Origin of the sequence: Luteibacter rhizovicinus, from assembly GCF_004342265.1 — a bacterium.
Lineage (GTDB): Bacteria > Pseudomonadota > Gammaproteobacteria > Xanthomonadales > Rhodanobacteraceae > Luteibacter > Luteibacter rhizovicinus_B.
The window spans coordinates 57,204-172,546 of sequence record NZ_SMCS01000006.1; the positions used below are offsets into that span (position 1 = coordinate 57,204).

A 115,343-nucleotide genomic window follows, 5' to 3' on the forward strand; every position below is an offset into this window, starting at 1 on the left:
TCCCGCGCGAACATCAGCGATTTCCCGCTGGGCGAGAACACGGCGCCGATCTCCGAGCCGTTGACGTTGACCTCGGGACCCAGCTTCACTTTCGGCGACCAGCCTTCCGGGCCCATTCGCGACTCATAGAGGCCGCCGTCCGCCATCACGATCAGTCGCTTTCCATCGGCCGAAGGTAACGGCTCGTACTCGTCTCCCGGCGTATTGATAGCAGGCCCGGCGTTCTCGACGATCCATTGCCCGGCGCCGTTCTCGCGAGCGCGCCAGATATCGTTCTTGCCGAGGCCGCCCGGACGATTCGAACCGAAGTACAGCCAGCCGTCGGGTGCCAGTCGCGGAAACCACTCGGCTTCGCTCGAGTTAACCGGCGACGGAAGACGGACCGGCGCCTTCCACTTTCCGTCGCTGCTCCTGTCCGCTTTCCAGATATCGAGATCGTTGCTCTTCATGCTCCCCGTGAGCCGCGTGGAGATGAAGTAAACGGTATGGCCGTCCGGGGTGAACCAGGGATCGGCTTCCGTGCCCGGGCCGGAGAACGGTGTCGGCACGGGTGGCGTCCATCCTTTTCCGTCGCAATGCGAGGTGAGGATTCGCCAGCCGGAAAACGTTTTCGAACTGCGCACGAAGTACAGGTCGCCAGTCATCGGATCGAATGCGGGATGCGATTCGAACTGATTGCTGGATACGCCAGCCGGAGTCCACGCCCACACGGTTTCCGGGTGGTTTTCGCTGGCCATGCACGTCGGCACCAGAACCGTGAGCAGGATCGCCAGACAACGTTTCATGGACATCGCCGGAAACCCCAAGGATGGTTGCCGCGATGGTATCGCAATCGCGACATCCGCCGGGGTCACCCCTCGCGGCTGTCCTCAAGCTCCTTCACGATCCTGCCGGTATCCTGATCCAGCGTCGGCGCCGCGAACGAGGCCGGTCCCGGCGTGCGGCCGAATTTGATCGGATGGGTCACGCCGCGATATTTGCCTACGGCGGGATGCTGGAAGGTCGACACCATCCTTTCAGCGAGTACCTGCGGATGGTCGAACATGTCCTCGATGCGCCGCGCGGCGGCGCTGGGCACGTCGTCGCCGAAAATTCGTTCCCATTCGAGGGCGCTGTGCGCGGCCAGGGCTTCGTGCAGTTGCGGCACGATGTCGGCATAGCGTTCGGCGCGTTTGCGCACCGTGTCGTAATGGGGATCGTCGCGCAGCCGGTCCAGACCGGTCTTTTCGCACAATGCCTTCCAGAACCTTGGCGTGTTGGCTGAAATATAGATGTAGCCGTCGCGCGTCGGATGGATACCGGTGACGCCACCGGATCGCATGTCGCGACCGATGTCGAGCGATTCGCCTTCCGCCCAGATCATGCGTGCGGATTGCATGGTCAGCGCACTGCGCAACAACGACACGCCAACGAACTGACCCAGCCCGCTACGTTCGCGCTCGTACAGCGCCGACGAAACACCTGAAGCGAGTAACGCCGCAGCGTAGTAGTCGACCACCGATCCGTAGATCACTTCCGGTGGTCCGCCGCGCTTGCCTTGCAGCGCGCACATGCCGGTCATGGTCTGCAACACCTGGTCGTAACCGGCTTTGTCCTTCATCGGCCCTTCTTCGCCGTAGCCGGTGACAGCGCAATAAATCAGGCGAGGATTGATCAGGTTCAGGCGGTCGTGATCGATGCCAAGCCGGCTGGGTACACCGGGCCGAAAGTTATGTACCAGCACATCCGCATCGCGCACCATTTTCAGCAGTGTGGCGTGATCTTCGGCACGCTTCAGATCAAGCACCATGCCGCGCTTGCTGCGATTCACACCGAGGAAAGCACGGCTCTCGCTCGCCAGCGTCGATGGATACTGACGGAGGTTGTCGCCGCCCGGGGGCTCGATCTTGATGACGTCCGCGCCCTGATCGGCGAGCAACGTACAGCCGTAGGGACCGGCGATATAAGCACTCAGGTCCAGCACGCGCACACCGGCGAGTGGGCCGGTATGACCATTGCGGGCTTCTTTCGACTCAGTCGGAAAGGTGTCCATACGCTGCTCGTTCATGAAGGTCGATACCCGTTGCTGGAGTCACTTTGCAACAGGCTCCCCTAAAGAAACAGGTACCGTTGATATGTTCTGGCAGCACATATTCTTTTGTGATGCCCATGCAACGGCGTTATTCCAACCTCTTCGGCGCCAGCGGCAGCCAGGTCAGGCGCCACGCACCGTCGACACGGCCGCCCGTGGCGAAATAGGGCGTAAATGTAAGAGGCGCCCGATAGCCGGGATCCAGTGCGATACGTGGCACCTCTCCGGATGACGCGGGCAACAGAGTCAGCCAGCTATCTCTCGGCCCCGTCGGCAAACGCAGCGTTTCCTCGACCTTGAATCCGTCGATCAGGTCCGTTGCGTAGACCAGAGGACCGCATGTAACAGCGGCATATTCGAAATGCAGCACTTCCTGCCGCACTTCGCTGCCATCGGGCGCACGCGATTCCTGAATATTGCGATTGACGGCACGATGCAACGTCGGCCGCGCAGGGAACCGCGCCACGATCTCGTCGCCGCTGCGCCATTCGCGTTCGATCACGGCGTAGTGAGCAGGAACGATCGCTACGCCGACGTCCTCGTTGTTCACGGTGACTGTTGCGCCTTCCGCCCATGACGGGATGCGCAACTTCACGGAGAAACGAGCCTTGCGCTCTGCTGAAATAGTTAACCGGATGTCGCCGGGATACGGGTATACCGTGTCCTGTGCAACACGCACTTCTCCCGCACCCGCCAACGCGAAGGTCGCCTCGCCAGGTCCGTAGAGATTGATCGTCATGCTGTCGTCGGCTTGCACATAAGCGATGGCGGGCAGCTCTTCCAGCGCCATCGCTCCGCTGGACTTGCAACAACGCCAGTACGTGGTGTGTACGCGCCGTCCGTTGGGAAACACGTAATAGCACCAGTCTTCGCCGTTCGGTGCCTGCGCGCCGAGAAGGTCGTTATAGGCGGAGCGCTCGATTTCTTCGGCGTACTTCGCATCGCCGGTAATCGCCAGCAATTCGCGATTCAACTGAATCCACGCGAGCGTCGAACAGGTTTCGACGTAGCCGTACGGGCTGAACACCCCGGCAGGATTGAAGACTTCGCGCGAACGATGCGCCACCCCACCCCACGGACCACCGCCGAGTGTCAGATGGTACTCGCGGATGTTTTGCCATACGTGATCCACCGCGCGTCGATAGTCATCGTCGCCCGTCGCCTTGTGCAGCTTGGCCAGACCGACCAGGTTCCATGCCAGCTGGTACGCCTTGCCGGTGGCAATGCCGGATGCATCGACGCCAGCCAACGCATGCGTCAGCAGCGCAAGATCGCGATGGCTGTCCGCCTGCCGCAACACCCGTTGCGCAAGGTCCAGATAGCGGCGGTCGCCGGTTGCGAAATACAACTCCACGGCGGGGTCCATCAAGACCGTCGCCGACAGGCCGAAATGATTGCCCAGTTCGGTGATGTCGATCCCGCCCTCGGTCAGCGTGTGCAGACACAGGTCGCCGATGCGGCGTGCGGCATCGAGATAGCCTGGCGCCGGAAAGTGCCGGTGCACTTCCAGCAATCCGATCACCAGATACGCGTGTGTCCAGATATCCCATGTGCGTACGCTCGGCGCACCGTCCCAGGTTCCGGGCTTGGGCGGCTGCGGGCGCATGAAGCGGCGGTCCGGCGCGTAGGTACCCAGATAGCCGTCGGCTTCCTGTGTGGAAACGAGATAGTCCGCCACGCGCAGCACATGCGCGCGCAGGACCGCATCGCCACTTCGGGCGGCCGCTTTCGCGGCGGCATAAAGCCATTTCCCGGCGTGCTCGCCATACCAGTCGCCTTCGCGATTTTCCCGACGCCTTTCCGGTGCGAATATCGCAATCGCCGGACTGTGCTCGTCGATGACGAAATGCGAGAGCCGGCCGTGCAGATTGGCATCGAGCGCGTCACCGAGAAGGCCGCGCAACTGTATCGTCGGATGCATCAGGCGGCATCCACGACACATCGGAAACCGACGCAGCCCGAGCGATCCTTGGACGGCGCCATCAGAAGATACTTGCCGTGTTCGTCCAGCCGGTACGCCTGCGGGAAGTACCAGTGCGATGTCTGCGGCTGATAGCTGCTGCCGCCGCGAAGAATGGCCGCACGCGTGTGTTCGTCCTCGTACTCGTCGGTCCACTGCCAGACGTTGCCGACCAGATCCAGCAGGCCGAACGGACTGGCCGCCGCCGGATGTGCATCGACATCGTCCGGCGCGCGCAAAGTCCGACCGCGATTCGGTGCCGGCGCCATCGCATCGTTCCACGCGTCGCCCCACGGGTAGCGCCGGCCATCGGTGCCTTGTGCGGCGTATTGCCATTCCCATTCGTGCGGCAGGCGTTTACCCGCCCATTCCGCGTAAGCGCGCGCGTCCTCGATCGACACCCAGGTCACGGGCTTGTTATCCCAGCCCGGCGGGGGCACACCGTCGCGCCAGTCGCGCAGGAAGTTGTGCGCATCGCCGGGACGCCAGCCGCTGGCGTCAAGGAATGCACGGTACTGCGCGTTGGTCACTGGCGTTCGATCGATGAAGTACGCCGGCATGCTCATCCGTCGCCGGTGGCCGCGCCGTGCGCTGCTCTCCCACGGATACTGCACGTCGTTTCCTTCCCACGTCTGCCCCTCGATCTCGACACCGCCGACGACGAAATCGAAGTCGCCCGCGGGAATCGCCACCATACCTTCCGGTGCCGTGGCGGCCGGCGCGGTGCGCGCGATGTCCTTCAGTTGCTGCGGCAGCGATTGCCATTGGTTCGACAACGATTTCAGTGGAACCGATGCCAGCTTGCGCATGTTGGCGAGGAAGGCGTCCAGACCCTCGATGTCGACACCTTCGGCCACGGCCAGCAACGCACCGAACCCACGCCCTTCCATCGCGAAATCGAATACGGCGCGGCCGTTGTCGTATCGCGGCTGTAAAGGCATGCCGTTCCATGCGTCGTAATAGCGCGTGCTTTCGCGATGCGGTACCGCGATCTGCTCGCCGTCCACGGCGTATTCGTTGCGATTGACCAGCGTCCATAGCGTGAACGCATCGACCGGAAAACGGCTGGCGAACACGCCTGCTTGCAGCGTGTGTTCGTAGGGTCGCCAGTCCATGCTGACCATGGCCGGCGCGAACTGCCGCTCGATGGCGGCGATGCGTCGCAGCGATTCCGCGTCGCGCGGCGTGAGCTGGTTCCAGATGCCCCAGACATTTTCCCAGGCGTTGTAACCGATACCGTTGAAGAAGATGTATTGCAGGTCATGATTGCGGTCGCGGCCCCAACGGTTCTCATAGTTGATCATGTGGCGAGGCTCCAGCCACTTGAACTTCGCGACCGGCGGCACGACCTCGTTCGGTGCTTTCTTGCCCCAGCTCTGCACGTTCCAGATCAGCTGTTCCTCGGCGCTGATGGTGGATTCCGGTTGCAACACGACCGGTCGGCCAACCGCATCGCACGCATCGAAGAACGCGCGAGGCACACCGTTGTAGGTATCGCCGTTGATGCCGTCCGCGCCAACCGCCTTGACCAGCTGCGCCATGGTCTGCCAGTCGTTCAGTCCGGCTTCGCGCGTGCCGTTGTCCCAGGGCATGGTGGGCAGGAAGACGCGTACGCCGCGACGGTGAAAATCGTCGACGGCACCGCGCAGGCCGTCGAGGCCATCCGGCAGGTCGTACGCCAGATCGGTCTTGTTGCGGTCGTCGATACCGATGTTGGGATAAACGAACCAGATCAGCACGCTGTCGATGCCGCCGAAGCGCGCTTCCAGATCGTCGAGATAGCGGTCGACCGTATATCGCCCGGCCACCGGATCGTAGAAGTAGCGATCCTCCACCATCATCTGCGCATGCACGAAGTTGCGCTGCGCCCATTGCAGTTCCGGGCGACGGTAGTTCGCATCGTCGTAGCCGATACGCGTGAGATGTTCGCGCCGCCAGTCGGTCAGCTCGGCGACCCAGTCGTCGACGGTGCCGTCGACGTCCATCTTCCAGTGCCCGATCTCGGCGAACGGCCAGCCCGGTGCTTTGCCTGGCGTGGGCAGGTAGCGGCCGGTGGTGACATGCGAGAACTTGTATTCGGTCTTCACTCGCGGCGCGTTCGCGTCGTCCGTGGATGCCGCATCGCTGGGAAGGTCGGAACGGTTGGTCATGGTATGCGTCGGACTCGGAAGGTATCGGGGTCAGGCGAAGCTGCAATAGATGGCAAGGTCTTCGGTGGTGGCATCCGGACTATCGGCCGCGAGCAGACGTTCGACTTCGTCGTGCGCGGGCACCCCAGCTTGCGCGCCCAGCCGCGTGCAGGCCAGTGCGGAGGCGGCGCCGGCACGACGCAGCGCCTGCCCGAAGGCCAGACCGCGACTGAGTGCGGCGACCAGTGTGCCGCAGAACGTGTCGCCCGCGCCGGTCGTGTCCACAGGCTGCACGGCAAACGCGGCTTGAAGAAATCGCTGCTTGCCCATGCGTGCGCAACATCCGCGCGCACCCAGTGTGACCACCAGACAGGCGACGTCGAGCCTGTCCATGCCCGTGGCGATATCCTCCACTCCGGTCAACGTGGCCAGCTCGTTTTCATTGACGATGAGTATGTCGACATCCGCCAGCAGACTCGCGGGCAATGTCCGCGCCGGGGCAGCGTTGAGCACGACGGCGACACCGGCGGCACGTGCCGCACGCGCCCATGCCTCGACGCTCGCCAATGGCGTTTCCAGTTGCAGCAGTACGTGCGTAACGCCCGCGAGCGGCGGCAGGTGTCCGGGCTCAAGCAGGCTGTTGGCGCCGGGGGCGACCGTAATCGCATTCTCGGCGGTATCCGATAGACAGACGAAGGCGACGCCCGTCGGCTGGCCGTGCGCGCGCATTATGTCGAGTTCGACGCCCGCGTCGCGCAGCGATGCTTCGATCGGTACAGCGAAAGTGTCGTCGCCCAACGCCAGCAACATGCGTGTGACGGCGCCGCCTGCCCGCGCGCTGGCCACGGCCTGATTGGCGCCCTTGCCTCCGGGCATGGTTTCGAACGCGTGGCCCAGCACCGTTTCGCCCGGCGCGGGTACGTGGGATGCACGAACCACGAAATCCAGATTGGCCGAACCGGCCACCAATACGGTGCCCGTACGCGGTGTCGTCATCGCAAAAGCGCCTGATAAACAAGATTGTAGAAATTGCGGCTGATGCGCGGCAGATCCTTGGGGACGTCGTCGCGCGGCAGGTGCTGCAACATGAGAATGGCCACCAGATGCTCTTTCGGGTCGATGGTGTAATAGGTCGACGCCGCGCCGGTCCAGCCGTACTGCCCCAGCGAACCGAGCTGGCCGCGCTTCGCCACATCGATCACCACGTAACCGCCGATACCGAAACCTTCGGCGTCGCTGAACTGGGTCACGGGAGGATTCAGCATCGTGAGGTGGTTCTGCATCATCAGTTCCACCGTCTTCCGCCCCAGCAGGGTCTGCCCATCCAGCGTGCCGCCATTGAGAAGCATCTGCGCGAAACGCGCATAGTCGCCCGCGGTCGAGTACAGCCCGCCGGCACCGCTGGTATAGGCATTGAGCGGTTCGCCCGGATGCGCGGCGCTTGCGCCATCCGCAATCGTCAGTTTTCCGTTCTTGTCCATGGTGGTGATGTCGACCACGCGCATACGCTGCGACACCGGTACGCTGAAGTCCGTGTCGGGCATCCGCAGCGGATCGAAGATGCGCTGCCGCAGGAACGCTTCGAACGATTCCCCCGATGCCACCTCGACCACACGCGCCAGCAGTTCCGTCGACGCACCGTCGTAACCGAAGCGCGTGCCGGGATCGGCGGCGAGCGGAACACGACTCATGCGTTCGGCGAAGCCGCGCAGGTCGGAAGCGCCGTGCGGATCGGTACGCTCCATCAGCTTGACCGCTTCTTCGTCGCCCTTGAGGCTGGCCGGATAGCCCGCGGTGTGCGTCAGCAGCGCGTGGATGGTGATCGGCCTGGCGGCTGGTCGCAGTCGCGGTGCATCGGCATTCCCACCGGCGAAGACCTGCGGCGTCGAAAATCCTGGCAGGTAGCGCGATACCGGATCTTCGAGCGTGATCTTGCCTTCTTCCACCAGCATCATCACCGCGACCGACGTCACCGTCTTGGTCATGGAATAGATGCGGAAGATCGTGTCCTTGCGCATGGCGTCGTGGCGCGCGATGTCGCGATACCCATATGCCTGCCAGTCGACGATCCTGCCGTTGCGCATCACCAGCGACACGCCGCCAGGATACCCTTCGGCATCCGTGGCCTTGCGCATGTACTCATGCAACCGCTGAAGACGCACGGCCGACAGGCCCTGCGATTCGGGAGTGGCTTCCGGCAGCACCGCAGCCTCCGTCATCCGCGCCGATGCGAGGCATAGCAGGATGACCGCTACCGCGCCGGTCCAGTCCCTGCCTCTGCGAAATCCGATCATCGATGGTTCCTTGTCACCGATCCGGCGCCCCGGGTAGCGGGCGCCGGATCGGTCGTCCGTCACGCCCGGATCACAACGTGATCGAATACGTCAGCGAAGTCACGCGGCCACGACCGGCCCAATAGTTCTGGTAGCCGGCGAGCTGCGACCAGCTGAGGATGTACTGCTTGTCCAGCAGGTTCTCGACGCCGAGCGACAGCTTGCCATGTTGCTGCATGTCGTAGTTCACGCCCAGATCGAACAGCGTGTAGCCATGGGTCTGTTCTTCGTAGCTGAACTTCGCGCCGTCGTAGGCCCGCACGTCGTTGCCGGAGATGTGACGATTGAACAGCGTGGTGGAGCCCAGCGTAGCGTCGGCATTGGGCAGGAATTTCCAGGTGACCGACGCGGCGAACTTGTCCGGATTGATGTCCAGCACGCCCATCGGCTTGTTCAGCCCGCCCGAGCCATAACGACCCGCCGGATCGGCCGACCAGAACGCCGTCTTGCCGCGAATGCGCGAGTACAGTCCGGTGACTTTCCACTGGTCGTCGAAACGCCATTCGCCGGTCAGCTCGGTGCCCTCGATACGCACGGGTGCGCGCGATAGGATGAAGTCGCTGGTGTGCGGGTCGATAGCCAGCGACGCACCGAACGGCGACTTGGAAATGTAGTGCGTCGCGCCGAAGGCACCGTGCTGGCCGCGCCAGTTGAAGCCGATTTCGTTGTTCTTGAAGATGATCGCATTGAGATCCCTGATGCGATCGACGGATTGTCCGGGCACGTTGATGTTACGCAGCGGAATACCGATGTTCGGCAGGGTGAAGCCTTCGCTGTATGAGCCGAACAGCGACCACTCGTCCGTGATGCGCCAGATCGCGCCGGCATTCTTCAGGTTTTCTTTGTACTTCACGCCACCGCCCTGAACGAAGACGCGATTGCGGTAGTAAGTCGTGGTGTAACTCTTGACGTCCAGCTTGTCGTCTTCGCGACGGTACCCGCCACTGAAGGTCAACGGCCCGATATCCCAGGACAACTGGGCATACGGTGCGACGCCCTTGTAGTTCATCGGCGGCACCCACAGACGATTGGTCAGCGCCAGCCGCTGCTGGGCCTCGTCCTTGGTCACGTCGACGCCCGTATGCAGTTCCAGCCCGGTGATGTTGAAGATATCCGGCCGTGTCCACGACGTGCGGATGCCCTTTTTATGCGAGGTAATTTCCGACTGGTCGAACAACGTGTTCAGGGGCGCGATCAACGGGTCCTGCTTGTCTTCCGTGTTCTCCGGCAGGTAACGCATCGCCTGGTCGGCCTTGTAGATATTGATATCCAGCGAGCCGCCGAAGAACTTGTTGTTCGTGTACTGCACGTTGTATTGCTTGAAGTCGTTGAACGCGTCCTTGGAGCCGAAGATCTGTCCCTTCTCGGAGGTATTGGTATGCGGCACGGCGCACGGAGGATCGTCGGTCGGCCCGCGACAGCCAATCACCTGGATGTAGTTGCCCTTGCCGGTGATCTTGAAGCGGCTATAGGTCGCCTGCAGGCGCTGGTCGTTGTTCTCGCCGAAATTGAAACCCGCCTTGAGGAACAGGTTCTTCGACGTGGAATCGGCCAGCGAACCGCTGGTATTCATGCCAATGCGGCGGCCGTTTCCGTCGTAGGAAATGCCGCGATCGATATACGACGCCGCGGCCAGCACATCGTATGACTCCTGCTTGCGCGCGAAGGTCACGCCCGTTTTCCAGCCGCCGCTGTCGCTATAGCCCTGGGTCTGGTAGCGCGTGGTGATCGTGGTTTCGTTGCCTTCCTTGGTCGGCACCTTGGAAATGTAGTTGATGATGCCGCCCGCGGCGCCGATACCTTCGGATGCGGATGGACCGTTGATTACCTCGACGCGACCGATCACGCCCATATCGGTGAACGTGCCGTTGCGCGTACCTTCGCGCAACGGCGAGCCCTGCGGGATACCGTCGAACAAGCGCAGCGGGATGCGTCCGCGCAGCGTTTCGCCAGTGTTGCTCATCGCCTGCGACGATTCGGCATAGCCCGGAACGGTCCGCGCCAGTACGGCCGTCGCATCCTCGGTTACCAGCAACGTATGCTGGATCTCTTCCTTGGACACCACCGTGATCGCACCGGGGATCTCGTCGATCGCCTTCGGGGTGCGCGTACCCGTCACGATGACCTGTTCCAGGTTGACCGCGGCCTTCTCTTTTTTCTTGGCGTCCTTCGATGTATCGGGGTTGGTATCGCTGGCGGGCGTGGCGCTTTGCGCATGCACGCTGTCCCCGATGACGGAGATCAGCAGGATGCTGCTGATCGCTACGAATAGTGGCTTTCTCATGTGGTGTCCGAATGGTGTGCTGATGGCTGCGGGTTGGCCAGATGGCCAGCCCGGCGCGTCGCGTGCGATGCGCTAGGGACGATGTGCTGCGTCTTTGTCTGGCGGCGCCCTCCCCGGCGTCCCAACAACCCTGTGCTATTTCACGAGTGAGCGTATGCGCTTCACCCTCCGCATAGAACCGATGCGGACTATGTTCAGAGACTAGTTTTTGTTGCTTACGAACGAAGCAAAAGTTTGTCGCGATGCAGCATTGTTGTCGTGCATTCGCGATAGTGCGCGGACGTCAGCGCGACTTCGCTTGCATGGCCTGCATGGCTTTTCGGCTTTCCTGAAGCAGTACCGTCACCAGCCGGACGCGTACGCTGGAACGCGACCACACGATGCCGATACGACGCGGTACCGCAGCATCGGGAAGTGGAATGCGCGCCAGCTGCAATCCTTCCGGCCAGGGTCGCGCCCAATCCGGCACCAACGACACGCCCAGTCCGCGGTCGACCATCACGGCGATCGCGTTGAGTGCGTTCAGTTCGAAGCGCTCGTGCGGAACGATGCCGCGAGCGTGCAGGTACTCGTCGGCCTGACGGCCGCCCCATTGATTGCGGTCGTAGCGGATCAGCGGTTGTGTCGCGAGCAGTTCGTGCGGATCCCGGTCGGCCATGCTTTTCGGCGCGAGCACGATCAGCGGCTCTTCGCGCAACAACTGCCATTCGCAGGTTTTGGGCAACGGAAAGGGTGCCTGCAACACCACCGCCGCATCAAGGTCGCCGGTCTCCACCGCGCGGTAGAGGTCTACCGAGTAGCCAGGCTTGATGAAGACGTTGATCTGCGGAAAGGTCGCGACCATGCGAGCGAGTACGTCGGGCAACATGCCGGCCAGTGCGGTCGGACAGGCGCCGAGGCGCAGTTCGCCGGAGACCCCGCTTTCGTTGGCGACGCTGCGCAGGTCGGCCACGTTGCGCAGCAAGTCGCGCGAGCGAGCCAGGATGCGCGAGCCTTCCTCGGTCACGCTGACGGTACGGCCGACGCGTGCGATCAGGGTGGCGCCGATCTCGCGCTCCAGCGTCCTGATCTGCTGCGCCACGGCCGCCGGCGTGATGTTCAGCACGCGTGCCGCGGCCGCCATGGAGCCCTGGTCGACGATGGTGATGAAGGTATTGAGGAACTGGGTTTCCACGGCGACTCGCTTGACGTGTGAAGCAGGCTACACGAGGCCGGAGCAGCCTGCCATGGCCGTTGGTAAGGGTGACATCCGGGCGGATTCCGGCGCGCACTGGAACGCGGGATGCCTCCGCACCTTAAAGGTGCCTCGCGACTTCATCGCCCTCACCGTCACCCCGGCGCACGCCGGGGTCCGCAGCGACCACGTAGGGCGAGCCCAAACACCGACGATCCGACGCGAAAGCGCCGAACGCGGCCGCGACGACCGCACGCCTCGACGCGGGTTCCGGCGTACGCCGGAACGACGATGGGGAGGATCGGGCAGCAATAATGCATGCGGTGCTACTCCTCCACATCCGCATAAATAGTCAGACCCTTCAGCGAACGCGTCGGCGCCGGGAAGAACAGGCTCGCCACGTAGCCGATCACGATGCACAGAAGGATTGAAATCGCGAGATAGAAGTACGGGTGAACCAGATGGAACGTCCATGCGATCAAGGTCAGACAGATGCTGGACGCGATACCGATGGCCACACCCGGTGCGTTGGCACGGCGCGTAAACATGCCAAGGGTATAAGCACCGGCAAAGCCGCCACCCAGCAGACCGGCAAGCTCGATCGACACGTCGAACAACGAATGCACGTCGAAACGCGACAGCAATAGCGCTGCACCGATACCGATCAACCCCACCACTACAGTCATCATCTCGGCGAAGAACACACTCTTCTTCTGCGAGGGGTCCTTGACCAGCTTGTCGTAGAAGTCCACGGAAATCAGCGTCGCGACACTATTCATGATGCCGGACAACGTGGCCATCGCCGCAGCGAAAATGCCGGCGACGATCAACCCGGTTACACCCATCGGCAATTCGGCGGCAATGAACAGCGGGAACGTCGCGTCGATGGGCAGCAACGGATTCATGCGTTCCGGGTGTGCCTTATAGAACACGAACAGCGCGGTGCCGATCAGGTAGAACACGAAGCCACCCGGAATCATGATCGCCGCGAACGCCCAGATCGAACGCCCGGCTTCCTTGTCCGACTTGGTCGACAAGGTGCGCTGCATCAGCACCTGATCCTTGGGGAAAGTGAGCACCACGTCGAACAGCACCAGGAAGAGGAAGCCCCAGACGGTGGCCTTCGTCAGATCGAAACTGAAGTCGAACACGTGCATCTTATTCTCGGCCATCGCCGTGGCCATGAACTCGCCCACGCCGCCATGCAGGCTCCACACGATGAAGCCGATGGCGAAGATCGCCCCGCCCATCTTGACGATCACCTGCACGAAATCGGTCCAGATTACCGCCTTCATCCCGCCCATCGCGGTATAGATGATGGTGAAGCCGCCCATCAGGATCACGCTCCAGGTGACGCTGATGCCGGTAATGGTGGCGATCGCCAGCGCCGGCAGGAACAGGATTACGCTCATGCGGCTGCCGATCTGGGTAAGGATGCACAGCGCGCTGGCTAGCATCCGGATCGCGGGATGGAAGCGCGTTTCCAGATACGAGAACACCGACATCAGATCGAGTCTGCGCAACAGCGGCACGATCCATACCGCGACGAACATCAGTCCGAACACGGCGATCAGGTTGTTGGTGAGGTATTGCCAGTTGCTTTCGAATGCCTTGGCCGGAATAGCGATGAAGCTGATGGAGCTGGTGTTGGCGGCGTAGAGACTGACGCCCGCGGCCCAGAAGGGGATGCTGCGGCCACCGACGAAAAAGCTCGACGTGGAACCGCGCTTCTCGCGCAGGTAGAAATACAGCCCGATGCCGATCATCGCCGACAGGTAGACGACGATCACGATCCAGTCCAGCCACCTCAGCAGCAACTTGCTGGACTGCACCTGCGCGGACGCGAACTCGATGCGCTTGCCATCCGCGTTGGGCGCCGCCCATAGCAAGCCGTCCTGCCATGATGCCGACGCCAGAGGATTTCCGATGGATACGCCGGGCAGCGTCGCCCACGACCCGGTAATGGTCTGGAAGGTCATCGCGCGCACCGGTGCGTTCGCCGCATCGCGCACGAGATACAGCACGTGCGCCTGCCCCATCGCCCGGCCGGTACCGGGAACCACGACGCCCGGTACCACGCCACGCGCCACCCAACCGGTGCTGGCGGACCAGCGCCATAGCCGCTCGTGGCCATCGGTCGCATCGGGCACCGTCGCGAACACGCCGGCGGTCTGTACCACCAGCGATGTCGCCGGCACCGCCTGAGGCCATCCATCGACCGTCGACCAGGTCGGACGTTCGGCATCCAGCATCATCTGCAGCAACTGGATTTTCGATCCGGATTGCCCGGTGAGATAGATAACGTTTCCACTCAACGCGCCCTGCACCGCCGATAGCGGCACCGGCAACGGAGGCAGCGGCTGCAACGACAGTTCGCTACCGGCAAGCTGGACTCTGGCCACGCTGGCGATGGCACCGGATCGCGACGCGCCGATGAGTGCATAGGTCCGCTTGCCATCGCCGAACAGTGCGGCGATGTCGCCAGGCGCCGTGCCGGACTTCCATGCGATGGGCCGCCACGCGTTGCCCTTATCGTCCAGGCGCCATGCCGTGTTTTCCAGTATCGCGACCGCTTGTCCGTCGATGGCCGCGATGCCATCGATCCGGCCAGTGGCTTCGATCGCAGGCAACGCGACGCTGCGCATAGGGGTCAGGCTATCGGCGGCAGCCGGTGCGACGACCAGTGCCATGCAGATGGCGGCAAGCCATCGCAGGCCATGCCGGGAGAAGGTCGGGCGGATCGTTTTCCGAGGATCGACTTGCATGATGCTCCGCGACGAAAATGTCATTCCGCCGCTGCCACGATCGCCTGGGCGCGCTTGAGGAACGGCAAGTCGATCATCTTGCCGTCGACCACGAAGGCGCCACGACCGGCATCTTTCGCTTCGCGTGCCGCGGCGACGATCCGCTGTGCCGTCGCAATCTCGGTGTCCGAAGGCGCGAACGCCGCGTTGGCCAGCGCCACCTGCGAAGGATGGATGCAGCTTTTTCCGATGTAACCCAGCCTGCGCGCCATCTGTGCCTCCGCCGTGAATCCGGCTGTGTCGTCGAGATCGGCAAAGGCGCCGTCGATAGCAAAGATATCCGCCTGTGCCGCCGCCATCCTGACCGCGAACATCGCGGCGTGCACGCTGGCACTGTCGCGCCGGTCGATGGCATTCGGCTCGAACAGGTCGCCCAGCCCCAGCTGCAACCCGGCAACGCGTGGATGCGCGGATGCCAGCGAGGCGGCGCGGGCGAGCGCCCTGGGCGTCTCGACATTGATCAGAAGACGGATAGGTGTCGTGACGCCGTTGGCCACCTCGGCGTATTCCAGCACATCGATTGCGCGGAGCAATGCCGCCACCGACTCGATCTTGGGCAGGTTGAGCAAGGTGACGCCATCGCGCGCCATCGCACGCACGTCGTCTTCGAAGTACGGCGTCTTCGGTGCATTGACGCGGACGATGATGACCTTGGCGGCAGTGCGCACCGCGTCTCTTGTCACGAATTCGGCGACCTGCTGCCGCGCTTCGCTCTTGAGTTCGGGAACGACCGAATCCTCCAGATCGAAGGAGAGAGCATCGGCCTGGCCGGCAAGCGCCTTCGCGAACAATTCCGGCCGCGCCCCCGGCACGAACAGCTTGCTACGCATAGAGTCGCCTGTCGGATGTTGTCCTTGTCATGAGCCGCAGTGTGCGGCAAGACACCATGCGGATCGACTACGGGTGGCATGTTCAATAGATAGTTTTTCTATTGATTGGGCAGCGGGCGCAGGAACGACGGTGAGGGGGCGTGGTGCCACGACTTAACCCACGGTCAGCTACCTATCTGAGCGATGCCATGTCGATGACGAACCGATAACGGACATCGCTCTTCTGCACGCGCTCGTAAGCCTCCTCAAGCTGGTCGATATCGATCAGCTCGATCTCGGAAACGATGTTGTGCTGGCTACAGAATTCCAGCATCTCCTGCGTTTCCTTGATGGAACCGATCATGGACCCCGCCAGCGTGCGACGCTGCGGCACGATTGCGAACGCACTGACTGGGACAGGCTCTGCCGGCGCACCCAGCAGCACCAGTGCGCCATCGATCGCCAGCAATCCGAGATAGGCGTTCCAGTCCATCGCGGCGGAAACGGTGCTGACGATGAGGTCGAATGTGCCGGCGAGCGTTTCGAAGGTCGTCGAATCGGCGGTCGCGAAGTAATGATCCGCCCCCAGCCGAAGCCCATCCTCCTGCTTGGCAAGCGTCTGGCTCAGCACCGTGACCTCGGCGCCCATGGCATGGGCGAGCTTGACGCCGATGTGCCCCAGACCGCCCATGCCAACGATGGCCACGCGCTTGCCGGGACCGGCTTTCCAATGGCGCAGTGGCGAGTAAAGCGTGATACCGGCGCATAGCAGCGGTGCCGTCGCGTCGAGCGGGAGGTTGTCGGGAATGGACAGGACATAGCCTTCCTTCACGACGATGTGGTCGGAATAGCCGCCGTAGGTCGGCAGGTCGCTGCCGGGTTCGATGGCGTTGTACGTCCCGATCAGACCCGGCCGGTATTGCTCCAGTTCGCGATCGCGTTCGGCACATGCGGTACACGAATCCACGAATACGCCCACGCCGACGCGATCCCCGACCTTGAACCGCGTAACGCTGCCACCGACGGCGGAAACGATGCCCGTGATCTCATGCCCGGGAACCATGGGATAAATGGCGTTGCCCCAGTCGTTCGCGGCCAGATGGATATCGGTGTGGCATACGCCGCAGTACTTGATGTCGACCACGACATCGTCCTCGCGTGGCGCGCGGCGTTCGATCGTGAAGGGGCGCGGAGGCATCCGCGCCGCGGATACCGCATAGGCTTTGGCCGTTGTCATCTTGGGTTCGCTCCGGGGTGTCATGGACTGGGCTGAGAGCCTGATCCCCGCAACACAAACACCGTTATCCGCATCCTCCATGTTTCATGCACGATCCTGCAAACGGGCGAATTCCCGGTATGCCGCCGTGGCAAACCGGATACGATGGAGCCGGCGAATAAATCGCTCTATAGCAGGTAAATGTGGATGAATCCCCAGTCCGGGCCATTTCTGGAAATCGCTTCCATCATTGCCCGTTATGCCACGGACGAAACTTATACGGGCACGGCTATCGGCTCGCTTTTCTTCAGCCGCCGTTCGTCGCCAAGCCAGTGCCTGCACGTGGCGCAGTCGCCCTGTTTCGCGCTGGTTGTCCAGGGCCAGAAAAGCATCACGCTGGGTCACGAGACCTATCGCTACGGCGTGGGCGATTTCCTGTTGGTGTCGCTCGAACTACCGGTGGTATCGCAGGTCACGCAGGCCAGCGAGGACGAGCCGCATATGGGTCTGGGCATGTCCATCGACAGCAACGCGCTGGCTGACCTGATGAGCCGGATAAGCATCCCCCATCGCGCGCTTGCCGCCACCGACAGACTCGGTGTCGCGGTGAATATCGCGTCGCCCGGACTGCTGGATGCCACGCTGCGATTGCTCCGGCTGCTCGACAGACTGGAAGACATTCCCGCGCTCGCGCCGTTGGCGGAGCAGGAAATCCTCTACCACTTGCTGACCGGTCCGTGCGGTGCGCAACTGATCCAGATCGCCGTGGCCGACAGCCCGGGCAACCGCATCGCCAGAAGTATCGCGTGGCTTCGCGACCATTTTCGCGAACCCCTGCGGGTGGACGAGCTGGCCGAACGCGTGGGCATGAGCGTGTCGTCGCTCCATCACCATTTCAAAGCCGTCACGGCGATGACGCCCATGCAGTATCAGAAGCAGCTCCGGATGCACGAGGCGAGACGGCTGATGCTTCTGGAAAAGCTCGATGTCGGAACGGCCGGCTATCGCGTGGGCTATCAGAGCACGTCGCAGTTCAGTCGCGAATATGGCCGCCTGTATGGCTTGCCGCCGCTACGCGACATCGAGCGCATCCGCGGCCTGGACACACACTGACGCTTACGACGACGCAGGTCGTGCCAAAGCCCGTGCGTCCGCGATCGCGATCAGCAGCTCGGAAAGATCGAACGGTTTGAGCAGGATGCGCGCACGCTCGGGAACGAACGCGTGATCCGTATGCCCATCGCTGGTGACTGCCACGATGGCCATATCCGGATGAGCCGAACTGACTTCGGTGGCGAACGAGAACGGCGTGCTGTCGCCGTGCAGATGGCCGTGCGAAATCAGTACATGGACATGATCGTGGTTCACCATGCGCTGCGCGATGCCGCGACTCATGGCCTGGAGCGTGCGATAGCCATTGGCCGCCAGCGCCACCGCGATCGACTCGACGATCAGCGGCTCGGGATCCACGATAAGAATCGTTGCTGCGCTGGGTTCGCTCATGCTCTTTCCGTAACTGGCCGTGCCGGCGCAACTTTGCCAAGCATATGACTTCTTCGAAAACGGAAGGGAAATATATCCCATCTCCCCTTATTCTTTGCCGCAACGCCGCATGTAAACGTTTTCATGCGAGGCTATGATCCGCCCCTTGCCCCCAGGACTGGACGCTTCATGCCCTTGCCTTGTCTCCGCGGCGCCCTGCCCGCATCGCTTCGCACCTCGCTTTTCCTGAGTGCGCTCCTGATCGGCTCCCACGCCATGGCCTCGGACAGGGACTTCCCGGCGCGATCCCAATGGCGGGCGTCCAGCTCGTCGCAACAGGTGCCCGCCCTTGCGCCGGAACACGCGATCGATGGCGACCTGACGACCCGCTGGGGCGGCGCCTTCAGCGCGGGACAATGGTTCCAGGTGGACCTGGGCAAGGTGACACTGGTCGGCGGCGTGATCATTCACTGGGACAGTGGCTTCGCGGCGTCGTACGACATCGAAACGTCGACGGACGGTCGCGACTGGCACAAGGCCTATGCCACGACGGATAGCATCGGCGGGACGGAATATCTGTTCTTCCCCGACGTTTCCGCGCGCTATGTGCGCCTGGCAAGCGTGCCGCGCACGGCCGACTGGGGCGTATCGGTTTTCGAATTCGAGCCGTTGGCCGCGAGCGATGCCGCGAAAATCAGCGGGCTTTCGGGCAAGGGCGCGCAGGCGGCGCTATGGAGCGCCGGCTCGCCACAAGTCGTCGGCGCGAAGGGAAAGCAGAAGGACACGCGCGAACTGCACGTGGCGTTGCCACGTCCCCTGCCCATCGCCGGCCTGGATGTCGCATGGGCGGGACCGCACCGCGACGCACGCCTGGAAGCACGCGACACCGCCGGCGTCTGGCACGAACTGGCATCCGATCCCGGCGCCGTCGGCACGTCGTCGTATCTGGCCGCGCGCGAACCGGTGACGGCCACCGAGCTGCGCCTGACCGCCGGCCAGGTCGACGGTGCGCCGCTTTCGGTCCAGCGACTGACATTGCTCGCTCCGCCGCGCGTCATGACGCCGATGAAGCGATACCAGATCGCCGCCGCACGCGCGCATGCGGAACTCTTCCCGTCGTCGCTGCACATGCAGCAGGTTTACTGGACGGTGGTGGGCGTACCTGCCGGCATGCAGAAGTCGATCTTCGACGAATACGGCGACATCGAGGCATTCAAGGGTGCGCCGATGGTGCAGGCCGTGTGGCGCGACGCGTCGGGCCATGCCGCCGTGGCGGACGGCAGCGAGCGCAAACATGCCCTGCGCGAAGGCTGGATGCCCATGCCGACCGTGGGCTGGACGGCGCAGCCGGGCCTTGCCGTACAAAGCGAATCCTTTGCCGTGGAACAGAACGGCCAGCCGGTGACGCTGGTTCGCCATCGACTGACGAATACCGGCACGCAAGCTGTCGATGGCACGGTTTCGCTCGTTGTCCGGCCGATGCAGGTCAATCCACCGTGGCAGAACGGCGGTCCGTCGCCGATCCACGACATCGCTGTCGAAGGTACGAACGCCCAGACGGACGTCCGCGTGAACGGTCGCCTGCTGTTCCAGTCGCTGACGCCGGTCGACACCCGCGGCGCGGCACCGTTCGGCGCGCACGGCGAATCCGAAATCACGGCGAGCGTGGCGGCCGGCACGCTGCCCACCGCCACGACGGCACACGACGACGATGGTCTCGCCGCCGCCGCACTGGGTTATCGCGTGCAACTGGCGCCGGGGGCACACAAGGACATCGTCATGGCGATGCCGCTCGGCACCGTGGCCTTCGATCCGAAGGCCACCCGCCTGCCCGACGCGCCGGCGGTCGCCCGCGCGGCGCTGCTCGGCACAGGCAACAATGCGGGGGCGAACTTCGACGTTATCGCGACACGCGTGGCTGCCGACTGGCAGAAGCGTCTCGGCGGCGTCGGCCTTTCCCTGCCCGATCATTCGCTGGTCGACATGCTGCGCGCGCAGGGCGCGTACATGCTGATCAACCAGACGGGACCGGCGATGCAGGCCGGCCCGCGCAACTACAACCGGTCTTTCATTCGCGACGGCGCCGCGACATCGTCGATCCTGCTGCGTCTTGGCGAAACGAAAGCCGCGCGCGACTATCTGCGCTGGTACGCCGACCATGCGGTGCATCCGAATGGCCTGGTCTCGCCGATCCTCAACGCGGACGGCACGGTGAACACTGGCTTCGGTTCGGATATCGAGTACGACAGCCAGGGCGAATTCATCAATCTGGTCGCCGACGTGGCGCGGCTCGACGGTGGCGCATCCACTGTGCGCGACTATCACCAGAAAGTTCGTCTGGCGATGCAGTTCATGCAGGAACTGCGCGAGCGCACGCTGGTACCGGGCTACCTGTCCGGCCGTCCGGCACCGGAGCGTTTCCACGGCATCATCGCCCCATCGATCAGCCATGAGGGTTATTCCAGTCCGACGCATAGCTACTGGGACGACTACTGGGCGTTGAAGGGCTGGCACGACGGCATCTGGCTGGCCGACCAATGGGGCGACAAGGAAATGGCGACCTGGGCACGCGCGCAGTACGCCGCGCTTCGCGAATCGGTCGCCGCGTCCATCCGCGCGACGATGGCGTGGAAGGGATCGGACTTCATCCCCTCCGCCGCCGATCTCGGCGACGGCGACCCGACCGGCGTGTCGATCGCCCTCGATCCCACGGGACAACAGGACCTGCTGCCCGCCGATGCGCTGGAACGTACGTTCACGCGCTATCTCGACGATGTCCGCGCGCGCGAAAAACCCGATTCGCTCTATGCGTACACGCCGTACGAAATGCGCAACATCCTTACCTATGTGCATCTCAACCGGCCGAAGGATGCGAACGAACTTTTCGACAACCTGATGCGCGACCGCCGTCCGCTGGAGTGGCAGGAGTTCGCGGAAGTGGTTCATTCGCGACTTCGCCACCCGGGCTACCTGGGCGACATGCCGCATACGTGGATCGGCTCCGAATACGCACGCGCGCTGTTCGGCATGCTGATGCGCGAGGCCGATGACGGGTTGTATCTGTTGCCCGGCGCGTCGCCGAACTGGCTGGCAGGCGACGGTATCGGCATCGACAAACTCCCGACCGCTTACGGCGCCCTGACGATGACGGCACGACAGCAAGGCGACACGCTTCGCTTGACGCTTGGTACCGGATTGCGCAAGGACGTACCGGTACGCGTGTTCTGGCCGAACCGGCAACGCCCCACGAAGGTTACCGTCGACGGCAGAACCGTGTCGGACTTCGACGTCAATGGCATCGCCCTGAAGAAACCCTTCCGTACGCTGGAAGCCGTTTTTTAAAGAGTGCCTACAGCCAAAGCCATATCTTTTCTGGGAGATTGATGCGATGGATCGACGCACCATTCTCGCTATAGCGGGCTGATTGGCAGCGTTGATTAGCCCTTCACGGCGCACTTGAATGGGTGCCGCTCTCACCGATAGAGAAAGTCGCTGCGAGACTAGGTAGCGACTACCGCGAAAGACAATTTGCGATAGCCGAGCAGGCCCGATAGAACTTATTGTACCGTCACGGGATCGCAGAAAAAACGGCTGCCCCTCCTGCGGAAGTGACAACGACGACTCATACCCGTTAACGTTACGATCTTTACGTGTGCACACACGACCATGAAGATCCTCGTTACCGGTAGCGCCGGCCACCTTGGCGAAGCACTCGTACGCACATTGCGCGACCGCGGCGACGATGTCGTCGGTGTCGACCTGCTCGCCTCGCCATTCACCACGCATGTCGGCTCGATCGTCGACCGGACGTTCGTACGCGATCGCATGGCGGGCGTGGACGCCGTACTTCATGCGGCCACGCTGCATAAGCCGCACGTGGCAACGCACGGCACCCAGGACTTCATCGACACCAACATCGCCGGCACGCTGAATCTTCTGGAGGAAGCCGTTGCCGCCGGCGTGCGCTCGTTCGTCTACACCAGTACCACCAGCGTCTTCGGCGATGCGCTCGTCCCGCCCGTGGGCGAGCCGGCCGCATGGATCACCGAAGAGGTGGTGCCCGTTCCCAAGAACGTCTATGGCGTAACGAAATCGGCGGCGGAAGATCTCTGCCAGTTGATGCACCGGAACAAGCATCTGTCCTGCATCGTGCTGCGCACGTCGCGTTTCTTCCCTGAAGAGGACGACAGCAAAGCGGCGCGCGAGGCCTATACCGATGCGAACATGAAGGCGAACGAGTTCCTGCATCGCCGTGTGGATATCGAAGATGTCGTCGGCGCGCACCTGTGTGCGATCGAGCGAGCGCCCGCGCTTGGCTTCGGCCGTTACATCGTCAGCGCGACGACGCCGTTCCTTCCCGAAGACATGCCCTTGCTGCGAACGGACACGCCCGCTGCCCTGCGCCTGCGCGTACCGGGCTTCGACGCCGCATACGCGGCGCTGGGATGGCGTATGGCGCCGCATCTGGATCGCGTGTACGTCAACGAGCGCGCACGGCGCGAACTCGGCTGGCAGCCGCGCCACGACTTCGCTGGCGTTATCAGCCGGCTGCGGGAAGGCGGCGAGCTGACCAGCGACCTTGCCCGCGCGGTCGGCGTGAAGGGTTATCACACCGGGACCTTCGAGGAAGGCCCGTACCCCGTCTAGCGTTTCAGGCGTTGGCGGCGCGGCGCAGTCCGTCGATGTCCAGCTTCTTCATGGTCATCAGCGCTTCCATCGCCTTCCGTCCTTTTTCGGGGTCGGGGTCGGAAAGCAGCTCGAACAATGCCGTGGGCACCACCTGCCAGGACAGACCGAAGCGATCCTTCAGCCATCCGCACATCTGCGCCTTCGGATCGCCGCCGTCGGACAGACGGTTCCAGTAGTGATCCACTTCGTCCTGGGATGTGCAGTTCACGACCATCGAGACGGATTCGTTGAACGTGAAGACCGGGCCGCCATTCAGCGCCGTGAAGCGCTGGCCGGCGAGATCGAACGCCACGGTCATGACCGAACCTTCCTTGCGGCCCGATGCCTTGGCCGACTCGGCGCTGTACCGGTTGGTGGTGACGATGCGCGCGTCGTCGAATATCGCGACGTAGTACTTCGCGGCCTCTTCGGCCTGGTCGTCGAACCAGAGAAACGGGGTGATGCGCTGGAAACGGGTTTGCATGGCTACTCCTCGCTGGGTTCCTGTTTTCTCGTCGAACGAACAGGCGCCGAATCGACAAAGGGCACGTCGTTATTCCTCTTCATCCACCTGCCCCGGCCGGATATGCCGGGGATCTCCGGAACCCGTGGTTTCCGGCGGCTCCGGACCGTCCGGCACCGCGTGCGAGGGATCGCCGGAGCCGGTGGTCTCTTCCCCGGGACGTATCCGCGGAACACCTGATGCGCCCATGCTCGCCTCCACTGTCGGTACGGTTTCCCGACTTTACGATGCCGGTCATGACGATCGGGTGGATGCCGGATGATTGCGACATGCCAAGGCCTCTTGGGTTTGTGTGTGGGCGCGCGACCTGGATGGTTGTCGTTTCTACTCAGACTATTCTGAAAATTCGGTCTCTTTTAGCGTTATGGATTGACGAGTGCGTGCATGGCCGCGATGCTCTTTCGGTCGCCGCACATCGGCGATCGGGTGTAGAAAGCCTGTGTTTGCCATAGGCGCTGAAGACGCCGTCTCAAACGACGTCTTCATGTGTCGCGCTACGTTATGTCTGTCGTTTACGGCGGGCGTGCCGGGGGGACTTCGGTCCCACCGGGTTCCTATGGCACCGGTCTTTCTACCCTGGCACGCCCGCCACCCGCATCCCGCGGGTGGCGGACATCCACGGAGAGGATGCCGCCATGAGCAGCAATCAAAACGGACCGTCAGCGTCCGAGTCGTATGTCCTGAAGTCCGGCCACGACCTGTCCATTCCCTGCCCGCTTTGCCAAGGCCGTCGTGCCCTGAAGCTGGGCGATATCGACGAAGCGATCACCGAGCGTTTGTCGGGCATGCGTGGCGTGACCGATCTGCTTATCGACGTACCGATGATCGATGCCGAGCAGGGATCGGTGGCGCAGGCCGCGTATGTTTTGCGCGGGTTGATCGATGAGGTCGTCGAGATGTATCGGGTGATGAGTCCGGGGGTGGGACAGAGGATGCAAGAACAGTAATCGAGCAATTTTTTGTGGGAGCGCGCCTGCGCGCTCCCACAGGGAATCCGGGATGCCGGCACGGAGGTGGCGTTTCAGAAAACGTCGCGTCTGGTCAGAACCAGACGCGCACACCCGCCACCCACTGCAGATCGGTGACGCGCCGCCCTTCGCTGCGGATCAGGTCGGCGGTGTTGCCCATCGTATGGACGAACTTCACGCCCACGTAGGGTGCGAACGTCCGGCGAATTTCGTAGCGAAGACGCAGGCCAAGCTGAAGATCGGAAATTCCGCTGCCGATGCCACGCGCCGGATCGTCCTTGCCATAGGCATTGACCTCGAATTCCGGTTGCAGGATCAGGCGCTGGGTAAAGAGGACTTCGTACTCCGCACGTACACGCGCGGCGGTGCGGCCGCCCTGCCCTGCATACGCCGTGGCCTCCAGTTCGAACCAGTACGGTGCCAGACCCTGCACGCCGAATGCGGCCCACGTACGCCCCGGACCTTCGCCGAAATCGTGACGCGCGCCTAGCTGCGTGTTCCAGAAGGTGGCAATCGCATGACTCCACAGTGCCTCGATGTCCGCGTCTTCCAGCGATCCGCGGGCGCGCTCGCCTTCCGTGCGCACCCACAGACGATTCGTATCGCCGCCATACCAGCCCTGGGCTTCCCAGCGCTGACCGTGATCGTCGCGTCCCGCCCATGATTCCAGCTGATCGATCATCAGCATGCCGACAGGGGCCGAATCGTCCATGTCCATATGCTTCATGGGGCTATGGACCAGACCGTCCGAGTAATCGGGACTGCGGGCATCGGCCGGCGCCTTGCCGCCCTGCATGGGGGCCATCGACATGCCGCCCATATCCATATCGCCCATGCTGCCATGGTCCATGGCGCTGTGATCCATCTGAGGCGCATCCGTCGCTGGCTGGGCCATGGACGAATGATCCATCGATCCGTGGTCCATGCTGCCGTGATCCATGTCCATCTTCGGCTGTTCCGGTGCGGACTGCGCGTGTGCCTGCGCTATCAGGAACAGCGCCGCGATGACGACCCAGGGCCGCCTCACGAAACCACCACTTCGCGGAACATGCCCGCTTCCATGTGATAGAGCATGTGACAGTGGAATGCCCAGCGGCCCGGATTGTTCGCCGATACGGCGAATGCGATCCGCTGCGCGGGCTGGACATTGACGGTGTGCTTGCGGACCTGGAATGAGCCGTCCGGCGCTTCCAGTTCGCTCCACATGCCATGCAGGTGGATGGGATGATTCATCATCGTGTCGTTGACGAGCACGATGCGCACGCGTTCGCCAAGCCTTAAGTGAATCGGCTTCGCGTCGGAGAATTTCACCCCGTCGAACGACCACATGAAACGCTCCATGTTGCCGGTGAGATGAAGCTCGATATCGCGTGACGGCTCGCGTCGATCCATCGATCCGCCCACGGTTTTCAGATCGGCATAGGTCAGCACGCGCCGCCCGTTGTCGCGCAGGCCGATACCGGGATCGTCGATATTCGTGCGCGGCGTATCCACGCGCATGTCGACGCCCGGACCGTATTCCGTGGAAGCATGACGGGCGACGGGGCCAGCGCTGTCCATGGAACCCATCATGTCGTCCATGCTCAGCCACTGCCGCGCGTCGACGGGGGGAACGGCCGCGACCATGCCTTGCCGGGGCGACAGTGTGCCACGCGCATATCCGGACCGGTCGATCGATTGCGCGAACAGCGTGTATGCCTTCGCGTCGCGTGGCTCGACAATAACGTCATAGGTTTCGGCAGGCGCGATACGCATCTCGTCGATGTCGACCGGCTCGATGTCCTGACCGTCGGTGGCGATGACGGTCATCTTCAGACCGGGAATACGCAGGTCGAAGATCGTGGACGACGAGCCGTTGATGACGCGCAGCCGCACCTTTTCGCCGGGCTGGAACGAGCCCGTCCAGTTTCCGGCGGGGCTGGTTCCGTTCATGAGATAGGTGTAAGTCGCACCGGAGACATCCGCCAGGTCGGTAGGATTCATCCGCATGCGGTTCCACATGCCGCGCTTCGACCATGCCTTGCGCACGCCGTCGGCACGGGCATCGGCGAGAAAGTCGGCAACGGTCGGCTGCGAGAAATTGTAGACGTCGCTGCGCTTTTTCAGCTTTGCGTAAACGCGCTCGGGGTTTTCGTCGGTCCAGTCGCTGAGCATCACGACGTAGTCGCGATCGGTTGGATAGCGCTCGGGACCGGCCGGCTCGATCACCAGCGGCCCATAAAGTCCGGTCTGTTCCTGGAAACGCGTATGCGAGTGATACCAGTACGTTCCCGCCTGACGCACGTCGAAGCGATAGGTAAAGGTTTCGCCCGGCGCGATACCGTCGAAGCTCAGACCCGGCACGCCGTCCTGACTTGCAGGAAGCACGATGCCGTGCCAGTGGATGGATGTCGGTGTCGACAGCCGGTTGGTCACGCGCAGCGTCACGGTGCTGCCTTCCTTCCAGCGCAACAGCGGACCGGGCACGCCGCCATTGACCGTGATCGCACGACGTGGGGTTCCCGTGTAGTTGACCGGTGCCTCGACAATATCGAGCGCGAATTCCGTACCTTGCAGCGCCGTCGACTCACCGGGACTCGTCAGCGCCCACGCCTGACCGGGGCGCGCGACTCCGAATCCCAGCGCGAGACCGCCCATAGCGATGCCCTGGACGAATCGTCGGCGTGAAAGCATCTCGTCGTCGCGGCTGAATGTCATGTCGGCTCCCGGTGATACGACTTGGGAGCGTAACGGGCACGTCGGCAATACCTCAAGCTGGAGCAGGCTACATGCGGCCTGCGACGCCCCTGGAACAACTAGTCGTACGCGACATGGACCGTGATGTTCGCATCGCCTCGTCCCGCGGAGAACGGCCGGCCATTGCGTTTGTAGCGAGCCTTGAACGCGTACTGGCCGCCAGCGGCACGCGGCGTCAGCACGATCGGCTTGGGACTGTTGGGTACGGCGGCCATGTCGGGCTGGATGCTGCGCAACTCGATACCCACGCCGGCGGCTCCACCCGTAACCGCGAAGAGACCGGCGTCGCCGGCATCGGCCTGACCCGCGAAAGACATCCTGACCGCGTTGACGTTCGAGCAACCTGCCGACGTAACGCTCCCATGTATCCACGGACTTCCGCCGTCGGCACCCAGGTTCCCGAACAGGACATCCCTGAGCGGGAAGGATGCGCTCGTACCCGAAAAGGCGCAGGTCGGCGTGGGTGCCACTACCTCGATTGGCGTGAGGTCGAGCGTGATCTGACGGCTACCGTCATGCCCCCAGGTGGCGACTTGTCCTCCGCCAAGCGTCCCGGAAGACAGGGGCCCGGTTTTAACGAGCTGCACCTTGAACCGGAAGTTCTGCATGATCCATGACACCCTTCCTGGAAAGTACTCGTTCCAGGGCACTTCCCGCTGCGGCAGATGATCGGACGTCGACATGGTGTAAATCCGGATGCCGAGGCCGGCAATGCCTGTCTCGTAGACCCCCTGCCCATAACTGGACAGCGTCGTGAATCGCGAAAGCTCGCCGCGACGCGTGGAGTTGTAGCAAATGTAATTCAACGTAGGAGTGGTATACGCCGGCGTCGAAAGTATCTCGGCAAGAATGCGTCCATCTTCCACGCCGACCGGGACCACCAGCCGTCCGAAGCCGACCCTCTGCGGTACGCCCTGAAAATGCAACGGCTTGCATCCCTGCTTCGCCGTTGCAACCGGACACGACACGGACAACGCAAGGAAAATGGATAGTACCCGGAGCATGTATCTGTTCATTCGTCGGCAAGATCGGGAGATCGGACAACAGTAGATCGCGGCACGGAACCGGACTATCCGTGGCGCCCGCGATCTTCCCCCATCGTCGTCCGACAGCGCGTAGTCGGTTGCACGAATCCACACGCCACGCATTCTGCAGGAGCTCGCTTGCGGGCTCCTGCAAAGCGGTTCGTTCGGTCTGGCGCGTAGGAATTTTTCCTACTCCGGCGAAATCCCATGTAACGGGGATGAGACAGGTGCCCCGGCAAGCCTTGCCACACCTCGCCAACGCAAGAAAAAAGACTTATTACGCAATAACTTACGATGCATGAATGGGCTTCCATCGCGAGTAAGTGCGAGCTAGTTTCACGAGGCCAGCGTTCGATGAACAGGGGGTCGACACGCTGTCGCGATCTTATCCATGGGAGATACAACATGCTCGCGAACCTCCGCCGCCATGTCCTGGCGGCTTCTTTGTCGGCCGTGCTGTTTTCGTTTTCCCTCGCCGCTTACGCGCGCGATGAAGGCCCCACCATCGACCTCGGTTCGGCGGACCCCAACCAGACGGTGAATGTCACGCTGGTATTGAAGCTCCAGCACACCGAGTCGCTCGAACAATACGTCTACCAGACCGTGACGCCTGGCAATCCCCAATACGGGCACTTCCTTTCCACCAGCCAGTTCGCATCGCGTTTCGGACCCAGCGATCGCGACCTTGCCCAGATCGGTGCGTTCCTGCAAAAGAACGGCATCGCGGAAGTCGAGGTATTGCCCAGTCATCTCGCCATCAGGGCAACCGGCACGATCGGCCAGTTCAGCACGGCATTCCAGACGCCGGTGCATGAATACGAGCGCGACGGGCATCGCTTCCATCGCCCGAGCCATCACCCCGAGTTGCCGGTAGCGCTGTCCAACACACTGGTGATCGCGGCAGGTCTCAGTAACGAGCCGAAATATATTTCCCATCGCGTGAACAGCAACAAAGTTGTCGCGCTGACCGCCGCGCCCGCGATCGCCACGCTGACGACCGCGTCCGGATCGACGGCCACGAATACGCCTGGCGAATACACCGTCGGCGACGTGGCGAATTTCTACAATATCAATCCGCTGTATCAGGCAGGCATCAACGGCAAGGGCACGACCATCGGCATTGTCACGCTTGCCGGATTCCTTCCGCAGGACGCCTACGACTACTGGTCGCTGATCGGTCTGACGACCAAGCCCGGCCGTATCACGCAGGTGCATGTCGACGGCGGCGGCGTTATCAGTTCGGCGGCAGGCAGCGGCGAAACGTCGCTTGACGTGGAACAGTCCGGCGGCCTCGCGCCCTTCGCGGACATCCTCGTCTACGACGCACCCAATACCAGCGGCGGCTTCCTCGGCGCGTTTTATAAAGCTGTGTCGGATAACGTCGCCGACAGTATTTCGGTGAGCTGGGGCCAGCCGGAAATATTCTATTTCGATTCGCCATTGACCGGCGGCGATTACACCAGCGAACTCGTCGCGTTCCACCAGGTATTCCTGGAGGCCGCCGCACAAGGCATTTCGATGTTCGCGGCTACCGGCGATTCCGGCGCTTACGACACCGTGCGCGCGCTCGGCCATACCGACTTCAGTGCACCGTTGACCGTGGATGCACCGGCCTCCGACCCGTTTATCACCGCAGCCGGCGGTACCACGCTGCCCTTCACCTTCAGCTTCGCAGGCGGACCGAAGGCTTCGATCGCTACGGAACAGGTATGGGGCTGGGACTATCTGCAAACCTATCTGGATAAGGTACGTCCCGGCGTCTACGACCTCTTCGCGACCGGCGGCGGCGGCGGCGTAAGCATCTTCTGGCCGACACCGTTCTATCAGCGATTCACTCATGGCATCCGCCAGAGCGAAGCCAATCAGTCGCTGGTAGCGCAGAACCCGAGCGTGAGCCTGCCGGGCTATACGCAGACCACGCCGCTGACGCTGCTGACGCTTCCGGCCCATTACTCGGGTCGCAACTTGCCCGATGTGTCGCTGAACGCCGATCCGGAAACCGGCTATCTGTTGATTTCGTCTACCGATGCGGAAAACGGTGTCGTGACGGGCGAGGGCGGTACGAGCTTCGTGGCGCCCCAGCTCAACGGCATCTCCGCTCTGCTGACGCAGAATGCCGGTCATCGCGTCGGCTTCTGGAATCCGCAGGTATATCTGCTGCAGGATTTCCTGGGTTATGGCAAATATTCGCCGGTGAGCGACATCAAGGCTGGCGACAACTGGTTCTATCAGGGCAAGAACGGATATGACCCCGGTGCGGGCCTCGGCACGCTGGATGTAAGCAAATATGCGCGATTGCTGAAGTTTGGGTTCTGATCGGTAGCAACGGCGGGCGCCCCGTGCGCCCGCCTTCCGGGGCAAGGGCTGTCGCTTGGGACCGTTAAGCCAGTAGTCTTCAGATCTTTGCACGCCTCCGGTCAAGCATGCTCGCCTCGATTCCCGCCTTTCTGCGCATTCCCCTCGCCTGCCTGCTGCTGGCCGCGAACGTCGTGCTTCACGTCACGCCACTGTTCGTGCTGACGTTCTTCAAGATCGTGATCCCCGTGCGCCCGATCCGTCAGGCCATCACCCATGGCCTGGTCGCCATCGCGGAAAGCTGGATCGCCGTCAATTCATGGCTGTTCGATACTTTCACGCGCATCCGCTGGCAGGTCGAAGGGCTCGACAGTATCGAGAACCACGACAACTTCCTCGTCGTCTGCAATCACCAGAGCTGGGTCGACATCCCGGTGCTGCAGAAACTGTTCAATCGACGCGTGCCGTTCTTTCGGTTCTTTCTGAAGAGCAAACTGATCTGGGTGCCTTTGCTCGGACCGGCGTGGTGGGCGCTCGATTTCCCGTTCATGAAGCGCTATTCGCGGCAGACGCTGGAAGCGAAGCCGGAACTGCGCGGTAAAGATCGCGAGGCGACGCGCCGGGCCTGCGAGAAGTTCCGGAGCATCCCCGTGTCGATCATGAACTTCACCGAAGGCACGCGCTTCACGCCGGCCAAGCATGACGCGCAGAAATCGCCGTATCGTCACCTGCTTCGACCGAAAGCGGGCGGCGTGGCTTTCGTCGTCGACGCCATGGGCGATGCGATGCGTTCGCTGCTGGACGTCACGATCGTGTATCCGCAAGGCGCGGGTAGCCTGATGGACCTCATCGCCGGCCGCGTCCGCGAGATTCGCGTTCACGTGCGCCAGCTACCAATCCTTGCCGAACTGCGTGGCGACTACGACGACGATGCCGTTTTCCGCGAGCGGTTTCAGGCTTGGGTGAATGACCTCTGGGCGCAGAAGGATGCGCGGATCGGGCGGATGCTGGCGGAGTAACACGCCGCTCTCGACCGGTCCCATATCTCACCGCCGCGCTTGCGCAGGCAGGGGCCCAGGGCGACCACGCATGCATGAGTGCTATCGCCTGGGGTTGCTCTCTCAGAGCGTGAATGTGCGTTATCGCGACAACCGGTTGCACCGCACTGGGCCCCTGCCTGCGCAGGAGCGACGGTGAGGGGAACCTGATCTCTCGTTCTTACTTTCCGGCACGCTCTTTCGCCAGCCGGTCGTCGAGCTTCTTCTTCGACGCCGTCGCGTAATCCCGGCACGCATTTTCGCTGCGCAACGACTTATGCGCGTCGACCTTATCCATAAGGTCCACCATATCGGGATGGACCGTAATCAGGATGTCGCACGGCAAGCTCGCCACGGTATCCAGCGATTTACGATAAGCCGCCACGCGGCGGGGATCCGCACTGAAACGATACCCGTCCGCCGAGAACGGCGTGAGGCTGTCGCCATAGACGATGTTGACGCACCCGCTGCCTTCGCACGAACGCCACGTCCATGTCGTGCCGCCCGGCGTATGGCCGGGTGTCGGATGCGATGCGAGGGCCAGGTCGCCGACGCGCACCGTCTCATTGGGTTTCAGCTCGTCGACTTCCTTCACCGCGGGGAATAGCGGCGCATCGCCATGCTGCGGATCGTCCGGATCGTTGCCGCCAAGCCGCATCGCACGCGCCCCGGCGGGACTTGCGCGCACTTCGGCGCCGCTATCGTGAGCCAGCTGCGCGATGGCGCCTGCGTGATCCGCATGCGCATGGGAGTTGAGGATCACGCGAATATCTTCCACGCGGAAACCCAGTGCGCGGATGTTCGACTCGATCTGCGCCGCATTGACGTCCAGCGTGCCGTCGATCAGCACGTGACCTTTCGGGGACGTAATCAGCATCGCCGACAGGCCGCGCGTGCCGACGTAATAGGTATTTCCGTAGACCTTGAACGGTGCCTGCGGCTGAGTCCACTCGGCATCCCCGGCGTACGCCGTGGCGGCGCTGGCTGCCATCGCGCCCACGAGTGCAAGCTTTGCGGCAAATATCATGACGTTCCCCTTCGATGAGTCGCGCCACGATAGGTCGACCAGATGGCGATTTCCGGGCGCAGCCGTGTCGATCGTGAGTTCAGGTCGTGCGCATGGCCGGTGGGCGGTTTCTACGCGCACGCCAGAACAGGAAACCGGTGACCATAAGGAACATCGGCAGCACGCCGGTGATGCAGGCAACGACACGCCACAGCGTGCCGCCTACCGCCGCCGTGTGGATCGGGAACAGCGTATTGGCCAAGGTACCGCCGGTGCCCAGTCGCGTGGCGTCTTCGCCGCCGATCACCCTGGCGTCCGGCGCATCGATCCAGAGCGTGCTGCGGCCGGCGATATTCCATTCGCCCGGACGCCGGATGCGCAGGACCAGTGCGGCGCCATCGCGCACGGGCAACATGATGCGTGTGATTTCGGCGTCCGGCGCAGCGGCGTGTGCCGCGTTCAGCACAGCCGGCCAGTCGACGAGGCTGGTCGACGACGGCACCGGTGGCGGCTTGCGCGGTGCGGGCTCTCCAAAGGCGCTTACAAGGCCCGCGCGCACCGCACCGCGATAGGCCATGGTCGTTCCCGTGCCGAGCATGACCAGCAACAGCGGGAAGGCGACCACGCCAACGAATCGATGCCAGCTGGCCCAGCGGAGAATCGCAGGACGCGGGTGAGGGCGCAGATGGGTGAGGGCGCGGCGGCGTCCCGGCCAGTAGAGCCATACGCCCGACAGCAGCATGAAGAGACCCGCCCACGCCACCACGCCGAGGATCGTCTCGCCAACCGGCCCGGACAGAAGATGCGTGTGCCAGTCCTTCAGGATGAGCAGTCCGTCGCCCGACGCTTTGCGGCGCAGAACCGGCTCGCCCGTGGCGGCATCGAAGTAGACATGGTCACCGCCTTTCAGGCCGCCATCCCAGACCGGAAGCGCCTCGTCGGGCGGCGAGATGCTGCGCAACGCGCTGCCGTCGGGCGACCCGAGAATGTGTTGCAGCGCGCGACCCTGCGTCGTCGGATCGGGCACGGCGTGACCGGTAAGTTCCGGGTGACCGGCGACGACGAGCTGATCTTCGAATAGCAGCACGCTTCCCGACAGCGCCACCAGCGCCAGCACCACGCCAAGCGAAAGGCCCAGCCACAGATGCAGTGTCTTCAGCAGCGTGCGGGCGCGACGGGGCGATCGGTGAGCGGTGCCGGATCGGGTCATATCAGAAATCCACCGAGGCCTGTACGTAGTATGTGCGCGGCTGACCGACATAGATGCCGTCGTTGTTGTCGGTAGAGCGGGTGAAGTAGCGGCGGTCGAAGATGTTCTTCACGCCGACGCCCAACCGCAGGTTCGAAGCCGACGGCCCGAACGCGTACTCGGTGCGGGCATTCCAGGTCGTCCAGCCCGGAATATCGCCGAGGTCGCCTTCGGGCGTCCCGATCGTCTGGTATTGCGTGGGATGGTTCGGATCGAAGCTGGGCGTACCCGGCGAATGTTGCCGCGACTGCGAGAACGCGTCGACGTTGAACGTCCATGCGGCGCGTGTATAACGCAGACCCGCATTCGCCGTGCGGCGGGAATAGAACGGCAGGTCTTTTCCTTCGAACGAACCGAAGCGATAGAACGCATGCGTGTACGTGGCCGTGCCCCAGAGCGACAGGCCGCGCAGGCTGTCGTCGAACGCGCCGAGGTCCACGTGGGCTGCCGATTCGATGCCCTTATGCGTCGTGGCACCCAGACTGGTCCAGCCATCGTACGAATCGACCACGCCGGGCAGCTTGCCGACAAACTGCAGCTCGTGATCGAAGTTGATCCGGAACAGCGACACCTCGCCACTCCAGGCGGCGGTGTCGTAGCGGGTACCGATCTCGTACGTGCGCGCTTTTTCGGGCTGAAGTCCCGACGCGAACTGGCTCGTCGAATCCTTCTGGCCTATCTGGAAATATTGCAGGCTGCCGAACGAGGTCTCGGCGTTCGCGTAAAGCTTCAGCGCTTCCGTCAGGTGATAGATGACGTTGAGCGAGGGCAGCGGCTGCGAATAATGCTCGCGCCGGAAGGTCGGACCCTTTACGACGACCGTACCGCCGGGATGCGCCTGCCACCAGCTGTTGATGCGCTCGTAGCGCAAGCCCGGGGTAATGGTCCAGTCGCCGGCGTTGATCGTATCGTCGATGTATACGGCGTGTGCCTCGTTACCGCCCGTGTTGTCGCCGGAAAGCACGTACGGCCCACCGTACGGGAAGCTGTCGTAAGGCGTGTAATCGAGGGTGGACGTGTACTTGTTGTTGCGCAGCGTGCGCTCGTGCATCGCTTCATTGAGATAGCGATAGCCGACGCTGATCTCATGCGTCCACTGGCCCCAGTCGAAAAGCTGCGAGTAGCGCGGTTCGATGGCGAACGTGTGGTAGTCGCGCGGATAGGCCATCAGCTGATGCGTATAAGTACCGGCCACCGTTCCGGGTGCAATGGTTTCGATATGGCTGCCGCGAAAGCTGTCCGTGTAATACGTCTGGACTTCGAATGTACGGCGATCGTCGCGGTGGCTGTATTTCAGCACCGCGTCCTTGCGCGTACCGTGGAAGTCGTCGAACGGACGGCGCGACTGGAACGGATCGGCATCGTAGTCGGCCTGGGTCAGGCCGCCGGGCATCCCGGCCTGACCGTCGTAGTAATGCAGGCTGCCGGTCAGTTCGTCGGTATCGGAGAATTTGTAGCGCGCCTTGAGCATGATGTCGTCGATGCTTTCGTTGTCCTCGCGCTCGCGATAACCCGGCCCGTGCGTGCCGTTGTAAAGCAATGCGACGCCAAGACCCTGCGCGGTGGTACCGCCAACGAAGAGGTTGCTTTGCGTGCGGATGCCGCCATGCTCGCCACCCTGCAACTGCACGCCCGCGCTGCCGCCGAAGGTTTCGGGGATATCGCGTGTGACGAAGTTGATGATGCCGCCGACGTTCTGCGGCCCGTAGCGAACGGAACCGCCACCGCGCACCACGTCGACCGCCTGCAGATTACCCAGCCCGACCGGCGCCATCGACAGCTGCGGCTGGCCGTAAGGCGCCACGGCGATGGGAACGCCATCCAGAAGGATGGTCGAGCGCGGCGAGAGCCGCGACGTGAGGCCGCGCACGCCCACGTTCAGTGAGACATCGCTGCCGCCCGTGCCATTGCTCTCCTGAACCTGCACGCCGGGAACCCGGCGCAATGCGTCGCGCAGGTTGACCGCGCCGCCCTCGGCCAGATCTTCCCGCCGCACCACGGTGCGCGCGCCGGGATGGTTCGCCACGGTGTTACGGCTGGCTTCGCCCAACCAATCGCCCACGACCTTTACACCCTCCAGCTCGGCCGCGGGAGGCGGCGGTGCCGCCTGGCCGGAAACGATGGGCGAAAGCAGGCCGCTGGCCAGCAGGGCAAGCGACAGCACGGTAAGACGTGAAGGCATGGAGAGGCATCTGGGGGAGGAAACCCGGCAATGCTAAGTGCGAATCATTCTCATGGCAATCAGCTTTTCGGTTGCCCGGCGCTATTCCAGCGCGGACGTTACCCCGAAGAATTCGTAGTGCACGTCGTCCCACGGCACTCCCAGGGCGTCCAGATGAACCCGTATCGCGCGCATGAACGCCAACGGCCCGAGGACGTAGACATCCAGATTCAGTATGTCCGGCAGCCATGCACGCAGCCGTTCGCGGGTAACCAGACCGGTGCAGGCATCGTCGGTATCCCCGCGTTCGTAACAATAAAACCGCCTCAGGCGCGGGTAAGCGGCCGCGAGTTCGTCGACCCTGTTGCGAAAGGCATGCACGCTGCGCTGGCGCGCCGCATGGATGAAATTGATCGCGCGGCCGGCCTGTACGGCGGATTCCAGCATCGCCATGACGGGCGTGACTCCCACGCCGGCGCTGATGAGGGCCAGAGGCCGCGAGCCCTCCTGCAACGTGAATTCGCCCGAGGGTGGATAGAGCGCCAGCGTCTCGCCGATGGCGACCGAATCGTGGAGATAGTTGGATACGATGCCGCCGGGTTCGCGCTTCACGCTGATGCGATAGGTATGTCCGTTCGCAACGGCGGACAGCGAATAGTTGCGCCGCAGTTCTTGCCCGTCGATCGTGACGTTGAGGCCGATGTACTGGCCCGGGCTGTGCCGTATGACCTCGCCGCCATCGAGCGGCCGAAGACGCAACGACACGATCTCGTCGCATTCCATCGTTCGCGACACAACGACGAAGGAACGAAGACCCCGCCAACCGCCGGATGCGTTTTCCTGACTGTCGTACATCTGGAATTCCGCCCCTACCAGCACGCCAGCGAACTGCGCGTAGGCGATACTCCAGGCTTTGATCAGACTGTCCGTCGCCGTTTCTTCGCCAAGTACGTCGCGAATCGTACGCATGAGACATTCGCCTACCAGGGCGTAGTGCTCGGGTTGCACGTACTTCGAGACATGCTTGCTGCAGATCGTCGATATGACGGGACCGAGTTGTTCCATGCGGTCGATATTGCGCGCATACGCCAGAATGCGCGCCGAAAGCGCACGCGCCTGTTCGCCGTTGATCTGCCTGGATTGATTGAACATCGAACGGAGTTGCGGATGTTCGTCGAGCAGCAAACGGTAGAAATGGCTGGCAAGTATTTCTCCATGCACTTCCAGCAGAGGCACGGTGGCCTTTACGATGGCGATATGTTCCGCGGATAACATGCTCGACCTCACAACGATGGATGTCGTTGCTATTCGCAACGATCGTTGTCTTCTGCAATCATCATTCGTGCCATCGTAAGATGCGATGTAAAGCAAGCGCTTAATCATGGCTTGCGTCACTATGACTCCCAGCTTTTGCTGTCGAATGGACTCGACGTTGTCTCTATGACTCCTGCTTCCCTGCTTTCCGGTTTACTCCCCCTCGTTGCCGACCTCACGCACGACATCGACGATGCCGAGCGCTACAAGCGTCTTCTGAAGACATTGCGCGAGCATTTTCCCTGCGATGCCACGGCGATCCTTCGTCTCGATAACGACATCCTCGTTCCGCTAAGCGTCGACGGTCTCAGCGAAGACACGCTCGGCCGGCGCTTCTCGATTCACGAGCATCCACGTCTCAAACTTTTCGTCGCCAACGAAGACCCCACGCGGTTTCCTCACGACAGTCCGCTTCCCGACCCGTACGACGGCCTGATTCCGAATCAGCAGGGTCGTCTGCTGGTACATGACTGCATGGGATGCCGCCTGCGTGTCGACGGCCGCACATGGGGCGTGATCACACTCGATTCGCTGGCTCCGGGAAGCTTCGAGTCGGTGGACCTGTCGGCGCTGGCGTCGTTCGCATCGCTGGCGGCGGCGACGGTCGTGGCGTCCGAACGCATGACGGCGCTGCGCATTTCGGCCACCACCGAACGACGCCGTGCGGAGGCCTATCGCAATGCGGTCAAGGAACGCACGCCTCGTGGACCCATCGGCCAGAGTGAGATCTATCGTCGCCTGATGGAAGAGATCCGCGTCGTCGCCACCAGCGACCTGAACGTGTTGATCCAGGGTGAAACCGGCACGGGAAAAGAACTCGTCGCACGCGCCATTCACGCCGCGTCGGCTCGGGCGACGCAGCCGCTGGTCAATATCAACTGTGCGGCACTGCCCGAAAACCTGGTCGAAAGCGAACTGTTCGGTCATGTGCGAGGCGCGTTTTCCGGCGCGACCGGCGACCGCCGAGGGAAGTTCGAGCTAGCCGACAAAGGCACGCTGTTCCTTGATGAAGTCGGCGAACTCAGCCCCGGCGTGCAGGCCAAACTATTGCGCGTAGTGCAGACGGGACAGTTGCAACGTGTCGGCTCCGATCGCGAACACACCGTGGACGTACGCGTCATCGCAGCGACCAACCGGGACCTGGCGGAGGCCGTGAAGGTCGGCAGCTATCGGGCCGACCTGTTTCATCGCCTGAGCGTGTATCCATTGACGGTGCCGGCGTTGCGCGAACGTGGGCGCGACGTGCTGCTGCTTGCCGGTGCATTTCTGGAAGAGGCGAGGGCGAGGGCCGGTCTGGCAGGCATTCGTCTTGCCGCCGATGCCCAGGACGCGTTGCTCGCCCATCCATGGCCGGGCAACGTACGGGAGCTGGAACATCTGATTGGCCGCAGCGTATTGCGGGCCATGGCGAGTCGCCGCGATCACGACGCGTCGGTCCTCACGCTGACTGCCGAGACCCTCGACCTTTCCGGATCGGAACCACTCGAACCGGAAACGCCACTGCCCGAAAGCGAAGCGCCGCGCGGTACCACTCTGCGCGCCATGCTCGAATCCCACGAGCGCCGCATTATTCAGGACCAGCTGGAACGCCACGATGGCAACTGGGCTGCCACCGCCCGGTCGCTGGGCGTCGACCGGGCGAATCTGGCACGCAGCGCTCGCCGGCTGGGGCTGCGCTGAGCCGGCGGATAATTCGATTCCGTTAGAGTTCGATGATGCCGCGCCGGAGCGCCATGGCCACCGCGTGCGTACGGTCGTTGGCCTGGAGTTTTGCCAGGATGCTTTTCATGTGCGCCTTGACCGTTTCCTCCGCGATGCCAAGCGCCAGCGCCACGTCCCGATTGGCACCGCCCGCGGCGACGTGACGTAACACTTCGGTCTCGCGTGGGGTGAGTTCGTCTTCATGCGCGCGACCGGCGAGTTCGTGCGCTATCTCGGCCGGGACGCGACGCTTGCCGGCGATGATCTGGCGAATCGTCTCCACCATGTCCTTGCGCAGTTCGCTTTTCAGCAGATATCCCTGCGCACCCGCCTTGAAAGCGCGCAATGCCTGCACGTCGCCCTTGTACGTGGTCAGCACCAGGATGCGTGCGTCCGGAAATTCGGCGCGAATTCTGACGATGGCTTCAAGCCCGCCCATGTCGGGCATCTGCAGGTCCATCAGCGTCAGATCGGGCCGGTACTTCCGGTAGAACTCGACCGCCTCGCGTCCGTTGCTGGCCTCCGCGACAAGCGCCATATCCTGTTGGCCCTGGATCACGGCGGCGATACCCTCGCGCAGCAAGGGGTGATCGTCGACCGTCATAATGCGGATGGGCGCGGATTCGGAGCTCATGGGCCTGGATCGAAAGAAGGAGCCGCACGAGTATCTCGCAAGCATGCCCATCCCGCGACGACGGATCGTCCACCGCCACCCTGCCAGTGTGCACCCTCCATTACCGAGAGCCTTCGTATGGTTTCCATGCAGGACCAAGCCAGGACCCAACCCGGCCACATCCGCAGCGGTATGGGAGGCTGGACCTATGCACCGTGGCGAAACAACTTCTATCCCGCCGGTCTCGTTCAACGGCGCGAACTGGAGTACGCAAGCCGCCAGGTCACGGCGATCGAGATCAACGGTACCTATTACAAGGCGCAAAGCCGGGAAACATACGAGAAATGGGCCGCCGAAACGCCGGCCGGCTTCGTGTTCTCGGTAAAGGCGCCACGGAGCATCGTGCAGACCAAAACGCTGGGACATGCCGGCGAGCAGATCGAGCGATTCGTCGAAGGTATCGTCTCACTGGGCGACCGTCTTGGCCCCATTCTGTGGCAGTTGCTCCCTACACGTGTTTTCGACCCCGAGGCCATCGGGGCCTTCCTGGATCTGTTGCCGGCGAAAGTCGGACAGCTTTCCCTGCGTCATGCCGTCGAAGTACGGCACGAGAGTTTCAGGTGCGAGGCCTATCTGGCCCTGGCGAGGAAGCATGGCGTCGCCACCGTGTTCACCGATTCGCCCAACTATCCGTCCTTTGCCGACCTGACCGGCGACTTCGTCTACGCCCGGTTGATGAGGAGCAGGGCGGGCGAAGAAACCGGCTATCCGGCGCACGAACTCGCGACATGGGCGCGCAGGGCGGACGAGTGGGCGAAGGGCGGGGACCCCGCCGACCTGCCCCATGCCGGCAAACCCGGGCAAAAACATGCGGGGCGCGACGTCTTCCTGTACTTCATCTCCGCCGCGAAGGAGCGCAATCCGGCGGCCGCTATCGCACTGCTTCAGCTACCTGGCATGTCGAAAGCCTCATAATCGTGCCCTGTCATCACCCATGTCCGACCGGAGCCCTATGGAACGGCTGATCCAGAACTACCTGCTCGACCTGTTCGCCGAACACGGCATCGAACTCGACGAACCCGATGAGCGCGACGAGGACGAATGGCTGCTGACGGAAGGCGATTTCCCGGCCATTGGTGGCATCTGGCACGAGGGCAAGGACGGGCAGGTCGGTCGGCTCGACATCGATATCGTGCTGGATGAGGAACGCCGGATCGAAGAGATTTTCCCGGGCATCGGCGGCGGTAAGGCCGGATGCCGCGACGCGCTTGCCACCTTTGCGAGCAACGATTTCCACGTGATGCTGGCGGCTTGCTGGCATACCGTCGACAAGTCGAAGCTCGCGATCGAGCGCATCGTCATCGGCGGACGCCCGTGGGATGCCTATATCGGCAACTTCACGCTGCGCGGCGAGCGTACCGAGCCTCTCGACGTGCCCGACGAAGCGATGACGGCGCTTCAGGCGGTCATCGCCACAGAGCCGCTGACTGGCGAATTGCACTGGGTCCGCGTTTTCTACGGCAATATGGGCGATGGTCGCACGCAGATCGAAGTACTGCTGGACAACAAACCCTGGGCCGCGGGCGACAAGGCGTTGAGTTCGGTGAACTGGCCTCGCGAGGATCGGTATTACAGCCTGCGGAATTTTATTGCGTTGGTGCCGGTGGAATAAGGCGCGCAAGGCGGTGAGGGCGGCTCGCTCGACGCCCTCACCGTCACCCCGACGTACGCCGGGGTCCGCAGCGACCACGTCGGGCGAATTCCAACGCTGACGATCCGGCGTGAAAGCGACGAACGCAGTCGCGAGAACCGACCGCCTCGCCGCGGGTTCCGGCGTACGCCGGAACGACGATGAGGGGCCGGACCTCTCATCGATAAAACATTCATCACTATTCCCCAAGGGTTGAGAATGATCGACAACCTGCTCGAACTGACGGTCTTCGCCCGGGTGGTCTCGGCAGGTAGTCTCTCGGCCGCCGCGCGGGAGCTGGACCTGTCGCTGGCCGTCGTGAGCAAACGACTGACCGCGCTTGAGACAAGGCTGGGCGTGCGATTGCTCCAGCGCACGACGCGACGCCAGTCGCTAACGGAAGAGGGCACCATCTTCCATGCGCGTTGCGTGCGCATCCTGGCCGAAGTGGAAGAAGCCGAGGCTGCCGTATCGCATACGCGCGACACCGTTACCGGCGTGCTTCGCATCACCGCACCGCGCGGCTTTGGCCGCCGTCGCATCGCACCGCTCGCGGTCGCCTTCCAGGCGTTGCATCCGGAGCTGCGCGTACACCTCGTACTAACCGACGCGCTGGTCAACCTGGTCGAGGAAGGCATGGACCTGGCCGTGCGCTTTGGCCGACTGGCGGATTCGTCTCTGATCGCACGACAGCTGGCACCGAATTTCCGTGTCGTATGCGCTGCGCCTTCTTATCTTGCGCGGCACGGCTTTCCCTCCGATCCGGCAGCGCTGGCAACGCATCACTGCATCGTGTTCGGCGAACACCCCACCAGCGACTGGCACTTCCAGTACGAAGGCGCCGCGATCGTCGCGCACGTACGGCCGACCTTCGTCACCAACGATGGCGAAACCGCGCAGACGCTGGCACTGGAAGGGGCGGGCATCGTCATCAAGTCGATCTGGGATGTCGGCGACGATATCGCGGCGGGGCGCCTGGTGCGGCTGTTGCCGGATTACACGATTTCCGCGGCGCCGTTACAGGCGGTCTATGCGAACGCGCAACACCTGGCGCCGCGCGTGCGCCGCTTCGTCGAGTTTTGCAGCGAGCGGCTGCGAGAAGAATGGCACTGGGACTGACCGTGCCTTTCTGCAAGAGCGCGCTCCTACAACGAAGCGTGCGGCGAGCCCCATGTTTCCGGCGTGACTACCGCGAAGCCATGATCGCGCGACGTCCTGCGCGATAGCCGCAGCAGCTCGGCGTCGCGACTGAACAGCACTTTCGCTCCCGCCGTCGCCGCCAGCTCCAGGAATTTCTGATCATCCGGATCACCGCAGCGCGGCAAGGCCGGTACGGCGTCGATAGCGACAAACGGCGTGACGTAGCGGTCGTAAAGCGCGCGGCCCGTCTCCCGGGCCGCGTCATCCAGCCCCAGACGGGCGTATTCCAGCACAGCCAGCCACTCGTCCCGGCAATCCTCGCGGGTTACCGCGGCCACGACGCCCCGATCGAGCGCATCGCGCAACGCCGCACACCTCGGGTCCCCGAACACGAACAGGTCAAGGCAGACATTCGTGTCGAGGACGATCCGGCGGGGCGTCATGCCGCCTGACGTTCCGCCAGTGCGTCGCGCGCCTGTGCCACCAGTTCGAACGAGTGCATACGCGCGGTGTGATCGAAGATCTGCGCCGTCACCATCAGTTCGTCGGCGCCCGTGCGTTCGATAAACGACGCCAGACCTTCGCGCACGGTGTCGGGCGATCCCACCACGGCGCAACTCAGCGCGTGATCCACGCCGGCCCGCTCAATGGGCGTCCATACGCCTTCCATGGTATTGACCGGCGGCGGCAACTGGCCCGGCGTTCCACGACGCAGATTCCAGAACTGCTGCTGCAACGACGTGAACAATCGCTGCGCCTCTTCATCGGTATCGGCGGCGAATACGTTGATCCCGAGCATCGCGTAGGGTTTGTCGAGCACATCGGAAGGCCGGAACATCGTCCGGTAGACCTTCAGTGCGTTCATCATCAGATCCGGCGCGAAATGCGATGCGAAAGCGAAGGGCAGGCCCATTTCAGCGGCAAGTTGTGCGCTGAACAGGCTGGAGCCCAGAAGCCAGATCGGTACGTTGGTGCCCATGCCGGGTACGGCGCGCACGGTCTGGCCCGGCTGCTGCGGCCCGAGATAACGCTGCAGCTCCACGACATCTTCGGGAAAACGATCGTCGCTTGGTCCCATGGCCCTGCGCAATGCGCGGGCCGTACCCTGATCCGTACCGGGCGCACGGCCGAGGCCCAGGTCGATACGACCCGGATACAGCGATTCCAGCGTACCGAACTGCTCGGCGATGACCAGCGGCGCATGGTTAGGCAGCATCACACCACCGGAGCCCACACGAATCGTCGACGTACCTTCCGCGACATAACCGATCACGACCGACGTGGCGGCGCTGGCGATACCCGGGAAATTGTGGTGTTCGGCGAGCCAGAATCTTTTGTAGTCCAGACGCTCGGCATGGCGTGCGAGCTCGCGTGTATTGCGTAGCGCATCGGCAGGCGTAGCGCCACGCACAATGGGCGAAAGATCCAGAACGGAAAACGGAATCATCCGGGGGCCTCGGCATCGGGAGGCGGCTGGGCCGCCGATGTATCCCATATGGGCTGCGGTGTAGGCATTTGCAACCCGGCCGCGAAGACCTGAGTAAATTCTTCATACCCGCTATGTCGGCCGCGACCGTACGCGACCGTGGGCATAACCGGAAGGTGTTCTGTTCGCTGCCAAAACGCGATCCCGGCGTGGTTTCATGGCCACGCTTCGCAACCTCCCGCCTATCGGCCGCGAAGCACTACTCCACTTCAAGGAATGAATCCCATGACCATTCGTACGACTGCCGCCACGGCACTGCTCGCAGCACTCGCCATCACCGCGACCACGGCTTTCGCCGGTCCAGCTGCCCAGGTCGAACCCCGTTACTTCGCCGTCCAGCTCAGCAGCGCGCCGACCATCGAGGCGCAGGAGTTCATCATCAAGGTGACCGACAAAGAAAGGCTCGACGCCACGCTACAGGCCATGAACGGAAAAGGCGACGCGCCGCGCTCGGTCCTCGGCAAAGTCGTCCGTGGGCGCGAGAGCTACAACAGCCACTGGAATTTTCACCTGGCGCCGGATTCGATCGGCTTCTTCGACTTCGCCATCACCGGCTGCCAGTGGCCGGCAAACTACGTCGAAGACAACATCGAAAACCTCAACTCGTTCCTCCCCGACAACACGCTATGCCTGACCGGTTCGCGTGTCGTTCGCGAAGTTATCCGCTAAGCGGATCGCGCCCCGACGGCATCGTCGGGGCGCTTTTTCAGAAGTGCATGATGACGTCCATCACCGCCATCCACTGTGTGTGCTTCGTTCCGCTGTCGTATGCCGCCTGGTCGGAGGCGTGGTCGTAGCGGACTTCCGGACGGACTTCGAGATCGGGCGTCACCCAGCGGGTCATGCCCAGTGTGCTGGTGACGTAGTGCGTCTTGTAACCCGTGCGCTGGCCGTCCGCGTCGTTATAGAACTCGTTGCGGAACGACAGCATCGTGCGCGGATTCAGCTCGTAGTTCATGTAATTGACGATGCCGTACGCATTCGCGTCCTTGGTCTGGCCTTCGGGCAAGGTGGCCAACGCCACGCTGTTGACGGTCAGCTGGTAGGCCTGGGTCAACATGTGCAGACGGCTGTTGAAGCGATGACCCCAGGTAATCACGTATTCCTGCAGGTTGTTGTACGTCTGGCGTTTGTTGTTGTACGACTCGACGCAGGGATAAATCATGTCGTCGTTGGATTTGGACACCCAGCGCACGCAGACCTGCCCCGTGAGCCGTGCGTCGCGATTCCAGATCGCCACGTCGTCGCCGCCATGCAGACCGACCTGAAGCGTCCACTGATCGTTGAGCTTCGTCGTCGTGAGGATGCCCATGTTGGTATAGGCATCCACCGTGTACAGCACCGAATGCGTCACGAGGTAATTGTTCGGCGAGAACTGCGCTTCGATATCGGGAAGCGAAAGATAACGACCGAAGATCACTTCCATGCCCTGCGCGACCCACGGGATATAGATGTTCCCGTAGAAAATCATCGGGTCGTATCCGTTCACGCGATTATTGTTCAGCAACTGGTTGCTGACGACGCCCTTCATCGCCGTGTAGTGATAGTCGTAGCCATAGAGCTGGTCGAAGTGGAAACCCCAGTCGATATGGTCCGTCTGCACGGTATCCGGCAGGCGCTGGATACGCAGAAGGAACTGATCGAACTCCACGCGGTTCGGGCGGCTGACGTACGAGACCGGATAGTTGGAATTGTCCGACGAGCTGAAGTTGATCGAGGGAGCCATCCAGCCGTAGACCTGGATCTTGTTGCGGTCGAGCCACTGGCCCAGCGCATTGCAGGAAAGCGCCTTCTCCAACGGGTACCGCGCATTCGTATCGGGCACGCCGACGTTATTGTCCACGCCGCCAAGCTGCCATTCGGACGAGGGAAACGGCGGAGAATCCAGGGGCGCATCCATCGCGCGGCGCGGCGGCGCATCGCCGGGTGCCGACGGCTGCGCATCCTCGCGGTATGCCGCCGCCATGCGGGAAATGAGGCCGCGGTCGCAATCGGACGACGCCGTTTCCGCGTGGATGTTCCCCGCCATGCAAAGCGCGACCATGCCTGCCGCGAAGGCGGCAAACCAGGGGTGTTTCATGACTCATCTCCAGCCCGCGCACGCAGCGCGGGTTCGATCGGTTGGAAAGCGGTTCAGATACCGGCGTAGCCGCCGAGCTCGTACTCGTCCCTGTCCGTGGCCCAGGCCATGGATATGTCGCGCATCGCGCTTTCCGGGCACCTTGCCGGAAAAAGTCGGACCACCGTGTCGCGGTGATCCGGGGCCGGGTCCGGAAACATGGCGCGGTCGCTGCAAACGTCCATGACGTGTCGTCACTCGTTGGGGAACGGACGTATTGTCCAAAAACGCATGAAAAAACGGGGTAGCGTTTCCCTGCCGGGGCGTATCGTTTCCGTAAAGAGTGTCGTCAGGGAAACAATCCGTTCCCTTGCCGGAGGCTCCGCGACACCGGAATCGGCGGAAAATGCGCAGCCATCACCACCTGCCGGTCACTACCGGGGAGCAAGACATGATCGACGTGAAGAGCTTTGCCAGCCTCGGCGGCGCCAACCACGGTTGGCTGGACGCCAAGCATCATTTTTCGTTCGCCTCCTATCACGACCCGAAGCGCATGGGCTGGGGCGGGCTGCGCGTCTGGAACGACGACACCATCGCCCCGGGCACCGGCTTCCCGCCGCATCCGCATGCGGACATGGAAATCATCACCTACGTCCGCGAAGGCGCGATCACCCACGAGGACAGCCTGGGCAACAAGGGCCGTACGGAAGCGGGCGACGTGCAGGTCATGAGCGCCGGCACGGGTATCCGCCATGCCGAATACAACGCGGAACCGGGCGCCACCCAGATCTTCCAGATCTGGATCATGCCCAACCGCGGCGGCGAGCAGCCCGCGTGGGGCGCGAAGCCCTTCCCCAAGGGCGATCGCTCCGGCCGTTTCGTCACGCTTGCCAGCGGTATCGCCGGCGACGACGAGGCACTGCCGATCCGCGCGAATGCCCGCGTGCTCGGCGCGAGCCTGAAGGCCGGCGAATCGCTGGACTACGCACTGGCGACGGGCCGCTTCGGTTACCTCGTACCGGCCAAGGGTGCGCTGGAGATCAACGGCAAGCGCGTCGAAGCACGCGATGGCGTCGCGTTCCGCGACGAACCGGCGCTGACGATCAAGGCGCTGGACGATGCCGAACTGGTGCTGGTCGATACCGACTGACCATGACGCACCGGTTGCGAGGTGGTTATGCTGACGCGAAGGAGCGCGCATGAACCACCTCGACAACCTCGTTCTCAATACCGATAGCTACAAGGCCAGCCACTGGCTGCAATATCCGCCGCGCACCGACGGGACGTTTTTCTACGTCGAATCGCGCGGCGGCGTGTATGAGAGCACGGTGTTCTTCGGCCTTCAGGCCATCCTGAAGGCGTGGTTGTCGCGACCGGTGTCGCACAAGGACATCGACGAAGCGCGCGATTTTTTCGCCGGTCACGGCGAGCCCTTCAACGAAGCGGGCTGGCGACACATCGTGGACGCGCACCAGGGCCGGCTGCCGCTGCGCATCCGCGCGGTGGCGGAAGGTAGCGTCGTTCCCACGCACCAGGCGCTGGTGACGATCGAGTCGACCGATCCCCAGACTTACTGGCTGCCTTCTTATCTGGAAACCCTGTTGCTGCGGCTGTGGTATCCGGTGACCGTCGCCACCATCAGCTGGCAGGTGCGGCGCACGATCGCGCACTATCTCGACCGGACCAGCGACGACGCAGCGGGCCAGTTGCCTTTCAAGCTGCATGATTTCGGCGCGCGCGGCGTATCCAGTGCGGAATCGGCCGGTCTTGGCGGTATGGCGCATCTAGTGAACTTCATGGGCACCGATACCGTGTCGGGCGTGCTCTATGCCCGCGCCTATTACGGCGAGCCGATGGCCGGATACTCGATTCCCGCCGCCGAGCACAGCACGATCACCAGCTGGGGCAAGGACCACGAGGTCGACGCCTATCGCAATATGCTCCGGCACTTCGCAAAACCCGGCGGCATCGTCGCCGTGGTATCCGATAGCTACGACATCTACGCCGCCATTCGCGAGTACTGGGGAAAAACGCTGCGCGACGAAGTGATCGCGTCCGGTGCCACGGTCGTCATCCGTCCCGATTCCGGCGATCCGGTCGAAGTGGTGCATACCTGCCTGACGCTGCTGGACGAAGCGTTCGGCAGCACGATCAACGGCAAAGGCTACAAAGTCCTCAACCACGTGCGCGTTATTCAGGGCGACGGCATCAACCCGGAAAGCATCCGCGCCATTCTGGAACGCATCGTGGGCGCGGGCTTCGCCGCCGACAATCTTGCGTTCGGCATGGGCGGCGCACTGCTGCAGAAGCTGACGCGCGACACGCAGAAGTTCGCGTTGAAGTGTTCCGCCGCGCGCATCGACGGTCGGTGGGTCGACGTGTACAAGGACCCGGTGACCGACGCGGGCAAGACGTCCAAGCGCGGCCGCATGACTTTGCTGCGGCATCGCGAGTACGGCAGCTACCGAACGGTGCCGTTGCCCGATGGTGTCGTCGAACTCGACCCGTCGACGATCGAAGCCGGATGGGAAGAGGCACTGGCAACCGTGTGGGAAAACGGCGAGCTGGTGCGCGAATTCAGTTTCGCGGATGTCCGGGCGCGCGCGGCGCGGACCTGAGCCGCCAGATCGTCGTCCCTGCGCAGGGGCGACGGTGAGGGCACAGGGGGCTTTCCGGCTAGCGTTACTTCCCCGCCTTCGCGTCGTACTTCATCAACCCGTTCGTAAACAGATACGCCGCGATCTGGTAATAGCTGACCGCCGCATTCGCATCGGCCTGGTCTATCTGCTCCACCGGCGTGGTTTCGCCGGTATCGCGGTTGGGCACGACCTGCTTCACCGGGTCGCGAGGTACCAGCGAGGTCAGCTTGTCGCCGTGCATATAGCCCAGCTCCTGATACGTGCTGATGAAGGCACGCTCGCGGCCCGGCTCGATCTTGAACAGGTCGTAGCCGAAGAACCGCGTGGTGTAGCTGAAGTTGAGCAGGCCCAGCAGCGTCGGCGGAATATCGATCTGGCTCATCAGACGGTCCACACGCCCCGGCTGGACGTGCTTCGGCGAATAGATCAGCAGCGGGATGTGATAGCGGTCGACCGGCAGGCTGGTCTTGCCCGCGCTGGTGGCGCAGTGATCGGCGGTAATGATGAAGATCGTGTCGTCGAACCACGGCTTCGTCGACGCGCGCTTCAGGAAATCGGCGATGGCCCAGTCGGTGTACTTCACCGCGGCGCGGCGGCTGCCCTGGGGCATGTCGACGCGATCCTTCGGGAAGGTGAAGGGCCGGTGGTTCGACGTGGTCATCACATGCCCGAAGTAGGGCTTGCCAGCCGCGAATGACTTATCCATCTGACTGATCGTCAGGGTGAACAGATCTTCGTCGGCGACGCCCCAGACGTTCTCGGCGTGGATGTCCTTGTCGGCAATGGCGTTGCGATCGACCGCTTCATAACCATTCGTGCTGAAGAAGTGGTTCATGTTGTCGAAGTAGCCGTAACCGCCGTACAGGAACTGCGACGTATAGCCCTTGGTGTTGAATACGTCGGCCAGCGAGAACAGGCCTTCGTTACCGGGGCGCTTCACGATGGATTCGCCCGGCGTCGGCGGCACGGAAAGCGCCAGCGCCTCCAGGCCGCGGACGGTACGCGTGCCGTTCGCGTACAGCTGCGTGAAGAACAGGCTCTTGTCGGCCAGCGTATCGAGGTTGGGCGTCAGGTGCTCGTGCTTGCCGGTGCTGCCGGCGAGCGCTTCCATGTAATCGCCCGAAAGGCTTTCGACGCTGATCAGCACGACATTCAGGTGCTTTTCCGGACCCTCGTTGGTCACCACGCGGGTGAGGTTGTGCGGGTCGTCGCTGACGAACTTAGAGTCCGGCGTTTGCAGCAGGCCGCGCAATGTCCTGAATGCCTCGTCGTTGTCGATCGTCTTGTAGTAGCGAGCGTAATCCAGCTCGTTGTTCCGGAACGCCGCGAAGAACTGGTAGATACCGTTGCCGGCCAGTTCGTTGACGTAGTTGTTCTGTGCGCGGTCCTTCATCGATCCGTCGATGGCGAACGAACCCGCCACGGTGAGGACCAGCCAGACACCGACGACGGCGGTGCGGCCGAGGAAGCGGGAACCGCTGTCGCGGGCACGCAGGGCGCGGCGCGAGAACAGGAAAATGAGGATCGTGGCAATCAGCAGATAGATCGACCAGCGGACGATCGGGTACGACTCCTGGATGTTCCCGACCACTTCGTGCGTATAGACCAGATAGTCGACCGCGATGAAGTTGAAGCGGGCGCCAAACTCGTTCCAGAACACAAGCTCGGAAGCGGCGAGGTACAGCACCGCGAAAAGCAGGACGAAACAGAAACCGAGGAAGATGGCGTGGCCGATCCGGGAGAGGTAGGCACGGCGCGGCAACAGCCAGAGCACCAGCAGCATCGGCCAGGCGAAGTAGACGTAGGTCATCAGGTCGTAACCCAGACCGACGCCAAAGAGATAAAGCCACTGGAGCGGATCGTGCGGCACGTCCTTGCCCGTCTTGATCAACAGGACAAGTCGCGTGACGAACGCGAGGACGACGAAGACCACACCGAACCAAACCAAGGGGGCGAAACGCTGGCGCAAGGCACCCGGGACCGACGAATGGGAACGCATGGAACCTCGCTTGGGCGTGACACGGGCCGGGTTGGCGACCCGCGTCGGGTGTGAATGGGCGGAAAGGATCGAAGCGTAGCTTACGGCAACCTCGCCGGGTGCCGTCCAGGTACGAACGCTCTACGCCTTCGTACGTTCACTGTGGCACCCTACACGACTTTACGAAAACTGCGGAGCCATCAGGTCAGTGCAGCTAGAACGGGGAGCGGAAGTCCCAACGACCGACACAGTGCTGGTCCGTCCAGCAGTCTATGTAACCCTGCTGCGCCGGGCGGGCGGCCCGCTGCTGTCCGTCGTATTGCTGTGCCTGGCGCTCTGGGCGCTGCACGCGATGGCGAGCGAGGTGACCTATCGCCAGATCGCCCGGTATTTCCACGGACTGCCGAATAGCCAGATCGGGATCGCCGTTCTGCTGACCGCCCTCAGCTACGGGGTCATGACCCTGTACGACTGGTACGGCCTCGACAGCATCGGTAAACGCCTGCCCATGCGCCGGGTGGGTCTGATCTCGTTTATCAGCTACGCCTTCAGCAATGCGCTGGGCATGTCGTTGCTCGTTTCCGGCTCGATCCGCTACCGCTTCTATATACAGGCGGGTCTGTCGACGGTGGAAGTAGCCCGGGTCGTCCTCTACACCACGCTCAGCTTCTGGCTGGGACTGGCCGCGATTACCGGCGTGACCCTGCTCCTGGTGCCGATTTCGGCCGACGTGCCGCTTTCGGAACTGCGTATTCCGCTGGCCATCCTGCTTACCCTGGTACCGCTGGCGTGGTTCGTGAGCGCCGTCATGGCTCGCCGGCCGCTTCGCATCTTCCGCTGGCGCTTCAGCCTGCCGCCCGCGAAGGTGGCCGCGCGCCAGATCCTGATCGGCGCCCTGGACTGGGGACTGGCCGCCGGCGTGCTCTATGTCCTGATGCCCGAGGAAATCGCGGGCGGTTTCGGCCATTTCCTTGCGATCTTCGTGCTCGCGCAGATGGCCGGCGTGATCAGTCATGTGCCGGGTGGACTCGGCGTATTCGAAGCCGTGATGCTGGCCGGCTTCGGCGCCACGGGCAATCAGGGTCTGGAAGCGCCGATCCTGGGGTCGCTGGCGGCCTACCGGGCCGTCTACTACCTGTTGCCGCTGTGCGCCGCGACGGTGCTGGTGCTGTGGCGCGAAGCGCGCGGTCTGCGCCACGCCGCCCTGCTGACACCCTGGTTCACGAGCCTGCTGCCGCCCTTTTTCGCCGGCCTGACGCTGGTATGCGGCGCGGTACTGCTGTTTTCCGGCGCCACGCTGGCTATTCCCGGCCGCATGGAGATTCTCCGTGGATTCGTGCCGTTGCCTCTGGTGGAGGTCTCGCACTTCCTGAGCAGTATGGTCGGCATGTTGCTGCTGATCCTGGCGCGCGGCCTGCAACGCCGTCTGGATGCGGCCTACGTCCTCACGCTGGTGTTGCTGGTGATCGGCGCTGTTCTCTCGCTGCTGAAGGGCATCGACTACGAGGAAGCGACGCTACTGTCCTTGCTGGCACTGGGTCTGGCGCCGGCGCACAAACACTTCTATCGCCGGGCGTCTCTGTTCCGCGCCACCTTCTCGCTGGGCTGGATGCTCGCGATCGTTTCCGTTCTGGGCTGCGCGACCTGGCTTGTGATGTTCAGCTTCAAGCATGTCGAGTACAGCAACAACCTCTGGTGGGAATTCAGCTTCCACCACGGCGGTGCTCCACGCGCATTGCGTGCGCTGGTGGGCGCGGCGGCCGTCGTCATGCTGTTCGCGCTGGCCAACCTTATCCGTCCCGCGCGCCCGCGCCGCATTCCGCCCGGCGAAGCCGAATTCGCCCGCGCCCTTCCGCTGATCAAAACCTTCCCCTCCGCCCAGGCCCATCTGGCGCTGGTGGGGGACAAGACCCTGCTGTTCGCGCCCGACGATCGTGCCTTCATCATGTACGACATCGAAGGACGCAGCTGGGTCGCCATGGGCGACCCCGTCGGCAACGACGAAGAAGCCCGGCGCGAACTGGTATGGCATTTCCGCGAACAGTGCGAGCGGGCCGGTGGATGGCCTCTGTTCTATCAAGTGCGCCCTGAAGATCTCGACATTTATCTAGAAGTTGGCATGAATTTGTTGAAAATCGGCGAAGAAGCACGCGTACGGCTCGAAACGTTCAACCTCGACGGCAAGTCGAAGAAGACGCTGCGTGGCACCGTCAACAAGCTCGCCCGCGATGGTCTTCGCATGGAGATCGTCCCGATCGAACAGGTTCCGGCGCTGCTACCGCGCCTGAAGGTCATTTCCGACACATGGATGCGCGACAAGCGCGTCCGCGAAAAGCGCTTTTCGCTCGGCCTGTTCGACGAACGTTATCTCTCGCGCACGCCGATGGCGGTCGTTTGGCTGGGCGAGGAGATCGTCGCGTTCGCCAACGTCTTCACCAACGATACGAAAGAAGAGGCCTCGGTCGACCTGATGCGCCACCTGCCCGACGGCCCCTCCGGCATCATGGATTTCCTCTTTATCGAACTGATGGTCTGGGCACGCGCCGAAGGCTATCGCTGGTTCAACCTTGGCATGGCGCCTCTCTCCGGACTGCAGAATCGCCGCTCGGCGCCGCTGTGGAGCCGGTTCGGCGCCATGATCTTCGGGCGCGGCGAGCGCTTCTACAATTTCCGCGGCCTGCACCGGTACAAGGACAAGTTCGATCCCGAATGGGAACCGCGATATATCGCGGTGCCGGGCGGTATCGCGCTGCCCCTGGCCCTGGCCAATGTAGCCAGTCTGATCTCGGGCGGCCTCAGCGGCGTGGTGCGCCGATGAAAAAGATCCTGCGTTATACCCTGCTGACGCTGGGCATCGCGATCGCCGCCCTGGTGCTTATCTGGCATCCATGGGTCCGCATACCGATCGAGAAGGCGACGGTCGAACTGGGCGCCCACGCCACGCCGCCCGCCGGACAGGAAGATCTGCTGGCCATCATTTATTCGGGCGACGGCGGCTGGGCCGATCTGGATCAACGGCTGGGCGACGTTTTCGCCAATCGGGGCATACCCGTGGTCGGCGTGAGCGCGATGCGGTACTTCTGGCGCGAACGCCTGCCGCAGGAGGCCGCGCACGATCTCGACACGCTGCTGGACACGTATACCGTCCGCTGGGGCAAGCGTCGCGTCCTGCTGGTCGGCTATTCGTTCGGCGCGGACGTATTGCCGTCGATCCTTGCCTATATCCGCCCGGACAACCGCGCCAAGATCGAACAGCTCGTCTTGCTGTCGGCCAGTCGCGATGTCAACTTCGAGATCGAACTCGAAGGCTATATGCACAAGAATCTGTGGACGACGACCACGCAGAACTTCCTGCAATGGCTGAATCCCGTGCATCACTACGACGCGATGCCTCCGATCCGTGCCCTGAACGGCAAACCGCCGATTGCCTGCTACTACGGCGTCGACGATGCCGACGACAGCGGCTGTACCGATCCGGGTTTGCCGGCGTTCGTCACGGTGTACCGCAAACCGGGCGACCACCATTTCGACTACGACTACGAAAAACTTGCGACCGAACTGATCGAACGCATGCCTCCGTCCGCCGGAACGACGTCCACGCCGCCTTAACGCGGCGAAGCCGTCGCGAGACGGCTTGGGATGTCACGAAATCTTCACCGGCACGCCACCGAAATTTCCTCTCTGACGGCCCAATCTCGATAGCGAGGAGGGCTGGCCGGAGATGAACATGCAGCGATCACAGCAAAAAAGGGACTACGGCTCGTCCGATCCGGCGATGCTGCGCAGCCTTGCGAGCAAGGGTATGCCCATGCCCGCGATGACCCGGCCCGCGCCGCCGTCGATGCAGCGCAGTGCGAAATCCGTCAAGCACAAGACCAGCCACCCCTCTCCTTGACGGGTCAGGTTTTGGTTTTATCGCCAGCAAGCGCCTCGTCGACATTCCGCGGCCGACGCATACGAAAGATCGTATCCGGCTCAACGCCAACGTAATCGGCCAGGTAACCGGCACGCAGTACAGGGCGCGCCGAGCCCGTGTCGAAAAGTCCGTCGCGCAGAAACGCCGGATCGATATGCACCGCAACCACTTGCCCGAACGCTACATAGGTGTCGGTCGGCGTGCCAGCCAGATCGTCCAGCCTGAGTATTTTCAGAAGCCGGCATTCAAGCGCGGCCGGCGATTCCGAAACGCGCGCCGGGCGCACCAGACGGCACGGTGCCGGCGTAAGACCCACCGCCACCATCTCGTCCTCGCCATGAGGAAACGATGCCGAACTGCGACTCATTTTCTCCGCCAACGCGCGCACGGCGAGATTCGCGACGAATTCGCCGGTTGCCTCGATGTTGCGGATGCTGTCCTTGTAGCCGGAGCTCGCGAACGCGACGATCGGCGGCGCGTCGGAAAATGCATTGAAAAAACTGTAGGGCGCGAGGTTCCCGCGTCCCTGCCCATCGCACGTGGAAATCCAGCCGATGGGCCGTGGCGCGACGATCGCCTTGAACGGATCGTGAGGGAGACCGTGTCCCCGCGCGGTTTCGTAGAAATAGGTATCCGACATGTCTCAACGATAGCAGCAGCGCATATCTGCGCGATTGAGGCGATCTCACCGTACGCGTATGTACGGCAATATCCGTCAGAAAATTAAGAATCTTCCTATTCCGATAGGGGTTCCACCTACGCAAGATGCAGGTGTGCCCGAAGCGAGACTGCAAGGGCTACTAAATTGTCGATGACCGATCTCGGTGGCAGGACGCCATCGGCTCCGCATGCGGAAAGATCGATCCCCCCTTCATCGGCAATGGCGCCGCGTCGACTCATGTCGGGCCGCGCATGACGGGTTCCCTGTCCCGTCCGATCCATGGATGGCAGGCATGGTCCTACGCGTGAGCGTGAGGACCATGTTTTTTTCTGTCGTATCCTCGACACATGGGCTGCTTACCCCTTCCGCTTTTTCTACTGTTGGGTTTCGGTATCGGCTATCTCGTCGATGGCCGTTCCGGATCCGTCTGGGGCGGAGGCATCGGCCTGCTGGTCGGGTTGCTGCTTACCGGATGGCTGCTACGCAAGATGCGCCGCGCGAACCGGCAGTAGGAGCGCGCTACACGCCTCAGCGCCGATCGAAGAAAATCGATATACCCAGCCCCGCAATAACCGACGGGCCATGCGCTCCAATGCGATGCAACGCGTACGCGTCGAGCTGCACGTGATCGGTCACGCTCAGCGCTGCGCCACCGCCCGCCTGGAATTCGTTGCCGTCCTGCGCGCTGTGAATAGCATCGAACTCGCCGTAGACCATCCAGTTCTGGGCAATATTCACACCGAACGTAGGCGCCAGCGTCCATGTATTCCGGCCGCGAAGACGGTCCACGTTGGCATACAGGGTGGTCACATAGCGTTCGTTGATGGCCCATTGCGCGGTAGCGCCGAGCGTGTACTGACGTGCGCCGTTGCTGAAATCCTGATCGCCATTCGCGAACGTGACCACCCCGAGGGCGGACCAGGAAAAATCCCCGGACAAGGTGGGAGCGAGTTTCAACCCAAGACTGCTGTCGCCGTGACCCACCGAATAGCGGCGCACGCCCTGACCACGTTCTTCCAGTCGATTCCAGGCGGAGCCGCCGATCTGCAGCTCGGCCGGTCCGCCCAGACCGATCCGGATCAGACTATTGGCCGAGTACTGACGATCCAGCAGGCCGCCTCCGCTCTGACGCGTATAGGTAGGAAGTCCCTGTTCGAGCGCCAGCGTGCCGAAGGGCAGCACGCTGGTGGCGAAGCCCGCGCCGGGCTGGTCGAAATCCGGCGGATCGGCGCGGGCAGTGGTGGTCAGAGCGAGAGCGAAAAGTCCGAAAAAGAAGCCGGTACGCATGCGATTCATCCCTGGTGCGTGGGTAGGCTACGGATGGCCCATTGTGATCATCCCACGTCACGGTACCGTCATGGCTCAGGGAAGGACGGACTCCGGAATCGTTACCGTGGCCTGTCCCTCGCTCTTCGTCGCCGACGAACCGACGCGTACCGAGTACGCACCCGCTGCCACACGCCAGCGATTTCCCTTCGTATCGAAACGAGCCAGTGCGAGCGGATCGGCGGCGATCTCGACGCGCTGGCTCTCACCGGGCTTCAGCCAGACCTTGCGCCAACCCGCCAGCCGCGCCGTGGCACCCGGTGCCGTGACATAGAGCTGCGGCACATCGGCGCCGGTCGTTTTACCCGTATTGCGCAGCGTGAAGCGCGCTACCGGCTTGCCGGACGCATCGACCGAGGTCTCGAAGTCCGAGTAGGCGAACGTCGTGTAACTCAGGCCAAAACCGAACGGGAACAGCGGCTCGCGCTTCGTCTTTTCGAACCAGCGATAGCCCACGTCGGCGCCTTCGATGGTGTAGTCCACGCGATCGGCAGGTGCCGCCTTGGAACCCAGACCCGCGCCCTGAACCTTCGCCCGTGGCAGCTGGGACTCGTCCTTCGGCCAGCTCATCGGGAGATGTCCCGAAGGCGTGACTTCGCCGAACAGCAACCGGCCGATCGCCGCACCGCCACCGGAACCCGGATACCAGGCCTCCATCACGGCACCTACGTCGTTGAGCCACGGCATGCGCACGGCGCCATTGGTTTCGAGGACGACGACCGTACGAGGGTTGGCCTTCGCGACCGCCGCGATGAGAGCGTCCTGATTGCCGTCGAGTGCCATGTCGGCATGATCGAACGACTCGGCCGCCCACTGCGTGACGAAAACCACCGCCACGTCGGCGCCGGCGGCCGCTTTCGCCGCTGCCGCGATATCGGTGCCGGAGTCGTAGCTGACCTTGCCCTTCGCCAGCGCCTTGATCGTCGTCAGCGGCGCCGAGGGATGAAACCGCATCGGTCCGGGCCAGCCCTGCGGCATAAGTCCTTCGACCGGACTGCCCTCGACATCCAGCACCGCGGACGAACCGCCGCCCGAGAGCACGCCCTTGTCCGCATGACCGCCAATCACGGCGACGGAGCGCACGCTACGGGCAATCGGCAGCAAGGCTTTCTCGTTTTTCAGCAGCACGGCGCCCGCTTCGGCGGCCTTCTGCGCGACGAGGCGATCCTCCGCATAACGGGCCTTGCGCGGCACGACGGGATCGTCGATCACACCCTTGGCAAACATCGTGCGCAGGATGCGATGCGCCATGTTGTCCAGACGCGATTGCGGCACCTCGCCCTTCTTCACGGCCTCGCGCAGCGGGGCATCGAAGAACACCTGCTTGTCGAATACCTCGCCGGCGGATTCCTGATCGAGGCCCGCCAGCGCGGACGGGGCGGCGCTATGCACCGAGCCCCAGTCGGACATGACATAACCCTTGAAACCCCACTCGCCCTTGAGCACGCCGTTGAGCAACCACTCGTCCTCGCAGGTGTACTTGCCGTTGACGCGGTTGTACGAACACATGACCGAACCGGGATCGCCCGTGTGCACGGCGATCTGGAAGGCGAGCAGGTCCGATTCGCGCAGCGCGACGGGATCGATATCGGCGCTCAATGTATTGCGGCCGCTTTCCAGGTCGTTGAGCACGTAGTGCTTCACCGTGGACACGACCTTCTGGTCCTGCACGCCGCGCACGGTGTATCCGGCCATGGTGCCGGCCAGCAACGGGTCTTCGCCCGCGTATTCGAAGTTGCGGCCGTTGCGCGGATCGCGCACGAGGTTCACGCCGCCCGCCAGCAAGACGTTGAAGCCCTTGGAACGGGCCTCGCCGCCGATCATCGCGCCACCGGCATAAGCGATAGCGGTATCGAAGCTCGCTGCGGTGGCCGTGCCGGCCGGAAGTCCGATCGCGCCGGTCTTGTCCGCACCCGGACGTGTCACGCCAAGGCCCGCATCGGTTTCCTGAATGGCGGGAATGCCCAGGCGTTCGATGCCCGGCGTGTAACCCGCCGAACCCAATGCACCCACGGGCGCGGCGATACCGTCGTGCTCCTGGCCGAAATCGGCGCGGATGATCCGGAATTTTTCTTCCTGGGTCATCTGCCCCAGCACCAGATCGGCGCGTTGGTCGGGGGTCAGAGACGTATTCATCCACGGCCGGGACGGCGTGGCGGCCGAAGCCAGCACAGGCAACAGCAGGGAAGCGATGGAGATGGCCAGCAACGAGCGGCGCGCGGATACAGTCATGAACGGTCTCTTTCATGCGCGGAGGGATCGGGCAGGGTGGGCCAGTAACGTTTTCATCGCAACCCGCGAGACCGTACAAGCGTACTCTCCAGCTTGAGCGCACGGACTCGCGGCCCCACTTAAGTAACTCAATGAGTTCACATTTGTCGATGCCACTGAAGGATTTCCATCCCGCCGTCACCGCCTGGTTCGAGAGCGCGTTTCCCGCGCCCACACCAGCGCAGGTCGCGGCGTGGCCGGTCATCCGCTCTGGCCGCCATGCCCTGGTGGCGGCACCGACGGGCTCGGGCAAGACGCTCACGGCCTTCCTGGCCGCCATCGACACGCTGGTATGCGAAGGCGTGCGCGATGGCGTGCTGCCGGATCGCACCACGGTGCTTTACGTCTCGCCGCTGAAGGCGTTGTCGAACGACATCCGCATCAACCTGGAAACCCCGCTCGAAGGCATCCGCGCGGAACTGGTCAAGCGTGGCCTGCCCGATATCGAAATCCGCACCGCCGTGCGCACAGGGGACACGCCTTCGGGCGAGCGCGAAAAGATGCGTCGCCGGCCACCGCATATCCTCGTCACGACACCCGAGTCGCTATACGTGCTGCTGGGTTCCGAGTCCGGCCGCGCGATGCTGGGCGACGTACGCACCGTCATCGTCGATGAAATCCACGCGGTGGCGTCGAGCAAGCGCGGCAGCCATCTGGCGCTGTCGCTCGAGCGGCTGGAATCGTTATGCGGCCGCCGGCTCACGCGTATCGGCCTGTCGGCCACGCAGAAACCCATCGAGAAAGTCGCCGCGTTCCTGGGTGGAGGCAATGACTGCGCCATCATCGACATAGGTCACGCGCGCGAACGCGATCTGGCGATTGAAGTACCGCCCGTACCGCTGGAAGCGGTGATGTCGAACGACATGTGGGAGCTGGTCTACAACCGGCTCGCCCAACTGGTCGAACAACACAGCACGACGCTGATTTTCGTGAACACGCGACGTATGGCCGAACGCGCGGCGCGCCACCTTTCCGAGCGGCTTGGCAAGGAAGCGGTCGCGGCGCATCACGGCAGTCTTTCGCGCGAACAGCGACTCGATGCCGAACAGCGGCTCAAACGTGGCGACCTTCGCGTACTGGTCGCGACGGCATCGCTCGAACTCGGCATCGACATCGGCGACGTGGATCTGGTCTGCCAGCTTGCATCGCCACGCTCCATCGCCGCCTTCCTGCAGCGCGCGGGGCGCGCGGGACACGCGGTGGGCGGCACACCGAAAGCACGCCTGTTTCCCAGCTCCCGCGACGATCTGGTCGAATGCACGGCGCTGCTGGACTGCGTGCGTCGCGGCGAACTCGACGCGCTGATCATCCCGCGCCAACCCCTCGACGTGCTGGCGCAGCAGATCGTCGCGGAAGTCGCGTGCCAGGAATGGGACGAAGACGCACTGTTCGATACGGTGCGCCGCGCATGGCCGTATGCCGACCTGTCGCGCACGACCTTCGACGATGTGCTGCGCATGCTGGCCGACGGCTTCACCACACGCGTGGGTCCGCGCGGCGCCTATGTGCATCGCGATGCGGTCAATCGTCGCCTGCGTGCGCGACGCGGTGCACGGCTTACCGCGGTCACCTCGGGTGGCACCATCCCCGATACCGGCGACTATTCGGTCGTGCTGGAGCCGCAGTCGCATATCGTCGGTACGGTCAACGAGGACTTCGCCGTCGAAAGTCTCGCGGGCGATGTGTTCCAACTGGGCAATACGAGTTACCGCATCCTGCGCGTCGAACGCGATCGCCTGCGCGTGGAGGATGCGCATGGCATGCCTCCGAATATTCCGTTCTGGCTGGGCGAAGCGCCCGGTCGGAGCGCCGAGCTGTCCATCGGCGTCGCACGGCTTCGCGCCACGATCTCCCAACGTCTGGACGAAGGCGGGAAGGGCGCGGCGCTGAACTGGTTGATGGAAGACGTGGGGCTGTCCACGGCGGCGGCGGAACAACTGGTCGACTACCTCGCTCGCGCGAAAGCCGCGCTCGGTGCGCTGCCGACGCAGGACACGCTGATCATGGAGCGTTTCTTCGACGAGTCCGGCGGCACCCAGCTCATCATCCATACCCCGTTCGGCAGCCGCGTGAATCGCGCTTGGGGACTGGCGCTGCGCAAACGATTCTGTCGCAAGTTCAATTTCGAACTGCAGGCCGCGGCGACCGAAGATGCCATCGTGCTATCGCTTTCCACCAGTCACAGCTTCCCGCTGGACGAAGTCGCACGCTACCTGCATTCCGCTTCGGCGGAACACGTGTTGATCCAGGCGTTGCTCGATGCGCCGCTGTTCGGCGCACGCTGGCGCTGGAACGCCACGACGGCGCTTGCGCTGCCGCGTTTCGTCAGCGGACGTAAAGTGCCGCCGCCACTGCAACGCATGAAGAGCGAGGACTTGCTCGCCACCGTATTTCCCGATCAGGTGGCCTGCGCGGAAAATCTCGTCGGCGAACGCGAGATACCCGATCACCCGCTGGTCGCGCAAACATTGCATGACTGCCTGCACGAAGCCATGGACAGCGAGGGACTTCTGACGGTGCTGCGCGGACTCGAATCGGGCGCCATACAGATGATCGCGCGCGATCTCGCCACGCCTTCGCCGCTGGCGGCGGAAATCCTGAACGCGGCGCCGTATGCCTTTCTGGACGATGCTCCGCTGGAAGAACGCCGTACGCAGGCCGTGCAATCCCGGCGCTGGAACGACGCCGAAAGCGCGGACGACCTGGGTCGTCTGGACCCGGGCGCTATCGATTCGGTTCGCGAGGAGGCGTGGCCGGAAGCGCGCAACGCGGATGAAATGCATGAAGCGCTGATGCTGCTGGGCGGCATCACCGATGCGGAGGCTAACGATAGCTGGGCCCGGTTCCTTCGCACGCTGGCGACCGACGCGCGGGCCACGCGACTGACCGATGGATCGCATGCGATCTGGATCGCGACAGAAAAACTTCCCACGTGGCGCGCACTGCATCCGGAAGCAGCCATGCAACCGGCGGTCGCGGCGCCCGCCGAGTTCGCCGCACAGGTGTGGACGCGCGAGTCCGCGCTTGTCGATCTCGTGCGCGGGCGACTGGCGGCCCTGGGGCCCGTGCCCGTCGGCGTGCTCGCCACGACACTGGGCGTGCCGGTTACCGAGATCGACCTGGCCCTGACCTCGCTGGAAACCGAAGGCTATGTCATGCGCGGCATGTTCTCGCCGGGTGCGACGGAAACCGAATGGTGCGAACGCCACCTGCTGGCGCGTATTCACCGCTACACCATCGGACGGCTGCGTCGCGAGATCGAACCCGTCGCGCCGCGCGATTTCATGCGTTTTCTGATGGACTGGCAACATGTCGCGCGCGGCACGCAGGTCAGCGGACCGGATGCGCTGGCCGGCATCATCGGCCAGCTCGAAGGCTTCGAGGCGGCGGCAGCGTCGTGGGAATCGGAACTGCTGCCTGCCCGCGTCAACGACTACAGCATCGGCTGGCTAGACGATCTGTGCCGCGCGGGTCGTGTCATATGGAGCCGGATACGCCAGGGCACCGGAACAGCCGGTCCCGTACGGGGCACGCCGATCGTCCTGCTGCCGCGTCGCCAGCTCGCCCTCTGGTCCTCGCTCGCACCCGAGACCGGAGAAGCCGTGGCGCTGTCCTCGCGTGCACAGGCTGTCGCCGACGCATTGCGCGACGAGGGCGCGTTGTTCTTCGACGAAATCGCCACGACGACCCATCTGTTGCGTACGGAACTCGAGGATGCGCTCAGCGAACTCGTCGCCGCCGGCCGCGCCACGGCCGACAGCTTCGCCGGCCTGCGCGCCTTGCTGCTTCCTTCCGCAAAACGAAACGACAACCGGCATCGTCGCGTGCGCCGGCACATGCTGAACGGCATCGAGGATGCGGGACGCTGGTCACTCGCGCGACGCGGAACGGACAAGCGCGACGATGCGGATACGCTTGAGCATGTCGCGCGCACGCTCCTGCGCCGTTACGGCGTCGTCAGCTGGCGGATACTGGAACGCGAAGCGGCATGGTTGCCGAGCTGGCGCGAGCTTCGCCGCGTTTATCACCGGCTGGAAGCACGCGGCGAAATTCGCGGCGGACGTTTCGTCGAAGGGCTCGTCGGCGAGCAGTTCGCACTGCCCGAAGCGCTCGCACAGTTACGGCAAATCAGACATCGCCCGCACGACGGCGAAATCGCATGCATCGCGGGCAACGATCCCCTGAACCTGGTCGGCACGATACTCGCCGGCACGAAGGTGCCTTCGATCGTCGGTACGCGGATCGCCATCCGCGACGGCGTACCGCTGGCGGCGCTGGTCGGCGGCAAGATCGTTGCGATTACGCCGCTGGAAGGCGATGACGAGCGGGATGCGAGGATGGCGTTGCAGCGGCGGACTGTGCGGGCAGCTTCGATCACCTGAGTCGCGACAACCGATCGTGTCGCGGCCAACAGCGTCCGCACACCTCCCAGCAACGCTTCGACGTTCATCCGCTCCATGAACGTGCTGTAGGTCAGCAAAGCGAACAGGGTGCGCGGATCGAACGTGCATCGCGCTTCAGGCGGATCATCTTGGAACTTGCCAACGCGTTGGCCATCATCATGGCCGCATTGCCGATGGCTTCCGCCTGGCGTTCGACCCAGGCGGCGATCACCGGATGACCGATCTTCACAGAGCGCAGTTCGGCGAGCGCCACCTGAGACGACCCCGGATCGGAGGGGGTGTATGCCGGACGAGGCAGCTCGTGGGCGCCGGATGCGAAGAAGCGTTCGGCGACGTCCGGACACCAGTCGATCGCCTTCAATACCCCGATATGCGAAGCCGCCTTGTGCAGCAGCTTCGCCGCAAGACGGATCGCATCGCATTCGGTTTCGATGCTCATGGGAGGAAGCGTGAGCTTCCTCCGGAACTGGCGCTAGCGAAAATTTACCTAAATCGGGCCCGACTACCGGCCCCGATTACGATTTTGTGCAGGAGCGCGCTTGAGCGCGCTCCTGCAACAAGCACTCAGCGGAGCTGGATGTCTCCCAGCACGCGGAACGTCTTCTCGGGTTTCCCCGTGAAGAACAGGCACAGGTCGTGCGTACCGGAAACGGCTGGCAGCTTCGCATGCAGCGTGGCGCGGCTGTCGCGCGGAAGCGGCAGCGTCGCGAGGCGTTCGCCATCGCAGCTGTCCTTGCGGATTTCGAACTCGCCGTTGCGGGTCGACATCTTGCGGCCGACGACACCTGCCGCGTCCTTCCATAGCTGGTAGTTGTACGGAAGACGGTCGATCGTGACGTCGACGGCGGTCTTCCCGTCGAGTACCGCACCCTTCCACTGCCAGCACGTATTCATGATGTCGACCTTGTAGATCGCATGCGGGCTATCCGGCGACACGGGGCCCAGGCGCAGGGTGAGCTTATTTCCGCACGTATCGAGTTCGTCGCTGGTACGACGCGCCAGCGATGCCGCATCGATCGCGCGTTCACGCGGACCGGCCAGCCCGAAGCCATTGGCGAACGCGTTCGCGCGCACGGTCACGGGAATGGCGACCTCGAACGGACCTTCATAGCCCGTCGACTGAGGCATGGGTGCGCTGCCGTCGGTCGTGTAGCGGATCGTGCCGTAACCGCTCTGGTTGGCCAGCGTGACGCGAGCCTTGCCCGGCACTGTGGGAGCGACATCGACGCGCACGGCATAAGCGCTGTCCGCAGGCATGATGCCGGCCTCGCGATAGCGGTCGAACTGCGCAGGCAGTCGCGCGATAAAACTGTTCCAGTCGCCCTTCGGCGACCACGTGAGCTCGGCGAGAGCGGCAACGCGCGGGAAAATCGCGTGCTGGGTCCGCTGCCATGTCGGCAGGTATTCCGAGAAGACCGTGACCTGGGCCCCGAGTACGTGACTTGCCTTGTCCGCCGCGATGTCGGCGGGGACGGGCTCGAAGTCGTATACCGAACGCAACGTCTGGATCTGCGGCCGACCCGGCTGTTCGCTCGGGAGGTCGCTCTGGAGATAGTCCGTATAAAGCGTGGGCGAGGGCGCCAGTACGACGTCATGCCCCTGATTGGCTGCCTTGATGGCACCTTTTACGCCGCGCCACGACATGACGGTCGCCGAAGCGGGCACGTCGCCGTCGAGGATCTCGTCCCAGCCGATCAGGCGCCGATGGTGCTGGTCCAGATAGGTACCGATGCGCGCGATGAACCAGCCTTGCAGCTTTTCATAGTCGTCGATGCCGAGCTTGCGCATCTGTGCCTGCACCGCTTTGGAGTGTTCCCACTGATCCTTGGCCGCTTCGTCGCCACCCACGTGGATATAGGTGGACGGGAAGACATCCATCACTTCGTCCATCACGTTCTGCAGGAAGGCGATGGTCTTTTCGTCGGGGCTGTAGAGCCAGGTATTGACACCCCAATCCGTCGACACATTGGGCTTCTTGCCGGTTACGCCGAGTTCGGGATAGGCGGCAATAGCGGCCTGCGCGTGCCCCGGCATCTCGATCTCGGGAACCACGACGATATGGCGATCGGCGGCATAAACGACGATGTCGCGCGCCTGTGCCTGCGTATAGAACCCGCAATAAGGTTTGTCGCTGCCGCCCGTGAGCTGGGCGTCGGGACCGACCGCCGCACGACAGCCACCTACCGACGTCAGCTTCGGGTAGCGTTTGATCTCCAGCCTCCAGCCCTGGTCGTCGGTCAGGTGCCAGTGAAAGGTGTTGAGCTTGTGCAATGCCATCTGGTCGAGCAGGTGCTTGATGTCGTCGACCGACTGGAAGTGCCGTCCCGAATCGAGCATCAGGCCGCGCCATGCGAAGCGCGGTGCATCGACGATACGAACCGCGGGAACGCCATCGCGCGCCGAGGGATCGGTGGCCAGCTGCCATAGCGTGACGGCACCGTAGTACATGCCGTGCATATCGCTGGCGGCGATGCGCACGTGAGCGCCGTCGACATCGAGCGTGTACGCCTCTTCGCCCTTGACCGACGGGTCGGCGATCAGCGAAATGGCGCCGGTGTCCGGGCCGCCTTCGACGATCGCGAGATCGAAACCGCGCGCGCTCTTGATCAGGCGCGCAAGCTGTTCGGCGACGTGCCGGACGTCGGGACGTCCCGCGGGAATGAGAATGTGCGTGTTGGCGCCAAGCGGAAATTGACCCACCAGGCGATCGAGATGGGCCGGCTGCGGAAGCAGCGACAGAGGAGTCTGTTCGGAAGCGACGGGTCGCAGCGACGCCGGCTTCGGTTGGCTCGCGCACGCTCCGAGGACCGCGGTCAGGGCGAGCAAGGCGAATCGGACGGACGATCTGTGGCGCATGCGTACACTCCGGCTTGGCGCCGCATGGTGTCACGAAAGGCGCCATGGATAAAAAAAGCGGGCCCGACAGAGAGAAGTTCGGGCCCGAGGGGAATGGTGAAACTTTGAGGTCGCGGCCGTCCATGGCCGCCAATCCAATGAAACGTATAACGATTACAGGGCGAAGTGCACCGCTGCCATGTAACGACGGCCGGTCGTGTACTTGGCGACCGGGAGGTCCTTCGTCTGCAGGTACTGGAAGTACGTTTCGTTGGTCAGGTTCATGCCCGAGAGCGTGAACGAGATGGCATCGTTGAGCTTGTAGCCGAGCGTGGCGCCAAGATCGGCGTACGCATCGGTGGTGGCCGGCGGCGCACCGGAGATGTAACCGCCGGAGAGGTACGCACTACGCCAGTTGTACGAGATGCGGGCGCTGAACGGGCCCATTTCGTAGTACGGGCTGATCGAGTACGAGTTCTTCGAGTTGTACGGAAGCGCACCACCCGAATCCAGCGTGCCCTTGGCATAGGTGTAGCTCGCGGTGACACCGAAGCCGGTATCCCAGAACGACTGCTGATAGCTCAGGCTACCGCCACGCACCTTGCCCGACCCCGTGTCGCGCGGACGGCTGATGCTGTACGTGCAGAAGCCATCGGGCGTGCACAGACCCTGCGCAACCTGACGCGCGAACGTCTCCTTGTCGTTGAAGATGCCGGAGTTGAACTGACGCTCGGGAGCCGAATCGACGAAGGTGTAGTTGTCGATCTTCTTGTAGAAGCCGGTCAACGCCAGGTACGACTGCGGAGCGAAGTACCACTCGCCTGCGAGCGAGAAGTTCTTCGACTTGTACGGGTTGAGGTTGGGATTGCCACCGCTGCCCGTGAGTACCGAGTCGTTGAGGAACAGGTTGTTGACCTGCATGTTGTACGGCGGACGGGCAATGACCTTGGCCGCTGCGAAACGCAGGATCACGTCCTCGGTCAGGTCGTACGCCACGTTCAACGACGGCAGCCAGTTCTTCTGCGTGGTCGAGCTGGTCTGCCACGAGCCTGCCGGAGCCGGCAGCACCGGGGCGCCGCTGTAGTTGAAGCCGCTACCGTCGGTGACGGTATGCACATAACGAATACCCACGTTGCCGTGGAACCCGCCGCCGGCGAAGTTGGCCTGCGCATACGCGGCGTTGGTCTTCTCGACCAGCTTATACGTGCCGTTGAGGTACGTACCCGCGTCTTCGTTACCGCCGTTGGTAGCGCGGACCCAGGCGTACTGGGCGTCCTTATCCGGCATGACGTGGCTGGCCGAACCCGGCAGCGAGTCGAAGGCACCCAGCGTATCGGTGTAACCGCCGAACCCGAGGGCTGCCATGTTCGTCGGCGCGTTGCCGCCATAGACATGCGCCTGCATGCCTTCTTCGTGGCGGTTGAAGCGGTAGCCAACGAGCACCTGGTTCACGAAGGTGTCGAAGTCCTTGGTGAAGTCGAGCTGTGCATACGTGTCGCGGGCCTTGGCGGAGTAGTTGCCATAGTTGCCGGGCCAGCCGCCGAGGCCGGGGACGTCACCCATGTGCCAGTTGGCCGGATTGCGGGCCGCCGACGGATTGTCGAACGCGAAACCGCGGTTGATATCCCAGGTGTAACCGCCCGCGTAGACGGGCTCCATCACGGCCTGCGAGATGCTGTTGTTCACAGCCTTGCTGTAACCGGCGGCACCGCCGAGGCTCCAGCCTTCGCCGCGATAAGTCGTCTTCAGATCGAACGCCGACGTGCGGACAACCGATTTGCGGATATTGCTGTCGAAGGTGTTCTGCGCGATATCCGGGCAATTGGCCGAGTCGTTGCCGCAGACGTGACCGCCCGTGATGACGCCATTGGGACCCGGGGTGAAGCTGGTGACGTTACCCGGCGTCGCGCCGGTGAACGGATACAGCGACTGGTTCCAGTTGTCGAAGTTCTCGCGAACGAACAGGCTGTTGAAGTCGATGTCCCAGTTGCTGGTCGGACGCAGCTGGATGCCCAGCGTGGCGCTGTCGCGCTTACGCTTCTGCTGGAACCATGCCGAGTTGACCTCGTCGGGCACCTTGTCGTTCGGGTTCAGCGTGCCATTGGCGATGCCAGCGGCGACGGCCGGGCTGGAAGCCCACTTCGAAACCGGGCTGTAGCTGAAGATTTCGAAGCCCTGGCGATCGATCTTCTCTTCGAAATGCTGCGCGGAACCGATGATGCCGAAGGTGTTGTCGGCGTTCTTCCAGCTATACAGCACCGAGCCATTCGGACGCGAACCGGCCGAAGCCTGATCGTTGTACGACAGACCGAACGAGCCACGGATCGTATTGGCCGGCAGGTCGAGCGGCTGCAGCGTGTGCAGCAGGATCGTGCCGCCCAGGCTGCCTTCCGGCAAACGGGCTTCGGGCGACTTGTAGATTTCCATGCGGCCGACGATTTCCGGCGCGAGCATGGTGAAGTCGAAGCCACGATTCGGCTGCGCGCCGTACTGCCACGGCGTCTGCGAAATCGGCTGGCCATTGAGGAACGTCAGGTTCAGGCTGGGATCGGTGCCGTCGATGCTGACACGGTCGCCCTGGCCGAACGCGCGATCGATCGTGACGCCAGGAACCTGGGTCATCGCTTCGGCGACGTTGGTATTCGGGAACTTGCCGATGTCTTCGGCCGTGACGGCCTCGACGACGGCGTCGGCATTGCGCTTCGTATCGAGAGACTTCTCGAGACTTGCGCGGATACCGGTAACGGTAATGCCTTCGAGCTGAGCGGCCTTAGCGGCGTCGGCCTTTTCCTGAGTGGTCTGCGGCTTTGCCGGAGCCGGTGCCGCATCCTGAGCGAGCACGTTTCCGGTGAAACAACAGAGTCCGGCGATAATGCTCGCCGCCAGCAGAGTTCTACGATGCGACATGATGTCCTCCCCTCAGAGGATGTCAGCAACGAGTGGTTTCGCTACCACGCGCGCTGTGTTGCGATCTGGGCGGATGCCCGGCTTTTGTTGCAAAGGTCTACGCGTCCTTCCTTCCCGCTCTTCACTGAGCATTCGGGCCATGCATGTAGAGACCGGCAGCGCCGATCACGCCAAGCTGGCCGTGGTCCATGAGTCGTACGGGTACTTGCTGGAGAAAGGCGCGCATGACGCCCTTGTTGAAAAACCTTGTCGAAAAGGTGCTGGCGAGCAACACGTCGCGTACCTGGGGCAGGATGCCGCCGGCCAGGTACACGCCACCGCGCGCGCCATAAAGAAGTGCGAGGTCGCCGACGAAACTGCCGAGCAGACCGCAGAAAACATCCAGTGCCTCGACCGCGGCCTCGTCGCTGCGCGCGAGCGCGGCACGGGTAACGTCGGCGGGTTCGACCATCGGCGCGGACGTACCGCGCAACGTACTGATGGCCTGGTAGAGATTGACGAGACCCGGGCCCGAAAGCGCGGTCTCGTAGGAAACGTAATCGCGGTTCTTCGCGAGCAGGCGCAGGATTTCGACCTCGCGCTCGTTGCCCGGTGCAAGCGAAATCTGACCCGCCTCGGTCGGCAGCACGGTCGCGTGCGGCTTGCCGGGAAGGAGTACGGCGGAACCCAGACCGGTGCCCGGACCCATGACCAGGACGGGGCCAACCGCCGGCTCGGCGCCGGTTTCAATGACCGGTGTCGTATCGGCCGTTGCAAGAAATTGCGTGGCGTAGGCCACCGCTTCGAAATCGTTGACGACCGCCAGACCGGTAAGACCGAGCGTGCGGCGGATGTCGCCGATCGACACGGGCCAGGGCAGATTCTCGTTGACGATCGCATCGCCAAGGACATATCCGGCGCTGGCGACGGCGCAATGCTCGATGTGGACGGCTATATCCAGGCGGCTGACGAAGTCCTGAAGTACGGCGGTCAGGCTGGGCCATTCGGCGCAGGCATAACGCTCGTAACGAAGCACGGTGATCGGTGCGGCGTCACTGCCGCGGCGAACCAGACCGATGCGCGCATGCGTTCCGCCGACATCGGCCGCGAGAAACGCGCCGGAAGCCGACATTGCATGCAACACATCCTGCTGTTTAGCCGACTCGCCCACACCTTTCCCCTTAATCCCATTGCCGCCACATGAAATGTTTGTGACGCCCCAACTTGAACGGAGTCTGGGAAGGCATGACAACGTTGTCAACAGGACAAATTTCCTAGACAAGCCGCGATCCGTAACGCACCGCAACATGGCATGCTGGCCGGCTCCGGCACTGAATGTCCCGCGCGGACAAAACCACGGCGTTTGTCGCGATTTAAATTGAAATTCCCCGGTCAATCAAAAGCATGATGCGTCGCCACATCGAAAGTGCGAACTCGACGCAAACCGCCATTGACCCGCAATGACGCGAATTGACAACGTTACGCTTACGAGTCAATAAAGGGACATTCGGGGCGTATCCGCATCGCGCGGGTACCGACAGAGAAGCAAAAGACGGGGAGTCACCTATGTCCGCCACACCGGTCACCGTCGAGGAAACTCGGCATTCGAGCCTGCTACCGATGATTATCATCGGCGTGCTGTTCTTTATCTTCGGGTTCGTGACCTGGCTGAATGGCCCGCTCATCACCTTCGTCAAACTGGCTTTCGACCTGGACGACGTCAACGCGTTCCTCGTACCGATGGCCTTCTATCTGTCGTATTTCTTCCTTGCCCTGCCCGCCTCGGCGGTACTCAAGCGCACGGGTATGAAGAAGGGCATGGGTCTCGGTCTCTTCATCATGGCCATCGGTGCCGTGCTGTTCGGACAGTTCGTCACCATGCGCGTCTACCCCGGCGCATTGACCGGCCTGTTCGTGATCGGCGCCGGTCTTTCCCTGCTGCAGACCGCGTCCAATCCGTATATCTCGATCCTCGGCCCGATCGACAGCGCCGCGCAGCGCATCGCCTTCATGGGCATCTGCAACAAGATCGCCGGTGCGCTGGCACCGTTCGTGTTCGGCGCGCTGGTCATGAGCAACATCGGTACGTTCGACAAGCAGATCGCCGCGGCGGCTTCGCCGACCGAACGCGACGCGCTGTTGAATGCATTCGCCGCCAAAGTGCACATGCCGTACATGATCATGGCCGGCCTGCTGGTGCTGCTGGCGATCTGGGTGGTGCGCTCCTCGCTGCCCGAAATCAAACCGTCGGGCGCCAACAGCGAACGCGAGATCGGTCATGCGAAGGGCGGTATCTTCAGCTTTCCGCACCTGTGGCTCGGCGTGCTGTGCCTGTTCCTGTATGTCGGCGTGGAAGTGATGGCGGGCGATGCCATCGGCACCTACGGCCAGGGCTTCGGCATGACGCCGGAAGACACCAAGCACTTCACGTCCTATACGCTGTTCGCCATGCTGATCGGCTACATCGCCGGCCTGCTGCTGATTCCGCGTTTCGTGTCGCAGCAGCGCTATCTCGCCATCTCGGCGGTACTCGGCGTGATCTTCTCGATCGGCAGCTACCTGACCACCGGTTACGCCTCCGTGGGTTTCGTCGCCGCGCTGGGCTTCGCCAACGCCATGATGTGGCCGGCGATCTTCCCGCTCGCGATCAAGGGCCTGGGTTCGCTGACCGAGCGTGGCTCGGCGTTCCTCATCATGGGTATCGCCGGTGGCGCGATCGTTCCGCAGATCTTTGCGCACCTGAAGCAGCACTTCGATTTCCAGGCCGTTTTCCTCTGCCTGATGATCCCCTGCTACCTCTACATCCTGTATTACGGCTACGCTGGCCACCAGGTGGGGCAGCGTCGCGCCCAGGGCTGATATCAATGGAAGGGCCGGCCTGAAACCGGCCCTTCGCTTGTGTCATGGACGTCCGGTAGGATGGGCAGCTAACCGAGTCGAGGCCATCGTTTGCGTAGTCCCACGATCAAGGATGTTGCCGAACGGGCGGGCGTGTCGCTGAAGACCGTTTCGCGCGTCATCAACCACGAACCCTCGGTCCACGCACGCACCCTCGACAAGGTGCAGCGTGCCATCGAAGCGCTGGATTACCAGCCCGATCAGGCCGCGCGCAGCCTGCGCAGCGCGCGTACGTTCGCGCTTGGCCTCGTCTACGACAATCCGAACGCCCACTACGTCATTGCGATGCAGAACGGCGTGTTGTCGGTCTGCCGCGAACGCGGCTTCGGTCTGCAGATCCATCCCTGCGACTCGTCGGCACCGCGCCTGGCCGAGCAGTTGTGCGACCTGGTCCGCCGGTCGCGCCTCGCCGGACTGGTCCTGGCGCCGCCCATGTCCGAACAACCGGAACTGATCCGCATCCTGGCGGAACAGAAAATTTCGTTCGTCCGGATCATCTCGGCGCGATACGATCCGAAGGATGGCTATCCCTGCGTCTTCGTCGACGATCGCGATGCCGCTTATGCGATCACCGAACACCTGATCCAGCTCGGTCATCACCGTATCGGTTTCCTGTGGGGCGGCAAGGAACATCGCTCCAGTCCCGAGCGCTACCGGGGCTACGAAGATGCGCTGCGCGAGTACGGTCTTCCGCTCGACAAGAAGCTCGTGGTCGAAGGCGATTATTCCTTTGACGACGGTTTCCGCGGCGCACGCAAACTGCTTGCGCTGAAGGAACCGCCGACCGCCATCTTCGGCAGCAACGACGAAATCGCCGCAGGCGTACTCGCCGCGGCACGATCCGGCGGCATCGACGTGCCGTGGGAGCTTTCGATCGCCGGCTTCGAGGACAGCCCTTTCTCCAAGCAGTCGTGGCCGGCGCTCACCACCGCGCGACAGGCCACCGAGGAAATCGGCCGCCATGCCGCGCAACGGCTCATCGCGGAGCTTCAGCGCGAAGTGGACGGCACCGTCGAGCCCATCGCGAACGAAGGCTTCAGCCCCGAGCTGGTGGTACGCGGTTCAACGGCGCCGCGTCGGCTGTAAAGCGGGCGAATGATCGTCCTCCCTGTACCTGTGGGAGCGCGGGCTTCGCGACTACACCGTCGCAATGATGGCGATCGCCGCAAGCGCAAGAACGATACCCGCCACATTGATGCGATTCAGCCGCTCGCGAAACGCGAGCGTACCGACCAGCGTACCCAACACCACCACGCCGATATTCATCGCCGAAAATACCAGCGAAGGTTGGTCCGGCACCGCCTGGTGACCGCGCACGTAGAAGAGGATGTTGGCAAAATTCGCCACGCCCAGCGCCACGCCAAAACCGATGCTTCGCCATGACAACGGGGCAATCCGCGCGAGCGCCCGGTACGCCACCGCGACCCAGCAAAGCACGGCGGCAAGCAGGAACGACGCGAGCAATGCGCTGGCAAACGGCGCACCGGCCAGCGCGACGCGCTTGAACAGAATATCGATGACACCGAAACCCACGAACACACCCAGAGGCAGTAACCAGCCTCCCATGCCGTCATCCGCACGCTGCGTTCCCCGCTTCCAGAGAACGCAGACCACCGCAACGACACCCAGCGCGATACCGGCGCCCTTATGCACCGACAAAACGTCTCCAAAAACAACGAACGCGGCGATCAGGGGGAGGAACAGCGAAAGCCGCTGCGCGACGTCGGTACGCACGATGCCGGCACGCTGCACCGACCAGGCGAGGATCACGAACACCGCCGGGAGCAATACGCCAAGCAGGGTAAGCGGTACGAGCGGTGCGCCCGGCGCCTGTAATGCAGGAAGCGATGGCGCCAGCAGGACAAACGAGAGCGCGGCGGCGACGATGTAATTCGTAGCGATAGCCTGCACGACATCGACGGAGGCCCGGCGAGCGAGCTTCAGGAGAACGGAAACCGTGACGCTGAAGGCGACGGCCAGAGCGATGTAGAACATGGGAAGTTACCAGTGACTAGCGCGCGGGCATAGTAGCCGCAGTGAGCACGAAGGGCCGCTTGTCTGGCCGACGCCCCGGTGTATACTTTCGTGCATCGCAATTGCAACGCAGGAGGGCTCCATGAAATCAGCGACCATTCCTTCGCTGCGCGTCGAGCCGGAACTCAGGGAAGCCGCGGAAAGCGTTCTTCTTCCTGACGAAAGCCTGTCGGCTTTCGTTGAAACCGCTTTGAGAGCAGGCATCGCCCGCCGCCAGACACAGCGCGATTTCATTGCGCGAGGCATGGCGTCGCGCGATGAGGCTCGTGCCAGCGGCAAGTATTTCACTGCGGCCGAAGTGCACGCCGATCTCGAAGCGATGCTGCTCGCAGCCACGACAGGCAAGGATGCCTCTTGAGTTTTGACGTTCGCTATACCCGAACCGCCCGCGAAGATCTTGTCCGGCTTTACCGGCTCCTTCTCGAACACGATCGGGAAGTGGCTGCCCGGTCGCTCGATGCTATCCGCAAGAGCGCCGATGTACTCGCCGACTTTCCATTCACGTGCCGCAAGGCCGACCCGAACAATCCTTTCGTAAGAGAGCTGGTCGTGCCGTTCGGCATTGCCGGTTATGTCGCCCTCTTTGAAATCGAAGACGACAGAACCGTCACTATTCTCGCGGTGAGGCATCAGCGCGAGGATGATTTTCACTGAGCCTGAATCAGCGCACGGCCAAGCCGGCAGCTTCGCGCGCCAGTGCTTCGATGCCAGAAAAATCGCCAGACTTCAGCATGTCGGCAGGCGTAAGCCACGACCCACCAACGCAAACCACGTTGGACAACCCGAGAAAGTCGCGCGCATTGGCGAGGCTGATTCCACCCGTTGGACAGAACCGGATCTGCGGCAACGGACTGGCCCACGCGCCAATCAACTTCGCGCCACCGGCAGGGACGGCCGGGAAAAACTTCTGGAAGCGATAACCGCGTTCCAGCAGATTCATCGCCTCGCTGGACGTCGCGGCACCCGGCAACAACGCCAGCTCGGAATCGTCGGCCGCATCCAGCAAGCGCGGCGCGCTACCCGGCGACACGGCGAACTTCGCACCTGCCTTGAACGCATTCTCGAGATCGCGCGCGGTAAGCACCGTACCCACGCCCACTACCGCACCCTCCACTTCCGCCGCGATCGCACGCACGGCGTCGAGCGCGGCGGCGGTACGCAACGTGATTTCGATCGCGGGAATGCCGCCCGCGACGAGCGCGCGCGCCATGCCCACGGCACTGGCCGCATCGTCGATGATGACGACGGGAACCACCGGCGCCAGGCGCAGGGTGGCTTCGACCAGCTTTTGTTTCGCTTCGGTACTCATCGGATCGCTCCAGTCATCAGAAAACGCCCGCACCGAGGTCGGCCGTAACGGCGGACTGACGGAACATGGCGAAAAGTTCGCGGCCCATGCCGGTGTGGTGCACGGACAGATCGACGCTCGCGCATTCGCGCGCCGCCCATTCGTCGGCGGGCACCAGCACTTCGACCGTGCCCGCATGCGCATCCAGCCGCACGAGATCGCCCGTGCGGATGCGACCGATGGGACCGCCGGCCTCGGCTTCGGGCGTGACGTGAATCGCAGCCGGCACGCGACCGGATGCACCCGACATGCGCCCGTCGGTCAGCAATGCCACGCGCCGACCACGGTCCTGCAAGATGCTGAGCGTCGGCGTGAGCTTGTGCAGTTCGGGCATGCCGCGCGCACGCGGCCCCTGGAAACGCACGACGGCGACGAAGTCGCGATCGAGTTCGCCACGGTCGAACGCCGCTTTCACGTCGTCCTGCTCATCGAAGACGATCGCCGGCGCTTCGATGACCATGCGGTCTTCGGGAACGGACGAAATCTTGATGACGCCGCGCCCGACGTTGCCCGAAAGCATGCGCAAGCCGCCATCGTGACGGAACGGCTCGCTGGCGGCACGCAGCACGCCGCGATTGCCGCTTTCCTTCGAAACGGGCGTCCAGACGAGCTCGCCGTCCTTCAGTTCCGGCACGTTCCGGTAATGGTGCATTCCCGGTCCCATGACGGTGTTGACGTTCCCATGGAGCAGGCCCGCATCGAGCAGCTGGTCGATCAGGAAGGTCATGCCGCCGGCATCGTGGAAATGATTCACGTCGGCATAGCCATTCGGATACACGCGCGCCAGCAGCGGCACCACCGCCGAAAGCGCATCGAAATCATCCCAGCGCAGTTCGACGCCCGCCGCCCGCGCGATCGCGACCAGATGCAGCAGGTGATTGGTTGAACCGCCCGTGGCATGCAGACCGATCACACCGTTGACCACGGCACGCTCGTCCACGATATGTCCGACCGGCATGTAGTGCTCGCCAAGGCAGCTGATGTCGATCATGCGCTTGACGGTGGCGGCGGTGATCGCGTCGCGCAGCGGCGTATCCGGCGGTACGAAGCTCGCGCCCGGCATGTGCAGGCCCATGATTTCCATGAGCATCTGATTGGAATTGGCAGTGCCGTAGAACGTGCAGGTGCCGGCGCTGTGGTACGAGCGCGCTTCGGCTTCCAGCAGTTCCGCGCGCGTGGCTTTGCCTTCCGCATATGCCTGACGGACTTTGGATTTTTCTTCGTTCGGGATACCCGACGGCATCGGGCCGGAAGGCACGAACGCGCTGGCGAGATGGCCGAAGCTCAGTGCGCCGATCAGCAGGCCGGGCACGATCTTGTCGCAAATGCCGAGGTAGAGCGCCGCTTCGTACATGTCGTGCGATAGCGAGACGGCCGTGGCCATCGCGATGAGGTCGCGCGAGAAGAGCGAAAGCTCCATGCCCGGACGACCCTGCGTCACGCCGTCGCACATGGCCGGCACACCGCCCGCGACCTGCGCCGTGGCGCCGAGCGAACGCGCGACGTTACGGATGACTTCCGGATAACGCTCGTACGGCTGATGCGCGGAAAGCATGTCGTTGTACGACGTGACGATCGCGATATTCGCCGCGTGGCCGTTACGAAGCGCGTCCTTGTCGTCCGTGCACGCGGCGAAGCCGTGCGCGAGATTGCCGCAGGACAGGTGATGCCGCTTCGTGCCGTGGCTGCGCGCGGCGTCGATCTTCGCAAGATACGCGGCGCGCGACGTGCGACTGCGCTCGACGATGCGCTCGGTGACCTCGGCGATCACGGGATGGATGGTCATGGCGAACTCCTGAGCTTTGACCGGTGCGATGCGCGCGACCCCCGCGCGCAGCTACCGAAAGGCATCGCAACGTGCCGATGCCTGCGTCCCGCGCATAACGCGGAACGACTGTTCTGGGATGGCGACGGCCTCACGGACTCCAGTAGACGTCCAGCGGCGTACGCGTTTGTTTCAGCACCGAGGCGATCGGATAGTCCCTGGCGATGGCATCGTCCAGGACCTGTTTCTTGTCGTCGCCTTCGATATGCAGATAGAGCGCATGCGATGCGAGGATACGAGGCAGGCTCAGCGTGATACGCGGCTCGCCCGCGCCTTCGGCGCGCATGGAAAGCACGCTGCGCGTGCCATCCAGCGCAAGCGCCTGCGCAAGATGATCGCCGCCGGGGAAAAACGATGCCGTATGGCCGTCCGGACCCATGCCGAGAAGCACGACGTCGAACGGCTGCGGCAACTTGTCGATACGAGCATTGACGTTGTCCAGCGCGTCGTCCGGCGTCGGTGCGTTTTCGTACAGCGGAACGAAGGTGGCCTGTTCCGCGTTCTGCTTCAGGAGCAGGTCGCGGACCATGCGCGCGTTCGAGCGTTCGTTGTCTTCGCCGACCCAGCGTTCGTCGACCAGCGTGACGGTAACTTTCGACCAGTCGAGTACGGAGCGCGCCAGCACCGCGAAGAACACCTTCGGTGTGCCGCCGCCGGAAACGGCGAGCGTGGCGTGACCGCGCGCGGCGATCGCCTCGCGCAATTTTTCCGCTACCTCGTGGGCAAGCTTGTCGGCGAGGGTGAGACGGTCTGCGAAATCGTGGCGGCGTACGGTAGCGTTCATCAGCTTGCGTCCTCGGCCCAGGTACGGCCATCGCGTTCGATGAGCGCCACGGCGGCGCTCGGACCCCATGTACCGGCAGTGTAGGGTTTGGGTGTCTCACCGCTGGCTTCCCACGCCTCGAGGATGGGACCTGCCCAGTTCCATGCCGCCTCGACTTCGTCGCGGCGCATGAACAGTGTGGGATTGCCGCGCACCACGTCGAGGATCAGGCGTTCGTAGGCGTCGGGCTGCTGCACGCCGAAGGCCGTGGCGAAGCTCATATCCAGCGGCACATGGCGCAGGCGCAGACCGCCCGGACCCGGATGTTTGATCGTCAGCCAGAGCTTCACACCCTCGTCCGGCTGCAGGCGCAGCGTCAGACGGTTGGGCATCAACGGACCGCTGGCCGGATCGAAGATCGAATGCGGCAACTGACGGAACGTCACCACGATCTCCGAAACACGCGTCGGAAGGCGCTTGCCGGTGCGCAGATAGAAAGGCACGCCGGCCCAGCGCCAGTTACCGATCTCCGCCTTGAGGGCGACGAAGGTTTCGGTTTTCGACTGATCGCTGCCGAGTTCGTCGAAGTAACCCGGGACGCCCTGACCTTCGGCCGCGCCGGCGCGGTACTGACCGCGTACGGTGAACTGGCCGGCGTTACTGCTGTTGATCGGGCGCAGCGAGCGCAGCACCTTGAGTTTTTCGTCGCGCACCGCATCGGGCGACAGCGACGAAGGCGGCTCCATCGCCACCATGCAGACCAGCTGCAGGATGTGGTTCTGGACCATATCGCGCAGCGCGCCGGCACGGTCGTAATAGCCGGCGCGATGGCCGACGCCCACCGTTTCGGCCACGGTGATCTGTACGTGGTCGATATGCGAGGAATTCCACAGCGGTTCGAACAGGGCGTTGCCGAAGCGCAGCGCCAGCAGGTTCTGCACCGTTTCCTTACCGAGGTAATGGTCGATGCGATAGGTCTGCGATTCGTCGAAGACACGACCGACGGCATCGTTGATCGCATTGGCACTGGCCAGATCGCGACCGATCGGCTTTTCGAGCACCACGCGCGAACGGGGGCCATTGAGACCGAAGCTGCCCAGACGCTCGCAGATGTCGACGAACAGTTCGGGAGACGTCGACAGATAGAACACCCGGATGTGATCTGGCTGCTCGCCGACCATCGCCGCGAATTCTTCCCAGCCGTCGGCCTTGCGGGCGTCCAGCGAGCGGTAACCGATCATGCCGATGAACGCGTCGAGCGTCGCTGCAACGGTTTGGGGCACGGATGCTTCGACGGCGTCGCGCACCTGGGCGCGGTAACCGGCGTCGTCCAGACCTTCGCGCGCCACGCCGACAATGCGGCTGCTGGCGGGAATCTGGCCATCGACGAAGCGGTGGTAAAGCGCTGGCAGCAGCTTGCGTACCGCGAGGTCGCCGGTGCCGCCGAAGATCACCAGATCGAAAGGCTCGGTCGGCAGGAGAGAAGCAGTCACGGTGGTCACCTCAATAGATCCGGGAGGGGGAGTGGGACGCACGGTCGATCATACCAGTGACATACCAGGGCGGACCAGCCCCGTACCAGTGAGATCTGCCGCTTTAAGATTTTTGCCGGAATGATTACGAATGTAACCGTTTACTGACGCCATTTAAATCGTGCAAACGACCGTTTGAAATGAATGTAGCGCTGCGGCATTTCGTCGCCGCTTGCTCCAGTGGTCGTCAATTGGTATCTTCTCTGGTATGGAAAGCGCACTCGTCGCCGAATACCAACGTCTGCAGCACGACCCGTCCGCACGCCTGCCGCTGGCGTATATGCGGCTGCGTCGCGCTATCCGGAATGTGATCGAGAACGGCGAAGTGCAGGTCGGTAACGCCCTGCCTAGCGAACGTGACCTGGCCCGCGCCCTCACGCTGTCCAGGGTCACGGTTCGCAAGGCCATCGGCGGTCTGGTGGAAGACGGTCTGCTCACCCAGCGCCATGGCGCCGGGACGTTCGTGTCCGAGCGCATCGTCAAGCCGCTGTCGCGGATGACCAGCTTTACCGAAGACCTGCGTGCCCGCGGACTCAATCCCCGCTCGGAATTCTTCGAACGTGCCATCGGCGAAGTCACGCCCGAGGAAGCCATGGCGATGAACCTCTCGCCCGGCACCCAGGTCGTCCGCCTGCATCGTCTTCGTTACGCCGGCGACGAACCGCTGGCCATCGAGCGCAGCGCGGTGCCTCTCTCGCTGCTGCCCGACCCGTCGCTGGTGGAAGACTCCCTTTACGAAGCGCTCGACAAACTCGGCTGCCGTCCGCGCCGGGCGCTGCAGCGCCTGCGCGCCGTGGTGCTCGGTCCCGCACAGACGCGGCTGCTGCGGCTCAGTGCCGGCAGCGCCGGCCTGAATATCGAGCGGCGCAGCTTCCTCGACGACGGGCGCATCGTCGAATTCACCTGTTCCTGGTATCGCGGCGATATCTACGATTTCGTCGCCGAACTGCAAAGCGAATGAGACCCCCATCACCATGACGATCCAGCCGCACGACACCCTCATGTTTCGCGAGGCGCACGAGACCGCCGACGTGATCGAGCGCCAGCTCGCCGCGAACGAAGCGGTGGTGAGCGAACTCGCCGCCCATCTGCGCGCGCATACGCCACGCATGATCATCACCTGCGCCCGGGGCAGCTCCGATCACGCGGCGATGTACGCCAAGTACGTCTTCGAAACCCAGCTTGGCGTGGTCGTCGCATCGGCATCGCCATCGGTCACGTCGATCTACCGCGCGCCGCAGCAACTCGAAGGCGCCTTGTACATCGCCGTTTCGCAGTCGGGCAAAAGCCCCGATCTGGTACGCAACGCACAGGCGGCGAAAGAAGCCGGTGCGTACGTCGTGGCCATGGTCAATGTCGTCGATTCGCCGCTGGCCGAAGCCGCCGATGTCGTGATTCCCCTGCACGCGGGCCCTGAAAAGAGCGTCGCGGCGACGAAGAGCTACCTCGGTGCGCTGTTCGCAATCCTGCACCTTGCCGCACGCTGGAGCGAGGACCCCGAAGCCAATCAGGCGCTGATCGACCTGCCCGCCCAGCTGCGTGCCGGCTGGGACGCCGACTGGAGCGCACTGACCGACGGACTCGTCGATGCGCGCAACCTCTTCGTCGTCGGCCGCGGCTTCGGTTTCGCCGGTGCGCTCGAAGCGGCACTGAAGTTCAAGGAAACCTGCGGCCTGCACGCCGAGGCATTCAGCGCGGCCGAAGTGAAACACGGCCCGATGGCGCTGGTGGGTCCGGAGTTCCCCGTGCTGTTCTTCGCGCAGAACGACGACACGCTGCCCAGCGTCCTGGATGTCGCGGCGGAATTCCGCAAGCGCGGCGCGAAAGTATGGGTCGCGGCACCCGGCGCCGTCGGCGAAGACATCCTGCCGCTGACCGCCACGGCGCCTATCGCCGCGCCGCTCGTCACCGTCCAGAGTTTCTATCGCGCCACCGCGGCGCTGGCGCTGCGCCGCGGGTTCAATCCCGACGTACCGCCGCACCTCAACAAGGTCACCGAGACCGTCTGATCCGGAGCAACCCATGACTATCGCCCTCGTCAACGGTCGCGTGCTTACCGACCACGGTTTCCAGAGCGGTTTCGCCGTCCTCATCGAGGATGAAAAAATCGTCGGCCTTGCACTGCCGTCCGATCCACGCGTACGCGCCGCGGATCGGCACGATCTGGGCGGCCATATTCTGCTGCCCGGCTTCATCGACTGCCAGGTCAACGGCGGTGGCGGCGTGCTGTTCAACGACGCACCGACCGTCGATACGATTCGCCGCATCGGCGAAGCCCACCGTAAGTTCGGCACCACCGGCTTCCTGCCCACGCTGATCAGCGACGACGCGGACGTGATGGAACGCGCGATCGACGCGGTGAACGAGGCTGTGGAACAGGGTGTACCGGGCGTGCTTGGTATTCATCTGGAAGGGCCGTTCATCGCACCGGAGCGCAAGGGCGTTCACGACTCCGCGAAATTCCGCGTGGCCGGGGCCGACGACGTCGCGCTGCTCGCCCGCCGCCACGGCGGCGTCACGCTGCTCACCCTGGCGCCGGAGCGCACGACGAACGACGTACTCAGCCAGCTCGTCGCCAACGGCGTTGTCGTCGCGGCCGGACACACCGCCGCCGACTACGACACGACGCGCGCCGCACTGGTCGCGGGTGTGCGCGGTTTCACCCACCTGTTCAACGCCATGACGCCGTTCACCAGCCGCGAACCCGGCGTGGTCGGTGCCGCGCTGGAAGATCACGACAGCTGGTGCGGCCTGATCGTCGACGGCCATCACGTGCATCCGGCGTCGCTACGCGTTGCCATTGCCGCCAAGGCGAAGGAACGCATGATGCTCGTCACCGACGCGATGCCGCCAGTGGGCTCGGACAATCCGGACTTCGTACTCAAAGGCGAAACGATCACCATGCGCGACGGCGTCTGCCAGACCGCCGACGGCACGCTCGCCGGCTCCGCGCTGGACATGGCCACGGCCGTGCGCAACACGGTCGAAATGGTCGGCGTACCGCTCGACGAAGCGGCGCGCATGGCATCGACCTATCCCGCTGCTTTCCTCGGCCTGGAGAAAACCCACGGCCACATCGCGGCAGGCTATCGCGCCGACTTCGTGGTGATGGACGATAACTTCAACGTGGTGGAAACCTGGATCAGCGGTAGCCGGGCGTAATAACACCTGGCGCTGCGGGAACGCTCTTGCTTGGCTCGTCGCTCTTTGGTTGAGGACCGCCGCTGGGCGGCTCGTGACTTGGCGGCCTGACGATCGTGCGTCGACGCGATGCTTTCCTCCACGTGACCGCAGCGTTCGGAAGAGCCGTCGGCCACCACCCTCGACGCGACTTGCGCAACCGAGCGCGGCGGGCGGAAAAGGCCCGCAGGGGGCGGACCTGGACGGTCCGCCGTTTTCGCTGAGGCAGGGAGGCCGAATCGAAAACCCCCGCCCGCAGCGCGGGCGCGACGGGGCGCAGCCATCAGACAAAAGCCGCGTAGCGGCTCTCCTTTCCCGAGCGACGGTGAAGCCGGAGCGTCGAGGGTGGTGGCCGACGGCTCTCCCCGAAGCGTCCGAGCGCTACCGCGATGGCGAAGCCGAGCTGCCGCCCCCCCCCAATTACGGAAAGAACCATAAAAAAGGCCGACGATCCGGCGCCGGCCAACGACAGGGGAGTCGAGTGCGCGCCCGGGTACATTGCCCGGGCGCGCTGGTGTTCGCTCTTAGAGCGAGAAGTCGTAACGAACGCCGAAGCGGAAATAACGCGGCGTCTGGAACGCGATTGCACGACGGTAATCGTCGCTTGGACCGCCCGTGTTGACTTCGCCGACGTCGACCTGCGCCACCGGACGCTGGCTACCGGCCACATTGAACACAGCCGCGGTGAATGCGAGCGGCTGCTGTGCGCCGGCCCAGAGCGGACGGTATTCGGTATTCAGGTCCAGCTGCCAGGTGTATGGCAGACGGCCTTGCGAACCGCGCGGTGCGGGTTTGCCGCCGCATTCGAAGTACGAGGCGCCGTACTGGATCGCATCGACCGGATCCAGGCCGATGCAGTTCCGCGGACGACCCGACGCAATTGCCAGGTTAGCGCCGAACAACCATTCCGGCGTCGCCTGGAAGTAACCGTACGCCTTAAGTGCATGCGTGCGATCGTTCGGCAGCGGACCGTTCGTGTATTGCATGATTTCCGGTGCATCCCAGTCCTGCGTCACGGACGGATCGAGCTGGCCGATGTCGGACTTCAGCTGGCCTTCGGAGTTACCGTAGCTACGCGAGAACGTGTAATCGACGCGACCGTACCAGCGCGAATCGAAGTGGTGTTCCAGGTACAGGTCGAGCGAGTAGTAGCTACGCTTGAGGTCCGGGAAGGCCACGCCGGCCGGCGTGACGAAGTCGTCCTTGGTCAGCGCGAACGGGACCAGCGTGCCCTTGCCATCGATATCCACCTGGAAGGTGCCGCCCTTGCCGGGATTGAACAGATAGCAGCCCGGGATGCTGGCCTTGCTGATGTCGATGCCCTTGCGCGTGGCGTACTTCTCGAACGGACGCGAATCGCAGAAGTCGTCGATCGAACTCTTCAGCTTGCGATAGGTGAACTTGGCGCCGTAGCTCCAGTCCGCATTGATCGCCTTGTCGAAGCCCAGGATGTATTCGTCCTGGTAGTAAGCATCGATGCCCTGGGCGGCAACGGTCTTCGGATTCGGCGTATGGCCGTCCTCGCCGTTGAGGTAAGCGCGATTGCCGAGCTGGGTCAGACCCGTGGGTTCGCCGTTCGGACCGATGCCCGAATAGGTGTAGTACTCGCTGTAATACATCGATGCCGAGGCGCCACGGATAGCCACGTTCGACGGGATCGCCAGATGGTAGCGACCGGCGTTCGCGTAGACCTTGAAGGTGGAGTCCCCGAAGACGTCCCACGTCACGCCAAGACGCGGCGCGAGCTGATGACGCTGCTTGACGTAAGTTTCGCCGGCACCGTTGAGGTTTTTGAACTGCTCGTTACGCAGGCCGATGTAAGCCATCCAGCGATCGGTGACCTGCCACTTGTCTTCGATGAACTGCGCTTCCTGCTCGACCTTGACCGAGGCGCCGGTCTGGAAGAGACGTTTTTCGGCGACGTACTGCGTACCCGCCGGCGGAACGATGTCCGGACGGCCGGTGACTTTACCGGCATTGCGGTAGACCCAGCGATAGCCGCCTTCGTAGACATTGCCGGCGGTCGACTCGAGCGTCTGGTTATCCACACCCGCGCGCAAGTCGTGGTCGCCGATGTGGTATTCGACGTCCAGGCGGTAGCCGTGGGTCTTGTCCTTCGCGCCTGCACCAAGCACCGTGCCGTTGACCAGGCCGCAACCGACGATCGGACTGGAGATGCCGCGGCGGCTATCCGTGATCCACGGGCAGTTCGGCGAACCGGCGTAGTTCAGATCGCGAACATGGTTGGTGGTGGAGTGACCGTACAACGCGTTGATTGTGAGGTTGTCGGTGATGTAACCGGTGTACTTGCCGATATACACGTCGCCGCCAGGCGCCGAACCCGCGCCCGCATCGAAGTTCTTCAGCTTATCGGTACCGATAAAAGTACCCTGGGTGCCGGTCGCGTAGTTGTACTTGTAAACGCTGCGATCGACGTTGGTCTTGTCGCCGATGCCGGTCAATTCCAACAGATGGCTATCGGTGATGTTCCAGTCGACCTTGGCCATCCACTTGGTAGCTTTGGACGTCTGATTGGTTTTCTGCGGCGCCAGGATGCTGCTGACATTCTTGCTGTCGGACTTGGTGAAATCAGCCGCGGCGTACAGGAACAGCTTGTCCTTGATGAGTGGACCGCTGATGTAGCCGGTGTACTGCATGTCCGTGCTCTTGTTGTCGCCGCGGTACTGGAAGAGCTGACCGTTCGTACGATAGATGCTGCGCGGCGACTGACGGAAGTACTGCGGCGTGATGTACATGCCGACGCCGGCCTTCCACTCGTTACCGCCGCGCTTGGTGACGACGTTGATTACGCCACCGGTCGAACGGCCGTATTCGGCGCCGTAGCCGCCGGTGAAGATCTGCTGCTGGTCGATGGCGTCGAACGGCAGGCTGGTGAAGCCGAGACCGGTCAGCGCATTGGTCACCGCGTAACCGTTGATGTAGTACTGGTTTTCCGACGCGGACGAACCACCGAAGGACGCCACGTTGCCGTAACGGCTATCGCCTGCGACAACGCCTGGCGCGAGAAGCGCGGCGGCGGTGACGTCGCGGGCCAGCGGCAGCTTCTGCAACTGCTGGGACGTGAGGACGGTGCGCGAGTCGACGGACGAAACGTCGATCGCCGGCAGGATATTGCCGGTGACCTGCACGCCTTCGAGGGTCTGGGCCGATCCCGGCGCGGCTGCACCGGCGAACGATACGTCGACACCGCCGCCGAGCGAGACCTGGACGTTATCGCGGGTTTCGACGGTCTGACCGCCGCGTTCGACGGATACCTTGTAGCGGCCGACCGGCAGCGAACTTGCGCGATAGCGGCCGTCGGCATCGACGCCGACGTCACGGGTCAGGCCCGTGTCCAGGTTCTGCAGATGGACGACGCTGCCTTCGGGCTGCGCGACGCGGCCGAAAACGACACCGGAAGCATTGGATTGTGCCAGGACCGCGCCGCTTGCCAGACTCAGGGCAAGCGCGGTGCACAAAACGGTACGACGCAGCACAGGGCTGCGGTTGATGGAGCGCTGCATGTTGTCTCTCCCCAGAAATTAACAGCAAATGAGACGGTCGCAAGCTGCAACCGAACTCTGTTCGAACCCAGACCATCCGCACTTTCGACGGCAGCGCCCCCCTCCGGACGGCTGTAACTGGCGATAGTGCCCCTCTCGTCCAGGGATTTCCCCTGGACCGGACGCTGAGCTCACGCCGACCCTACTCGCAGGTTTTTGCGTCGGTCAAGTGCCGTTCTTACGATTTCGTGAAGAAATTCCGTAAACGAGTTCTTAACTTGCTGGTTTTGAGGCGCAACGCTAAAGTGGCGCGGTTCGGGTGTCCCGACGGCGTCCGCCGGAAGGATTAAACGGGAAGCCGGTGCGTCGCCCTTTTAAGGCGCGACAAGGCCGGCACTGCCCCCGCAACGGTAAGCGAGTGGAATACCGGCAATTGCGGTATTCCCGGATCGGCGAGACGCCACTGCGCCAAGCGCGGGAAGGCGCCGGTCCGGACGTGTGCAGACACGTCGTGCGCGAGTCCGGAGACCGGCCCGATAGCTCGTATGCGCTTGCAAGCGCGTACGCGGCGCTTTATTGGCTGGTTCGCGGAGGGCGAATCGGGGACCTTTGCGCGGCCTTCAGCGGCTGCGCGTCGCGTTCGCGATGTCTTCCCTTCCAGCCTCACGCTGGCTAACACCCGCGCTTCAACGCGGTAGAGGAAGAAACGTTCCATGAAGAAGACCCTGCTCGCGACCGCCCTGCTGTCGTGCATCGCCGCGGCCCATGCCGCCGACCAGAACACCGCGAACAAGCTCGATCCGGTTGTCGTGACGGCCACACGTTCCGCCATGCCGTTGGACGAAACGCTCGCGCCGGTCACCGTGATCACACGCGACGATATCGAGCGACTGCAGCCCCAGTCGGTGGCGGACCTGCTTACCGGCCTGCCGGGTATCTCGATCGCCAATTCGGGCGGCCTGGGTCAGCAGACCTCCCTCTTCATGCGCGGATCGAACTCCAGCCACACGCTGGTCCTGGTCGATGGCGTGCGCATCGGCACCGTCGGCGCCGGCATTCCTGCGTACGAACAGCTGCCGGTGGAGCAGATCGACCACATCGAGATCGTGCGCGGTCCGCGCTCCAGCCTTTACGGTTCGGACGCCATCGGCGGCGTCATCCAGATTTTCACCCGCCACGGCCAGGCCGGTGAGGCACCGACACCCTCGATCAGCATGACCGGCGGCAGCCACGGTCTGGTCGGCGGCCAGTTCGGCCTGTCCGGCGGCGACGGCCACGGCTGGTACAACGCCAGCCTCGGCGGCCAGTACACCACGGGCATCAATGCCTGCCGCGTCGGTGCCGCCAAGGCGTTCGCCGGCTGCTTCGTCGACGAGCCGGATAAGGATTCCTATCGCACTTATAACGGCGCGCTGAGCGGCGGCTACCGCTTCGACGACGGCACCGAGCTTGCGGCCAACTGGCTGCGCAGCAAGGGCGACATCGAATACGACGGCAGCTACCAGAACTTCACGCGTCGCTCGCAGCAGGTTGCTGGCGCAAAGCTCGCCTTCAGCCCGCTCGACATGTGGCGCATGACGTTCAACGTCGGCCAGAACATCGACCGCGCCGACAACTATCTCAACGGCGCCGAATACAACGCCAACATGAAGCGCACGGGGTATCTGTACTCGAAGCGTAACCAGGCCTCCTGGCAGAATGACTTCACCCTCGCTCCGGGCCAGATCCTGAGCGCCGGCGTCGACTACCAGAAGGAACACCTGGACAGCGACACGGGCTACGCACGCGACAACCGCAACAACACGGGCGTCTTCGCGCTGTATCAGGGCATCTTCGGACCGCACGAGATCCAGCTGTCGGTGCGTCGCGACCACAACAGCCAGTTCGACAACCACACGACCGGCGCCGCCGCGTACGGTTTCCGGTTCGACAACGGTATGAAGGTCACGGCGTCGTACGGCACCTCGTTCCATGCGCCGTCGTTCAACGACGTGTACTACCCGTATGGCGCGCCGGTCGTCCTGAAGCCCGAAAAGGCGAAGACGGCGGAAATCGGCCTGTCCGGCACGCCGGGCATCTGGAACTGGGCGGTCAATGCCTACCAGACCAAGTTCGACGACCTCATCGGTTTCGATTCGCATTTCCTGCCGATCAACGTGGACAAGGCTCGCGTTCGCGGTGTGGAAGGTCAGCTCGGCGCCGATGTCGACGGCTGGCACGTCCGCACGTACCTGACCTGGCAGCAGCCGCGCAATCGCACGGAAGGCGACCAGTACAACAACAAGCTGGCACGCCGCCCCGATCAGACCGGCCGCATCGACCTCGACCGCGATCTTGGCGACTTCACGATCGGTGGCACGCTGACCGCTGCGGGCAAGAGCTACGACAACGCGGCGAACACCCGTCGCCTGGGTGGCTACGCCACGGCCGACCTGCGCGCCACCTGGCGTTTCCAGCCGGGCTGGAGCCTGCAGGGCCGCGTGGCGAACGTGTTCGATCATTCGTATGAGACGGTGGCGTTTTACAACCAGCTGGGTCGGACGTATTACGTGACTGTGCGGTATATGCCGGGACAGTAAAGTCCGCAGGGGCCGGAAAGGTACGGGTGGCTGGCGATTCGCTTGTGAGAGGGGATCGCCTGCCACGCGTGGTCGCCGCGGATTCCGGCGTGCGCCGGAATGACTTAGAGGGGATGGAGATTCCCTCGAACGACCTAACCCTCACCGTCATTCCGGCGCACGCCGGAATCTACGGCGAGGCAGTCGGAATTGCGTCGGAGAAACACGCTTTTCGGCGCGGCAAATACCCTCGACGGCACGAAGAAACACACCCACCACCCAACTCCCGGCCCCTGAACCTCCCCCCTGCCTTCCGGCAGGGGAGCGACTTAAGGCACACGTAACTGCAACGAACGGCGGGCATAAAGTCCACTGTGCGCGGTTATGCTTGTCGCGCTACAGGGAGTGTTCGTGAATATCTTTGCCCCATTCATTCGCCGGCCTATCGGAACGTCGCTACTGGCGGCGGGATTGCTGATCGCCGGCTTCATCGCCTATCTGCTGCTCGGTGTGGCCGCGCTGCCCTCCGTCGACGTGCCCGCCGTTTTCGTGTCCGCGCAGATGCCGGGAGCCAACGCGCAGACGATGGCCTCGACCATCATCGCGCCGCTGGAACGCCATCTCGGGCAGATTCCCGGCGTCGACCGCATGTATTCGAGCAGCAACGAAGGCTCGGGCTTCGTGCAGGTCCGTTTCACCATGGATCGCAGTACGGACAAGGCGGCGCGCGACGTCCAGGCCGCCATCAATGCGGCGGCGAAGGACCTTCCGACCGGCATGCCCTCGCCCCCGCAGTACTTCAAGTTCGACACGGGCTCGATCCCCGTGCTGCTCGTAGCGATCACCTCGAAAAGCCTTCCCCCGGACAGGCTCTACGACACAGTGGACACGCTGCTGGCGCCGGCCGTGGCTCAGATTCCCGGTGTATCGCGCGTGCAGGTCTTCGGCGGTACCCCGCATGCGGTACGCGTCGAACTGGATACCAATGCCCTATCGTCCAAGGGGCTGACCACCAACGACGTGTCGAACGCCCTGCATGCGGCTAACGTGAATTCGCCGCAGGGCACGATCAGCGACGGCGTCACCCAGATGACCGTGCTGGCCAATGACGGTCTGCGCGAGCCGAAGGATTTCGCTGCCCTGCTGATCGCGGTACGCAACAACGTACCGGTGCGCCTGGGCGATATCGCGAAGGTGCAGGCCGGTGCGCAGGACGAATACCAGGCGGCCTGGTTCCAGGGCGAGCGCGCCGTCAGCATGCAGATCAGCAAGCGCCCGAATGCCAACTCGATCGAAACGGCCGAAGCCATTCGCGCGGCGTTGCCCCGCTTCGCCCACTCGCTCCCCGCCGACGCCATCGTTACCCCCATCTTCGACCTGACCCAGACGACGCGTTCCGCGCTGCACGAGGTAAAGGTCGCGCTGCTCATCAGTATCGTGATGGTAGTGGCGGTGATGATGGTGTTCCTGCGCCGCATGGGCCCGACCATGATCGCGACGCTTTCCGTGCCGCTTTCGCTGGCTGGCGCATTCGTCATCATGTGGTCGCTGGGATATACGCTGAACACGCTGTCCCTGATGGCGCTGGTGCTATGCATCGGCTTCGTCGTCGACGATGCGATCGTGGTCATCGAGAACATCGTGCGGCACATGGAGAGGGGTGCGGGCCCGATGGAAGCCGCGCTTGAGGGCGTGCGCGAGATCGGCTTTACCGTCGTGTCCATCACACTTTCGCTGGTCGCCGTCTTCGCGCCGCTGCTGTTCGGCAATAACCTGATCGTGAAACTGCTGCGCGAGTTCTCGGTCACGCTGGCCGCCGCCGTGCTGATTTCGGCCATCGTGTCGCTAACGCTGACGCCGGCGTTATGCGGCAGGTATCTGAAGCACGAAGGCGAAAACCGTAAAGTCTCGCGCTTCGAGCGCGCGCTCGAGCGCTTCGACAATGGACTGCAACGCGTCTATGAACGCGCGCTCGACTGGGCGCTTCATCATCGCCGGATCATGCGCTGGCAGCCCATTTTCCTGCTGATCGCCACGATCGGTCTCGGTTGGGGCGTCGTCGCCACGGCCGGCGGCGGGTTCATGCCCGAGGAAGACACCGGCATGATGCAGGCGCAGGTCAGCGCCGATGCCAATATTTCGCCCGGCGAAATGGCGCGTCGACTGAAGCGCGTGGGCGACATCATGCAGCAGGACCCCGCCGTACTGGACGTCACCACGATCCTCGGCGGCGACAACGGCGGCGCGGTCGGCAGCAACGGCATGATGTTCGTGGATCTGAAGCCTTACGGCTCCGGTCCCGGCGAGCGCAAGGACAACATCAAGAAGGTGATGGAGCGGCTCGGCAAGACCTACGAGAAAATCTCGGATGTCCAGGTCTTCATGAGTCCCGTGCAGTTCCTCGGCGGCGGTGGCAACAACGGCAATCGCGGCGCATATTCGTTCCAGCTGATCAGCACCAGCGGCGAACCGTTGCAGGACTGGGCGCTGAAAACCGTACGCAAACTTCGCACGGTCAAGGAAATGCGCGATGTCGGCAGCGACTTCGACATCGTCGGCAAGCAACAGATGCTCAAGGTCGATCGCGATGCCGCGGGCCGGCTGAACGTCGGCATGGGCGATATCGACTCGGCGCTGTACAACGCGTTTGGTCAGCGCCAGGTGTCGATCATCTACTCGGATATCAACCAGTACTGGGTCGTGCTGACCGCGGCTTCCGCGCAGACACTGAGCCCGGGCGCGCTGCTCAATACCTATGTAAAGAGTTCGAAGGGCACGATGGTGCCGCTGTCCGCGGTCGCGCACATCCAGCCGATAGCCACGCCCAGCGCCGTGACGCACCAGAACCAGTTCGAATCGGCGGATATCACGTACAACCTCGCGCCGGGCATTTCGCCGGACAAGGGTAATAAGCTGGTCGAGCAGGCCATTCTGGAGATGCAGTTGCCCGAAGGCATTCGCATGGACTTCACCGGCACGAACCAGCGGCTGAAGGATGCCCAGTCGAACGGCATGGTGCTGCTGATCGGCGCGATTCTCGCCGTCTACATCGTGCTGGGCATCCTGTATGAAAGCCTGGGCCATCCGCTGACGATCATTTCCACGCTGCCGGCCGCGGGTGCGGGTGCTTTCCTTGCCATGCTGGTCACGCAGACCCAGCTCACGCTGATGGCGATCATCGCGGTGCTGTTGCTGATCGGCATCGTGAAGAAAAACGCGATCATGATGGTCGACTTCGCACTGGTGGCCGAGCGGGAACACGGCAGGACACCTCTGGAAGCGATCAGGGAAGCCGCGCTGGTGCGCTTCCGCCCGATCACGATGACGACGCTTGTCGCGATGGGCGCCGCTTTCCCGCTGGCGATCGGCTTCGGCGTCGGTTCGGAAATGCGCCGGCCGCTGGGTATCGCGATCGTCGGCGGCCTGCTCGTGTCCCAGCTGCTTACGCTGCTGAGCACGCCCGCCATTTATCTGTGGAACCACGACCGCAAGGAACGCAAGGCAAAGCGCAAGGAACGCCGCGCGGAGCGTCGTCGGCTAAAGGCCCTGAAGCAGCAGACGGTGAGCGAAGGCTAAGGTCAGTCCTCGACCTTAGCCGTCATCGCCGGCGTGCCGACGCCCGTGGTCGGCGCCTGGGCCGCTTCCGGTGCTGGCTCGGCCAACATCCGCGCCTTGCGCCATCCGCCGTAGCGGTAGTACGTCATCGCCATCGTGACGGCCAGCAGCGAACTCAGCGGGAAACTCCACCAGATGGCGTCGGCGCCGAAGCGCGGTTCCAGCAAGGCCGCGAACGGATAGCGCACGCCCCACATGGACACGGTCAGGATGACCAGCGGTGCCATGACCGCACCGGTCGCGCGGACCACGCCGAAGATCACGAAGGTCACGCCGAAGAAGAGGAACGACCAGACCACGATCGCATTGAGGTGCTGTGCGATGGCGATGGCGTCTCCGTCACCGGGAAGGAACAGCCCCAGCGCGTACCGGTTGAACAGATAGATCAGCACCACCAGCGTGCCGGTCATCAGGAAATTGAAACCGACGCCCACGCGTCCGATCCGCGTCACGCGATCCCACAGTCGCGCGCCGACGTTCTGCGCCACCATCGACGACACCGCCGCACCGATAGCCAGCGCGGGCATCTGGATATACGTCCACAACTGCGCCGCCGCGCCATAGGCCGCCGTGGTCTGCGAACCGTGACGGTTCACCAGCGAGATCATCACGATCGCCGCCGACGAAATGACGATCATCTGCATGCCCATCGGCAGGCCCTTCAGTACCAGCGAACGAAGCACCGCCGGATCGGGACGAAGCAGTCCCCATTCGTGACGCTGGATGCGCAGGAAATGTTTATGGCGATACAGGTGCGCAATCAGGCCGAACAGCGCCAGCGTCTGGGCGATGAGTGTCGCCACCGCCGAACCGGCGATACCCATGCGCGGCACCGGACCCCAGCCGAAGATGAAAAGCGGATTCAACGCCACGTCGAGCACGACGGAAACCAGCATGAATACGAAAGGCGTACGCGAATCGCCCGCGCCGCGCAGCGTCATCATCAGGAAATTGAAGAAGTACATCGCCGGCAGCGCGATGAAAATGATGCGCAGATAGGCAATGGCATAGGGTTGTGCGTCGATCGGTGTCCCCATCGCGCGCAACAGGCCCGGCGTTCCGATGAAACCGCCCAGCGCGACCAGCAGCGAAAGCACCACGAAAAACACCGTACCCGTACCGACGACACGCTTGGCTTCGGCCAGATCGCCGGCGCCGGTCGTCTGTCCGACCAGGATCGTCGTGGCCATGCTGATCCCGAACACGACGCCGAGCAGGAAGAACAGAATGAGGTTTGCGTTCGACGTAGCGGCGAAGGCGGATTCGCCGAGGAAATGCCCGACCCAGATCGCATTGACCGAGGCGTTCAGCGATTGCAGGACGTTGCTTGCCAGGATCGGCAAAGCGAATAACAGAAGAGTGCTCGCGATGGGCCCTTGGGTAAGGGTCGCCGTGCGATGCGCGGGCGGGGCCATGGTGTGGGGCTTTCCTTTCAGTGCTGTGGACCGCGCGCCGCGGCGGCAAGTTTCCGGATATGGTCGCGCACATCGGCGGGCCATGGTTCGATGAGGCTATCGAAGCGTGCCTGATCCAGGCGATGGAATGCGCGGGAGGCTTCTTCGTAACCGGGAAGATTACCCGCCAGCACGTACATAAAGCGGTCCACCGCTTCACGCGCCTCGCGCAGGCGATCCGCCGGCGCGGCTTCCCGGCTGGCGGCTTCGACAAGTCGGCGCAACGCCACCGATGCGCCACCTCGCTGATCGGCCAGCCACGCCCAGTGACGGGGCAGTAACGTGACCTCGCGCGCCACGACGCCCAGTTTCGGACGCCCCGGGCCACGCTTCGCTGCGGCATCGGGTTCCGGCGTGGCGATCCGCGCAAGAACTTCGGGGGTGTTGCCCCGATAGTCCACATCGACGGGACGACCGGTCGCCTCGTCGTAGACGATCGGCGTGGACGAGGGATCGGCGTCAAGCAGGATCTTGCAGCGCTCGATCACGCTGGCAAGCGAACCTTCGGCGACCCGGCGCAGACCGTCGAAGGCAATAAAGGAGGGGTCGGACATGGCAGCAAACCGTTGATGAAGGCGGATGCGCGCATATTACCCGGGCTAAATACAGATAACAATACACCCGGATGAAATTGGTTTCGCGGGACCGTTGTGCAGGAGTGCGGTCAGCGCGATGTGCCTGCCGTGGCCAGGTCGGCCAGCCTCTCCAGCGGCACCGGCCGCGAAAACAGATAACCCTGCATCTGGTCGCATCCGGCGGCGAGCAGCCATGCGCGCTGGCCTTCCGTCTCCACGCCTTCGGCAATGATGCCGAGACGCAGGCTTTGCGCAAGGAAGATGATCGAGCGGCAGATCGAGGCATCGACATGATCGTGCAGCAGCGCGGACGTGAAGTGCCGGTCGATCTTGATCTTGTCCAGCGGCAGGCGGCTCAGATAGGTCAGGTTGGAATAGCCCGTACCGAAATCGTCCAGCGCGATCGACACGCCCATGGCCTTCAGTTCGCGCAGCGTGCGGATCGCGCGATCGGGATCGGTCATGAATGCGCTCTCGGTCAGCTCAAGCTCCAGGCAATCCGCGCTCGCGCCGGTTTCGGTCAGCACCTGCGCCACCAGCGCGACCAGATCGGTATGAACCAGTTGTTGTGCGGAGATGTTCACGGCGACGCGGCACGCATACCCGACGATGTCGGCGATGGCCCGCTGCTGGCGACACGCCTCGCGCAGCACCCATTTGCCGATGTGCACGATGGCGCCGGTTTCCTCCAGCAACGGAACCAGCTGATCGGCGCGGGACAGCTCGCCAGGACCGGACGGCCAGCGCAGCAACGCTTCGACGCCGATGATCCGGCCATCGGCACCGGCATGCTGCGTCTGGTAATGCAACGAAAGCTCATGGTCCAGCGATACGCCGGACAATCGCGACAACACGGCGAGGCGAGCCATGGCGATGTCGTGCATCTCCGACGAATACCGCCTCCATGTATGCCGGCCCTTGCGTTTGGCGTCGTACATCGCGGTATCGGCGTTGCGGATCAGCGTGTCGGCATCGTTGCCGTCGCGCAATGCGAACGCGACACCGATGCTGCATTTGAGGCGTTGCTCGGTCCCCGCGACGATAAGCGGAGCTTCGATGGCGCACTGGATCACCGGCAGCATGTCGAGCGCCCGGCCGGCCGAACCTTCGAAAGGAATGGCGGCGACGAACTCGTCGCCGCCGAAACGGCCCACATAACCGCGGTCGTCGATGGCGTCGCTCAGTCTCAGCGTGACGTCGCGCAGCACGTCGTCGCCCAGTATGTGACCGAGGGCGTCGTTGATGAATTTGAAATGATCCAGGTCGATAAAGAGCAGCATCAGACCGGTTTGCCGTGCCGCCGCTTCCACGATCATCTCGTCCAGACGGATCTGCAGGGCGCGGCGATTCGGCAATCCGGTGAGCTCGTCGTGCGTGGCCTGATGGGCCAGCCGTTCCTCGTAGCGTCGCTGGTCGGTCAGATCGCGCACGATGATCTGGGTGCCCCGGCCCTGCGCATCGCGATATTCCGATAACGCCATCTCCGCCTCGAACGGCGCGCCGATCTCGGGATTCAGCCAGGCACTGATGCGCGTACCGTCCACCTCATAGGTATCGGTGGCGGCCAGCGCGTCGCTGTCCATGAAGTCGGCGGCCGACCGGCCCACGAGCATGGCTCCCTCATGGCCCAGACGGTCTTCGGCGAGACGGTTGGCAAAGGCGATTTCACCGTTGCGCACGATAAGCAGCGGCAATGGCATCTGCTCCACCAGAAGGCGGAAACGCGCCTCGCTGGCGGCCAGTTCGCGATCGGCAACCACTTTCGTCGCCTGCAACCGGCTGTGCGCATCGTGCAACGCCGTCACGTCGATAACGGTGCCCGCGATGATGGCCGCACCGCTTTCGTCGCTCGTTCGCTCGCCGCGCAGACGTACGTAAGCCTGCGTACCGTCCGGCCGGCACAACCGATGCTCCAGCTCGAAGGGGCCTTGCGCGTGATCGAACAGCGCCAGCCAGTCGAGCAGCGGTTGCCGGTCCTCCGGAGGGACCAGCGTGAAGTAAGTCGCCAGTTCGCCGGCCAGGAGATGCTTTGCAACGCCGGTGATGTCGTGTACTTCCCCGGACCAGGTAATGACACCGGTCGCGAGGTTCATTTCCCACAGGCCGATATGGCCTATGCGCTGCACGTGTCCAAGATGACGGGCGCTTCGCTCCAGCGCCTGGGTCAGCTGGCCCTGACCGCGATAGGCGCGGCTCAGCCAGACGGTGAAACCGATAAGCAGCAGGATCAGTGTCAATGCCGCGAGGACGGAGGGCAGCGCCTGGCGATACCACGCCCCGGCGATAGCCATGCGATCGACGCCGACCAGCACGACATAAGGATGGGTTCGCGATGCGGCATACGCATACAGCCGGCCGTCGGCACCCAATGTGTCCCATGTACCGGTCGCGCCGGGTATCGACATGGAACGATCCCACGCGTCGCGATCGTCGTCGCGATTGGCGACCAGCCGCCGGCCTTCGCGCGACAGCACCGTAATCGCCGCGTGCGGACCCAGCCCGGTGTGCGCAAGACTTTCGCGGACCCTGCTGGCATCGATCTCGGTGCCGAAAGACGATGGCATGGGGATATTCGAATCCACGATCACACGGATCGCGCTGGTCCCGTCTTCGCCGGCGGCGACCGCCACGCGCACGGGTACGCCGAGCATGTTTCCGCGCGGCACGCGCAACGCGGGTCGCCAGTCGGTGGACGAACCGCCCGCCCGAGCGATAACCGTTCCTTCATCGTCCAGCGCCACGAAACCCGACAGCTCCGGGTGACGGGCCCAGACCTCGGCCAGCCGGGTGTGAAGCGGGTCCGCGGCCGGGCCGTCGATGGCGTTGCGCAGCGCGATAAGCGGACCGAGGGTGGCATCGATCTGGATGTCGACGACCCGCACGACGCCCCCCACGACACCCTCCGCCTGCCGGCGGGCCGAGGCGAGCATCGAACGATAGCTGTCGATCTGGACCGCAGCGACAAGCACGACCAGGCCGACCGAGATGATCGAAGCGACCGTCCACGTGGCATGCCGGAAACGACGCATGCGCGCGGCCGATGCCAGTCCGTCCTCCGCCCCTACCGCCACGTTTTTCTCCCCCCGCACGTCCCGGAGGACGCCATTTGCTTCGCCGGCCGCAAGGTCGCCGTCTAACCGTATCGGCCACGGAAGGTCCCCCTTGAGGCCGATGTCCTCCCCCTTCGGGAATCCTCGCGGACGGGAATATGTCCCGGCGCGCCTTTTCGGCAAGAAAAAAAGGCCGGTCGATGAAAAGATTTTACGGTCGAGGCCCTTTTTTCACGCGCATCGAACACCATTTACCGAACCATTCAGTTCATAAACGTCCCAAGTGAAGGAAATACGCTCCATGCACGTGTCCCGTATCGCCTGCGGCCTGGCTGCCGCGCTAGCCGTTACCGCCTTCTCCCTGCCCGCCGCGGCACAGACCCGCATCGAGGTACAGGGCGGGCGCAGTTACATGGATGACCACGGAACCAACGCGTTTTTCATCGAATCCGTCTTCAATCCCTACCCGCTGGGCAACACCCGCTTCACCTGGGCGCCCGACGTCTCGCTGGGCTACATCGAGGGTCGCAAGATCGGCCGGTTCGTCGGTTCGCATCCCGGCGTCACCGACGATGTGCTGCTCGCCGCGGCGGGTGCCCGATTCCACTATGGCAGCGCGGGCGACTGGTATCAGCCGTTCTTCTTCAGCTTCCAGGTGGCGGGCCAGACCGGCCGTACCCAGGCCCTCAGCACCGCTTACGAATTCGTAAGCACGCTCGGCTGGCAATACCGGAACTTCAGCTTCCAGGTGCGGCACATCTCGAACGGCGGTTTCACGAAACCGAACCGCGGCGAGACGATGGCACTCGTGGGCGTCGGTTTCGATCTGTAAGTCACACGCAAACCTCCTGCCGCGATAAGGCAGGAGGTGCGTCTTATTATCTGTAGGAGCGCTCTTGAGCGCGATAGCCGACGGAGCGTAGAAACGGACGCTCACATTCGCCAGCCCCGATCCGCGGGCTGGCGTTGCAACGCATGGCGTCTACGCCTCGTCGGCTATCGCGCTCAAGCGCGCTCCTACAAGGGAATCGCTATCGGGTCGGCATCCCACCGGTCGCCGGGCTCATCACCCGATACATCTCGACGACCTCATCGATCAACCCGCGCAAAACATACGCGGCCTGCGCCACCGATCCCTGCTCGGCATCGATCATCGGTACGTCGATAAGCAGATCGGTCACGCCACGCATACCCGACAAACGCTCGGTGATCGCTTCGTCGATATCGCCCAGCTTCAGGGCGCGACTGCCTTTGCAAAGCGGGCAGGGAATGGACAGGTCGTGGCCGGACTTCAGGACGTACGACTCAGACGATTGGTCTTGCTTGCTGCTCATGGCGGCATCCTCTCCGTGGATGTCCGCCACCCGCAGGATGCGGGTGGCGGGCGTGCCAGGGCGCAAACACCGGTGCCATAGGATTCCGGCAGGACTGAAGTCCTCCCGGCACGCCCGCCATAAGAGACAGGCATAACGTAGCCCAACGCATGAAGACGTCGTTTGAGACGGCGTCTTCAGCGCCTATGGCAAAGCACGGGTTTGCGCACCCGATCGCCGATGTGCGGCGACCGAAGAAGCATCGCGGCCGTGCGTGCACACGTCAATCCATAACGCTAAAAGAGACCGAATTTTCAGAATAGTCTGAGTAGAAACGACAACCATCAAGATCGCACGCCCTTGTAGGGGCGTCAGTGCCCCGACGCGGCCGGTCCCGCCTTCGCGGCGAACGGCGGCTTGGCCAGCCAGACCACGAAGATTAGACCGACGAAGATCCAGCCCAGCACATGGAAGACCTCGTTGAACGAGATCTGGAATCCCTGCTGGGTGATCATTTGGTTGATCGACGCGGCCGCGAGCTGGTTGTCGCCGTGGCCTATCTGCGCGATGGCCGTCTGCGTCCCCGGATCGAACGCCGTGATGTGCTCGGTCAGTTGCGCATGGTGCACGACCGCGCGGCGCTCCCACAGATACGTCGTCAGCGAGGCGGCGAAACTGCCGCCAAGCGTACGCAGGAACGTCGCCAGACCCGAACCCGCGGCGATTTCATTCGGTTTCAGATCCGACAGCAGGATGCTGAGCACCGGCATGAAGAACAACGCGACGCCAAGACCCTGGATCAGCTGCACCATCGCGACATGGTAGAAATCGATGTCGAGATAGAACTCCGAGCGCATGAAACACGTCGCTCCCATGATGATGAAAGCACCCGACGCCAGGACGCGCAGATCGAACTTATGCGCGTAGCGACCGACGAAGGGCGTCAGTATCACGGGCAGGATACCTAGCGGCGCGGCGGCGAAACCCGCCCATGTCGATGTGTATCCCACGTTGCGTTGCAACCACTGCGGTACCAGCAGGCCGATCGCGAAGAACGCCGCGTACGCGAGCACCAGCGCCAGCGTGCCCATCGCGAAATTGCGATGACGGAACAGGCGCAGGTTCACGATCGGGTCCTTGTCGGTCAGTTCCCAGATCAGGAACACCAGCAGGCCGACGGCGGCGATGATGGCCGTGATCACGATGAACTGCGACGAGAACCAGTCTTCGTCGTTGCCCTTGTCGAGCACGATCTGCAACGCGCCAACGCCGATGACCAGCGTGATGAGGCCGACGTAATCGACCTTCGGCCGCTCCGTGACTTCCGGGCGTCCCTTCATCTGGTTCGCGACGACCATGCTGGCGAAGATGCCGATGGGCACGTTGATGAAGAAGATCCACGGCCACGAATAGTTATCGGTGATCAGACCGCCGAGAATCGGGCCCGCGATGGGCGCGACGACGGTGACCATCGCCAGCAGGGCAAGCGCCATGCCTCGTTTGGCCGGTGGATAAATCGAGATCAGCAGACTCTGCGTGATCGGATACATGGGGCCGGCGACGGCACCCTGGATCGCGCGGAACAGGATCAGCATGCCCATACTCTGCGCCATGCCGCACAGGAACGAGGCAAGCGAGAACAGCAGGGTCGCCCAGACGAAGAGTTTCACTTCGCCGAAGCGGCGCGTAAGAAAGCCGGTGAGCGGCAGCGCGATGGCGTTGCTCACGGCGAACGAGGTGATGACCCACGTGCTCTGGTTCGAGCTGACACCCAGGTTGCCCGCGATGGTGGGCAACGAGACGTTGGCGATCGTGGTGTCCAGCACCTGCATGAACGTCGCCAGCGAAAGGCCGATCGTAGACAACGCAAGGTTGGGTGGACGGAACGTGGTACTCATCGGGTAGGCCTGATCCGGAAGGGGTTACCGGGATGACCGGCGGGGCGGCGCTTCATGCGCCACGCCGCCCGTCGCTCCCACGGCTGGGAGTTCTTCCGCTTGCTTACTTCGGCGCCTTCGTGTCGCCGGCTGCCACGTTCTCGTGGATGATCGACTCGATCTCGATATCGGCACTCTTCAGCTGCTGGTCGTATACGGTGGTGCTGAAAGCCGGCTTGGTCGGCGCCTGCTGCGCGAGCAGCGGGCCGTTCTGGTCGTGCAGACCGACCGTTACCTTGGTCGACAGGCCGAGGCGCAGCGGGTTCTTGTCGAGCTGTTCGGGCTTGGTGAACACCACGCGGACCGGCACGCGCTGGACGATCTTGATCCAGTTACCCGTGGCGTTCTGCGCGGGCAGCAACGAGAACGCGCTGCCGCTGCCGATGCCCAGGCTCTGTACCTTCGCGTCGTACTTCACGCCATTGCCGTACACGTCGGCAGTGACTTCGACCGGCTGGCCGATGCGCATATGGCCGAGCTGCGTTTCCTTGAAGTTGGCATCGATCCACACCTGGTGGAGCGGCACCACGGCCATCAGGGCCGCACCCGTCTGGACACGCTGACCGACCTGCACGGAACGCTTGGCGACATAACCGTCGAGCGGCGCCACGAGCGTGGCGCGTATGTCGTCCAGATACGCCGAACGCAGCTTCGCCGCGGCGGCGCGCACGTCCGGATGCGAAGCGACGACGGTATCGTCGACCAGCACCTTGCTGCTGTTGTACGACTGCTGCGCCGAGGAAAGCGAGCTTTCGGCGGAGGTCAGCGTATCCAGCGCGTGCGACAGTTCTTCGGACGAAATCGCACCGGACTTCGCCAGGTCGCGACGACGGTTGTAGTCGGCGCGGGCCTTGTCGACGGCGGTCTTGCGCACGGCCATATCGGCCTGCGCGCTGGTCACGTTGTTGTACAGGCCGCGAACCTTGCGCACGGTGTTGGCGAGGTTGGCGCGAGCGCTTTCCAGCGCGACATCGGCATCGCTCGGATCGAGCTTCACCAGCACGTCGCCCTGGTGGACGAGGTCGCCGTCGTCGGCACCGATGCTGATGACCGTGCCCGGCACCTGCGGCGTGATCTGCACGACGTTGCCGTTGACGTAAGCATCGTCGGTATCTTCGTACCAGCGGCCGTCGACGAAATACCAGACGACCCATGCGGCGATGGCGAGCACGAGAACGACGACGAGCAGCTTAAGGAAGAACCCGCGACGGCTCTTCGGGGGCGGCGCAACGACGGCGCCGGCGGGGGCGGAAGTTTCAGTGGACATCGGAGCAGCCTCGGGACTTAGTTATTGACTGGCGCGACGGCGGCGACCGGCTGGTCGCCCGCCTCGGGGCGGAAACCGCCGCCGAGCGCCTGAATGAGTTGGACGGAAAGATCGACCTGCTGCGAACGCAATGCGGCCATGCGCTGCTCGGACTGGAGCAGTTGCTGGCGCACGATCAGCGATTCCAGATAGCTGCCGACACCGGCCTTGTAACGCTGCTGCGACAAGTCGTAAGCCTGCTGCGCGGCGTCCTGGGCGCGTTGCTGCGCGTCGATCTGCGTGGTCATCGATGCCAGGCCCGACAGATCGTCGGACACTTCGTTAAGCGCACCGACCAGCGTCTTGTTGTACTGCGCGACCGCCAGGTCGTAGTCGGCATCCTTGCCGGCGAGGTTCGCGCGCAGACGGCCACCGTCGAAGATCGGGAGACTGACCGCCGGGGCGACCTGATAGAAACGGTCGCGCGAACTGAACAAGCCAGCCGACCCGCCGCTGACGAGAGCGCCGAGAGCGCTCAGGCTGACGTTGGGCAGGAACTGGGTCTTTGCCGAAGCGATGTCTTTCGACGTCGCTTCGACGCGCCAGCGCGCGGCGACGAGGTCGGCGCGACGGCCGACAAGTTCGGCGGGCAAGCTGGACGGAACGGCAACAGCCGCCGGATTCAGCGTCGCCGGACGAGCGATATCGAGACCGCGGTCCGGCCCCTTGCCCAACAGGACGGCCAACTGGATGCGGGCGGAGTCGATGTCGCGTTCGGCAACCGCCACTTCGCGCTCGGCGCTGGCGACTTCGGTCTCACCCTGCTTCAGCGTGATCTGGTTGTCGACGCCGGCGGAAACGCGCTGGCGGGTCAGGTCGTACGACGACTTGCTGCGGTCGAGCTCGGCCTTGGCCACGTCGAGCTGCGCGAACGCATAACCGAGCTGCGAATAGGCACGGGCGACGTTGGTGGACAGTTCGATACGCGCCGCGCGTGCATCGATTTCCTGCGCGTGGGCCGAGCCAACCGCCGCTTCCCATGCGGTCCGCTTGCCACCCCATACGTCGAGGTCCCAGCTGAAGCTGGCGTAGCCGTACTTCACCCACTCGAAGTGACCGCCGATGGGCGAGGGGATCAGCGAGTTCGGCAGACGGGCACCCGCGAGGCTGGCGCCGGCGCTCAAGGTCGGCTTACGCGTGGCATCGGCCGCACCGGCCTGCGCCTGCGCCTGACGCGCACGGGCATCGGCCGAGGCGAGATCGGGGTTGTCCTTCAGTGCTTCTTCGATCAGCGCGTTGAGCTGGCTGTCGCCGAGTCCCGTCCACCAGTCGGCGGCCGGCCACGCGGCCGGCGAAACGGCGACCTTCGAAAGGCTGCGCTCGGCGTGAAGCGAATTGGGGTCGGTGAGGGTACCGTCCGGATGCAGGCCGCCGCTGCTTGCGCAGCCAGCAAGAACCAACGCCAATCCGGTAGCCGCCACGAGTGTGTGCAGACGCATAAGTAATTGCCTGGGCAGGGTTTCTAATTGCGAAGGGCGTTGAGAACGCGCTCTAGATAGTCGTGCAGACGATCGCGCTCTTCCTGATTCAGATCGCGCTGGGCGCATTCCAGCGTGGCGACGTTGCTCTCATGCATGTGTTTCCAGAGTGCTTCGCCGGCTTCCGTCAATTCGATGCGGAGCGCGCGCCGGTCCTGCTCGTGCGGTTGCCGGCGCAGATAGCCCTTGGTTTCCAGCTGGTCGAGAAGGCGCGTCATCGCGCCGCCGTCCAGATCGATGGCGCGGGCCAGCTCGGTGGCGGACATCGAGCCGCTGACGGCGAGCCGCTTCAACACTAGGAACTGGGTGAAGCGAAGTCCAACCCCCTGCGCGGCCAGCTCGGCCTCAAGCCGACGGACGATCTCCGTACGGACCTGGCCGACCAGAGCGCCGAGGCTGTCCCTGCCGTCGATCGGAAAGCAATAGGGGGTGTTCATGGCCGCGTATTCTATTGCTCGCAATATAGTTGTCAAGGCAAATAACCCAATGACAGCTAAATTGAGTAATTTCTCAATTCGCGGCGAGATTCATCCGAGTTCGTCCGCGATCAGGGCGGCCAGGCCTTCGTCGCGAATCTGGAATAAATCGAACACGCCCAAGGCCTTGAGGGTCGGCAGCTGGGCCAGCAAGCGCGGCTCCAGGGTTCGCCGCAACGCCTCGGGCGTCATCGGATCGAGCATTGCCAGAGCACAGGCAACGAAGGTAGTCAGGGCATCGGGCGCTTCGTTACCGCGCTCGACGACTTGCAAACGGGCATGACGGTGCATCGGAATCTCCCACGGGGATAGGGGGAACCGGCCTTCAGCTTGCGCGTGGGTTCGGTCGCCCAATAGGGCGAGCGAACATCCTAGGTGCGGAACGTGGCGTCCTGATATCGTTATCGGGTCAACTTATGTCGAGAATCGGCCAATGCTGCACGAGCTGCTGTTGCAGGCGCTGGAACGCGCCGACGGACCGCCGTTGATCGCTTACCGCGCGGAAGGAGATATTCCACTCGCCGAATCGGACTGGCATCGCCACGTGCGCGGTCAGTTCTTTTACGTAGAGGAAGGTCTTTTCATAACGCGTACCGAAAGCGGGTCGTGGCTGTTGCCGCCGCATCGGGCGGGCTGGTTGCCTCCGGGCGTGCTGCATACGGTCAGCATCGCCGGCCCCAGCCGTGGCTGGGGTGTCTTCATCGCCCCCGATGCCGCTGTCGGATTACCGGATCACACCTGTGTCGTCGGCGCGAACGATTTGCTGCGTTCGCTGGTCGAGCGCGCAGCTAGCTGGACGTACACCGACGACCTGGTACCCGAGCAGGAACGCATCCTCTCGGTACTTCTGGACGAAATCCGCCGCGCCCCCGTCGAATCGCTGCATCTCCCCATGCCCATCGACCGTCGCCTGCGCCGCGTCGCCCTCGCGATGATGGAACACCCCGACGACACGCGCGGCATCGAGGACTGGGCAACGTGGGCAGGCATGTCGTCGCGCACGCTCAGCCGGCTGTTCCGACAGGAAACCCAGTGCAGCGTCGCGCAATGGCGCCAGCAGGCACGCCTCACCCGCGCACTGGAACGCCTTGCAACAGGCGAGGCGGTATCGAGCGTCGCCGATGCATTGGGCTATGCAACGCCCAGCGCATTCGTGGCGATGTTCCGCAAGGCATTCGGCGAATCGCCGGGACGGTACCTGGCCCGGCAGGCCGCTGGGTGATGTCGCGGAGCGCAGACGGTATGGTCCGCGCAACTTTCGATCTTGAACTTGTCGACGCCGCGCTTCGTGTCGTGGCGTTGCAGTAAAAGTACGCCTGAAGACCCTGTGGGAGCGCGCCTGCGCGCGAAAGCCAACGGAGCGATGAAGCGGGTGGCTAAACGTCGCAAGCCCGGATTCCGGGCTGCGATGGTCACGCACGGCATCTGCGCTCCGTTGGCTTTCGCGCGCAGGCGCGCTCCCACAGAGAACCACGTAACCGTCGCGGTTGTTACTGGCCCAGCTTTTCGCGGAACAGTTCGTCGATACGGCGGTATTCGTCGTACCAGGAATCCGCGTGTACGAAGCCGTGGCGTTCCATCGGGTACAGCGACATCCAGAAGTTCTTCTTGTGCAGCTCGATGAAGCGCTGGTACAGGCGGATCGAATCGCTGGCGAGTACGTTGTCGTCGATGAGGCCGTGCATGATCAGCAGCGGATCGGCGAGTTTGTCCGCGTATTCGATCGGCGAACTGGTGCGGTAGGCCTCGGGGTCGATCTGCGGATCGTTGAGGATGTTCGACGTGTATTCGTGGTTGTACGTCGTCCAGTCCGTGACCGGACGCAGCGCGGCGCCGGCCGCGAATTCGCCCGGTGCGCGCAGCAGCGACATCAACGTCATGAAACCGCCGTAGCTGCCGCCGTACATGCCTACGCGTTTCGGATCGACACCCTGGTTTTTCACCAGCCACGCTTTGCCGTCGAGCAGGTCGTCGAGTTCCGGGTGACCCATGTTGCGGTAGATCGCGGTGCGCCACGCACGGCCATAGCCTTCCGATGCGCGATAGTCCAGATCGAGAACGACGTAGCCGCGCTGCACGAGCAGGTTATGGAACATCTGCTCGCGGAAATAGGCCGGGTAGGACAGGTGCACGTTCTGCAGATAACCCGCGCCATGCACGAAGATCACGGCGGGACGACCGCTTGCCTGCGCGGCATCCGCCGGTCTATAGAACTTCGCCCAGATCGTGCCGGCGCCGTGCGCCGAGGGCACTTCGACGATCTTCGGCGCGATCCATTCGCGCGTTCTGAAATCCGCTTTACGCGTATCGGTCAGCTCGCGGGGAGCCGTCCCTTCGACGCCCGCCGCGGCAAGCTGCGAAGGCATGTACGAGGTCGAGTGCAGCACGGCGAGCTGGCGGCCATCCGGCGACAGGACGAAGTCGTCCATGCCTTCATAATGCGTTACCCGCTGCATGTCGCCACCGGCGGCCGCGACGCGGTAGACGTCGTAGCTATACGGCGCGGTCCGGTTGCTGCGCAGGTAGAACCAGCGGCCGTCGTCGGAAAGAACCGGGTGGCTCACCTCGAAACGACCGGACGTCAACGCCTTCGCCGACGCGCCAGCCTTGCGCATATATAGCTGCGAATAGCCCGATTCCTCGCTGAGGTACCAGAGCGTACCGCTGTCTTTCAGCCAGCCAAAATCGTTGAAATTCCAGTTGATCCACGCCGTATCCGTCAGACGGTGTTCGCTGACCAGCGTGTGATGCGCGAAATCGACGGACGCGATCCAGCGATCCTTGTTGTCGATGGCGCGCAGTTCGACCGCGACATGGCGACCGTCGTCGCTCCAGACGACGCCCGGGCTGTAATCGGCGTTGACGATGACCGGCCGCACCGCGGGCGCCTTCAATGCATCGGCTTCGTCGTTCTTGCCGGCCTTGCGCAACGCGGCGGCGCTCTGGGAACGCAGCGCGGCGAGCGGGTCCTGTCCGATACCCGGCAGTCCGTCGGTTTTCAGGGCATAGCGCTGGCGCGAACCCAGATCGAACAGCAACAGCGACTGCGGCGCCGGGTCCTTGCGGCCGACGTACGGGCGTACGTCCTCGTCCTCCGCATAACCCGAGTCGGTGACGTAATGGGTGAGCTTGGGCGTCTTGCCTGCGTCATGGTCCTTTGCTTCGGTAACCACGAGCATCCAGCGGCCATCGGGCGAAAGTTCGGTGTCGACGATTTTCAGATCCTTGCCGACGTACAGCGGACGCGGTGCGCGGCCCGGATCGGCGGCGGCAAGATCGCGTTCGGCGTCGCGCTTCGCGTCCTTGTCGGCTTTCAGCTTGCGCAACGTGCTGAAAAGCGCCTGCTGGCCGTCTTCGAGCGTATCGGTGGCTTTCTCGTCCGGGTCATCGCCAGCCCGCAGCACGACCGCGGGGGCAGCCACGGCGGCGGCGATGTCATAGACAAACCAGTCGTTGCCGACGCGGTACTGAAGCGTGCGGCCATCGGCGGAGAACCGCGGGGCCGTTTCCTCGTCGCTGGTGCGCGTGACCTGGATGGTGCGCCCGCCTTCGCGGAGGAACACGTCGCCATGACGGATGAACGCGGCACGCCGATGCTCGCGGTCGAACACCGCCTGGCCATCGGCCGCCGCCACGGCGGCCGGGTCGAGGCGTTCGGGCGTGCCGCCCGAGGCGGATACCCGCCACAGATCGCGTACCGGACTGCCATCGCGCTTCAGCGAGTAGTAGATCGTCTGCCCGTCGATGCTCCAGTACGGCTTTTCGACCGCCTGACCGATCCAGTCGGGATTGGCCATGATCTTTTCCATGTCGAGCGGTTCGACAGTGGCGGCCATGGCGGAACCGGTGCCGAGAGCGGCGAACAGGGCAACGACGAGGGAACGCATGCGGGACTTCCTGCGGGCAAATATTTCAAAGCATAGCCGAGCGGCCAACGACCGCAACCGCCAGGGGTCCCGCTGACGGGAGGGCCGGCACAGGGGTACCCTCGGTGTTTTCACCCAGTGGAAGACAGACATGCGGTCCACCGTCCCCTACATTTTCGCGGCCGCGCTTGCGCTGGCCGGCGCCGCGCACGCCGCGACCTCCCAGGCTCCGGCCACGCCGAAGCGCATGGTTTCCGAAACGTTGGCCGGCATGCCGGTCAACGACCCGTACCGCTGGCTGGAAGATGCGAATTCGCCGGAAGTGAAGACGTGGATCGAGGCGCAGAACGCACACACGGAAGCGACGATCGCGGCGATGCCACACGGCAAGGAGCTGTCGGCGCGTATCCGCGAACTGGCGATTACCTCCACCACACGGTCGTCGCCGACACTCGCAGGCGGCACGCTGTTCTATATGCAGAACACGCCGCCGCAGCCGCAGCCCGTCCTCGTCGCGCAGAAGTGGCCGGACGGCCAGCCGCGCACGCTGGTGGACCTCAACGCCAACGGCGGCGGCACTGCGATCACCGAATACTGGCCTTCGCCCAGCGGTCGTTATCTCGCGTACGGCACGGCCGAAGGCGGTAGCGAACTGACGACGATCCATGTACTCGACACGGAAACCGGCAAGGCGCTGAACGATTCGCTGCCCTACGCCGGCGGCGGCACGACGCCGCAGGGTCTGGCGTGGGATGCGGATGAAAAGGGCTTTACCTATGTGCGCTTCGACGCACCGAAGGCCGGCGCCGAGGTGAAGGAGTTCGATGCGACGCTCGCGCATCACCGCCTGGGCGACGCCGTTGCGCTGGATAAGGCGGTGTTCGGCAAGGGCTATTCGAAAGTCGCCGAATACATCCTGCTCGAAGCGCCCGGTGGCAAGGACGTCGCCGTTCTCGCGAACGAAGGCGACGGCGGCCCGGCTGAGGTGTACTTCCGCCGCGACGGCAAGCTCGAGCGCGTACTCGGCCGCGATGCCGACGTTCGTTCGGCCAGCTGGGTCAACGGCCGTCTGTTCGTGGTGGCCTTTGAAGGCGCGCCGCGCGGGAAGATCGTTGCGATCGATGCTTCCGGCAAACACACAGACGTCCTGCCGCAGGGCGATACCGCCATCCAGCACGTGGCCCCCCTGGGCGATGGCTTCATCGTGACGCGCAGCGCCGGCCCCGACTGGTCGGCCGAGCAGTACGACGCCAGCGGAAAGCTGGTGCGTCGCGTACCCCTGCCAGCCAGCGGCGTTTCGATCAACGGCATCGCGTCCGAATCGGGACAGGACAAAGCACTGATCACCTACGCCGGCTGGACGTCGCCGACCCGCTGGGCGGAATACGACGGCAAGACCGGTGCACTGAAAACCGTGTTCGAAGTGAAGGCTGCGGCCGACTATTCGAAGGTTCGCGTCACGCGCATCGACGGCGTATCGAAAGACGGCAGCAAGGTACCGGTGACGATTATCGCGATGGACGGCGTGCAGGCGAACGGCAAGCGCCCGACCATCCTGTACAGCTACGGCGGCTTCGGCATTCCCGTCACGCCGGGTTTCATCGGCGCGAACCTGGCATGGCTGGAACGCGGCGGCGTGCTTGCCTACGCGAATATCCGTGGCGGCAACGAGTTCGGCGAGGGCTGGCACGAACAGGGTCAGAAGCTGCTGAAGCAGAACGTCTTCGACGACTTCTACGCCGCCGCCCAGGCACTGGTGAAGACCGGCTGGACCGACACGAAGCACCTCGGCATCCTCGGCGGAAGCAACGGCGGGCTGCTGATGGGGGCGTCGCTGGTCCAGCATCCGGAGCAGTACCGCGCGGTGGTCGGCAGTGTCGGCATCTATGACGTGCCGCGCCATGAGACGGCTTTCGCCAACGGCCCGTATAACGTCAGCGAGTACGGCACGGTGTCCGATCCGGCACAGGCGAAAGCCACGCTGGCGTATTCGCCGCTGCACAACGTCAAGGCAGGCACCGCGTATCCGGCCGTCCTGCTCACGACGGGTGCGAACGATCCGCGCGTCGCGCCGTGGCAGTCGCGGAAGTTCGCGGCGGCACTGCAGGGCGCGACCACGTCGGGCCAACCCGTGCTGCTTCTGACCCGCATGAACGCGGGGCATGGCATCGGTGCGCCGTTCAGTCAGCGCGTAGGCAACGCGGCGTTGGCGATGACGTTCTTTGCGACGGAACTGGGGTTGTAAAAGCACTCGCTCGTTGTAGGAGCGCACTCCTACAACGAGCTTCTGAAGTCGCGATTCATCGCGGTGCCGTTTAGTGAGACCCCTTAGATTGTCAGTGCGGCGTCACACCACCGACCCGATGGCAATGGCGATCACGACACCAATCAGGGCCCCGATTACAGTCATCAACGCTCCCAAGGCATGGCGAATCAGCATTTTTCGTCTGACCGAGAGAAGAAGCTCTTTAGCGTTGCGTAGCCCCGCACCATCATCTGGGCGAATGAAGCTCCCCGGACGAAAAAGATAGTCAACCCTAAGGGAGGGAGAAAAATGGACATCTAATAATTCTCCATTTTGCCGCGCGATCTCCTGTGCCTTCGCAGTGACACGCTGAAGCTGGATCATATTTCCGACGATATAACTCAGTCCCGGAGCTGCGCCCAGAAAGAAGCCGTACGCACCTGAATCCATAACATCACTCCTTCGGCAACTTATCTTCATCACTCTTCGCAGGCTGGACCGGCGTGGAAGATGCTGTCGCCCGCGAGCCGCCGGCGCGAGGATATCGCGGCCCCCATGGTACGCAAGCCGAACCGGGTGGCGACCCGTGCGTATATCAGGCGCTGGCGCCCGTTTTCGATGGGCGGCACGCGCTGATCTGCTCGCGGACCGTCCGCAACCGGAAACGACAAGAAGTAAGCGACTGATACCATGGACAGCCGTCTGTATCGGAATCGATCGCCATGCCCCTGCCCACCGTCGAACAAGAAACCGGCGCACAGCCGACGCATGCGATTATCTGGCTGCATGGCCTCGGCGCGGACGGTAACGATTTCGCACCCATCGTGCCCGAGCTCGTCGACGACGCATGGCCGGCGCTGCGCTTCGTGTTTCCGCATGCTCCGGTACGCCCGGTCACGGTCAACAACGGCATCCCGATGCGTGCGTGGTACGACATCAAGGGGCTCGCGCTGGCGGACAAGCAGGACGCCGAGGGGATCCGCGCATCGGTGGGCGAAGTCGAAGCGCTGATCGCCAGGGAGATCGAGCGTGGGATACCCGCGTCGCGCATCGTGCTTGCGGGATTCTCGCAAGGCGGCGCGATCGCTCTGGCCGCCGGGCTGCGTCATACGGCCACTCTTGCCGGCATCGTGGCGCTGTCCACTTATGTGCCGATGCACGAGACGGTGGAAGCGGAACGCCACGGCGCCAACCACGAGACGCCCATTTTCTGGGGCCACGGCACGGCCGATCCGATCGTTCCCATCGCATTGGGGACCCTGTCGCGCGACACGCTCGTGGCCCTCGGCCATCAGGTCGACTGGCATACCTACCCGATGGGTCATCAGGTCAGCCTTCAGGAGATCGCCGACCTTCGCGTGTGGCTGGGCAAGCGCCTGACGAACGGGTGACGAAGCGCACGATGGCGCCGCGGCCCATCGTGCATACTCCGCGCCATGTCGACCAGCACGCCAACGCCCGAACGCACGCGCGCCGCATCGGCGGATCTTCCCGACTTCTGCAGCCTGCCGGTCCTGTTCGCATTGCTGGTCGTCGGTGCGCTGACCGTCTCCCTGATGTGGCTGGCGCCGGGCAACGATTCCGCCCTGCGCGGCTACTGCGTGGCGATGCTGTTCGTGGTCTGGCTCGCCATGCTGCTGACGGTCGCGCTGTGCAAACTGCGACCGTGGATGCAGCGTCTGTCCGGTCTGTGGCCTTATGCGGCCGTCTGGTTGCTGCTGGTATCGACAGTGCTCGTATCCAGCACGGTAGTCGCATGGCTCGATCACGCCATCGGTACCGGTCTGACGCCTCCCTCGCTGTCCGGTTTCGTGCGCGACTGCGGTATGGCCACCGGACTGCTTGGCGCCGGACTGCTGCGTTACTTCTATGTCGTGGCGCAATGGCAGGCGCGTCTCGCCGCCGCCGCGCATGCACAGGTGGCGGCGCTGCAGGCGCGGATTCGTCCGCACTTCCTGTTCAACAGCATGAATACGGTCGCCGCGCTGGTGCGCGTCGATCCGGACGCCGCCGAGCGCACCGTGCTCAATCTCGCCGAACTGTTTCGCGCGGCGCTTGGCAGCGATACGTCGGCGGTGGGAACACTCGGCGAGGAACTGCTGCTGGTCGATCGTTATCTGGAGATCGAATCCCTACGCCTTGGCGATCGTCTGCACGTGGAACGCGATGTCGATGTACCCGCCGGGTTACCGCTACCGTGCATGTTGCTGCAACCGCTGGTGGAGAACGCGATCCGTTACGGCATCCAGCCGCTACGCGAAGGCGGGACGATCCGGTTGACGGGACGGCGGGTGGATGGCGGCATCGAGCTGGTCGTCGACAATCCGCTTCCCGAATCGCCAGCCGCTGGCGGTACCGGACACGGCCTGCGCAGCGTGCGCGAGCGTGTCGCCTATCATTTCGGTGCACGTTCCCGAGTAGACGTCGTGTCCGGAAACGGGCGTTTCGTCGTCACCATCCATCTGCCGGAGACCACGTCGCATGCGCGTCCTGATCGCCGATGACGAGCCGCTGGCGCGCGCACGGCTGGCGACGCTGCTCGCCGGTGCCTCCGATGTGGAAATCGTCGGCAGCGTCGCCGATGGCGAGGCCGTGCTGACGGCCTGTGCCGACCGCCAGGTGGACCTGATTCTGCTCGATATCGAAATGCCCGGCATGACCGGCACCGCGCTCGCGCGGCGCATCGCCGGACTGGCGCAGGTACCGCAGATCGTTTTCTGCACCGCGTACGACCAGCATGCCCTGCATGCGTTCGAGCTGGGCGCCACGGATTATCTGTTGAAGCCCGTACGTCCCGAGCGTCTGGCCGAGGCGCTCGATCGCGTCCGCGAGCGACGGACGGCGCGCCCGCCTGCCCAGGAAGCGTGGCTACGCGCACGCGCGGGCAGCGAGGAAGTCCGTGTCGCCCTTGCCGATATCCACTACCTGCTCGCGGACGAAAAGTACGTAGCCCTGCATCACGCCGGTGGCGCCTGGTTGATCGACGAGTCCCTGCGCCAGCTCGAACAGGCGCATGGCAGCCGACTGGTGCGGTTGCACCGCAACTGTCTTGTTCCCCGGCAGCGGCTGCTGGGCCTGAAAACCCTGGCCGATGGCCGGGTGCTGGCCCGGCTGGCCGGCACGGAGGTCATGCCCGAGGTCAGCCGACGCAATCTTGCGACCGTGCGCCAGTTGCTGCGCGCACCGGGCGTGTGACGTCGGGCCGCGCTGCGCGGACGGGTGAATTGCGGGACAATCCGCGCCTGCCCGTTCACAGCCAGGACTCCGATGATTCAGCCGCTACGCATCGCCACCCGTAAGAGCGCGCTCGCGCTTTGGCAGGCCGAGCACGTGGCCGCGTTGCTGCGTCAGGCCCATCCCGGCCTGCACGTCGAGCTGGTTCCCATGAGTACGCGGGGCGACGAAATCCTCGACCGTTCGCTGGCGACCATCGGCGGCAAGGGGCTGTTCCTCAAGGAACTGGAAGTGGCGATGCAGGAAGATCGGGCCGATCTTGCCGTGCATTCGCTGAAAGACGTGCCCTCCCAGCTCGAGCCGGGCTTCGTGCTGTCCGCGATCCTGCCGCGTGCGGATTCCGCCGATGCGTTCGTCAGCGTGCACTTCGCCAATCTCACCGAACTGCCGCACGGTGCGCGTGTCGGCACTTCGTCGTTACGGCGGCAGGCGCAATTGCGCGCGGTGCGGCCGGATCTGCAATTGCTCGATCTTCGCGGCAACGTGAACACGCGACTCGCGAAACTCGACGCCGGCCACTACGACGCCATCGTGCTTGCGTGCGCCGGACTCGAGCGGCTGGGGCTGGCGGATCGCATCAGCTCGCGCCTGATGGCCCCGGAATGGTTGCCGGCGCCGGGCCAGGCGGCTATCGCAGTCGAATCCCGCGCGGGCGACACGCGCGTCGCGGAACTGATGGCCGCACTGGACGATCCGGAAACCCGCCTGGCCGTCGACGCCGAGCGGGCGATGAACGAGGCGCTGGGCGGCAGCTGCGCGGTATCCATAGGTGCGTGGTGCGTGGTGGCCGAATATGGCCTGACGCTCCACGGCCTGGTCGGCAATGCGCACACTGGCGAACTGCTGCACGCACAAGCCGACAGCAACAACGATGTCCCTGTGGAACTGGGGCGTACGGTGGCGACGATGCTGCTCGAACTGGGCGCCGACGAATTCCTGACCCCGCATCAGAACTGAAAAGCGACGTCGCCAAGGCGCGTCGCTTTTGCTTTGATGCTTATGCTTTCTGTGGGAGCGCGCCTGCGCGCGAAAGCCAACGAAGCGGCGATGCCGTGAGTGGCATTCGCAGCCAGAATAGCGGGCTGACGGATGTGCGCATCCGGCTTCCTCGCCTTGTTGGCTTTCGCGCGCAGGCGCGCTCCCACAGAACGGGATGGCCTGTACCCTCATCGAGATTTGAGTACCGGTTTCCCTTCGATCAGAAGTTATAGACGAGGTTCGTCGTCATCAGCTTGTCCGTGGCGACCGTGCCCGGCTGCGTGTTGCTGTTGTAGCGGATCTGGTAACCCACCTTCAGCGCCATCTTCTGCGTCATGCTGACCGACACACCGACGTCGTTCTGGTAGTACTGATTCTTGGAGCCCGCTTCGACCAGCAGCGTGTCTTCCAGCGCTGTGTTGTCCGTCAGGCGGTACTTGGCGTTGATCAGGCCACGGCCAACGGCTTCGCTCTCGGCGTTCGGCTTGTAGCTTTCGCTGATCGTCGCACCGGGATTGGCGGGATCGGGAACGTCGCGCGTGCTTTTAGCCGGCTGATAGCGCTTGAAACCGGGACCGATTTCGAACGACAGTTCCGCCCGTTCGTTCTTGAGCGCGATGTAGCCGTAGCCGATCGAGACGATGCCCTGCCAGAGGTTCGCGCCGAAGTCGTCGTGCTCGTAACGGGCCGCGGTCACGACGTAGCTGCGCGGGTCGAACTTGTAGCCCACCGATGCGCCGGTGTCGTAGCGGTTCGCGGTGGTGCTGAATTTGTCGACGGTGTTGCCTGCGGCGTCCTGCACATCGACGTTGCCCTTCGAGCGCAGGCCGTTGAGGTAGAAGTTATTTTTCCAGACCTCGTTTTCCTGGCTAAGGCCCAGCTTGGCGTTCGCGTTTTCCGAACGCGAATTGCCGCGAGCCGATGCGAAACCGAACTCACCCGAACCCGACCAGCCGCCATTGTTGGCGGCATTGCCCGACGGCGCTGCCGGGGGCTGGAAATCGTCGGCCTGAGCGGCCAGCGGCAACGCAATCAGGATGAGTGCGGCGAGAGTAAGTTTGTTCATCGTCTACCCGAGTATTTGAAAAGAAAGGTGAAGTTTTGCGCGGTCCATGGGGGGAACATGAGCCGCATTGGCCGCCTGGACGGCCATGTCTGAAGACTGAGCGTAGTGCGTAACGCGCGTTACGTCTTCGATCCGTCCAGCGCGAAGGCATAGGCGTAGCCATAAAGGCGTTGCTCGAGGCATTGACCGACAACGCAGCTTAACGCCGCCAGACCGGCGACACTGGCGTGCATGCCCCCGCCGTGCACGACCAGCAGCAGG

General features: G+C 63.5%; 85 protein-coding genes and 1 riboswitch (2 of these 86 cut by a window edge). Of the genes, 34 read left to right on the top strand and 51 right to left on the bottom strand.

Annotated elements, in window-relative coordinates:
- From EC912_RS14700 to EC912_RS14750, 11 genes are all read right to left on the bottom strand, one after another.
- Positions 1 to 785, bottom strand: partial view of a TolB family protein gene (locus tag EC912_RS14700; RefSeq protein WP_243649300.1) — the 5' portion only. It extends 118 nt beyond the left edge of the window; the window shows 785 of its 903 coding nt (coding positions 1-785); it begins with the start codon at positions 783 to 785; the stop codon falls past the left edge of the window.
- A gap of 65 nt (positions 786 to 850) precedes the next feature.
- Positions 851 to 2,047: a CaiB/BaiF CoA transferase family protein gene (locus EC912_RS14705; RefSeq protein ID WP_243649301.1), complete on the bottom strand. Its 1,197-nt coding sequence runs from the start codon at positions 2,045 to 2,047 to the stop codon at positions 851 to 853.
- A 112-nt stretch (positions 2,048 to 2,159) separates the two neighbouring features.
- Positions 2,160 to 3,992 carry a glycoside hydrolase family 127 protein gene (locus tag EC912_RS14710; protein ID WP_243649302.1) on the bottom strand — a complete coding sequence of 611 codons (1,833 nt, stop codon included), beginning with the start codon at positions 3,990 to 3,992 and terminating at the stop codon, positions 2,160 to 2,162.
- Positions 3,992 to 6,181 carry a formylglycine-generating enzyme family protein gene (locus tag EC912_RS14715; RefSeq protein WP_132145376.1) on the bottom strand — a complete coding sequence of 730 codons (2,190 nt, stop codon included), beginning with the start codon at positions 6,179 to 6,181 and terminating at the stop codon, positions 3,992 to 3,994. Before EC912_RS14715 ends, EC912_RS14710 begins: the two co-directional genes overlap by 1 nt.
- Positions 6,182 to 6,211: 30 nt before the next feature.
- Positions 6,212 to 7,156, bottom strand: coding sequence for a ribokinase (locus tag EC912_RS14720; RefSeq protein WP_132145378.1), 945 nt, complete (start codon positions 7,154 to 7,156; stop codon positions 6,212 to 6,214).
- A complete protein-coding gene (locus EC912_RS14725; RefSeq protein ID WP_132145380.1) occupies positions 7,153 to 8,454 on the bottom strand; it encodes a serine hydrolase domain-containing protein in 1,302 nt (433 codons plus the stop codon). The genes EC912_RS14720 and EC912_RS14725 overlap by 4 nt, the downstream gene beginning before the upstream one ends.
- 70 nt (positions 8,455 to 8,524) lie before the next feature.
- Positions 8,525 to 10,777, bottom strand: coding sequence for a TonB-dependent receptor (locus EC912_RS14730; protein ID WP_132145382.1), 2,253 nt, complete (start codon positions 10,775 to 10,777; stop codon positions 8,525 to 8,527).
- 283 nt (positions 10,778 to 11,060) lie between these two features.
- Positions 11,061 to 11,951, bottom strand: coding sequence for a LysR family transcriptional regulator (locus EC912_RS14735; protein WP_132145384.1), 891 nt, complete (start codon positions 11,949 to 11,951; stop codon positions 11,061 to 11,063).
- 326 nt (positions 11,952 to 12,277) lie between these two features.
- Positions 12,278 to 14,716, bottom strand: a complete 2,439-nt coding sequence (locus EC912_RS14740; protein ID WP_132145386.1) for a sodium:solute symporter — start codon at positions 14,714 to 14,716, stop codon at positions 12,278 to 12,280.
- A 20-nt stretch (positions 14,717 to 14,736) separates the two neighbouring features.
- Entirely contained in the window at positions 14,737 to 15,585 is an 849-nt protein-coding gene (locus tag EC912_RS14745; protein ID WP_132145388.1) for an HpcH/HpaI aldolase/citrate lyase family protein, read from the bottom strand.
- 172 nt (positions 15,586 to 15,757) lie between these two features.
- Positions 15,758 to 16,801, bottom strand: coding sequence for an NAD(P)-dependent alcohol dehydrogenase (locus EC912_RS14750; RefSeq protein ID WP_132145390.1), 1,044 nt, complete (start codon positions 16,799 to 16,801; stop codon positions 15,758 to 15,760).
- A 186-nt stretch (positions 16,802 to 16,987) separates the two neighbouring features.
- On the opposite strand from EC912_RS14750, the gene EC912_RS14755 reads away from it, so the two are divergent.
- Positions 16,988 to 17,893: an AraC family transcriptional regulator gene (locus EC912_RS14755; protein ID WP_132145392.1), complete on the top strand. Its 906-nt coding sequence runs from the start codon at positions 16,988 to 16,990 to the stop codon at positions 17,891 to 17,893.
- 3 nt (positions 17,894 to 17,896) lie between these two features.
- Here EC912_RS14755 and EC912_RS14760 read toward each other — a convergent pair whose 3' ends face one another.
- Positions 17,897 to 18,283, bottom strand: coding sequence for a response regulator (locus EC912_RS14760; protein WP_165973621.1), 387 nt, complete (start codon positions 18,281 to 18,283; stop codon positions 17,897 to 17,899).
- 168 nt (positions 18,284 to 18,451) lie between these two features.
- On the opposite strand from EC912_RS14760, the gene EC912_RS14765 reads away from it, so the two are divergent.
- Both EC912_RS14765 and EC912_RS14770 read left to right on the top strand, forming a co-directional pair.
- The gene (locus tag EC912_RS14765) at positions 18,452 to 21,604 is read left to right on the top strand and encodes a discoidin domain-containing protein (RefSeq protein WP_132145396.1); all 3,153 of its coding nucleotides are present in this window, start codon (positions 18,452 to 18,454) and stop codon (positions 21,602 to 21,604) included.
- A 324-nt stretch (positions 21,605 to 21,928) separates the two neighbouring features.
- On the top strand, positions 21,929 to 22,909 hold the full coding sequence (locus tag EC912_RS14770; protein ID WP_132145398.1) for an NAD-dependent epimerase/dehydratase family protein: 981 nt from the start codon (positions 21,929 to 21,931) through the stop codon (positions 22,907 to 22,909).
- 4 nt (positions 22,910 to 22,913) lie between these two features.
- Here EC912_RS14770 and EC912_RS14775 read toward each other — a convergent pair whose 3' ends face one another.
- Complete coding sequence (locus tag EC912_RS14775; protein ID WP_132145400.1) at positions 22,914 to 23,414, bottom strand: VOC family protein; 501 nt, start codon at positions 23,412 to 23,414, stop codon at positions 22,914 to 22,916.
- A 674-nt stretch (positions 23,415 to 24,088) separates the two neighbouring features.
- On the opposite strand from EC912_RS14775, the gene EC912_RS14780 reads away from it, so the two are divergent.
- A complete protein-coding gene (locus EC912_RS14780; protein WP_132145402.1) occupies positions 24,089 to 24,400 on the top strand; it encodes a hypothetical protein in 312 nt (103 codons plus the stop codon).
- 94 nt (positions 24,401 to 24,494) lie between these two features.
- Here the strand turns inward: EC912_RS14780 and EC912_RS14785 are convergent, their stop codons facing one another.
- From EC912_RS14785 to EC912_RS14795, 3 genes are all read right to left on the bottom strand, one after another.
- A complete protein-coding gene (locus tag EC912_RS14785) occupies positions 24,495 to 25,448 on the bottom strand; it encodes a copper resistance protein B (protein ID WP_243649303.1) in 954 nt (317 codons plus the stop codon).
- Positions 25,445 to 27,118: a copper resistance system multicopper oxidase gene (locus EC912_RS14790; RefSeq protein ID WP_279389037.1), complete on the bottom strand. Its 1,674-nt coding sequence runs from the start codon at positions 27,116 to 27,118 to the stop codon at positions 25,445 to 25,447. Before EC912_RS14790 ends, EC912_RS14785 begins: the two co-directional genes overlap by 4 nt.
- Before the next feature lie 98 nt (positions 27,119 to 27,216).
- Positions 27,217 to 28,161, bottom strand: coding sequence for a fimbrial protein (locus tag EC912_RS14795; protein ID WP_165973622.1), 945 nt, complete (start codon positions 28,159 to 28,161; stop codon positions 27,217 to 27,219).
- Positions 28,162 to 28,587: 426 nt separating this feature from the next.
- On the opposite strand from EC912_RS14795, the gene EC912_RS14800 reads away from it, so the two are divergent.
- Together EC912_RS14800 and EC912_RS14805 are read left to right on the top strand one after the other, a co-directional pair.
- Entirely contained in the window at positions 28,588 to 30,498 is a 1,911-nt protein-coding gene (locus tag EC912_RS14800; protein ID WP_132145406.1) for a S53 family peptidase, read from the top strand.
- Between the two features lie 107 nt (positions 30,499 to 30,605).
- Positions 30,606 to 31,496: an acyltransferase gene (locus EC912_RS14805; protein ID WP_132145408.1), complete on the top strand. Its 891-nt coding sequence runs from the start codon at positions 30,606 to 30,608 to the stop codon at positions 31,494 to 31,496.
- A gap of 199 nt (positions 31,497 to 31,695) precedes the next feature.
- On the opposite strand, the gene bla is transcribed toward EC912_RS14805, so the two are convergent.
- The 4 genes from bla to hmpA all read right to left on the bottom strand — a co-directional run bounded on the left by bla (position 31,696) and on the right by hmpA (position 37,205).
- Positions 31,696 to 32,541: a subclass B3 metallo-beta-lactamase gene (gene bla / locus EC912_RS14810; protein ID WP_132145410.1), complete on the bottom strand. Its 846-nt coding sequence runs from the start codon at positions 32,539 to 32,541 to the stop codon at positions 31,696 to 31,698.
- Between the two features lie 79 nt (positions 32,542 to 32,620).
- Positions 32,621 to 33,730: a PepSY-associated TM helix domain-containing protein gene (locus EC912_RS14815; RefSeq protein WP_165973623.1), complete on the bottom strand. Its 1,110-nt coding sequence runs from the start codon at positions 33,728 to 33,730 to the stop codon at positions 32,621 to 32,623.
- A gap of 1 nt (position 33,731) precedes the next feature.
- Entirely contained in the window at positions 33,732 to 35,951 is a 2,220-nt protein-coding gene (locus tag EC912_RS14820; RefSeq protein ID WP_132145414.1) for a TonB-dependent receptor family protein, read from the bottom strand.
- A gap of 81 nt (positions 35,952 to 36,032) precedes the next feature.
- The gene (gene hmpA, locus EC912_RS14825) at positions 36,033 to 37,205 is read right to left on the bottom strand and encodes an NO-inducible flavohemoprotein (RefSeq protein ID WP_132145416.1); all 1,173 of its coding nucleotides are present in this window, start codon (positions 37,203 to 37,205) and stop codon (positions 36,033 to 36,035) included.
- Between the two features lie 165 nt (positions 37,206 to 37,370).
- Between hmpA and norR the strand changes: the two genes are divergently transcribed.
- Entirely contained in the window at positions 37,371 to 38,924 is a 1,554-nt protein-coding gene (norR, locus tag EC912_RS14830) for a nitric oxide reductase transcriptional regulator NorR (RefSeq protein WP_132145418.1), read from the top strand.
- Positions 38,925 to 38,946: 22 nt separating this feature from the next.
- Here the strand turns inward: norR and EC912_RS14835 are convergent, their stop codons facing one another.
- On the bottom strand, positions 38,947 to 39,579 hold the full coding sequence (locus EC912_RS14835; RefSeq protein WP_132145420.1) for a response regulator: 633 nt from the start codon (positions 39,577 to 39,579) through the stop codon (positions 38,947 to 38,949).
- A 117-nt stretch (positions 39,580 to 39,696) separates the two neighbouring features.
- Here EC912_RS14835 and EC912_RS14840 point away from each other — a divergent pair, with 117 nt between their 5' ends.
- The 3 genes from EC912_RS14840 (at position 39,697) to EC912_RS14850 (ending at position 42,367) form a co-directional block, all read left to right on the top strand.
- Positions 39,697 to 40,533: a DUF72 domain-containing protein gene (locus EC912_RS14840; protein WP_132145422.1), complete on the top strand. Its 837-nt coding sequence runs from the start codon at positions 39,697 to 39,699 to the stop codon at positions 40,531 to 40,533.
- A gap of 37 nt (positions 40,534 to 40,570) precedes the next feature.
- Complete coding sequence (locus EC912_RS14845) at positions 40,571 to 41,230, top strand: DUF6348 family protein (protein WP_132145424.1); 660 nt, start codon at positions 40,571 to 40,573, stop codon at positions 41,228 to 41,230.
- Positions 41,231 to 41,467: 237 nt separating this feature from the next.
- The gene (locus EC912_RS14850) at positions 41,468 to 42,367 is read left to right on the top strand and encodes a LysR family transcriptional regulator (protein ID WP_132145426.1); all 900 of its coding nucleotides are present in this window, start codon (positions 41,468 to 41,470) and stop codon (positions 42,365 to 42,367) included.
- Between the two features lie 26 nt (positions 42,368 to 42,393).
- Here the strand turns inward: EC912_RS14850 and EC912_RS14855 are convergent, their stop codons facing one another.
- Both EC912_RS14855 and EC912_RS14860 read right to left on the bottom strand, forming a co-directional pair.
- The gene (locus EC912_RS14855; RefSeq protein WP_132145428.1) at positions 42,394 to 42,831 is read right to left on the bottom strand and encodes a PIN domain-containing protein; all 438 of its coding nucleotides are present in this window, start codon (positions 42,829 to 42,831) and stop codon (positions 42,394 to 42,396) included.
- The gene (locus tag EC912_RS14860) at positions 42,828 to 43,835 is read right to left on the bottom strand and encodes an LLM class flavin-dependent oxidoreductase (protein WP_132145430.1); all 1,008 of its coding nucleotides are present in this window, start codon (positions 43,833 to 43,835) and stop codon (positions 42,828 to 42,830) included. The genes EC912_RS14855 and EC912_RS14860 overlap by 4 nt, the downstream gene beginning before the upstream one ends.
- Before the next feature lie 264 nt (positions 43,836 to 44,099).
- Here EC912_RS14860 and EC912_RS14865 point away from each other — a divergent pair, with 264 nt between their 5' ends.
- Positions 44,100 to 44,543 (top strand): hypothetical protein, encoded by a 444-nt coding sequence (locus tag EC912_RS14865; RefSeq protein WP_132145432.1) that lies wholly within the window; start codon positions 44,100 to 44,102, stop codon positions 44,541 to 44,543.
- 37 nt (positions 44,544 to 44,580) lie between these two features.
- Here EC912_RS14865 and EC912_RS14870 read toward each other — a convergent pair whose 3' ends face one another.
- On the bottom strand, positions 44,581 to 45,954 hold the full coding sequence (locus tag EC912_RS14870) for an outer membrane beta-barrel protein (protein WP_132145434.1): 1,374 nt from the start codon (positions 45,952 to 45,954) through the stop codon (positions 44,581 to 44,583).
- Positions 45,955 to 46,339: 385 nt separating this feature from the next.
- Between EC912_RS14870 and EC912_RS14875 the strand changes: the two genes are divergently transcribed.
- Both EC912_RS14875 and EC912_RS14880 read left to right on the top strand, forming a co-directional pair.
- Positions 46,340 to 47,083, top strand: coding sequence for a pirin family protein (locus EC912_RS14875; RefSeq protein WP_243649304.1), 744 nt, complete (start codon positions 46,340 to 46,342; stop codon positions 47,081 to 47,083).
- A gap of 49 nt (positions 47,084 to 47,132) precedes the next feature.
- Complete coding sequence (locus tag EC912_RS14880) at positions 47,133 to 48,551, top strand: nicotinate phosphoribosyltransferase (RefSeq protein ID WP_132145436.1); 1,419 nt, start codon at positions 47,133 to 47,135, stop codon at positions 48,549 to 48,551.
- Positions 48,552 to 48,615: 64 nt separating this feature from the next.
- On the opposite strand, the gene EC912_RS14885 is transcribed toward EC912_RS14880, so the two are convergent.
- Positions 48,616 to 50,571: an LTA synthase family protein gene (locus tag EC912_RS14885; protein ID WP_132145438.1), complete on the bottom strand. Its 1,956-nt coding sequence runs from the start codon at positions 50,569 to 50,571 to the stop codon at positions 48,616 to 48,618.
- Positions 50,572 to 50,800: 229 nt separating this feature from the next.
- On the opposite strand from EC912_RS14885, the gene mprF reads away from it, so the two are divergent.
- From mprF to EC912_RS19425, 3 genes are all read left to right on the top strand, one after another.
- Positions 50,801 to 53,368 (top strand): bifunctional lysylphosphatidylglycerol flippase/synthetase MprF, encoded by a 2,568-nt coding sequence (mprF, locus tag EC912_RS14890; protein WP_132145440.1) that lies wholly within the window; start codon positions 50,801 to 50,803, stop codon positions 53,366 to 53,368.
- Positions 53,365 to 54,159 (top strand): AcvB/VirJ family lysyl-phosphatidylglycerol hydrolase, encoded by a 795-nt coding sequence (locus tag EC912_RS14895; RefSeq protein ID WP_132145442.1) that lies wholly within the window; start codon positions 53,365 to 53,367, stop codon positions 54,157 to 54,159. Before mprF ends, EC912_RS14895 begins: the two co-directional genes overlap by 4 nt.
- Before the next feature lie 118 nt (positions 54,160 to 54,277).
- Entirely contained in the window at positions 54,278 to 54,445 is a 168-nt protein-coding gene (locus EC912_RS19425) for a hypothetical protein (RefSeq protein WP_165973624.1), read from the top strand.
- Positions 54,446 to 54,449: 4 nt separating this feature from the next.
- On the opposite strand, the gene EC912_RS14900 is transcribed toward EC912_RS19425, so the two are convergent.
- A complete protein-coding gene (locus tag EC912_RS14900; RefSeq protein ID WP_132145444.1) occupies positions 54,450 to 55,106 on the bottom strand; it encodes a flavin reductase family protein in 657 nt (218 codons plus the stop codon).
- Positions 55,107 to 55,474: 368 nt separating this feature from the next.
- Here EC912_RS14900 and EC912_RS19430 point away from each other — a divergent pair, with 368 nt between their 5' ends.
- Positions 55,475 to 55,639 carry a hypothetical protein gene (locus tag EC912_RS19430; protein ID WP_165973625.1) on the top strand — a complete coding sequence of 55 codons (165 nt, stop codon included), beginning with the start codon at positions 55,475 to 55,477 and terminating at the stop codon, positions 55,637 to 55,639.
- Positions 55,640 to 55,655: 16 nt separating this feature from the next.
- On the opposite strand, the gene EC912_RS14905 is transcribed toward EC912_RS19430, so the two are convergent.
- Positions 55,656 to 56,414, bottom strand: a complete 759-nt coding sequence (locus EC912_RS14905; protein ID WP_165973626.1) for a transporter — start codon at positions 56,412 to 56,414, stop codon at positions 55,656 to 55,658.
- 75 nt (positions 56,415 to 56,489) lie between these two features.
- Complete coding sequence (locus tag EC912_RS14910) at positions 56,490 to 58,658, bottom strand: glycoside hydrolase family 3 C-terminal domain-containing protein (RefSeq protein WP_428993106.1); 2,169 nt, start codon at positions 58,656 to 58,658, stop codon at positions 56,490 to 56,492.
- Positions 58,659 to 58,828: 170 nt separating this feature from the next.
- Between EC912_RS14910 and EC912_RS14915 the strand changes: the two genes are divergently transcribed.
- Positions 58,829 to 63,106, top strand: coding sequence for a DEAD/DEAH box helicase (locus EC912_RS14915; RefSeq protein WP_207906867.1), 4,278 nt, complete (start codon positions 58,829 to 58,831; stop codon positions 63,104 to 63,106).
- A 91-nt stretch (positions 63,107 to 63,197) separates the two neighbouring features.
- Here EC912_RS14915 and EC912_RS14920 read toward each other — a convergent pair whose 3' ends face one another.
- The 4 genes from EC912_RS14920 to glk form a co-directional block, all read right to left on the bottom strand.
- A complete protein-coding gene (locus EC912_RS14920) occupies positions 63,198 to 63,566 on the bottom strand; it encodes a hypothetical protein (RefSeq protein WP_132145448.1) in 369 nt (122 codons plus the stop codon).
- 125 nt (positions 63,567 to 63,691) lie between these two features.
- Entirely contained in the window at positions 63,692 to 65,983 is a 2,292-nt protein-coding gene (locus EC912_RS14925; RefSeq protein WP_132145450.1) for a family 20 glycosylhydrolase, read from the bottom strand.
- A gap of 153 nt (positions 65,984 to 66,136) precedes the next feature.
- Entirely contained in the window at positions 66,137 to 68,869 is a 2,733-nt protein-coding gene (locus tag EC912_RS14930) for a TonB-dependent receptor (RefSeq protein ID WP_132145452.1), read from the bottom strand.
- 121 nt (positions 68,870 to 68,990) lie between these two features.
- Positions 68,991 to 70,019 (bottom strand): glucokinase, encoded by a 1,029-nt coding sequence (gene glk / locus EC912_RS14935; RefSeq protein ID WP_279389038.1) that lies wholly within the window; start codon positions 70,017 to 70,019, stop codon positions 68,991 to 68,993.
- A 395-nt stretch (positions 70,020 to 70,414) separates the two neighbouring features.
- On the opposite strand from glk, the gene EC912_RS14940 reads away from it, so the two are divergent.
- The gene (locus tag EC912_RS14940; RefSeq protein WP_132145456.1) at positions 70,415 to 71,707 is read left to right on the top strand and encodes a sugar MFS transporter; all 1,293 of its coding nucleotides are present in this window, start codon (positions 70,415 to 70,417) and stop codon (positions 71,705 to 71,707) included.
- Positions 71,708 to 71,797: 90 nt separating this feature from the next.
- Complete coding sequence (locus tag EC912_RS14945; RefSeq protein ID WP_132145458.1) at positions 71,798 to 72,832, top strand: LacI family DNA-binding transcriptional regulator; 1,035 nt, start codon at positions 71,798 to 71,800, stop codon at positions 72,830 to 72,832.
- Positions 72,833 to 72,883: 51 nt separating this feature from the next.
- On the opposite strand, the gene EC912_RS14950 is transcribed toward EC912_RS14945, so the two are convergent.
- Positions 72,884 to 73,741 carry an EamA/RhaT family transporter gene (locus EC912_RS14950; protein WP_132145461.1) on the bottom strand — a complete coding sequence of 286 codons (858 nt, stop codon included), beginning with the start codon at positions 73,739 to 73,741 and terminating at the stop codon, positions 72,884 to 72,886.
- 121 nt (positions 73,742 to 73,862) lie between these two features.
- Here EC912_RS14950 and EC912_RS14955 point away from each other — a divergent pair, with 121 nt between their 5' ends.
- Both EC912_RS14955 and EC912_RS14960 read left to right on the top strand, forming a co-directional pair.
- Entirely contained in the window at positions 73,863 to 74,138 is a 276-nt protein-coding gene (locus EC912_RS14955) for a YlcI/YnfO family protein (protein ID WP_132145463.1), read from the top strand.
- Positions 74,135 to 74,434, top strand: a complete 300-nt coding sequence (locus EC912_RS14960) for a type II toxin-antitoxin system RelE/ParE family toxin (RefSeq protein WP_132145465.1) — start codon at positions 74,135 to 74,137, stop codon at positions 74,432 to 74,434. The genes EC912_RS14955 and EC912_RS14960 overlap by 4 nt, the downstream gene beginning before the upstream one ends.
- Positions 74,435 to 74,441: 7 nt before the next feature.
- On the opposite strand, the gene eda is transcribed toward EC912_RS14960, so the two are convergent.
- The 4 genes from eda to zwf all read right to left on the bottom strand — a co-directional run bounded on the left by eda (position 74,442) and on the right by zwf (position 79,209).
- Entirely contained in the window at positions 74,442 to 75,089 is a 648-nt protein-coding gene (gene eda, locus EC912_RS14965) for a bifunctional 4-hydroxy-2-oxoglutarate aldolase/2-dehydro-3-deoxy-phosphogluconate aldolase (RefSeq protein ID WP_132145467.1), read from the bottom strand.
- A 16-nt stretch (positions 75,090 to 75,105) separates the two neighbouring features.
- A complete protein-coding gene (edd, locus tag EC912_RS14970) occupies positions 75,106 to 76,914 on the bottom strand; it encodes a phosphogluconate dehydratase (RefSeq protein ID WP_132145469.1) in 1,809 nt (602 codons plus the stop codon).
- A gap of 130 nt (positions 76,915 to 77,044) precedes the next feature.
- Entirely contained in the window at positions 77,045 to 77,737 is a 693-nt protein-coding gene (pgl, locus tag EC912_RS14975) for a 6-phosphogluconolactonase (protein ID WP_132145471.1), read from the bottom strand.
- On the bottom strand, positions 77,737 to 79,209 hold the full coding sequence (zwf, locus tag EC912_RS14980) for a glucose-6-phosphate dehydrogenase (RefSeq protein WP_132145473.1): 1,473 nt from the start codon (positions 79,207 to 79,209) through the stop codon (positions 77,737 to 77,739). The genes pgl and zwf overlap by 1 nt, the downstream gene beginning before the upstream one ends.
- 247 nt (positions 79,210 to 79,456) lie before the next feature.
- On the opposite strand from zwf, the gene EC912_RS14985 reads away from it, so the two are divergent.
- From EC912_RS14985 to nagA, 3 genes are read left to right on the top strand one after another with little or no spacing between them, the layout of a single operon-like run.
- On the top strand, positions 79,457 to 80,209 hold the full coding sequence (locus tag EC912_RS14985; RefSeq protein ID WP_132145475.1) for a GntR family transcriptional regulator: 753 nt from the start codon (positions 79,457 to 79,459) through the stop codon (positions 80,207 to 80,209).
- Between the two features lie 13 nt (positions 80,210 to 80,222).
- A complete protein-coding gene (locus EC912_RS14990) occupies positions 80,223 to 81,257 on the top strand; it encodes an SIS domain-containing protein (protein WP_132145477.1) in 1,035 nt (344 codons plus the stop codon).
- A 13-nt stretch (positions 81,258 to 81,270) separates the two neighbouring features.
- Positions 81,271 to 82,410 (top strand): N-acetylglucosamine-6-phosphate deacetylase, encoded by a 1,140-nt coding sequence (gene nagA / locus EC912_RS14995; RefSeq protein WP_132145479.1) that lies wholly within the window; start codon positions 81,271 to 81,273, stop codon positions 82,408 to 82,410.
- A gap of 542 nt (positions 82,411 to 82,952) precedes the next feature.
- Here nagA and EC912_RS15000 read toward each other — a convergent pair.
- On the bottom strand, positions 82,953 to 85,952 hold the full coding sequence (locus EC912_RS15000) for a TonB-dependent receptor (protein WP_132145481.1): 3,000 nt from the start codon (positions 85,950 to 85,952) through the stop codon (positions 82,953 to 82,955).
- A 280-nt stretch (positions 85,953 to 86,232) separates the two neighbouring features.
- Positions 86,233 to 86,482: riboswitch (cobalamin riboswitch) on the top strand.
- Between the two features lie 162 nt (positions 86,483 to 86,644).
- Between EC912_RS15000 and EC912_RS15005 the strand changes: the two genes are divergently transcribed.
- Entirely contained in the window at positions 86,645 to 88,510 is a 1,866-nt protein-coding gene (locus EC912_RS15005) for a TonB-dependent receptor domain-containing protein (RefSeq protein WP_132145483.1), read from the top strand.
- A 390-nt stretch (positions 88,511 to 88,900) separates the two neighbouring features.
- The gene (locus tag EC912_RS15010; protein WP_132145485.1) at positions 88,901 to 92,065 is read left to right on the top strand and encodes an efflux RND transporter permease subunit; all 3,165 of its coding nucleotides are present in this window, start codon (positions 88,901 to 88,903) and stop codon (positions 92,063 to 92,065) included.
- A gap of 2 nt (positions 92,066 to 92,067) precedes the next feature.
- On the opposite strand, the gene EC912_RS15015 is transcribed toward EC912_RS15010, so the two are convergent.
- The 3 genes from EC912_RS15015 to EC912_RS15025 all read right to left on the bottom strand — a co-directional run bounded on the left by EC912_RS15015 (position 92,068) and on the right by EC912_RS15025 (position 97,204).
- The gene (locus EC912_RS15015) at positions 92,068 to 93,519 is read right to left on the bottom strand and encodes an MATE family efflux transporter (RefSeq protein ID WP_132145487.1); all 1,452 of its coding nucleotides are present in this window, start codon (positions 93,517 to 93,519) and stop codon (positions 92,068 to 92,070) included.
- Between the two features lie 17 nt (positions 93,520 to 93,536).
- Positions 93,537 to 94,112, bottom strand: coding sequence for a DUF2239 family protein (locus tag EC912_RS15020; RefSeq protein WP_132145489.1), 576 nt, complete (start codon positions 94,110 to 94,112; stop codon positions 93,537 to 93,539).
- Positions 94,113 to 94,222: 110 nt separating this feature from the next.
- Positions 94,223 to 97,204, bottom strand: coding sequence for a putative bifunctional diguanylate cyclase/phosphodiesterase (locus tag EC912_RS15025; RefSeq protein WP_132145491.1), 2,982 nt, complete (start codon positions 97,202 to 97,204; stop codon positions 94,223 to 94,225).
- Positions 97,205 to 97,484: 280 nt separating this feature from the next.
- Between EC912_RS15025 and EC912_RS15030 the strand changes: the two genes are divergently transcribed.
- Positions 97,485 to 98,015, top strand: a complete 531-nt coding sequence (locus tag EC912_RS15030; protein ID WP_243649306.1) for an acyloxyacyl hydrolase — start codon at positions 97,485 to 97,487, stop codon at positions 98,013 to 98,015.
- A gap of 199 nt (positions 98,016 to 98,214) precedes the next feature.
- Here the strand turns inward: EC912_RS15030 and EC912_RS15035 are convergent, their stop codons facing one another.
- From EC912_RS15035 to EC912_RS15060, 6 genes are all read right to left on the bottom strand, one after another.
- On the bottom strand, positions 98,215 to 98,517 hold the full coding sequence (locus EC912_RS15035) for a hypothetical protein (protein ID WP_132145493.1): 303 nt from the start codon (positions 98,515 to 98,517) through the stop codon (positions 98,215 to 98,217).
- 350 nt (positions 98,518 to 98,867) lie between these two features.
- A complete protein-coding gene (locus tag EC912_RS15040; RefSeq protein ID WP_132145495.1) occupies positions 98,868 to 100,394 on the bottom strand; it encodes a DHA2 family efflux MFS transporter permease subunit in 1,527 nt (508 codons plus the stop codon).
- Between the two features lie 103 nt (positions 100,395 to 100,497).
- Positions 100,498 to 101,700, bottom strand: coding sequence for an efflux RND transporter periplasmic adaptor subunit (locus tag EC912_RS15045; RefSeq protein WP_132145497.1), 1,203 nt, complete (start codon positions 101,698 to 101,700; stop codon positions 100,498 to 100,500).
- A gap of 17 nt (positions 101,701 to 101,717) precedes the next feature.
- Positions 101,718 to 103,178: an efflux transporter outer membrane subunit gene (locus tag EC912_RS15050; RefSeq protein WP_132145499.1), complete on the bottom strand. Its 1,461-nt coding sequence runs from the start codon at positions 103,176 to 103,178 to the stop codon at positions 101,718 to 101,720.
- A gap of 23 nt (positions 103,179 to 103,201) precedes the next feature.
- Positions 103,202 to 103,654, bottom strand: coding sequence for a MarR family winged helix-turn-helix transcriptional regulator (locus EC912_RS15055; protein ID WP_132145501.1), 453 nt, complete (start codon positions 103,652 to 103,654; stop codon positions 103,202 to 103,204).
- 90 nt (positions 103,655 to 103,744) lie between these two features.
- Positions 103,745 to 103,984 (bottom strand): hypothetical protein, encoded by a 240-nt coding sequence (locus EC912_RS15060; protein WP_132145503.1) that lies wholly within the window; start codon positions 103,982 to 103,984, stop codon positions 103,745 to 103,747.
- A 142-nt stretch (positions 103,985 to 104,126) separates the two neighbouring features.
- On the opposite strand from EC912_RS15060, the gene EC912_RS15065 reads away from it, so the two are divergent.
- Positions 104,127 to 104,915, top strand: a complete 789-nt coding sequence (locus EC912_RS15065) for an AraC family transcriptional regulator (RefSeq protein ID WP_132145505.1) — start codon at positions 104,127 to 104,129, stop codon at positions 104,913 to 104,915.
- A gap of 268 nt (positions 104,916 to 105,183) precedes the next feature.
- On the opposite strand, the gene EC912_RS15070 is transcribed toward EC912_RS15065, so the two are convergent.
- A complete protein-coding gene (locus EC912_RS15070) occupies positions 105,184 to 107,580 on the bottom strand; it encodes a S9 family peptidase (RefSeq protein WP_132145507.1) in 2,397 nt (798 codons plus the stop codon).
- 130 nt (positions 107,581 to 107,710) lie between these two features.
- Here EC912_RS15070 and EC912_RS15075 point away from each other — a divergent pair, with 130 nt between their 5' ends.
- Entirely contained in the window at positions 107,711 to 109,804 is a 2,094-nt protein-coding gene (locus EC912_RS15075; RefSeq protein ID WP_132145509.1) for a prolyl oligopeptidase family serine peptidase, read from the top strand.
- A gap of 102 nt (positions 109,805 to 109,906) precedes the next feature.
- Here EC912_RS15075 and EC912_RS15080 read toward each other — a convergent pair whose 3' ends face one another.
- Positions 109,907 to 110,254, bottom strand: a complete 348-nt coding sequence (locus EC912_RS15080) for a hypothetical protein (RefSeq protein WP_132145511.1) — start codon at positions 110,252 to 110,254, stop codon at positions 109,907 to 109,909.
- Positions 110,255 to 110,526: 272 nt separating this feature from the next.
- Between EC912_RS15080 and EC912_RS15085 the strand changes: the two genes are divergently transcribed.
- The 4 genes from EC912_RS15085 (at position 110,527) to hemC (ending at position 113,995) form a co-directional block, all read left to right on the top strand.
- Positions 110,527 to 111,195: an alpha/beta hydrolase gene (locus EC912_RS15085; protein ID WP_132145513.1), complete on the top strand. Its 669-nt coding sequence runs from the start codon at positions 110,527 to 110,529 to the stop codon at positions 111,193 to 111,195.
- A gap of 45 nt (positions 111,196 to 111,240) precedes the next feature.
- A complete protein-coding gene (locus EC912_RS15090; RefSeq protein WP_132145514.1) occupies positions 111,241 to 112,308 on the top strand; it encodes a sensor histidine kinase in 1,068 nt (355 codons plus the stop codon).
- Positions 112,286 to 112,999: a LytR/AlgR family response regulator transcription factor gene (locus EC912_RS15095; RefSeq protein ID WP_132145516.1), complete on the top strand. Its 714-nt coding sequence runs from the start codon at positions 112,286 to 112,288 to the stop codon at positions 112,997 to 112,999. Before EC912_RS15090 ends, EC912_RS15095 begins: the two co-directional genes overlap by 23 nt.
- Positions 113,000 to 113,071: 72 nt before the next feature.
- Positions 113,072 to 113,995: a hydroxymethylbilane synthase gene (gene hemC / locus EC912_RS15100; protein ID WP_428993104.1), complete on the top strand. Its 924-nt coding sequence runs from the start codon at positions 113,072 to 113,074 to the stop codon at positions 113,993 to 113,995.
- Positions 113,996 to 114,236: 241 nt separating this feature from the next.
- Here hemC and EC912_RS15105 read toward each other — a convergent pair whose 3' ends face one another.
- Complete coding sequence (locus EC912_RS15105; RefSeq protein ID WP_132145518.1) at positions 114,237 to 115,082, bottom strand: DUF481 domain-containing protein; 846 nt, start codon at positions 115,080 to 115,082, stop codon at positions 114,237 to 114,239.
- Between the two features lie 119 nt (positions 115,083 to 115,201).
- Positions 115,202 to 115,343 carry the final stretch of a dimethyl sulfoxide reductase anchor subunit gene (locus tag EC912_RS15110; protein WP_207906862.1) on the bottom strand. It continues 794 nt past the right edge of the window, so only the last 142 of its 936 coding nucleotides appear in the window; its start codon lies beyond the right edge, outside the window; the stop codon is at positions 115,202 to 115,204.

Excerpts from the sequence above, each read along its gene's own strand:
- EC912_RS15090 (WP_132145514.1), top strand. The coding sequence starts at position 111,241 with ATGTCGACCAGCACGCCAACGCCCGAACGCACGCGCGCCGCATCGGCG.
- EC912_RS14850 (WP_132145426.1), top strand. The coding sequence starts at position 41,468 with ATGATCGACAACCTGCTCGAACTGACGGTCTTCGCCCGGGTGGTCTCG.
- EC912_RS14780 (WP_132145402.1), top strand. The coding sequence starts at position 24,089 with ATGAGCAGCAATCAAAACGGACCGTCAGCGTCCGAGTCGTATGTCCTG.
- EC912_RS15050 (WP_132145499.1), bottom strand. The coding sequence starts at position 103,178 with ATGCGTCTGCACACACTCGTGGCGGCTACCGGATTGGCGTTGGTTCTT.
- EC912_RS14900 (WP_132145444.1), bottom strand. The coding sequence starts at position 55,106 with ATGTCGGATACCTATTTCTACGAAACCGCGCGGGGACACGGTCTCCCT.
- EC912_RS14820 (WP_132145414.1), bottom strand. The coding sequence starts at position 35,951 with ATGCCTTCACGTCTTACCGTGCTGTCGCTTGCCCTGCTGGCCAGCGGC.
- EC912_RS14770 (WP_132145398.1), top strand. The coding sequence starts at position 21,929 with ATGAAGATCCTCGTTACCGGTAGCGCCGGCCACCTTGGCGAAGCACTC.
- EC912_RS14750 (WP_132145390.1), bottom strand. The coding sequence starts at position 16,801 with ATGACAACGGCCAAAGCCTATGCGGTATCCGCGGCGCGGATGCCTCCG.
- EC912_RS14990 (WP_132145477.1), top strand. The coding sequence starts at position 80,223 with ATGACGATCCAGCCGCACGACACCCTCATGTTTCGCGAGGCGCACGAG.
- eda (WP_132145467.1), bottom strand. The coding sequence starts at position 75,089 with ATGAGTACCGAAGCGAAACAAAAGCTGGTCGAAGCCACCCTGCGCCTG.
- EC912_RS14845 (WP_132145424.1), top strand. The coding sequence starts at position 40,571 with ATGGAACGGCTGATCCAGAACTACCTGCTCGACCTGTTCGCCGAACAC.
- EC912_RS15075 (WP_132145509.1), top strand. The coding sequence starts at position 107,711 with ATGCGGTCCACCGTCCCCTACATTTTCGCGGCCGCGCTTGCGCTGGCC.
- EC912_RS15065 (WP_132145505.1), top strand. The coding sequence starts at position 104,127 with ATGCTGCACGAGCTGCTGTTGCAGGCGCTGGAACGCGCCGACGGACCG.
- EC912_RS14795 (WP_165973622.1), bottom strand. The coding sequence starts at position 28,161 with ATGCTCCGGGTACTATCCATTTTCCTTGCGTTGTCCGTGTCGTGTCCG.
- EC912_RS15005 (WP_132145483.1), top strand. The coding sequence starts at position 86,645 with ATGAAGAAGACCCTGCTCGCGACCGCCCTGCTGTCGTGCATCGCCGCG.
- EC912_RS14805 (WP_132145408.1), top strand. The coding sequence starts at position 30,606 with ATGCTCGCCTCGATTCCCGCCTTTCTGCGCATTCCCCTCGCCTGCCTG.
- EC912_RS15055 (WP_132145501.1), bottom strand. The coding sequence starts at position 103,654 with ATGAACACCCCCTATTGCTTTCCGATCGACGGCAGGGACAGCCTCGGC.
- EC912_RS14800 (WP_132145406.1), top strand. The coding sequence starts at position 28,588 with ATGCTCGCGAACCTCCGCCGCCATGTCCTGGCGGCTTCTTTGTCGGCC.
- EC912_RS14920 (WP_132145448.1), bottom strand. The coding sequence starts at position 63,566 with ATGAGCATCGAAACCGAATGCGATGCGATCCGTCTTGCGGCGAAGCTG.
- EC912_RS14875 (WP_243649304.1), top strand. The coding sequence starts at position 46,340 with ATGCGCAGCCATCACCACCTGCCGGTCACTACCGGGGAGCAAGACATG.
- hmpA (WP_132145416.1), bottom strand. The coding sequence starts at position 37,205 with ATGTTATCCGCGGAACATATCGCCATCGTAAAGGCCACCGTGCCTCTG.
- norR (WP_132145418.1), top strand. The coding sequence starts at position 37,371 with ATGACTCCTGCTTCCCTGCTTTCCGGTTTACTCCCCCTCGTTGCCGAC.
- EC912_RS15105 (WP_132145518.1), bottom strand. The coding sequence starts at position 115,082 with ATGAACAAACTTACTCTCGCCGCACTCATCCTGATTGCGTTGCCGCTG.
- EC912_RS14955 (WP_132145463.1), top strand. The coding sequence starts at position 73,863 with ATGAAATCAGCGACCATTCCTTCGCTGCGCGTCGAGCCGGAACTCAGG.
- EC912_RS15080 (WP_132145511.1), bottom strand. The coding sequence starts at position 110,254 with ATGGATTCAGGTGCGTACGGCTTCTTTCTGGGCGCAGCTCCGGGACTG.
- EC912_RS14925 (WP_132145450.1), bottom strand. The coding sequence starts at position 65,983 with ATGCGCCACAGATCGTCCGTCCGATTCGCCTTGCTCGCCCTGACCGCG.
- EC912_RS19430 (WP_165973625.1), top strand. The coding sequence starts at position 55,475 with ATGGGCTGCTTACCCCTTCCGCTTTTTCTACTGTTGGGTTTCGGTATC.
- EC912_RS19425 (WP_165973624.1), top strand. The coding sequence starts at position 54,278 with ATGCAGCGATCACAGCAAAAAAGGGACTACGGCTCGTCCGATCCGGCG.
- EC912_RS15095 (WP_132145516.1), top strand. The coding sequence starts at position 112,286 with ATGCGCGTCCTGATCGCCGATGACGAGCCGCTGGCGCGCGCACGGCTG.
- EC912_RS14715 (WP_132145376.1), bottom strand. The coding sequence starts at position 6,181 with ATGACCAACCGTTCCGACCTTCCCAGCGATGCGGCATCCACGGACGAC.
- EC912_RS15030 (WP_243649306.1), top strand. The coding sequence starts at position 97,485 with ATGCACGTGTCCCGTATCGCCTGCGGCCTGGCTGCCGCGCTAGCCGTT.
- hemC (WP_428993104.1), top strand. The coding sequence starts at position 113,072 with ATGATTCAGCCGCTACGCATCGCCACCCGTAAGAGCGCGCTCGCGCTT.
- bla (WP_132145410.1), bottom strand. The coding sequence starts at position 32,541 with ATGATATTTGCCGCAAAGCTTGCACTCGTGGGCGCGATGGCAGCCAGC.
- EC912_RS14705 (WP_243649301.1), bottom strand. The coding sequence starts at position 2,047 with ATGAACGAGCAGCGTATGGACACCTTTCCGACTGAGTCGAAAGAAGCC.
- nagA (WP_132145479.1), top strand. The coding sequence starts at position 81,271 with ATGACTATCGCCCTCGTCAACGGTCGCGTGCTTACCGACCACGGTTTC.
- EC912_RS14840 (WP_132145422.1), top strand. The coding sequence starts at position 39,697 with ATGGTTTCCATGCAGGACCAAGCCAGGACCCAACCCGGCCACATCCGC.
- EC912_RS14720 (WP_132145378.1), bottom strand. The coding sequence starts at position 7,156 with ATGACGACACCGCGTACGGGCACCGTATTGGTGGCCGGTTCGGCCAAT.
- EC912_RS14930 (WP_132145452.1), bottom strand. The coding sequence starts at position 68,869 with ATGTCGCATCGTAGAACTCTGCTGGCGGCGAGCATTATCGCCGGACTC.
- EC912_RS15015 (WP_132145487.1), bottom strand. The coding sequence starts at position 93,519 with ATGGCCCCGCCCGCGCATCGCACGGCGACCCTTACCCAAGGGCCCATC.
- EC912_RS15070 (WP_132145507.1), bottom strand. The coding sequence starts at position 107,580 with ATGCGTTCCCTCGTCGTTGCCCTGTTCGCCGCTCTCGGCACCGGTTCC.
- EC912_RS15020 (WP_132145489.1), bottom strand. The coding sequence starts at position 94,112 with ATGTCCGACCCCTCCTTTATTGCCTTCGACGGTCTGCGCCGGGTCGCC.
- EC912_RS14860 (WP_132145430.1), bottom strand. The coding sequence starts at position 43,835 with ATGATTCCGTTTTCCGTTCTGGATCTTTCGCCCATTGTGCGTGGCGCT.
- EC912_RS15085 (WP_132145513.1), top strand. The coding sequence starts at position 110,527 with ATGCCCCTGCCCACCGTCGAACAAGAAACCGGCGCACAGCCGACGCAT.
- EC912_RS14725 (WP_132145380.1), bottom strand. The coding sequence starts at position 8,454 with ATGATCGGATTTCGCAGAGGCAGGGACTGGACCGGCGCGGTAGCGGTC.
- EC912_RS14740 (WP_132145386.1), bottom strand. The coding sequence starts at position 14,716 with ATGCAAGTCGATCCTCGGAAAACGATCCGCCCGACCTTCTCCCGGCAT.
- EC912_RS14775 (WP_132145400.1), bottom strand. The coding sequence starts at position 23,414 with ATGCAAACCCGTTTCCAGCGCATCACCCCGTTTCTCTGGTTCGACGAC.
- EC912_RS14790 (WP_279389037.1), bottom strand. The coding sequence starts at position 27,118 with ATGACATTCAGCCGCGACGACGAGATGCTTTCACGCCGACGATTCGTC.
- EC912_RS14895 (WP_132145442.1), top strand. The coding sequence starts at position 53,365 with ATGAAAAAGATCCTGCGTTATACCCTGCTGACGCTGGGCATCGCGATC.
- EC912_RS14885 (WP_132145438.1), bottom strand. The coding sequence starts at position 50,571 with ATGCGTTCCCATTCGTCGGTCCCGGGTGCCTTGCGCCAGCGTTTCGCC.
- EC912_RS15045 (WP_132145497.1), bottom strand. The coding sequence starts at position 101,700 with ATGTCCACTGAAACTTCCGCCCCCGCCGGCGCCGTCGTTGCGCCGCCC.
- EC912_RS14880 (WP_132145436.1), top strand. The coding sequence starts at position 47,133 with ATGAACCACCTCGACAACCTCGTTCTCAATACCGATAGCTACAAGGCC.
- EC912_RS14855 (WP_132145428.1), bottom strand. The coding sequence starts at position 42,831 with ATGACGCCCCGCCGGATCGTCCTCGACACGAATGTCTGCCTTGACCTG.
- EC912_RS14755 (WP_132145392.1), top strand. The coding sequence starts at position 16,988 with ATGAATCCCCAGTCCGGGCCATTTCTGGAAATCGCTTCCATCATTGCC.
- EC912_RS14950 (WP_132145461.1), bottom strand. The coding sequence starts at position 73,741 with ATGTTCTACATCGCTCTGGCCGTCGCCTTCAGCGTCACGGTTTCCGTT.
- EC912_RS14760 (WP_165973621.1), bottom strand. The coding sequence starts at position 18,283 with ATGAGCGAACCCAGCGCAGCAACGATTCTTATCGTGGATCCCGAGCCG.
- EC912_RS15000 (WP_132145481.1), bottom strand. The coding sequence starts at position 85,952 with ATGCAGCGCTCCATCAACCGCAGCCCTGTGCTGCGTCGTACCGTTTTG.
- EC912_RS14745 (WP_132145388.1), bottom strand. The coding sequence starts at position 15,585 with ATGCGTAGCAAGCTGTTCGTGCCGGGGGCGCGGCCGGAATTGTTCGCG.
- EC912_RS15035 (WP_132145493.1), bottom strand. The coding sequence starts at position 98,517 with ATGAGCAGCAAGCAAGACCAATCGTCTGAGTCGTACGTCCTGAAGTCC.
- EC912_RS14730 (WP_132145382.1), bottom strand. The coding sequence starts at position 10,777 with ATGAGAAAGCCACTATTCGTAGCGATCAGCAGCATCCTGCTGATCTCC.
- EC912_RS14815 (WP_165973623.1), bottom strand. The coding sequence starts at position 33,730 with ATGACCCGATCCGGCACCGCTCACCGATCGCCCCGTCGCGCCCGCACG.
- EC912_RS14940 (WP_132145456.1), top strand. The coding sequence starts at position 70,415 with ATGTCCGCCACACCGGTCACCGTCGAGGAAACTCGGCATTCGAGCCTG.
- EC912_RS14835 (WP_132145420.1), bottom strand. The coding sequence starts at position 39,579 with ATGAGCTCCGAATCCGCGCCCATCCGCATTATGACGGTCGACGATCAC.
- EC912_RS14905 (WP_165973626.1), bottom strand. The coding sequence starts at position 56,414 with ATGCGTACCGGCTTCTTTTTCGGACTTTTCGCTCTCGCTCTGACCACC.
- EC912_RS15060 (WP_132145503.1), bottom strand. The coding sequence starts at position 103,984 with ATGCACCGTCATGCCCGTTTGCAAGTCGTCGAGCGCGGTAACGAAGCG.
- EC912_RS14870 (WP_132145434.1), bottom strand. The coding sequence starts at position 45,954 with ATGAAACACCCCTGGTTTGCCGCCTTCGCGGCAGGCATGGTCGCGCTT.
- EC912_RS15040 (WP_132145495.1), bottom strand. The coding sequence starts at position 100,394 with ATGAGTACCACGTTCCGTCCACCCAACCTTGCGTTGTCTACGATCGGC.
- EC912_RS14865 (WP_132145432.1), top strand. The coding sequence starts at position 44,100 with ATGACCATTCGTACGACTGCCGCCACGGCACTGCTCGCAGCACTCGCC.
- EC912_RS14710 (WP_243649302.1), bottom strand. The coding sequence starts at position 3,992 with ATGCATCCGACGATACAGTTGCGCGGCCTTCTCGGTGACGCGCTCGAT.
- pgl (WP_132145471.1), bottom strand. The coding sequence starts at position 77,737 with ATGAACGCTACCGTACGCCGCCACGATTTCGCAGACCGTCTCACCCTC.
- EC912_RS14765 (WP_132145396.1), top strand. The coding sequence starts at position 18,452 with ATGCCCTTGCCTTGTCTCCGCGGCGCCCTGCCCGCATCGCTTCGCACC.
- EC912_RS14985 (WP_132145475.1), top strand. The coding sequence starts at position 79,457 with ATGGAAAGCGCACTCGTCGCCGAATACCAACGTCTGCAGCACGACCCG.
- edd (WP_132145469.1), bottom strand. The coding sequence starts at position 76,914 with ATGACCATCCATCCCGTGATCGCCGAGGTCACCGAGCGCATCGTCGAG.